Here is a 112,891-nt window from a genome sequence, read left to right as displayed (position 1 = left end):
ATCCACGCCGGCGAAGCGTTCTAGCCAGGCGGGGTCGAGGGCGTGTTCGGGGACGGTCTGCGCGGGAATGGGGGACGTGCTCATCGCGACATTGTAAGCGCCGCGCGGGCACGGGCCGTTCCGGAGCGCGTGCTATCGTGCCGCGAATTCTCGGATCGAGGCCAGGCATGAGCACCCAGCCCAGCAAGCCGCGCAGCAACGCTTCGCGTTATCTGTTCCTGTTCTTGATCGGCCTGGTGATCGGCGTCGTCGCCACGGTGATGGCGATGCGGGCCATCGACGCGCGCAAGGACCATTTCCACGACGGCGTGATGCACGTACAGCAGTGGCACCTGGGGCAGTTGAAGAAGAAGGTCGAGCAGAATCGTTGCGCCGCCACCGACGTGCTGCCCAACCTCAAGGCGCTGCGCACCATGGCCGACGATCTGGAGCCGGCCTTCCCGGACCTCGCCGACGACAAGCGCTTCGCCGAACACGCAAGCAAGATGCGCGCGCGACTGGACGCCGCGCTGGCCAACCCGCCGCTCAGCTGCGCCAGCGTGGGCACGCTCGCGCAAGGCATCGGCGAATCGTGCAAGGGTTGTCATCAGGACTTCCGCTGACTGAACGTTCCGGAAAGCGCGAACGGGGAACGGCCTGACATTGATCGGCAGTTCACTGCGCCGCGTCTAGCGTGACCGCCATGGCGACGGGGCCGACTCGGCCCGGCCATCCACAAGGAGTCGCGCATGAATATCCAGAACGTCCGTCTGCTCGGTGTCGCCGCTGCCGCCACCATCGCGCTGGCCGGCTGCGCCACCTCGCCCGGCTACAGCAGCGCGCCGGCGCCGAGCTATGGCGGCGGCGGTTACAGCACCACGCCCGCCAACTGCTACGACTGCGGCACCGTGACGCGCATCGAGCAGGTGAGTGCCGGCAGCAGCGCGCCCAGCGCCACGGGCGCGATCCTGGGCGGCATCGTCGGTGCCGTGGCCGGCCATGAGATCTCGGCCCACACCGGCGGCAGCAAGGGCAACCAGAACGTCTCCGCGGCCGCTGGCGCGGTCGGCGGCGCTTTGGCCGGCAATGCGATCCAGAAGAACACCAACAACGCTTCGTTCAACGTGTATGTGCGCATGAACGACGGCCGCAGCACCGTGGTCACGCAGAAGGACCTGGGCAACATCCGCGAAGGGTCCTACGTGCGCGTTTACAACGGCAAGGCCTGGGCGCAGTAACTCCCGCATACGGAAAAAAAACGGCCCGCGCAAGCGGGCCGTTTCATTTGCGGCGAGGGCAGCAAAGACTGCACGGCGATATGCGGATTCGACATCGGGATTATCGATGACCCACGCCTGCATACTCGCGAGGGTTTGCGCGAGTGGGATCGGAAAAAAGAAAAACCCGGCGGTTGCCGGGTTTTTCATTGCCTGTCGCGACGAACGCGACTGCAGCGGCTCCGGATCAGAGCGGCTGTACGGCGTCGGCCTGCAGACCCTTCTGGCCTTGCACGACGGTGAAGGAAACCTTTTGGCCTTCCTTCAGGCTCTTGAAGCCCTGAGTCTGGATCGCGCGGAAGTGCACGAACACATCCTCACCGTTCTCCCGGCTGATGAAGCCGAAGCCCTTGGCATCGTTGAACCACTTGACGGTACCGGTTTCACGACCTGACATTGGCACTCACTCCTTGAAACGTTGCTGGTTGAAAACGTGGCAAGCCACGTGCTGGTTGCAAGGAGGAAGCGAGGTGCAACGATGTAGCGGATCGATGATCAACCGCATCGGGCCACGATTCACGGTGACCCTGGCAAACACAGCGCCCGCAACGTAACCCGCGCTGGGCGAAAATGCAATCCGGGCAAAGTGCCCGTAGGAATGGGGTATAGCGGGATGGATTTACAGGCACTTTATTACGTTCTGGCCGGGCTTCTGATCCTCGTCGGCATCGCCGGTACGGTGCTGCCCGCCCTGCCCGGCCTGCCCCTGGTATTCGCCGGAATGTTGCTGGCCGCCTGGGCCGGGGATTTCCGCGAGGTGGGCTGGGTCGTGCTGGTGATCCTGGGCCTGCTGACCGTCCTTTCCATCGGCATCGATTTCCTTGCCACCGCTCTCGGCGCCAAGCGCGTGGGGGCGAGCAAACTCGCCGTGGCCGGGGCCATGATCGGAACGTTTGCCGGGCTGTTCTTCGGCCCGATCGGTCTGTTCGCCGGGCCCTTCGTCGGCGCGCTCGGCGGCGAGCTCATCCACGGCCGCGAAGTCCGCCGGGCCACCAAGGTCGGTTTCGGTACCTGGCTGGGCATCGTGTTTGGAGTCGTGCTCAAACTCGGCCTCGCCTTCGCGATGCTGGGGCTGTTCGCGGCGGCCTGGTTCTTCTAGCCTTCCTCGTTCACGGCCGGCCCGTGTTGCGATGCGACACTGGCTTGCGACGCCCGTCCCCCCTTTGCGAGTGACCCATGCCGTCCCCCAGGCACGATGCCCCACGCAACCGACTTTCCCTGACCGCCTTCAGCCTGCTTGTCGCCACGCCGTTGCCGGCGCTGGCACAGACACCGGCCCACCCCATCACGCCGGAAGCCTGCGTCTCGATCGTCGTCGACGCCGATCGCCTGGCCTGCTACGACGCCGCACTCGGGCGCAGCGCGCGTGACACCCGCGGTGCCGACATCGCCGCGAAGGAAGCCAAGGCTATCCAGAAGAACCTGGAACTGGCAGAGGAAGTGGTGCCCGAAGAACAGACGCCGGCGCCGACGGGCAGCGATCTGTACCCGATGGAAGACACGCTCGACCGGGCCATCGCCAACGCCGGCAAGGGCTCACTGCTCGACAGCCGCTGGGAGCTGGCCAAGGACTCCAAGCTGGGCACCTGGAACTTCCGCGCCTACAAGCCGGTGTACCTGCTGCCCGCGTTCTGGAGCAGCGATCCGAACGAGACGCCCTCCTCGCCCAACCCGAACAACACGGTCAACACGCCGCTCGGCCTGGATTCACTGGAAGCCAAGTTCCAGCTCAGCTTCAAGACCAAGGCCTGGGAGAACATCTTCGGCGACAACGGCGATCTGTGGATGGCCTATACCCAGTCGTCCCACTGGCAGGTCTACAACGCGGAGGAATCGCGCCCGTTCCGCGAGACCAACTACGAACCGGAGGTCATGCTGACCTTCCGCAACAACTACCACCTGGGTGGATGGAACGGCCGACTGCTCGGCATCGGCGTGAACCACCAGTCCAACGGCCGCGCCGACCCGCTCTCACGCAGCTGGAACCGCGTGATCGGGCTGATCGGCCTGGACCGCGAGAACTGGGCGCTGACGGTGCGCCCGTGGTGGCGCGTCAAGGAAAGCGCGAACGAGGACAACAACCGCGACATCGAGGACTACGTCGGCCGTGGCGACGCCACGCTGGTCTACGTGCGCGGCGGGCACCAGTTCTCGCTGATGGGCCGCCACTCGCTGCGCGGCGGCGACCGTTCGCACGGCGCGCTGCAGTTCGACTGGGGTTTCCCGATTTCCAACAACCTGCGCGGCCACCTGCAGGTGTTCGACGGCTACGGCGAGAGCCTCATCGACTACAACCACAAGGCGACCTACATCGGCCTGGGCGTTTCCCTGTTCGAGTGGTACTGAACGGACGCTGCGCCGCGGCCCGATCCATCGTGACGTGAGCCGGTTCGCAACCTGCGCGACCCGGTTGTCCGATCATGACGATCCTGCGGAGATCGCGTGCACGGAGACGCCACGATGGACATGCGACGCATCCTTTCGCTCGACGGCGGCGGCATCCGCGGGCTGGTGAGCTGCCACTGGCTGGCGGGCGTCGAGGACGCCCTCGCCCGCGCCGGCAAGCCGGGACTGCTGAAGTCCTTCGACCTGCTCGCCGGCAGTTCCACCGGGGCCATCGTCGGCTGCGGACTGGCCATCGGACTGGCGCCGATGGAACTGGCGCGGCTCTATCGCCAGCATCGCCACCTCATCTTTCCCGGCATGGCGCAGCGCCTGTGGTCGCGTGCCGGACGCATGTTCACCCAGGGGCTGTCGGCCCCGCGCTACGACGGGACGGGGCTGGAGGAAGTGCTGCGCAAGGTCTTCGGCGACACCCGGCTGGGGCAGTCGAAGATCCCGCTGCTGATCACCAGTTACGACACGATTTCCCGCAAGCCCGTCGTCTTCAAGAGCTTCAAGCCCGAGCACGCGGACCTGCCGATGTGGGAGGTCTGCCGCGCCTCGACGGCCGCGCCCGTCTACTTCCCTGCACACCCGATGACGGTCGAAGGCCGGGCACGCGCGATGATCGACGGCGGCGTGGTCGCCAACAACCCGACGGCCTGCGCGATCGCCGAAGCCATGCGCAAGGATGTGCGCGTGGACAGCGCGCAGGACCTGGTGGTGCTCTCGGTCGGCACGGGCGAACGCAGCCGTCCGATCGACCTGAAATCGGCCCGCGAATGGGGCGCGATCGAGTGGGCGATTCCCATCATCGACGTGCTGTTCGACGGCAACACCGACGCGGTGGACTACATCGCGCAGCACCTCGTCGGCGACGGGTACTTCCGCCTGCAGGCCGAGCTGATGACCGGCCTGGACGATCTGGACGACGTGACCGCGACCAACATCGCCGCACTGGAGGCGATGGCGCAGAACTACCTCCAGCGCGAGGAAACGCAGAACAAGCTGGCGACGCTGGTGACGCGGCTGTAGTCACGGCCCGCCGCCCGTCCTCCGGCCCGCTCCGGCACGGGCATTTCGCTGATTGAGCGGCGCGGATGGAACGGGCATCCTGCGCGCAATCCACCGTGACAGGATGTCCATGAGTCCACCCGTCGCCCGGCGTTTCCGACGCTCCTTCCTCGCCTACTCCTCGGCCCTGCTCGGCGTGCTGAGCCTGCTGGCGGTGCTGTGCTTCCACTTCCCGGAACTGCTGACGAGCAAGGAGTTCCGCACCGCGTACACCGAGGCGTTCGCGCGCCATCTTCTGCTGGCCGGCCTGGTGGCGGCGTTCTGCATGGGGACGTTTGCGATCCTGCGCGGCCGCAATCGGCGCGCGGCCCTGGTGGGCGTGGGATGCGCGACGGCGGCGGTGCTGCTGGGCGGCACCAACGTGACGTTCGATGCGATCGGGAAGACGCCGTACTCGCTCGGTCTGGACTGGTTTGTGATCTCGCTGTTCTTTTCCGCGCTGGTCTTCGTGCCGCTGGAGCGCTACCTCGGCCAACGAACCCTCTCGCCACTGCGCCCGGGCTGGCGCACCGACCTGGCGTACTTCTTCATGAGCCATGTGCTGGTGCAGTTCATCCTGATCCTGGTGACGGCCTCCACCTCCACGGTCGCCGGACTGGCCGCGTTCCCGTCGCTGAAATCCCTAATCCAGTCGATGCCGGTGTGGCTCCAGTTCCTGCTTGCGGTCTTCATGGCCGACATGGCCCAGGCATTGCTGCACCGTGCGTACCACAACATCCCGTGGCTCTGGCGCTTCCACGCCGTGCACCACTCCAGCCGCGAAATGGACTGGCTGGCGGGTTCGCGCATCCATCTGGTGGAAATCGTGCTGACGCGCAGCGCGGTCATGCTGCCGCTGCTGGTGCTGGGATTCTCGGCTTCGGCGATCAACGCCTACGTGATCCTCGTCGGCCTGCAGGCAGTGCTGGCCCACGCCAACCTGGGCGTCCGCTTCGGATGGCTGGAATACATCCTCGTGCTGCCGCGCTACCACCACTGGCACCATGCGCGGCACCGCGACTACATCGACGTCAACTACGCCATCCACCTGCCGCTGGTGGACATGCTCATGGGCACGTTCAAGCTGCCCCGTGACCAGACGTGGCCCGCGGAGTACGGGGTGATGAAACTGGAGACGGTGCCGCGCGGAATCGTGCGCCAGCACCTGATGCCGTTCCGCTCGCGCAAGACCTACGACGACCACGTCGCCTGATCGAGCCCACCCTCTCCCGCGAACGGGAGAGGGCGCCATCCGGCGGAGCGAGGCGTAGGACTTACGCCACCACGACCGGAATCTTGCCGATCTTCGCCTGCCATTCGCGCGGGCCGGTGTTGTGCACGGACTCGCCGGTGGAATCCACGGCGACGGTGACCGGCATGTCCTGCACTTCGAACTCGTAGATCGCTTCCATGCCCAGATCGGCGAAACCGACGACCTTCGCCGCTTTGATCGCCTTCGACACCAGGTACGCCGCGCCGCCGACCGCCATCAGGTAGGCCGACTGGTGCTTGCGGATCGCCTCGATCGCCGTCGGGCCGCGTTCGGCCTTGCCGACCATGCCCAGCAGGCCGGTCTGCGCCAGCACCTGCTCGGTGAACTTGTCCATGCGCGTGGCGGTGGTCGGGCCCGCGGGGCCGACGACTTCATCGCGCACCGGATCGACCGGGCCGACGTAGTAGATGAAGCGGCCGCGCAGGTCCACCGGCAGCGCTTCGCCCTTGTTGAGCATGTCGACCATGCGCTTGTGCGCGGCGTCGCGGCCGGTCAGCAGCTTGCCGTTGAGCAGCAGCACCTCGCCCGGCTTCCAGCTGGCGACGTCTTCCTTGGTCAGCGTGTCGAGGTTGACGCGACGGCCCTTGGAGGCGTCGTAGGTCAGCTCCGGCCAGTCAGCCAGCGACGGCGGATCGAGCATCACCGGACCGCTGCCGTCCAGCGTGAAATGCGCGTGGCGCGTGGCGGCGCAGTTCGGAATCAGCGCGACCGGCAGGTTCGCCGCGTGCGTCGGGTAATCCTTGACCTTGATGTCGAGCACCGTGGTCAGACCGCCCAGGCCCTGCGCGCCGATGCCCAGCGCGTTGACCTTCTCGTACAGCTCCAGGCGCAGTTCCTCGGCGCGGTTGGATGCGCCGCGGGCCTGCAGATCGGTGATGTCGATCGGCTCCATCAGCGCTTCCTTGGCCAGCAGCATCGCCTTCTCGGCGGTACCGCCGATGCCGATGCCGAGCATGCCCGGCGGGCACCAGCCGGCGCCCATCGTCGGCACGGTCTTGAGCACCCAGTCGACGATGGAGTCGGACGGGTTGAGCATCGCGAACTTCGACTTCGCCTCCGAACCGCCGCCCTTCGCGGCGACGATCACGTCCACCGTATTGCCCGGCACGACCTTCACGTTGACCACGCCGGGCGTGTTGTCCTTCGTGTTGGTGCGCTTGCCGGCGGGGTCGGCCAGCACCGAGGCGCGCAGCTTGTTGTCCGGGTGGTTGTAGGCGCGGCGCACGCCTTCGTGGACCATGTCCTCCACGCCCATCGTCGCGTCGTCCCAGCGCACGTTCATGCCGATCTCGAGGAACACGGTGACGATGCCGGTGTCCTGGCAGATCGGGCGGTGGCCCTCGGCGCACATGCGCGAGTTGATCAGGATCTGGGCGATGGCGTCCTTCGCCGCCGGCGACTCCTCGCGCTCATAGGCGGCGGCGAGGTTCTGGATGTAGTCGACCGGGTGGTAGTAGCTGATGTACTGCAGCGCGTCCGCGACGGACTGGATCAGGTCTTCCTGACGGATGGACACGGGCTGGCTGGACGGCTGAGGTGCGGTCTTGCTCACGGCGGGCTTTCAGGGCTGGCGGCGGAACCGCCATTCTAGCCCGTCGGCCGAGCCCCACCCCTCGCGCGGGATGGGCAGGCCGCCGCAGGCGGCCGGGAATCGGGTATCAGGCCGCGTCGGCCTTGGTCGTGAAGCTCTCGCCGCAGCCGCATTCGGCCGTGACGTTCGGGTTGCGGAACAGGAACTGCTCGCCCAGCCGCTGCTTGACCAGGTCGATTTCCGTGCCGTCCACCAGCGGCAGGCTCAGCGCGTCGACGTAAACGCGCACGCCCTCCTGCTCGAACACCGTGTCGTCAGCGCCCTGCTCGCGGGTCAGGTCGGCCTTGTACTGCCAGCCCGAACAGCCCGTGCGGGTCACGCCGAAGCGCAGGCCGATCGCGCCGGGATCTTCGACGAGATAGCGCTGGACGCGGGCGAGAGCGGCGGGAGCGAGGGTGACGGCCATTAAAGGACTCCGGCTGACATCAATGAGTTACTGCGCGGGATTACCGCATGGGGATTATAGCGACGTGATGCCGGGCGTTCGGTAAACTCCGGCCTTTCCCCTAATTGGCCCGAAGCGGCAAGGATTCAAGGCATGACGGTGGTCAGCGTCGAACAGGCGCTCGCGGGCAAGATCCCGGCGGGTGGCGAAGTCACGGTCCGTGGCTGGGTGCGCACCCGGCGCGATTCCAAGGCCGGGCTCAGCTTCGTCAACGTCAGCGATGGCTCGTGCTTCGCGCCGATCCAGGTCGTCGCCCCGTCGGACCTGGCCAACTACGAATCCGAGGTGAAGCGCCTCACCGCCGGCTGCGCGGTGATCGCCACCGGCACGCTGGTGGCCTCGCAGGGCCAGGGACAGGCGTTCGAGATCCAGGCCAACCGCCTGGAGGTCGTCGGCTGGGTCGAGGACCCGGAAACCTACCCCATCCAGCCCAAGGCGCATTCGCTGGAGTTCCTGCGCGAAGTCGCCCACCTGCGCCCGCGCACCAATCTGTTCGGCGCCGTCACGCGCATCCGCGACTGCCTGGCCAAGGCCGCGCACCGTTACTTCCACGAAAACGGCTTCTACTGGATTTCCACGCCGATCGTGACGACCTCCGACGCCGAGGGCGCCGGCCAGATGTTCCGCGTCTCCACGCTGGACATGGCGAACCTGCCGCGCGACGACAAGGGCGCGGTCGATTTCAGCCGCGATTTCTTCGGCAAGGAAACCTTCCTGACCGTGTCCGGCCAGCTCAACGTCGAGGCCTACGCGCTGTCGCTGAGCAAGGTCTACACCTTCGGTCCGACGTTCCGCGCCGAGAACAGCAACACCACGCGCCACCTGGCCGAGTTCTGGATGATCGAACCGGAAATCGCCTTCGCCGACCTGGCCGAAGACGCGCGCGTGGCCGAGGAATTCCTCAAGTACATGTTCCGCGCCGTGCTCAACGAGCGCGGCGACGACATGGCCTTCATCGCCGAACGCGTGCAGCCCGACGCGATCACGCGTCTGGAGTCGTTCGTCAACGCGCCCTTCGAGCGCATCGAGTACACCGATGCGATCAAGCTGCTTCAGAACGCGAAGAAGAAGTTCGACTTCCCGGTCGAATGGGGCCTGGACCTGCAGACCGAGCACGAGCGCTGGCTCACCGAGGAACACGTCGGCCGCCCGGTCGTGGTGACCAACTATCCCGAGCACATCAAGGCCTTCTACATGCGCCTGAACGACGACGGCAAGACCGTCGCCGCGATGGACGTGCTGGCGCCTGGCATCGGCGAGATCATCGGCGGCAGCCAGCGCGAGGAGCGCCTGGACATGCTGGACGCGCGCATGGCGCAGTTCGGCCTGGATCCGGCGCACTACGGCTGGTACCGCGATTTCCGCCGCTACGGCACCGTGCCGCACGCCGGCTTCGGCCTGGGCTTCGAGCGCCTGGTGGTGTACGTGTGCGGCCTGAGCAACATCCGCGATGCGATCCCCTACCCGCGCGCGCCGGGCAGCGCGGAGTATTGATGCGATCTACGGGATTGGAGATTCGGGATTCGAGATTGGTAAAACGCGCGTCCCGCCGTTCTGATGTTGCCCAACACGTCGCGTCGCTTTTGCGAATCCCCAATCCCCAATCCCGAATCCCACGCCTGTGATCCTGTTCTTCTCCCTGCTCTTCGTCGCCATCGCCATCGCCGGCTTCTGCGCGTTCGTGATCTTCTGGCCGTTGTCGCTGGTGCACATCCGCGACCGCCATCCGCAGTTGCAGGCGCAGTTGGGCGAAGGCGCGTTCGCGCGGCCGTCGGCGTGGGGCTGGCTGCTGCGTCGTGGCTACCTGTCGGTGCACGACGGCAACCTCAACGGTCTTGCGAGCCCCGCCAGGATCTCGCTGTTGACCATCATCGGCGGCCTCGTATGCGCCGCCCTGCTCTGGCTTCTTGCCGTGGTGATCGGATGAACGACAACGTCAACGACCAGTGGTGGCTCGCCACGATCGGCCGCACGCTGATCTGGGCACGCCTGCGCATGCTCGACGCCGGCACCGCCGAAGTGCTCGACAGCGACGGCGTCCTCCAGCCGTACGACAGCGAGGACAGCGCACGCGCTGCGCTGATGGACGCGGAGTTCGTCGCACTCGACGGCCTCGACGACGACGACGCGCGCAATCGCGGCTTCACGCTGGACGAACTCGTCCCGCCCAGCGGCGAAGGCCTCGACGTGCTGCGCCCGCAGATGGTCCAGCAGCTTCCCTCGCGGCACTGACCATCGCCATGTACCTGCCCCGCGCCTTCGCCGAACACGATCTCGAAGCGCTGGACCGGTTGGCGCAACGCGACCGCTTCATCACGCTGGTCACCGTGCGTGACGGCGAACCGACCGTCAGCCACCTGCCCGTGCTCTATCGCCGCAACGGCGAACACGTCGAACTGATCGGCCACTGGGCCCGACCCAATCCGCAGGCGAAACACGCCGGCCCCGCGCTGGCGATCTTCCACGGCCCGCACGCGTACGTCTCGCCCGGCTGGTATCCCGACAAGGAAGAAGCCGCGCGCGTGCCGACCTGGAACTACGCGGTCGCCCACCTGCGCGGCACGATGTCGACGTTCGAGGACGAAGCCTCGCTGGCGGCGGTCGTCGACGGATTGAGCGTGGATCACGAAGCCACGGTGGGCGGCGACTGGCGTTTCGAATTCGAACGCGACGACCTGCGCCGCCAGTTGCGCGGCATCGTCGGATTCCGGTTCGTCGCCGACTCGATCACGCTGAAGTTCAAGCTCAGCCAGAACCATCCGATGGCCAACTGCGAAGCCGTGGCCACCCGGCTCGAATCGCAATCGCGCGACGCCAGCCGCGACACCGCCGCGCTGATGCGCGAACGCATGAACGAACGACAAGGAGACTGACGTGGACCTCGACCTCACCGGCAAGCATGCGCTCGTCTGCGGCGCCAGCCAGGGCATTGGCCTGGCGACGGCGCGCGCGCTGGCGGATCTCGGCGCCGACGTCACCCTGCTCGCCCGCCGCGAGGAACGCCTGCGCGAACTGGCCGCCTCAATGCCGACCCCGCGCGAAGGCCAGGCGCACGGCTGGATCGCCGCCGACGGCACCGACACCGACACGCTGCGCGCCAAGGTGCAGGCGCTGGTCAACGCGCGCCCCGTGCACATCCTGGTGAACAACAGCGGCGGTCCGCCGCCGGGCCCCGTGCACGGCGCGGAGATCGCCGCGTTCGAAGCCGCATACCGCCAGCACGTCATCGCCAACCACGTCCTCGCCGAGACGGTCATCCCGGGCATGGAACGCGACGGCTACGGCCGCATCGTCAACGTCATCTCCACCTCGGTGAAGGAACCGCTGCAGGGGTTGGGCGTATCGAACACCACGCGCTGGGCGGTGGCGAGCTGGGCCAAGACGCTGGCGACGGAACTGGCCCCCAAGGGCATCACCGTCAACAACGTGCTGCCGGGATCGACCGAGACGCCGCGCATCGAGCAGATCATCGACAACACCTCGACGAAGACGGGCAAGAGCCGCGATGAGGTGTTCCAGAAGATGGTCTCGGAAATCCCGATGCGCCGCTTCGCACGGCCCGAGGAAACGGCGGCCGCGATCGCGTTCCTGTGCTCGCCTGCGGCGTCGTACATCACCGGCGTGAACCTGCCGGTGGATGGCGGGCGCACGCGGTCGCTCTAGATCGGGAATCGGGAATCGGGAATCGGGAATCGGGAATCGGGAATCGGGATTCGGGAATCGGGATTCGGGATTCGGGATTCGGGATTCGGGATTCGGGATTCGGGAGAGGATGTCATTCCCGCGAAGGCGGGAATCCAATCGTCAGACGCTGCAACCACTCCGGAGGGCGTGACACTCCGGACCACTGGATCCCCGCCTTCGCGGGGATGACCGCGTGCGTGGCGCGTCACGGCCCTGGCAGCCCAGCGCGCAGGCCCACCGTACGCATCGGAACGTCGCACCCTCACTGCTAAGCTAACCCGATGCGCCTTCGCCACCTCATCGCCGGTGAACCACGCGATCCGGCCTCCGGTCGCTGGGCAGACGTCTTCGATCCGGCCAACGGCAAGCCCTTCGCCGAAGTCGCCCTCGGCGACGCGGCCGATGTGGACGCCGCCATCGCCGCCGCCGAAGCCGCCTTCCCCGCCTGGTCCGCCCTGCCCCACAGCGAGCGCGCGCGCTGGCTGGAAAAGCTCGCCGATGCGCTGGAAGCAAAGCTCGACGACTTCGCCCATGCCGAGTCGCGCGACGGCGGCAAGCCGATCAAGCTGGCCCGCGAAGTGGAGATCCCGCGCGCGATCAGCAACCTGCGTTTCTTCGCGCACGCGGCCACGCAGTTCGCCAGCGAATCGCACCACGGCCAGGCCGGCCTGAACTACACGCTGCGCCAGCCGCTGGGCGTGGTCGGCACGATCTCGCCGTGGAACCTGCCGCTGTACCTGTTCACCTGGAAGATCGCCCCTGCATTGGCGGCCGGCAACACCGTCGTCGCCAAGCCATCGGAAGTCACGCCCGTGACGGCGACCATGCTGGGCGAACTCGCCGCGAAGATCGGCTTTCCCGACGGCGTGCTCAATATCGTCCATGGTCTGGGCCCGGACGTCGGCGAACCGCTGGTCGCCGATCCGCGCGTGAAGGCGGTGTCGTTCACCGGCAGCACCGCGGTCGGCCGCCGCATCGCCGGCATCGCCGGGCCGCTGCTGAAGAAGGTCTCGCTGGAACTGGGCGGCAAGAACCCCACGCTCGTCTTCGCCGACAGCGACTGGCGCGACCACTTCGACACGCTGGTGCGTTCGGCCTTCCAGAACTCCGGCCAGATCTGCCTGTGCGGCTCGCGCGTGCTGGTGGAACGCGGCATCTACACCGAGTTCCGCGACGCGCTGGTGCAACGCGCACAGCAGCTGCGCGTGGGCGATCCGATCGACGAGGACAACCAGCTTGGCCCACTCGTGTCGCGCCCCCATTTCGACAAGGTGATGAACGCCCTGCAGCGCGCCCGCGACGAAGGCGGCAAGGTCCTGTGCGGCGGCACGGCGCTCGACCGGCCCGGCTGGTTCGTGACGCCGACGGTGATCGAAGGGCTCGGGCCGGACTGCGCGAGCAACCGCGACGAGATCTTCGGCCCGGTCGTCACGCTGCAACCTTTCGACACCGACGAACAGGCGCTCGCGCTGGCCAACGCCGGCGAATACGGCCTGGCCGCCTCCGTCTGGACGCGCGACCTGCGCCGCGCACACCGTTTCGCCGCGCAACTGCGCGCCGGCATGGTGTGGATCAACACCTGGCTGCAACGCGACCTGCGCACGCCGTTCGGCGGCATGGGCGCGTCCGGTCTCGGCCGCGAAGGCGGTTTCGAGGCGATGCGTTTTTTCACCGACGCCAAGAACGTCGGTCTGCATTTGGGATGAAGCAATGACCACCGGTCCCCTCACCGACCTGCTCAAGAACAACCGCGACTGGTCCGAACGCATCAGCCGCGAAGACCCGGAGTTCTTCCAGCGCCTGTCCAAGCAGCAGGCGCCCGAATACCTGTGGATCGGCTGCTCGGATTCGCGCGTGCCGGCCAACCAGGTCATCGACATGGCGCCGGGCGAAGTCTTCGTCCACCGCAACATCGCCAATGTCGTCGTGCACACCGACCTCAACTGCCTGTCGGTGATCCAGTTCGCCGTGGACGTGCTGAAGGTCAAGCACATCCTCGTCGTCGGCCACTACGGCTGCGGCGGCGTGCACGCGGCGCTGCACGGCACGCGCGTGGGCCTGGCCGACAACTGGCTGCGCCATGTATCCGACGTGGCCGAAAAGCACGAGCTGTGCATGCAGCACGCGCACACCGACGAACGCCACGATCGCCTGTGCGAACTCAACGTGATCGAACAGGTGCAGAACGTCTGCCTCACCACCATCGTCCGCGACGCCTGGACGCGCGGGCAGGAGCTGACCGTGCACGGCTGGGTCTACAGCCTGCGCAACGGCCTGGTGCAGGACATGGGCATCGACGTCAGCTCGCAGGACCAGCTCGATGGGCTCTACAAGGCGGCGGTCGCGCGCGTGAACGCCTTCCGTGGGGATTCGCCGCGATGAGCGACGCCATCCGCGCCAGCGCCGCGCCGAAGCCCGTCGGCCAGTACCCGCATGCGCGCCGCGTGGGCGAGCTGCTGTTCCTGTCGGGCATCGGCCCGCGCGATCCGGCCAGCAACGCCATCGTCGGCAACGTGCATGACGCGGCCGGCCATCTCATCAGCTACGACATCGACGCGCAGACGCGCGCCGTCTTCGCCAACGTGCGCACGGTGCTGGAAGCCAGCGGCGCGCGCTGGGAAGACCTGGTCGACGTCACCGTCTACCTCACCGACATGGCGCACGATTTCAAGGCGTACAACGCCGTGTGGGCCGAATACTTCCCCGACATCGACACCGCGCCGTGCCGCACCACGCTCGGCATCACCGCGTTGCCGACGCCGATCGCGATCGAACTCAAATGCATCGCCACGATAAAGTCCCCTCTCCCGCGCACGGGAGAGGGTTAGGTTGAGGGCGGACTAGCCGCACGCCGCCAACCTGCCCTCACCCCATCGCTCTCCTGCAAGCGGGAGAGAAAGAGAATCCGCAATGCTGCCCAGCCCGCTCAACCTGCAAGCCTGGATCGAAGAGCACCGCCACCTGCTCAAGCCGCCGGTCGGCAACAAGGTGATCTACGTCGGCGACTTCATCGTGATGGTGGTCGGTGGCCCGAACCAGCGCACCGATTACCACTGGGACGAAGGCGCGGAGTGGTTCTACCAGCTCGAAGGCGAGATGGTGCTGCGCATCCAGGAAGACGGGAAAGTACGCGACATCCCCATCAAGGCCGGCGAGATCTTCCTGCTGCCGCCGCGCGTCCCGCACTCGCCGCAGCGCATGCCCGACTCGATCGGCCTGGTGATCGAACGCCGCCGCCTGTCCGACGAGCTCGACGGCCTGCTCTGGTTCTGCGAGCGGTGCAACCACAAGCTCTTTGAGGAGTTCTTCAAGCTGAAGAACATCGAGACCGACTTCCCGCCGGTGTTCGAGCGTTTCTACGCTTCGCGCGACCACCGCACGTGCAAGCAGTGCGGCCATCTCAACCCCGCGCCCGCCAAGTACGTGATGCCCGACACCTGAGGCGCCCGGGCTTCGACCGACCCCGCCAAGTCCTTGTTTCGAAAAACAGCCCGGCCTCGCCGGGCTGTTTTTTTGTGCCGACCGCTACCCGTCCAAAGTCCCGGCCCAGCCCCCTTGCCGTCCGTCGTTTTCTCATTGACAGGCATTTCAGGTAATGCCTACTGTAACTTTCATGAAAGGACCTCGACCCAAGTCGTCGACCGAGTACGTTCGCGAGTTCCGCGAACGGATGCGGCGCGAGGGCTTCGTCAAGAAGGACGTGTGGATCCTGCCCGAGCACGCGCAGGAGCTGGCGGCGATCGAGCGCCAGTTGCGCCAGCCCGGCGGCGCACAGGCGCGCGCCGACGACGGACGCGCCGTCGCCTGGACCGTCCGTTCGCTGCACGCCGCGTTGTCCGAGACACGTCCAGTCCTCTCCGGCCACATCGCGCTGGAGCTGCTGGAAGGCGTCGAGCCCAGCCTGCACCTGGCCATGCGCGAACACGGCGACCTGCCGGTGTTCATCGCGGTCAGCGGCGAGCAGATCGTCGTCGAGTCGCTGATGTGGCCGCTGTCGGACGTCCGCGACACAGCGGCGTTCAACGCGCACGTGCTGCGCACGCACAAGGTGCTGCCGCTGTCGAACATGGCCATCGAGGTCATCGGCGGCGTGGCCTGCTACATCATGTTCGGCTCGCTGGACACGCGCTCCAGCCTGGCCAACATCGTGTTCGAGATCGAGACGCTGGCCGAGAACGTGCTCAACGCCGCCGAGGCCTATGCGCCGTTTCTCCGCGACGACGTCCTGGGCGACGGCATCCTCGTGGAGGGCGCGGCATGAGCGCGCTGTCCCGCATCTTCGGCCGCGTGCGCGAGCAGCTCGCCGAACTCGGCGATTCCATCGTGCCGAACGCGGCGCAGCGCGACCTCGACGAGGAGATCCGCGCCAGCGACGCCCGCGTGCGCGAATGGCGCGCCAGCCTCGCCGAACTGCTGGCCCGGCGCATGACGGCGCAGGAGCGCACCGACACCACCGCGGCGGCCATCGAACAACGCGAAGCGCAGGCGCTCGCCAGCCTCCAGGCCGGCAAGCTGGCGCTGGCCGAGGAAGTCGCCGCGGCGATCGCCCAGCTGGAACAGGCGCGCGACGACGAGCACGCCCTGCTGGCGCAGCTCGACCTGCGCGTGACGCAGATGCGCTACCTCATCGAGGAAGGCGAGAACGGCCTGCGCCGGCTGCAGTTGCAGCTCGATGCGCTGCGCGCTGCCGAGACGGTGCAGCGTGCGCAGGAGACCGTCGCCCACCGACAGCCCGGCACGCCGTTGCCGCAGAACGCGATCGAGTCGCTGCTGCGCTCGCGCAGGCGTAATGCGCCGCGCGCCGAGGCGGACGACGCCGGCGAGCCGATGGGCGATTCCGATCTGGACGCGCGTCTGCTTGCCGAAGGCATCGACGAACGCAACACGCGTGCGCAGCTCGTGCTGGCGCGCCTGGCCCAACGTCTGGCCGATGCGGCCGCGGCGTCGGCTCCGCCCACGGGCGGGCGCGCCACCCGGACACGCACCCCAGGGAAGAAACCGCGATGACCGAATTCCTGACCACCGCCCTGACCTTCCCCACCCTGCTCTACAGCATCGTGCTGGCGGTCTGCGTCGTGTACTGGCTGCTGGCGGCGACCGGCATGGTTGACGCCGACGCGCCGGACGGGCTGTTGGGCGGCGATGGCGACGCCCACGACGGCGACGCCAGCGGCCTGGCGGCGATGCTGTCCAAGCTCGGCATCAGCGGCGTGCCGGTGATGATCGTGCTGACGGTGCTGGCGTTCGTCGGCTGGGTCGGCACCTACTTCGTGCAGCTGCTGGTGTTGCAGCACCTGCCGGCGACGCTGCGCGTGCTGCTCGGCGCCGTCGCGGCGGTCGCCATGCTGGTGCCCGGCGTGCTGGCCACCTCGCTGCTGCTGCGCCCGCTGAGCCGCGTGCTGCTGCGCCTGCGCCCACCGGCGGATCCGTCCATCCTCGGCCGCGTCGGCGTGGTCAGCACGCCGTCGGTGGATGCCGGTTACGGCCAGGCCACGTTCGACGACGGCGGCGCCGGCCTGGTCCTGCAGATCCGTCACGAACAGGCGGACCGCTTCAAGCGCGGCGATCGCGTCGTGTTGATCGAATACCTCAACGGGCAGCACGCCTACCGCGTGGTGTCCGAGGAACAGTTCAAGAACCTGTAGCACCGCACCACCGAACACATACCTTCCAAGACCGCAGTACCGTTCCAACAAGGAGAAGTTGCAATGAGCGTGTCCCTGATCCTCCCGTTCCTGATCGGGGCGGGCGTCCTGCTCGTCGTCATGCTGGGCCTGTTCGGCCTGTTCAAGGCCTTCTACGTCAAGGTCGACCAGGGCACCGCGCTGATCGTCAACGACATGAGTTCGATGCCGAAGGTGCGCTTCACCGGCGGCCTCATCATCCCGGTGCTCTACCGCGCCGAGCACATGCGCATCAGCCTGATCACGCTGCAGGTGGACCGCCGCGGCAAGGAAGGCCTGATCTGCCGCGACAACATGCGCGCCGACATCACCGTCGCCTTCTACCTGCGCGTCAACGAAACGCAGGCCGACGTACTGCGCGTGGCCAAGGCCATCGGCGCCGACCGCGCCTCCGACAAGAACGCCGTCGACGAGCTGTTCAACGCCAAGTTCTCCGAGGCGCTGAAGACCGTCGGCAAGAAGTTCGACTTCACCGAGCTGTTCGAAAAGCGCCAGGAGTTCCGCGACGAGATCATCAAGATCATCGGCAACGACCTCAACGGCTACGTGCTGGAAGACGTCGCCATCGACTACCTGGAGCAGACGCCGAAGAACCTGCTCGACAACAACAACATCCTGGACGCCGAGGGCATCCGCAAGATCACCGAGCTCACCGCCACCCAGAACGTCATCACCAACGAACTGGAGCAGAACGAGCGCCTGGCGATCACCAAGAAGAACGTCGAAGCGCGCGAGGCGACGCTGGCGCTGGAACGCCAGCAGGCCGAGGCCGAAGCACGCCAGAAGCGCGAGGTCGAGAGCATCCAGGCCCGCGAGGAAGCCGAGACCGCGCGCGTGAAGGAAGAGCAGCGCCTGCTGGCCGAACAGGCCCGTCTCGCCGCCGAGGAGCAGATCCAGATCCGCGACCAGAACCGCCAGCGCGAAGTCGAAGTGGCCGAGCAGAACCGCCAGCGCGCCGTCGCCATCGAGGCCGAGCGCGTCGAGCGCGCGCGCCAGCTGGAGAAGGTCACCACCGACCGCGAAGTGCAGCTGCAAGGCGTGGAGCGCGACAAGGTGGTCGAGACCGGCAAGATGGACGTGGCCAACATCACCCGCGAGCGCATCGCCATCGACAAGACCGTGGCGCAGGAAGAAGAGCGCATCAAGGAAGTGCGCGTGGTGTCCGAGGCCGAGCGCGAGCGCCAGGCCAAGGTCATCGCCGCCGAGGCCGATGCGCAGGAAGCGCTGGTGCGCACCGTGAAGGAAGCCGAGGCCGCCGAGGCCGCGGCCAAGTTCCGCTCGGTGGAGATCACCACGCTGGCCCAGGCCGAACTGGATTCCGCCGCCAAGTCCGCCGACGCCAAGAAGCTGCTGGCCGAAGCCATGCGTGCCGAAACCGCCGCACCCGGTCTGGCCGAAGCGCAGGTGCGCGAAGCCGAAGCCAATGCGATCGAGAAGGTCGGCATCGCCGAAGCGCGCGTGATCGAGGCCAAGGCGGACGCCACCTACAAGCAGGGCAGCAACGACGCGCGCGTGCTGGCGGAAAACCTCGCCGCACAGGCCGAAGGCGAAGAGAAGATGGGCCGCGCCAAGGCCACCGCCGTGGAATCGGTGGGCATCGCCGAAGCCAACGTCACCGTCAAGAAACTCACCGCCGAGGCCGAGGGCCTGACCGCGAAGTTCGAGGCGATCGACTCGCTCAGCGACTCCGCGCGCAGCCACGAGGAGTTCCGCATGACGCTGGAAACCCACCTCGAGCAGGCCATGGCCGCCATCGACGCCGGTCGCGAAGTGTCGAAGGAGAACGCCGAAGTCATCGCCTCGGCGCTGCGCAACGCCAACATCGACCTGGTCGGCGGCGACGGCGGCCTGTTCGAGAGCTTCTCCAAGGCGCTCTCGCTGGGCAAGTCGATCGAAGGCTTCGCCGGCAAGAGCCCGATCGTGGCCGACCTGCTGGAGCGCTACCTGGGCGTCAAGCCCACGGGACGCGAACCGGTAATCGACGCCACCGCCTCGGTCGTGCCGATCAACGCGGCCGACAAGAGCCGTCAGGAACCCGTCGGCGCCTGAGCGCCCTGCCCCGACGCATGCCCGTCGCGCGGATGACACCCCATCCGCGCGGACGGCGCACCGTACACATCACGCAATGCTTTGACTGACAAGGGAACTGACATGAGCAAAGAGAACCGCGACTTCCTGGAAATGGCCTTCCAATCCGTGCAGTGCTTCGGCAACGACGGCCGACTGGATGCGACCGAACTGGCGAAGATCATCGCCATCGCCGAACGCGACGGCGTCACCGACGACAACGAACGTCGCGTGCTGGGCAACATCATCGCCCGCATCCGCCCGGACGAGATCGACGCGGCGATGAAGGCGCAGCTGGACGGCATCGCGAAGAAGTACGGCATCCAGGCGACCGAGACGACCTCGGCCTGACGCCAGGCCGGCCGGCGTCTGCCTCCGCACGACGCCGGCCGCAGTTCGCTGGCAACCGGCTGACGTTCCCGCTGTCGCTTTCCAACCGCCCCGGATGGGCGAGGTACCACGATGTCGCAAACCGCCAGCGCCGCCGAGCAAGTCGCGGCCACCGAACAGATCGACCGGGCCGTCGCCCAGGGCGGCGCCTACGAAGTGCTGCGTCGCCGCCTCGACGAACAGGGCGAGCGCCTGCAGAACCTCGCCGGCGCGCTCAACCAGCGGCGCCTGCAGGAGTTCGGCGACAGCCGCCTGGAGGTCATCGGCCGGTTGCGCATCCGCACCGAGAACAACTGCATCGGCCGCGATATCGTGCCGGTCGGCGATCTGCTGCTGTTCGGCTACAACGTATTCCTCGGGCTGAAGACCACCACGCGCGTGGAGGACGTCTTCGGCCTGTACCGCCTCACCGAAAGCGCCGAAGGTTTCGATGTCGCGCCGGTCGAGCTGGCGACCAGTTTCCTGGGCGACGCGGCGTTCGTGCGCGACTTCAACGAGCTGTACGCGTACTACAAGAACGCGCGCCTGCTGCAGCTGGACGTGGCCGCCGGCAAGCTGCTGACGGCGTTCCAGATCGGCGAGCGAACCACCGACGTGCGCGTGTTCCGCTGGGCGATCTCCAACCAGGGCGCGCTCACCTACATCGATACGCGCGGCGAGCGCGACCTCGTGCTGCCACCGCCGTTCGACTTCGAATGGACGCGGGCCACGCGCGAGCTGATGGTCAACGGCCGCTTCCCGCACCTGAACATCCTCGACACGGTCTTCGTCGAAACCACCCACGGCGACCTGACCATCAAGGTCGAGAACAACACCGAGCTCGGCCAGGGCATCTACAGCGAGCCGGTCGAGGACAAGACCCAGTCGCTGGACGACGCGCACATCGACTTCGCGCGCGTGGGCTCGCTGATCCTGCTGAAGGTGCTGCCATACCGCGAGACGGTGTGGCGCGGCCTGGTCTACAACACGATCACCGGCAAGGTCACGCGCAACGACGCCATCACCCAGGCCTGCGTGCAGCTGCCGGAAGACCACGGCATCCTCTTCCCCGGCGGCTATTACCTGCAGAACGGCGAGCACAAGGCCTTCGACGCCAGCATGGCCGGCATGCAGTTCCAGCGCGCCACGCGCTCGCCCAACGGCGAGGACGTGATGTACGCGTTCTACGAGCCCGACCAGGGCCGCAGCGCGCTGTTCGTCTACAACATGATCCAGCGCCGCCTGCAAAACCCGCTGTTCGGGCACGGTCATGCGGAACTGCCGGACGGTCGCATGGTGCTGTTCCACGCCGAAGGCGACGGCGCCACGCGCGTGCATCCGATGCAGGTGTGGCAGACGCCGTTCACCAGTGACGAGTTCGCCGCCAGCCGCCCGCCGGGCACCAGCTTCATGGGCCGCATCGGCAATGCCGAACTGGTGCGCGGCATCTCCAACCTCTACGGGCTGGCGCGCGAGATCGACGACCCCGAGGTCACGGTGCAGCGCTACCAGCTGCTGACCCAGAACGCGCGACGCCTGTTCGACGCGCACCACTGGATCGACGACGGCAACTGCGAAGGCGCGGCCACGCTGCTGCGCGAGATCTGCGCGACCGGCGAATCGGTGCTGGACGAATTCGAGAAGGTCCAGGACATCCGCCGCCAGTCCGACGCGGCCATGACGAAGGCGCGCGCCGAACACAAGGCGCTGATGGGCCGCCTGCTGCCGGACAACTGGAACCAGGTGGACGAATTCGTCGAAGCGCTGGGCGCGATCGGCCGGCTGCGCGGGCAGCTGCTGACGATCCGCGACTACCGCTACATCGACACCGTCGCGATCGACGCGATGGGCGCCGAACTGCAATCGGCCCACGAACGCATCGGCCAGGCCACCGGCGCCTTCCTCGGGCAGGACAAGGCGTTGGCGCCGTTCGCCCGCCAGGTGGATGAACTCGACGCCGCCGCGCAGCAGGCCAAGACCGCGCGCCAGCTGGCCGAACATGTCGCCGCATTGCAGGCACGCTCGGCCGACCTGGACATGCTCTCGGAACTGGTCGCCTCGCTGAAGGTCGACGACGCCACGCAGCGCACGCGCGTGGTGGAGGCGATCTCGGTCATCTACGCCCGCCTCAACCAGGCCAAGGCGCGTGCGGAACAACGCCGCAAGACGCTGGGTTCCAGCGAGGCCGTGGCCCAGTTCGGCGCGCAGTTCGCCCTGTTCGGCCAGGCCATCACCAATGCACTGGGGCTGGCGACCGATCCGGAACGCGCCGACGAACAACTGTCGCGGTTGATGGTCCAGCTGGAAGAACTGGAAAGCCAGTTCGGCGAACACGAACAGTTCCTCGGCGACATCGTCACCAAGCGCGAAGAGCTGCTGGAGGCGTTCGATGCGCACAAGCAGGCGCTGCTCGACGACCGCCAGCGCAAGGCGCAGACCGTGCTGGACGCGGCCAATCGCATCCTGGAAGGACTCTCCCGACGCACGGTGAAGCTGGCCGGCATCGACGAGCTCAACGCTTTCTTCGCCGGCGACCCTCTGATCCTCAAGATCCGCGAACTGGCCGGACGCCTGCGCGAGCTCAAGGACAGCGTCAAGGCCGACGACGTCGAAGCGCGCCTGAAGGGCGCGCGCGACCAGGCGGTGCGCGTGTTGCGCGATCGCAGCGATCTGTTCGAGGACGGCGGCAACGTCATCAAGCTGGGCCGCCACCGTTTCAGCGTCAACACGCAGCCGTTGGACCTGACGCTGCTGCCACGCGGCGACGAACTCGCCCTGCACCTCACCGGCACCGACTTCATGGAGCCGATCCACGACGAGAAACTGACGGCGCTGCGCGAGTTCTGGCCGGCATCGCTGGAGTCCGAATCGCCCACGCTCTATCGCGGCGAATACCTCGCGGGCCAGGTCCTGGAAGCGGCGGACACCGGCCGTGACGGCCTGAGCCTGGATCTGTTGCAGCGAAGCGCGAACGATGCGAACGAACTGGCGCGCATTGTCCGCGACTATGCCGCGCCGCGTTATCGCGACGGCTACGAGCGCGGCATCCACGACTACGACGCGACGCTGATCCTGCGTGCGCTGCTGGCCCAGCGCGCCATTGCCGGCGCGCTGCTGCATGCACCGCAGGCGCGTGCGCTGGCGGCGCTGTACTGGGCTGACCATCAGCACGACGACGAGGCGCGCGCCTGGGCGCAACGACTGGCCGGCGCGCGCACCATGCAGCAGCTGTTCGGCACGCGCGCGGGGCTCGACGCGCTGCGCGCGGAAGTCGACGCCGCCATCGCCGCGTGGCTCGACGCGAACCCGCTCCCGTTCGACGCCGCGTTGACGGCGGCCGCCGCCGACTATCTGCTGGAAGAGCTGGCCGAAGCCGAGGTCTCGCTGGTGCTCTCGCGTTACGCGCGCGAACTCGCCGACGGGCTGCGCCAGCGCCTGGAAGCGGCGGGCATGCGCGAGACCTTCGCGCGCACCCTGGCGACCCTGCCCCTGCCCGCACGCTGGACGCACGCCCTGCACTGGCTCGAAGGCCTGTGCACGCAGCCCGCGTTCGCGGCCTCCTCATCGTATGCGCCGGAAGCCGCGGCTGTGCTGCTCATCGGCGATACGCTGCGTCGACGCAACAACGACACCACGCTGCAGACGATCGTCGAAGGCCTGCTCGGCGAGCATCCGCGCATCGCCGCCGGCCGCATGCCGCTGGCCGCGGATGAACTGCTGGCGCGCCTGCGCCATCACCGCGAGCGCTTCCTGCCGGGCTACCGGCAGTACCAGTCGGTGCGACAGGACACCATGGCACGCCAGCGGGAGTCGCTGCGGCTGTCGGAGTTCCAGGCACGCCCGCTCACCTCGTTCGTGCGCAACCGCCTGATCAACGACGTCTACCTGCCCATCATCGGCGACAACCTCGCCAAGCAGATGGGCACCGTCGGCGAGAACAAGCGCAGCGACCTGATGGGCCTGCTGATGCTGATCTCCCCGCCCGGCTACGGCAAGACGACGCTGATGGAATACGTCGCCAACCGGCTCGGCCTGATCTTCATGAAGATCAACGGCCCGGCGCTGGGCCATGAAGTGCGTTCGATCGATCCCGCGCAGGCGCCGGACGCCACCTCTCGCCAGGAGCTGGAGAAGCTCAACCTCGCGCTGGAGATGGGCAACAACGTGATGCTGTATGTCGACGACATCCAGCATACGCACCCGGAGTTCCTGCAGAAGTTCATCTCGCTGTGCGACGGCACGCGCCGCATCGAAGGCGTGTGGAAGGGGCGCACGAAAACCTACGACCTGCGCGGCAAGAAGTTCTGCGTGGTCATGGCCGGCAACCCGTACACGGAATCCGGCGAGGTGTTCAAGATTCCGGACATGCTCGCCAACCGTGCCGACATCTACAACCTCGGCGACGTGCTGGGTGGCAAGGAAGACGCCTTCACGCTGAGCTACATCGAGAACTGCCTCACGTCCAACCCGGTGCTGGCCCCGCTGGCCACGCGCGAACTGGCCGATCTTTACCTGCTGGCGGACAAGGCGCGCGGCAAGGAGGTCTCGCTCAACGGCCTGAGCCATGCCTACAGCGCGGCCGAGAGCACCGAGATCCTCGGCACGCTGCAACGGTTGATGCAGGTGCGCGACGTGGTCTACCGCGTCAACCAGCAGTACATCGCCAGCGCCGCACAGGCCGACAAGTACCGCACCGAGCCGCCGTTCAAGCTGCAGGGCAGCTATCGCAACATGAACAAGCTGGCGGAGAAGATCTCGCCGGTGCTCAACGAAGCGGAGCTGCAACGGCTCATCGGCGACCACTACATGGGAGAAGCTCAGCTGCTCACCACCGGCGCCGAGGAAAACCTGCTCAAGCTGGCCGAGCTGCGCGGTGCGATGGCGGACGAGGAGACGGCGCGCTGGGCGCAGATCAAGCGCGACTTCCTGCGCAACAAGGCGATGGGCGCCGACGAGGACGATGTCGGCGGACGTGTGGTCGCGCAGCTGGCGGACATCGCCGGCGGATTGCAGGCCATCGGCACGGCCACGCAGACGCCGGTCGAGCCACCGCCTGCGCCGCCGTCCCCGCCGTGGGATGCGATGCTGGCCCTGCTCGAACGCTTCGCCGAGCAGCGCAATGCGCCGGCGCCCGTCGCGGATTCGACGTGGATGAAGGCGCTGCCCGAATCGCTGCATGCCACCGTCGCGCCGCTGCTGGATGCGCTGCGCGGGCAGCACGAGGAACAAGAGCGCACGCGCGACGCACTGCTGCAACTGGCGAACGCGATGCGCGATGGCGTGGCCACCGCTCCCGCCAAGCCGGGCAAGCCGGGCCGCCGCCAGCACCAGCCGACGGTGACAGAACGGCCGCTCGACGTGGCGCTGCAACAGTTCGGCGGCAGCACGCTCGCCGAGATCAGCAGCAAGCCGACCGACGCATGACCCAGCCGCAGCGTCCGGTCGCCGACGAATCCGCCTCGCGCCTCGCGCGCGATGGCGTGTCGACGGACGCCGGCGTGTCGGCGCTTGCCGAGCTGGAAGCGCTCGACGCGCGGCTTCACGCATTGCCCACCACGGCGCTGTTGGCCGAGCTGCAAGGCATCGTGGCCGCCATCGAAACGAGCGACCCTGCGCGACGCCGTCGTCGCGCCGGATTCCTCGGTCGCCTGCTCGGCCGCGATCTGGTCGCGCAGGCCCAGCCCGATCCGGCCGAAACCCGCGTGCGCCTTCACCTGGTATCGGCGGGAAACCTCGCCGACGCCTTGAGCGCACAGTCGGCCGAACTCACCGCACTCGCCATGCGCGTGCGCGAACTGGCGCAGCGCCTGCGCGAATCCAGTGCGCCCGCATCACCGCAGGCCGGCGACGAGGATGCGCGCGTGCGCCGCCGTCTTCACCTGGAAGCCATCGCCACGACGTGGGAGAACGCCGCCGCCCACGCCGAGCAGGCGCATTCGCATGCGCGTCACCTGCTCGAACGGCATGCACAGGTGCGCGACCTGCTCGTTCCCGCATGGCGCCAGCAGGCCTCACTCACGGCGTCCGCGCAGCGTCGCGACGACGAGGCCACGACACGTCTGCAACACGCGCTGCATGCCCAGCTCGCCGCGATGCGCCTGTCGCTCGCCGGCACGCCCCCCGCATCCGTTCCACCCGACACCACGACCGCCGGCACCGACGCCGGACGCGCCACCCAGGAGCCTTCGCCATGAACCAGATCACGCAGAACGCCGCCGCCCTGCCCGTGGAGACCGTGCTGGACGAGGCCGCGCTCACCGCGCTCGGCCTGTCGACGGCGGACACGGCGCGCATCCACGAAGTCGCCCGCGCCGCGCAGGACATCGCGCCCGCGCAGCTGATGGGCTTCGGCAAGGACGCGGCGAACAAGACCACCGAATTCTCCAGCCAGTTGCTCGACCAGGTGCGCAACCGCGACCTCGACGCCACCGGCGCGACGCTCGGCGAAGTCGTGCGCATCGCCCGCACGCTGAACCTGCAGAAGCTCGGCGCACGCTCGCGCCTGCCCGTGGTCGGCCCGCTGATCGACCGCATGCGCGCGTCCAAGGGCGAACTGGTGCAGAAGTTCAGCAGTACCAATTCGCAGATCGAGCACCTGATGCGCGACGTCTCACGCCAGCAGGACGACCTGCGCAAGCGCGTCAAGGATTTCGACCGCATGCACGAGATCGTGCTGGAGGAGCGTCGCGAACTCGGCATCCACGTCGGCGCGGGTCGCCTGCGCATGGGCGAGCTCGATCGCGAGCGCCGCACGCTCGACGGACTGGAAGATCCGCAGTCGCGCACGCGCCGTTCCGAGCTGGACAACGCGATGCGCCTGCTGGACAAGCGCGTCGGCGACCTCGCCCTGCTGCAGCACGCGGCCGACCAGTCGCTGCCGACCATCCGCATCATCCAGGCCAACGCGATCCTGCTGATCGAGAAATTCGGCGCGGTGCGCGACATCACCATCCCGGCGTGGAAGCGCAGCTTCGCCATCCAGCTCTCGCTGGAAGAGCAGAAGAACGCCGTCGAACTCGCCACCGCCATCGACGATGCGACCAACGAGATGATGCGCAACAACGCGCGCCTGCTGCACGAGAACTCGGTGGCCACGGCCAAGGCCAACCAGCGCGGCGTGATCGACATGGAAACGTTGCAGTACGTGCACGACCAGCTCATCCAGACCGTCGAGGATGTGCGGGCGATCCATCGCGAAGGCATCGAGAAGCGCCGCCAGGCCGAGACCGAACTGGCGAAGATGCGCGAGGACGTGCAGAAGCGCCTGTCGGCGCCGACCATCGAAACGGCCGGCTGAAGCGGCATGGATTTCACAAGCCTCGACCAGGCGCTGCGCGACGGCGCCACCGACCTCAACCTCGACAATCGCGAGCGTTTCGAACTGCGCGAGCTCGGCGCACGCATCGACGCCGACCGCATCCGCTACCTGCGCAACCGCGCCTTCGACATGGCGCGCGAGCTGCTGGCCGCCGGCACCGTGGATGCACTCGCCGTGCTGCGCTGGCTCGAACAGGTGGTCAAGACGCTGGATCTCTCGGCGCTCCCGGCCGCGGCCGACACCACCGCCTTCTTCACGCCGGGCGACAGCTGCCTGCACAAGCTGCGCGAGCTGTGCCGGAACAGCCGCACGTCGATCGACGTGTGCGTGTTCACCATCGCCGACGATCGCCTGTCCGACGAGCTCGCCGCGGCGCACGCGCGTGGCGTGCGCGTGCGCATCGTCAGCGACAACGACAAGCGCCACGACGACGGCAGCGACATCGCCCGGCTCGCCGCGGACGGCATCGGGGTGCGGCTCGACGACACGCCGTTCCACATGCACCACAAGTTCGCGGTGTTCGATGGCGCGCTGATCGCCAACGGCAGCTTCAACTGGACGCGCAGCGCCAGCAGCTCCAACCACGAGAACCTCGTGGTCAGCCGCGATCCGTACCTGGTGCGCTGCTTCGACGGGCAGTTCGAGCAGATGTGGGAGCGGTTTCCGGCCCTGGCGCCGTAATCCCGAGGTCCGGGCTCGTCGTTTCCGCCCCAGGGCCGGCGCGCGCGAGCCCCCTCTCCCGGCGGAGAGGGAATTCGCAGCACCATACGCCCACGGCGAGTCGGGTATCGTATGGCCGTACCGCCCGGCCGGCGCCGGGCCCGACACGCCCTCGGACGTTCATGCTGAAGATCGACACCCACGCCCACTACATGCCGCGCGACTGGCCCAACCTGGCGCGCAAGTACGGGGACGACCGCTTCCCGGTGATCCACCACACCGACGACGGGCGCCATCGGATCTACAAGGACGGCAAGTTCTTCCGCGAGATCTGGTCCAAGACCTGGGACCCGCAGGAACGCATCGACGATTACGCGCGCTTCGGCGTGCAGGTGCAGGTGATCAGCACCGTGCCGGTGATGTTCAGCTACTGGGCCAAGCCGCACCACGCGCTGGAACTCCACCAGGCGCTCAACGAACATATGGCCGAGGCCTGCCGCGAGTATCCGCGTCATTACGCCGGCATCGGCACGGTGCCGATGCAGTCGCCGCGCCTTGCGATCCAGGAGCTGGAACGCTGCATGGACCAGCTCGGTCTGCAGGGCGTGCAGATCGGCAGCCACATCAACGACTGGAACCTCGACGCGCCGGAGCTGTTCGATTTCTTCCAGGCCGCCGGCGAACTGGGCGCGGCGATCCTCGTGCATCCGTGGGACATGATGGGCGCGGCGACGATGCCCAAGTACTGGCTGCCGTGGCTCGTGGGCATGCCGGCCGAACAATCGCGCGCGGCGTGCTGCCTCATCTTCGGCGGCGTGCTGGAGCGCGTGCCCGACCTGAAGGTCTGCATGGCGCACGGCGGCGGCAGCTTCCCGTACACCATCGGCCGCATCGAACACGGCTTCAACATGCGGCCGGACCTGGTCGCCACCGACAACCCGCGCAATCCGCGCGAGTACCTCAACCAGCTGTTCTTCGACTCGTGGGTCGCCGACCCGCGCGCGTTGCGTTATCTGCTCGACACCTGCGGCGTGGACCGCGTCATGCTCGGCACCGACTATCCGTTCCCGCTGGGCGAACAGGAACCGGGCGCCGGCATCGCGGCGTTGCAGTTGAGCGAAGCCGAGCAGGCGCGCCTGTACCACGGCACCGCGCTGGAATGGCTGGGCCTGTCGATGTCGCGCTTCGCCTGAGCCATGCCGCACCTGACCCTGCACTACACCGCGAACGTCGATGGCTTCGATCCCGATGCGGCGCTGCGCGAGATCAACCACCGCCTCGCGGACAGCGGGCATTTCGACGAAGCCGCGATCAAGAGCCGCGCGTTGCGCCTGGACCATTACCGCGTCGGCATCGCCGAGGACGCACGCGGCTTCGTGCATGCGCAGCTGCGGATCCTGCCCGGTCGCGATGCGGACACGCGCGCGGCGCTGTCTGCGCTCGTCCTCGATGCGCTGCAGGCGACGCTCCCATACCGCCATCCCCACACCCAACTCTGCGTCGAAGTCGACGAGATGGACGCGCGCAGCTATTCCAAACGCGTGTTCGACGCGCAATCCGACTGAACCATGACCGACCTGTATTCCGACGATTACGCACTCGCCCAGGACGCCGCCGACCCGTTGCGCGACCTGCGCTCGCAGTTCCTGATTCCGCAGCACGACGGCGCCGACCAGGCGTACTTCGTCGGCAACTCGCTGGGTCTGCAGCCGCGCGGCGCGCGCGCGCATGTGCACGAGGTGCTGGACAAGTGGGCCGCCGAAGCGGTGGAAGGCCATTTCACCGGGCAGGCGCAGTGGCTGGACTACCACCAGCTCGTTCGCGAATCGCTGGCGCGCCTCGTCGGCGCCAAGCCGCTGGAAGTCGTGGCGATGAACACGCTCACGGTGAACCTGCACCTGATGATGGTCAGCTTCTACCGCCCGACGCGCGAACGCCCCGCCATCCTCATCGAAGCCGGCGCGTTCCCGTCGGACCGCTATGCGGTGGAATCGCAGATCGCGTTCCACGGTTTCGATCCGGCGACCGACCTGATCGAAGTGCAGCCCGACGGCGCGGAGGGCACGACGTCGATGGCGGCGCTGGAACGCGCGATCGCGCAGCACGGATCTCGCCTGGCGCTCGTGTTGTGGCCGGGCGTGCAGTACCGCACCGGGCAGGCCTTCGACCTGGCGCGCATCGCAAAGCTGGCGCACGACCAGGGCGCGATCTGCGGCTTCGATCTCGCGCACGGCGTGGGCAATCTCCAACTCGCGTTGCACGACAGCGGCGTCGACTTCGCCGTGTGGTGCCACTACAAATACCTCAACAGCGGCCCGGGCGCGGTCGCGGGTTGCTTCGTGCACGAACGCCATGCGCACAGCGACCGCCCGCGCTTCGCCGGTTGGTGGGGGCATGAACAGGGCACGCGTTTCCGCATGGGCCCGCATTTCGTACCCACGCCCGGCGCGGACGGCTGGCAGCTGAGCAATCCGCCGATCCTCGGCATGGCACCGCTGCGCGCCTCGCTGGAGCTGTTCGACGCCGCCGGCATGCCGGCGCTGCGCGCGAAGTCGCTCAAGCTCACCGGCTACCTCGAAGCGTTGATCCGCCAGCGCCTGGACGGCGCGTTGCAGATCGTCACGCCGCCCGACCCGGCCCAGCGTGGCTGCCAGCTGTCGCTGCGCGTGATCGGCGGCCGCGGTCTTACCGGCCGCGACGCGGGGCGCGCACTCTTCGACGACCTGGCCACACGCGGCGTGCTGGGCGACTGGCGCGAACCGGACGTGATCCGTATCTCGCCGGCGCCGCTCTACAACACGCATGCCGATGTGCTGCGCTTCGTGCGTGCGGTCGAAGCCTGGCGCGATGCCATCTGATTCCACAGGATCGAACCGATGACCCAACAGGACCGCCACATCACCCTCATCGGCGCCGGCCTGGCCGGCGCGGTGCTCGCGACGCTGCTGGCGCAGCGGGGCTGGCGCGTGGACGTGTACGAGAAGCGCGGCGATCCGCGCGTGCAGGGCTATGGCGGCGGGCGCTCGATCAACCTGGCGCTCGCCGAGCGCGGACGTCATGCGCTGCGCCTGGCCGGCGCCGACGAGGCGGTCATGAAGCACGCGGTGATGATGCGTGGGCGCATGGTGCACTTCCTCGACGGGCGCACCGATCTGCAACGTTACGGCCGCGACGACAGCGAGGTGATCTGGTCGGTGCATCGCGGCGAACTCAACGTCGTGCTGCTCGACATCGCCGAACGCGCCGGTGCGCGCCTGCACTTCGACCGCGGCCTGAGCGGCGTCGATTTCGACGCGCGCATCGCCACCTTCACAGACCCGCGCGACGGCAGCGCGCACCAGGTCGCCTTCGAATCGCTGGTCGGTGCCGACGGCGCGGGATCGTCGCTGCGTGCGGCGATGAAGGACGGGATGGAACTGGGCGAACGCACGGAGTTCCTCGGCCATTCCTACAAGGAACTGGAGATCCCGCCCGCGCCCGACGGCAGCTTCAGCATCGAGCCCAACGCGCTGCACATCTGGCCGCGCGGGCGCTACATGTGCATCGCACTGCCCAACGACGAGCGCACGTTCACCGTCACCCTGTTCCTTCCGAACGAGGGCGATCCGAGCTTCGCCACCGTGCGCGACGGCAACGACGCGCGTGCCCTGTTCGAACGCGTTTTCGCCGACGCGCTGCCGCTGATTCCGCGGCTGGAGCAGGATTTCGAACGCAATCCCGCCGGCCTGCTCGCCACGCTTTACCTCGACCACTGGCACCTGGACGATCGCGCCGTGCTCGTCGGCGACGCCGCGCACGCGATGGTGCCGTTCCACGGACAAGGCATGAATTGCGCATTCGAGGACTGCGTCGCCCTGGCCGAACACCTCGATGCGCAGCCGGACCGCGCCGCCGCGTTCGCTGCGTTCCAGGCCGAACGCCTGCCCAACGCGCGTGCGATCCAGCAGATGGCGCTGGAGAACTACCTGGAGTTGCGCGACCGCGTGGACGACGACGACTATCTCCTTCAGCGCGCGCTCGAACGCAAGCTGGCCGAACGTCATCCCGATCGCTTCGTGCCGCGCTATTCGATGGTGACGTTCCAGCGCCTGCCGTACGCGACGGCGTTCGAACGCGGTCGCCAGCAGCGCGAGTTGCTGGTCGAGCTGACACGCGGTCACCACTCGCTCGACACGCTCGACTGGGCCGCCGTCGACGAGACCGTGCGCGTGCGCCTATCGCCGTTGCCTGCGGACGCCTGACGTGGCGGCCAGCTTCCTCTTCTACGACCTGGAAACCTTCGGCTCCGATCCGCGCACGACACGGATCGCGCAGTTCGCCGCGATCCGGACGGACGCGGAGTTGAACCAGATCGAAGAGCCCATCAGCGTTTTCGTGCGCCCGGCCGACGATCTGCTGCCCTCGCCCGGCGCGACGATGGTGACGGGCATTTCGCCGCAGCACGCGCAGCGCGAAGGCATGAGCGAGGCGGCGGCGTTCGCGCTGATCTTCGAGGAGATGGCGCGGCCGGAAACCTGCTCGCTGGGCTACAACTCGCTGCGGTTCGACGACGAGTTCGTACGTCACGGTCTGTTCCGCAACTTCTTCGACGCCTACGAGCGCGAGTGGCGCGGCGGAAACTCGCGCTGGGACCTGCTCGACGTGCTGCGACTGGCGCACGCGATCCGTCCCGACGGCATCTGGTGGCCCAAGCGCGAGGACGGTGCGACGTCGTTCAAGCTGGAGCACCTGGCCGAAGCCAACGAGGTGCGCATCGGTGACGCACACGAAGCGCTCTCCGACGTGCGCGCCCTGATCGGCCTGGCGCGCAAGCTCAAGACCGCGCAACCGAAACTGTGGGACTACGCACTGCGCCTGCGCGACAAGCGCTATGCCGCGAGCCTGCTGGACGTGGTCGCGATGAAGCCGGTGCTGCATGTGTCGCAGCGTTTCCCGGCGAACCGGCTGTGCGCGGCGCCGGTGCTGCCGATCGCGCGGCATCCGCGCATCGACAGTCGCGTGATCGTGTTCGATCTGGAGCAGGATCCATCGGCGCTGCTGGAACTGGGTGCCGAAGGGATCGCCGAGCGCCTGTACGTGCGGGCCGTCGATCTGCCCGAGGGCGAATCGCGCGTCGCCCTGAAGGAAGTGCACACCAACCGCTGTCCCGCGCTGGTGTCGTGGGATCACCTGCGCGCGCCCGAGTTCGAGCGCCTGTGCATCGACCCGGCGGTGATCGAGGCGCGCGCCGCGCAGATCCGCGAGGCGGGCCCTGCGCTGGTGGAGAAGGTGCGGCAGGTGTTCGCGGTCGAACGCGAGCGCACGGTGTCCGATGTCGACGCCTCGCTTTACGACGGTTTCATCGGCGACGGCGACAAGCGCCTGTTTCCGCAGGTGCGCACGACGCCGCCGGAAGCGTTGGGGCTGGCGGAGTTTCCGTTCCGCGATGCGCGCCTGCCCGAATTGCTGTTCCGGTATCGCGCGCGCAACTGGCCCGAAACGCTGACGTCCGAGGAATGGACGCGCTGGAACGACTACCGCCGCTGGCGGCTGTGCGAGGAATCGGGCGCCTCGGAGTACAGCTTCGCGCGCTATGCGCAGGAGATCGCCGCGCTGCGCGTCGTGCACGCGGAGGATACGGGCAAGCAGGTATTGCTCGACCGGCTTGAGGCGTGGGGCGGTGAGATCGCGGCAAGTCTGGAGTGACGGTGATACCCCTCCCCTGCTTGGCAGAGGAGGGTTGGGGAGGGGTTGCGAAGCCGCGGCGCGGCGAGCTCGGCGCTGGCGCGCCTCACACCCCCTCCCAACCTCCCCCTGCAAGCAGGGGGAGGAGCAGAAACAGGAGAATTGAGACAAACATGGCCACCTACTTCACCGACGCAAGTTTCAAGTTCCTGCGCGGCATCGCCCGCCACAACGACCGCACCTGGTTCCAGGCGCACAAGGCCGACTACGACGCGCACCTGCGCGAACCGTTCCAGCGGCTGCTGACCGACCTGCAGCCCGTGCTGGCCGGCGTGGCCCCGCATTACCGCTCCGAGCCCAAGGGCGTGGGCGGTTCGTTGTTCCGCATCCAGCGCGACACGCGCTTCGCCAACGACAAGACGCCGTACAAGACCTGGCAGGGCGCGCGTCTGTTCCACGAGCGCGGGCGTCAGGTGGAAGCACCTTCGTTCTACGTGCAGATCCAGCCGGGCAACTGCTTCGTCGGTGCGGGGCTGTGGCATCCGGAGCCCGCGACGCTGCGACGCGTGCGCCAGTTCATCCTCGACAACCCCGGCAGCTGGAAGGCCGCCGCGCACGATGCGAAGTTCCGCCGCCGTTTCGATCTGGACGACAGCGAAGTGCTCACGCGCATGCCGCGCGGGTTCCCGGACGATTTCCAGTTCGCCGACGATCTCAAGCGCAAGAACTTCGTGGCCTATCGGGTGATCGAGGATGCGACGATGACGGGCCCGCGCTTGCTCAAGACACTGGAGACGGATCTGGGCGGAATGGCGCGGTTCGTCGATTACCTGTGCGCGGCGTTGGATCTGGAGTTTTGAACGGCTCCCCTGCGTGCAGGGGGCGCGAAGCCGCATCGCGGCGAGCTCGGCGCTGACGCGCCTCACTACCCCCTCCCAACCTCCCCCTGCAAGCAGGGGGAGGAGATATCACCGCGGCGCCACATACCCGCCCCGCACACCCTTCGGCGACAGCACCAGCTGCCACAGCTGCGAATGCCGGCTGCGGAACGTCGCCATCGACGCCGACAGATAGAACCGCCACATGCGGCGGAAGCGCTCGTCGTAGCGCGCGTCCAGCTGCGGCCACGCGCGCTCCACGTTGGCGCGCCACGCCTGCAGCGTCTTGTCGTAGTCGGCGCCGAAGTTGTGCCAGTCCTCCAGCACGAACCACCCTTCGCAGGCCTGCGCGATCTGCGCCGCCGAAGGCAGCATCGAGTTGGGGAAAATGTACTTGCCGATCCACGGATCGGTGTGCGTCACCGAGCGATTGTTGCCAATGGTGTGCAGCAGGAACAGGTCTTCGTCGCCCAGGCAGCGTTGGGCCACCTCGAAGTACCGCCGGTAGTTCTTCACGCCGACGTGTTCGAACATGCCCAGCGAGAACGCGCGATCGAAACGCTCGTCCAGTTCACGGTAATCCTGCAGGCGGATCTCGATCGGCAAGCCCGCGCACAACTCGCGCGCGAACGCCGCCTGCTCGCGCGACACCGTCACGCCGACGCCGCTGACGCCGTAGCGCTCGGCCGCGAACTTCAGCGCTTCGCCCCAGCCGCAGCCGATGTCGAGCACGCGCATGCCCGGCTGCAGGCCGAGCTTGCGGCAGACCAGGTCGAGCTTGGCCTCCTGCGCGGCATCCAGGTCGTGCAGCGGCGCGCCGTCGCGGCCGCGCCAGTAGGCGCAGCTGTAGACCATGCGCTGGCCGAGCATGGCGCGGTAGAGATCGTTGCCCAGGTCGTAATGGCGCTCGCCGACCTCGAAGCTGCGCCGCCGGCTCTGCAGGTTGGTCAGGCGCGCGCGCACGGCGTCGACGACGACGCCCAGGCCGCGCACCTTCTGGTCCAGGTCAGCGGCCAGCAGTCGGTACAGCAAGCCGTCCAGCGACAGCGCGCGCCACCAGCCGTCCATGTAGGACTCGCCCAGCCCGAGCGAGCCCTTGGCGAGCAGCCGCGCGTACAGCCGCTCGTCCTCGACCTGCAGGTCCCAGGGCCGATCGCCGCCCAGGCGGATATCGGCCAACGACAGCAACTGCTCTACTCGACTGCGCAATGCGTACATGGCGGCTCCGGCGGCATGGACGTCAATGGTCCCGGCCGGCTGGGCCGGGGTCCGCGCGGGGCGGACAGACAGAATCCTAGCGCGGAGTGGCCGGGGCGCCAGCGGGGTCGGCGGGCGCCGGCACCGGGGCGGCGAACAGGGCCCGGTACTCCGGGGCGATGTGCGGCAGGAGGATCTCCACCGGCACTTCGACGGTCTGCGTGCCGTCCGAATACGGCCCCACCTGGTACGGAGCGAAGACGAAACGCAGCCCGCCCAGGCGCCCGTCCGGCGAGGCCATCGGCTCGAACAGGGCGAAGTCCGCCGGGTCCGGCTGGGTGCCGTCGTCGATCATCCGCGAGGCGTTCTTCACCACCTCCGCCCGCTCCTCCGGCGGCAGGTCGTCGGCGTCCACGCGCTGGGAGAGCGCGGCGTGCAGCTGCTCGCGGACGTAGTCGGAGATGGCGCTCCAGCCGGCGGGCGTGGGGATCAGCTGCTGCGCGCCCAGCATGCGGTTCTGCTTGGGCAGCCAGACGAAGCGCGCGATCAGCGGCGCGCCGTGCGCACCGCCGGTGTAGCTGCTGCCGTCGGCGGCGATGGCGACCACCTCGGGCGTGTGCATCAGCTCGGTGAAGCTCAGCGACAGGTCATAGGGCGCGCTGGTCGCGCCGCCGGGCTGGGCACGCGCCTTGGCCGCTTCGATCAGATCCTCGCGCGCGGCATCGGCGTACTTCTTCAGTTCCACCGCCAGGCCCGGGTACTGCTCGGCCGGCACCTGGTAGCTGATGCCGATGATGTAGTCCGACGTGGTTTCGGAAACGTCCTGCAGCGTCACGCCGGGCGCGGCGCCGGCCGGCTCGCCGGGAACCGCGGGCGCGGTACCGGGCGCGGTGGCGATGGGGGCGGCGGGTTCGGGGTCTCGCTTGCACGCGGACAGCGCCGCGGCCAGTGCAAACAGCAGGAGCAATCGCTTCATGGTCAGTCCCTTGGCATGAGCGGCAGGTTAGCGGCGATGGCGTGATGCCCGAATCACGTTGCGCTAACGATCGCCGTGCCCGTCACCAGGCGTCGCGGTGCGGCATCAGGCCCTTGAGTTCGGCGTCGGTGAGGTTGCGCCACTGGCCGGGCTTGAGGTGGCCCAGCTTGACGTTGCCGATGCGCACGCGCATCAGCTGCTTCACGCGCATGCCGAAGTGCGCCGCCATCAGGCGGATCTGCCGATTCAAGCCCTGCACCAGGACGATGCGGAAGCCGAACTTGTTGAGCCGTCCGGTCTTGCACGGCAGCGTGGTCTGGCCGTGCACCGGCACGCCGCGCGCCATGCCGCGCAGGAATTCATCGGTGACGGCATGGTTCACCGCCACCAGGTATTCCTTTTCCAGCTTGTTCTCGGCGCGCAGGATCTCGTTGACGATGTCGCCGTTGCTGGTGAGCAGGATCAGTCCTTCCGAATCCTTGTCCAGCCGCCCGATCGGGAAGATGCGGCGGTCGTGGCCGACGAAGTCGACGATGTTGCCCTTCACCGTGGACTCGGTCGTGCAGGTGATGCCGACCGGTTTGTTGAGCGCGATGTAGACGTGCTGGCGCTTGCCCTTGGCGACGGTGCGGACCTTGAGCGGCTGGCCGTCGACCAGCACCTCGTCGCCCTCGCCCACTTCCGCGCCGACGCGGGCCCGCAGGCCGTTGACCGTGACCCGGCCTTCGGCGATCAGGCCGTCGGCCTCGCGACGCGAGCAGAAGCCGGTGTCGCTGATGTGCTTGTTCAGCCTGCGGCTGCCGGAGGAAGGGGTTTCCATTGGAATCAGATACATGGCACGCGCCTTCGCCGCCTCATGCGGCCCGGCCGTGCGTGCGGGGGGACAGGGGTCGGCATTGTACGTCCGTCGGCGCCTTGCGGGCCGGGAGCGCCCCCATACCGCCGGGCTTCGGCCCCGCTACGACCCAGCGCCTAACGGCCGGGGCGGACACGCTATCGCTCCAGCTTGGCGGCGAACTCGGCGACGAGTTCCGCGCCTTTTGGAAGGCGGTTTGGAGTATAGGCCGCACCCGGCATCGCGCTTCGACGTTGCAGGCTCCCGGGTGCGCTTCGCTTACCCGGGCTACGCATGCGTGCCGGCTACTCGTTCGGCCGATGCCCAAAGCTCAACACGCGAGTGATCTTCCACAGTCCATTCCGGTACTGCCAGACGATGACGAATTCGGCCATCCCTTCGCACTTGCCGCTGTCGAAGTGGCAGAAGCGATGTGACCCCTGTTCGATGGCGCCGTAATCCTTGATCGGGATCACCTTCAAGGTTCCCGGCACGAGTTCGCGGCGGAACTTCCCGCACACATGCTTTGCGGTGTTCTGGAGCATTTCCGTCCGCGACCGGGTGACGCCGCCGGTGTCGTGATAGAACTCGGCGTCCGACGCGAAGTAGCCGGCATGCCGGTCCAGCTGCGCGGGGTTGCTGCAGGTGTTGAACGCGTCGAAGACCGCGGCGTCGAGTGCGGCCACGGTGTCTTCCAAGGAACCGCCCGGTTGCGTGGCAGCTTGATCGTCACTGCTTCCCGCCGCGGCCGCACTCGTCATGGCCACGGCCACCAGTGCGGCGGCGATCACTGACATGAACGTCTTCATGCTTACGTATCCCTGTATTCGATCGATCTTGGTGGTGTCCAACCCTGGAATGCGCGCAGTGGGCCCGGGCTTACGCGGGGACCGGCCGCGGGCGCCAGCCCAGAACACGGGCCGGCAGCGTCAGCAGCGCATGCAACAAGGCGAACATCGCGGAGAACGTGATGCCGAGCAGCCGAAAAGGCAGGCAAACCAGCCACACCAGCGGCCACAGCACCAAGGCCAGCAGCGCGAGGGGCCAGCACAGCACCAGCAACAGGCACCAGGCCAGCAGGGCGATGAAGGTCTTCACGTTCGACTCGCAGGGCGATGCCGGACATCCGGCGCAGGTCAGGCTGCGAGCGTCCGGTACCGGCTGGCAACCGTCATGCGACGAATCGGGGAATGGGCCGACGGAACCGGGAATGTGGCGATGGCCGGCGAACTCAATCACGGTGCTGGGCCTGGACCGAACCGCATGTCGGCTGTGCCCGACATGAGCGTTGCCACCGACCGGCCCCTACCCTCGCCCTGTCCGCCATCGGCCAATGGCGGTCATGGGTCGCGATCGGTCTTCATTTGCTTTTAACCATTGCGGGCGCCGAATCGCTCCGGGTACGACCTCTCCACAGCGTCGCTTGGGAGCCAACTCATGGCCTGCTTGAACGGTCTGCGCGTTTCGGCGCTGGCACTGACGCTTGCGGCCTGCAGCCAAGGCGAGGGCGAACGCGAAACGGCCACCACTGCGGCGTCGCCCCCTGCGGTCGCGGAACAAGCGCCTGCCCAGGGCTACCCGACCCGTGTGTACTTCGGGGACACGCATCTGCATACCGCGATGTCGATGGATGCCGGGGCATTCGGCAATCGTCTGGGCATCGAGGATGCGTACCGCTTCGCCCGCGGCGAAGAGGTGATGGCCTCCAGCGGACACAAGGCCAAGCTGTCGCGGCCGCTCGATTTCCTCGTGGTGGCCGATCATTCCGACGGCATGGGCTTCTTCCCCGATCTGTACGCCGGAAAGCCGGAACTGCTGGCCGACCCGACCGGCAAGAAGTGGTACGACATGATCAAGGGCGGCCAGGGCAACGCGGCGGCATTGGACATCATCGACCAGTTCTCGCGCGGGACGTTTCCCGAGGCGCTGATGTATTCCCCCGGCACGCCCGCTTATGGCGCCGCGTGGAAGGCCACGATCGACGGCGCCGAGAAATACAACGAGCCGGGAAAGTTCACCGCCTTCATCGGCTACGAATGGACCTCGCAGGTGCCGCCGGGCAACAACCTGCACCGTGTCGTCATCTTCCGCGACAACGGCGACAAGGCAGGACAGGTGGAACCCTTCACGACGTATCCGCCTGCCGGCAGCACCACGCCGGAAGACCTGTGGAAGGTGCTGCAGGCCTATCAGGACAAGACCGGTGGGCAGGTGTTGGCGATCGCCCATAACGGCAACCTGTCCAACGGCATGATGTTCCCGTGGGACGTCAACCCGGCGAGCAAACAGCCATTGACCAAAGAGTACGCACAGACCCGCATCCGTTGGGAGCCGCTGTACGAAGCCACGCAGATGAAAGGCGACGGTGAATCGCACCCCGCGCTGTCGACCAACGACGAGATGTCGGGCTTCGAGATCTGGGACAAGGGCAACCTCAACCTGAGCGAGGCGAAGAAGCCCGCGATGCTGCAGGGCGAGTATGTACGCACGGCGCTGCAGACCGGCTTGCAACTGGAACAGAAGCTGGGAGTGAACCCGTACAAGTTCGGGCTGATCGGATCGACCGACTCGCACACCTCGCTCAGCACCGCCGACGACAACAACTTCTGGGGCAAGACCACGCCCAGCGAACCGGCGCCGAAACGGTTCGAGCATCCCTTCATGAAGACCGCGGTCGCGACGATTCCGGGTTGGGAGCAGACCGCCTCCGGCTACGCCGCGGTCTGGGCGACGGAGAACACCCGCACCGCGCTTTGGGACGCGATGAAGCGCAAGGAAACCTACGCCACCACCGGGCCACGCATGACCGTGCGCTTCTTCGGCGGCTGGGATTTCGCCGACACCGACGTCAAGGCCGATCTGGTCAAGGCAGGCTACGAACGCGGCGTGCCCATGGGCGGCGATCTGAAGGCCATGCAGGCCGGGCAATCGCCCACGTTCCTGGTGGCTGCGATGAAGGACCCCGAGGGCGGCAACCTCGACCGCGTCCAGATCGTGAAGGGCTGGATCGATGCGACAGGCGCTCGCCAAGAGAAGGTTTACGACGTGGCGTGGTCCGGCGACCGCAAGCCGGGCGCGGACGGCAAGCTGCCTGCGGTGGGCAACACCGTCGATCTCAAGACCGCCACCTACAGCAACAGCATCGGTGCGCCGCAACTTTCCGCGGCGTGGAAGGACCCGCAGTTCGATCCGCAACTGCGCGCGGTGTACTACGTGCGCGTGATCGAGATTCCGACGCCGCGCTGGACGGCGTACGACGCCGTCCGCTTCAACGTGACGATGCCCAAAGAGGTGAAGATGATCACTCAGGAGCGCGCCTACACATCGCCTATCTGGTACACACCGGCCACGCAGGTAGCCAGCAGATGACATCAGGAAAAGGAGCGGTCCGCCGCTCCTTTTTCGTTGACGGCCTCGACGGACATCGCATGCGACGCCTTCTGCGCGAACCCCTGCTCCACTTCCTCATTCTGGGCGCCTTGCTGTTCGCGATCTACGGCTGGCTCAATCGCGGTCTTTCACTGACGCGCGATGAAGTACGGGTCGACCAGTCGCGCGTGCAACTGCTGGTGACCCAGTTCGAGCGCACATGGCAGCGGCCGCCGACGCGGGAGGAATTGCAGGGACTCGTCGACGACTGGGTGCGCAACGAGATCCTCTACCGCGAGGGCCTCGCCGAAGGCCTCGACCGCAACGACGAGATCGTGCGCCGGCGCGTGGTGCAGAAGGTGACCTCGCTGACCGACGGCATGGCGGCCGACGTTCCCAGCCAGACCGACTTGCAGGCATGGCTGCGCGATCATCGGGACGACTACCGCGTGGCTGCGTCCTACACCTTTCAACAGATCTATTTCGACCCTGCGCGACACGGCGACGCCTTGGTGTCCGTGATCGAATCGGCGGCGGCGGCGCTGCGGCGCGATCCGAACGCGCCGGTCGGAGATCCCACCCTGTTGCCCGCCGCCATGACCCAGGCCGATACCGGCGAAGTGGCGCGAACGTTCGGCACTGACTTCGCGAACGCACTGGCGCCCTTGCCCGAGGGTCGCTGGGCGGGCCCGGTGCCCTCCGGGTTTGGCCTGCACCTGGTACGTATCCAGGCGCGTACACCGGGCCGCGTTCCGGCCCTGGCCGAAGTTCAAGAGGCCGTCGAACGCGACCTGCTGCACGCGCGTTCGCGGCAGGCCGCCGAGGCGTACTACGACTCGCTGCGCAAACGCTACACCGTGAAGATGGAAGCGGATCTGGACCGCGCAGGAGCCGTCAAGGCGACGCCGGCGCCCACGGTCCCATCGGCGGGCGCGCGATGACGGCGCATTCGTGCCGCATGCCAGCGGTTTCAGGGTGGTGGCTCCTGCTGCTGTGCGCGCTTTCCGGCCTGGTCCATGCGGATGTATTCCGCCCCGCCTACCTGGAACTGCGCGAAGCCGGGCACGACCGCTATGAAGTCCTGTGGAAAGTGCCCGCACAAAGCGATGTCATGCGCCTGTCGCTGCAGGTTGAATTCCCAGAAGGCACGCAAGAAGTGAACGCACGCCGCAGCGCCTTCACCGGGAACGCCGTCGTCGAGCGCTGGACGATCCACCGCACCGGCGGACTGGTGGGACAGACCATCCGCCTGGAAGGCAAGGCGGTGGGCGTCACCGATGTGATCGTGCGAATCGAGCGCAAGGACGGCACCAGCCAGGTCGAGCGCCTCGCCGCGGAGCATCCGGTCTTCACCGTCGAAGCGCCCGCGGGAACGGGCGAGATCGCCTGGTCGTACTTGTTGCTGGGCATCGAGCACATCCTCGGGGGCATCGACCATCTGTTGTTCGTGCTGGCGCTGCTGCTGATCGTGCGTGGCGGCAAACGCATCGTCGTGACGATCACAGCGTTCACGGTCGCGCACAGCATCACGCTTGTCGCCGCGACGCTGGGTTGGTTGCACGTGCCCGGCCCGCCGGTGGAGGCGATCATCGCGCTCAGCATCGTGTTCGTGGCGGCTGAAGTGGTGCACGGTCTGCGGGGCAACCCCGGTTTGACCGCGCGGGCACCGTGGGTGGTGGCCTTCACTTTCGGCCTGCTGCACGGTTTCGGTTTCGCCGGTGCGCTGGCCGAAGTGGGCTTGCCGCAGAAGGCGATCCCGGTGGCGCTGCTGATGTTCAACGTCGGCGTGGAAATCGGCCAGCTGATGTTCGTCGGCGCGGTGCTGATGATCATCGCGCTGGCGCGGCGCGTTTCGCTGTCGATGCCGCGCTGGGCCGAGTACGCGATTCCTTACGCCATCGGAACGGTCGCCATGTACTGGGTGATCGACCGCGTCGGATCGTTCACGGCGTGAACAATCGATGCCAGGCGCGGGGCCCAGCCCTTTCGAGACGCTGGACAGAGCTGTGTTGCAGGAGCGACCTACCGCCTGCGCCGGGTTACGCCTACGCGGCGTTGACACTCCTTCGCATCGGGCTTCCAGCGTAGCGAGCGCCATTTCTTCTGCGGGGCGTTCCGGCTTTTGCTCGGCGGCCCGAGCTTTGAGCTCGGCGTGCGGGGCTTTTTGCTCGGCGGTCCGAGCTCCGAACTAGGCGCGCGGGGCTTTTTGCTCGGCGGTCCGAGCTCGGCGTGCGGAGCTTTTTGCTCGGCGGTCCGAGCTCCGAGCTCGGCGCGCGGGGCTTTTTGCTCGGCGGTCCGAGCTCCGAACTCGGCGTGCGGAGCTTTTTGCTCGGCGATCCGAGCTCCGAACTCGGCGTGCCGGCCTTTTTGCTCGGCGGCGCTTACAACGCTCTAAGCCCCGGGTGCGCTTCGCTTACCCGGGCTACGCTCGTTGTCCACGCACCCGCGTCGATGGGAAGGCGGTAAACGGGCCGGAGGAAGCGGCGTCCTGGGCGGGTGTCGTACCGGCGCCCGCCGCCACAGGAAACCGCCACTCCGGGCCGTCACACAAGCAGCTGGTTGTACTCCGGATGCCGCTCCACCCACGCCGCCGCATAGGCGCAGCGGGGATGGACGTGCCAGCCCTGCGCCTTGGCGTACTCGAACGCCGCACGCACCAGCTCGCCAGCGATGCCGCGCCCGCCGATGGCATCGGGCACGCCGGTGTGGGCGATGATCATCTGGTCGCCCTCGCGGCGGTACTCCAGCACCGCCATTTCGCCGTCCACCGTGACGGAGAAGACGCCGGAGGCGGGGTCGTGCTCGATCTCGTGCGTGGTCATGGCATCGTCGTGAGGGAAGGAAACGGGATCATCCGCGCAAGCGGCTCAACGCGCATCGCGTTTGCCCTGGTTCTTGCGATCCAGCGAGCCCATCTGGCCCTGGATCGCCTGCAGACGGGATTCGGCGGCATGCAGTTCGTTGGCCTTGGCGGCCGCGCTCTCGGACTGGAAGCCCGGCTTGGGCACGTGCGCATGGCCAGGATCGAGCTGCTGCCACGGCTGCGGCTGGTGGTCGCGCTCGTGCTTGAGGGCCAGCAGCTCCTGGGTGTTGGCCAGCGCCTGCTCGGGCGTGATCTTCGGCCGACGCGGCGCCCTCGCCTTGCGGACGACGGGCGGCTTGGCGGCCGTCGCGGCCTTGCCCGCGACCGGGCGCGGCGTCGCGGTCCTGCGCGGGACTTTCTTCGCGGGTGCCTTCGTCGTTGCGGTCTTGCGGACGACCTTCTTGCCAACCTTCTTGGCTGCGGCCTTGCGGACAGCCTTCTTCGCGACCTTCTTGGCTGCGGCCTTGCGGACGGCCTTCTTCGCGACCTTCTTGGCCTCGGCCTTGCGAACGGCCTTCTTGGCGACCTTCTTCGCGGCGGCCTTGCGAACGGCCTTCTTGGCGACCTTCTTCGCGGCGGCCTTGCGAACGGCCTTCTTCGCGACCTTCTTCGCGGCAGTCTTGCGGGTGGTCTTCTTCGCGACCTTCTTGGCCGCGCTCTTCCGGGTGGCCTTCTTGGCGACCTTCCGGGCGGTCTTCTTCGTGGTCTTGCTGGCCGCCTTGCGGGCGCTCGTCTTCTTGCCGGCCTTCCTCATCGCCATGCCTGGGCTCCTGGCACTGTCGGGAATTCGGGCATACCACGGGCGGCATTCATGCCGGGTGAGCGCTGGGGCCATTCCGACCCGACGCGTCAGTCCGTTCGAACCCGTCGCGACGGGATCTGACGGAGCGCGTCACGTCCCGGCACGAAAATCCACTCATAGACGTGTGGCACGGAATCTGCGTGACCAATTACCGGAAATCGCGCTCCGGAGGACCGCCATGAACGTGCACCACCTCACGCTCGACCACGTCAGTGACGACGCCCTGATGACCCGCCTGTACGAGCTGGCCCGCGCCGGCCGCCAGACCGTGGAGACCGCGCAGATCGACGCGGAGGTCTACGCCCGCCTGATGCAGACCTACGGCGAAGCCGCACCCGATACCGCCCGCGTCGCCGCGTGACCTCGCCGGGCGTCACGCCCGGCCAAGACTTCGCGCACCGCGCCCGGCTCAGTTGCCGAACGACGGATTCATCAGCCGCTCGATGAAGATCGCGCCCACGCGCGGCTCCATCAGCAGCATGAACAGCACGCCGTAGATCGCGCCCGACAGGTGCGCGCTGTGATTGATGTTGTCGCCGCCGCGCTTGTCCATCCAGAACGAGTAGCCCACGTACATCACCGCGTACAGGATGGCCGGCATCGGCAGGACGAACACGATGATCCGCGCCCACGGCTGCAGCAGGATGTAGGCGAACAGCACCGCCGACACCGCACCCGACGCGCCCAGGCTGCGGTAGGTCGGATCGTGCCGGTGACGCAGGTATGTGGGCAGGATCGCGATCACGATCGCCGACAGGTAGAACAGCACGAAGCCGATCGGCCCGATCAGCTGGCTCATCACCGCTTCGATCACGCGGCCGAAAAAGTACAGCGTGATCATGTTGAACAGCAGGTGCGACCAGTCGGCGTGGATGAAGCCGTGGGTCAGCAGGCGGTCGAACTGCTTCTTTCGCTGGATCGCCGGCGGCCACAGGATCAGGCGATCCAGCAACGCGGGCCGTTCGAATGCGAGCCAGGACACCAGCACGGTCACGGCGATCAGGATGAAGGTCAGCATCGGCTACGGTTCCGGAGTGTCGGCGGATCAGGCGGCGCGGTAGTTGTCCTGCATCGGATAGCGCCGCGCGTAGAGCGCGAACGCCGCCGCCGCGAGGAAGGCGAATAGGGCGAAGAAGAACATCAGGAAGGCGTTCTCGCTCAGGCCGGTGCTGCCGATGTGCGACATCACCGCTTCGTTGCGCACGCCGGCGTTGGTGAGCAGCACCCACAGGCTGCCGAAGGTGCTGGACAGGTACCAGAAGGCCATGATCACGCCCTTCATCGCCTGCGGCGCCTGGCTGTAGGCGAATTCCAGCGCAGTCGCCGACACCAGCACTTCGCCGAAGGTCAGCAGCGCGTACGGCAGGATCTGCCACGCCAGCGAGACCGGATCGCCCCCGTCGATGTAGAGCTGCAACGCGCCGGCGATCACCCACGCCACGCCGGAGAACGCGATGCCCGCGCCCATGCGGCGCAGCGCGGTGGGCTCGAAACCCATGCGCTTGAGGGCCGGATACAGCACCAGGTTGTTGAACGGGATCAGCAGCATCACCAGCGCCGGGTTCAGCGCCTGCATCTGCGCGGCGTCGCGCACCAGCCAGCTCGGCCACCACCACGCATCGTGCGGCATCGCCATCTGGTTGCCCTGCAGCACCCACGTCGACGCCTTCTGGTCGAACAACGACCAGAACGGCGTGGTCAGCGCGAACACGATCAGGATGCGCAGCACGGCGCGCACGCCGTCCACGGCGGCATCCGGATGCGTGCCGCGGGCGCGATCGAGCTGCATCGAGGTGCCGATGCCGCCGAAGGCGATGACCGCGCCCAGCGCAAGGCACGCGGAAATGACGAAACCGAACGACTCCGGCCACCAAGACAGTCCCACCGTCGCATGCAGCGCCCAGCCCAGCAGCAGGCCGACGGCCAGGGCGAAGCCGGCCATCGCGACGATGAAGCCCGCCCGTCCCTGCCCCGGCGCGAGCAGCGCGGTGCGCGCGACGTGCAGGAAGGAGTCCGGATCCGACGAGGCCGGCGGCACGTTGATGTACTGCTTTCGGCCGAGCCAGAAGATGAAGGTCGCGATGAACATCAGCGCGCCCGGGATGCCGAACGCCACGGCCGGCCCGTATTCGCGCAGGAAGATCGGCATCAGCAGCGAGGCGAAGAAGCTGCCGAAGTTGATGATCCAGTAGAAGCCGTCGAACACCTTGCGCGCGAGGTGCTTGTTGGTCTGGTCGAACTGGTCGCCGACGAAGGACACCACCAGCGGTTTGATGCCGCCCGAGCCGAGCGCGATCAGGAACAGGCCGGTGTAGAAGCCGTTGCGGTGGTTCTCGAACAGCGCCAGGCACGCGTGGCCGGCGCAGTAGATCAGCGAGAACCACAGCACCGTGCGGTATTTGCCGAAGAAGCGGTCGGCCAGCCAGCCGCCCAGCAGCGGGAAGAAGTACACGCCGATGACGAAGGTGTGGAAGACCTCCTTCGCCATGCCGCCGCGCTCGGCTTCGGGCAGGTAGGCCAGCAGTACGCTGGAGGCCAGGAACTGCACCAGGATGTTGCGCATCCCGTAGAAGCTGAAGCGCTCGCAGCCTTCGTTGCCGATGATGTAGGGAATCTGGCGCGGAAGCTTGGCGCTGCTTTCGGCCGGGGCTGCGGTCGCGGGAATCGTCATCCGGTTGTGCCTGTGCTCGTGGTCGCCGCGAGTCCCTTCGCACGGCGGGGAGCCCGCCCCGCGCGATTCACGGGCGGCGGACAAAAAACAGGCGGAGTCAGGCTCCGCCGTGCCCGGAGAGTACCAAGGGGGCGCCGGCAAGCGAAGACTTGCATTCGGGGCCGGGACCGGCGGGGACCGCACCTTCGCGGTGCTCGGCCGCCTGCCCTCATCCGCCTGCCGGCACCTTCTCCCGCGCGCGGGAGAAGGGCTACTCCGGAGCCTCAGCCATCCATAGCCCCTCTCCCGCTGGCGGGAGGGGGCTTGGGGTGAGGGCCGGCGGAGTGTCACCGTCGAAGGACGACGGCCTGAAACGCCTTACTCTGCAATATCCGCCGCGTCGTCCAGCGAACCCCCGCCCTCGCCCTCCGCCACCGCCGTCTCATCGACGGCCGCGCCGTCCGCGTCCGCCGCGCCCTGCACCTCCAGCGTGTACTGGAAGTTCTGCATCGACTGCCGCGGCCCTTCGCGATAGCCCGCGGCCACGGCGAGCGTGTGCTGTCCGGGCGGCAGCGGCTTGAGCATCAGCCAGTAGCCGTCGGTTGCGGCGGCCGGCGTATCGGCCGAGACCGCGAAGCACGTCGTGCCCGCCACGCGCATGCGTTTGAGCTCGCCGATGGGCCGGCCGTCCAGCAGCACCAGTCCGGTGAAGACGTGATCGGCCAGGCGCGCCGCGCTGGCCTGCTTCTGCGTGCACGAGGTCGGCGGCGCTTCCGTGTCGTTCACCTCGCTGTCGTCGGAGGCGACGATCCAGTTGATCAGCGGGAAGAACACGTGCTTGTCGGCCGGAATCGAACAACTGCGCACCGCGTCGAAGCGGCCGTCGGTGCCGGCGAGGAACCACACCGGTCCGTCCTGGTGCAGTGCGCAGCGGCTGCCGTCCCTGTCCTGGTACGGCGCGGAGTGGTCGAAAAGACCGGCCCACTGCCACCAGCGCTGCACCCACTGCGTCTGATTCAGATCGGCCACGCCGGTTTCGGCCGGTACCCAGCGGTCGTCCAGGCTCACCACGGGCGCGGGCGGCGGGGCATCGGGCTGCTTGGCCCAGCCCAGCTCCTCGCGGATGTCCTGCACTTCCTTGCAGCCGCTGGCCGACAGTGCCGCGACGACGCACGCCGCAGCCATCACGGAACGAAGATTCAGGCCCATTCGGTCAACCCCTCGCGTTCGTAAAGCGTGCGGAACGACGGCCGCGCCTTCATGCGCTGCGCCAGCGCGGCCAGATGCGGCCACTCGTGGGCCGGCCGCGGCATGCTGCGCGTCCAGCGCATCAGCATGGTCAGGTAGAAGTCGGCCGCGCTCAGGCGCTCGCCGAGCAGGTACGGCCCGTTCGCCGCGAGGTGCGCGTCCAGCCGGTCCCACGTCGCCTCGATGCGACGCCGCGCGCCGTCGCGCACCATGTCGGCACGTTCGCCGTCGATGTCCTGCGGGTACCACCACAACCGCAGCGGCGATTGCAGCGTGTTGGCCACGTTGAGCATCCACTGCAGGTACGCGCCGCGCTGCGGGTCGTCCAGTGTCGGCGCCAGCTGCGCCTGCGGATGGCGATCGGCAAGGTGCAGCACCAGCGCGGCGGCCTCGTACAGCGGCTGGCCATCGACCACCAGCGTGGGCACCACGCCGTTGGGATTGAGCGCGAGGTACTCCGCGCTCTTCTGCTGGCCGGCCTGGGTGTCCACCAGGCGCAACTCGTGCGGCACGTCCAACTCGATCAACAACCAATGGACGACCAGACTCGCCGCCCCCGGCGAGTAGTAAAGGCTGTACATACGTCATTCCCCCGGAACGAGGCGCCATGATCGCACGCGTGCGCGCGCCGCCAAGCCCCCGCGCATGCGCAGAGTGTTACCGCCGTCGCCAATGCGCGAATTTCGCGCCGCGTCCACCGCCCGCGTCGGAAGGTTGACGCTCCGCCCATACACGCACTGCGATGACCCTGACGGAATACCGACGCAAGCGGCAATTCACCCGGACCCGCGAGCCCGAACCCGGCAAGCGCGTGCCGCAGGGCAAGCGCGCGATCTTCGTCGTGCAGCTGCACCACGCCAGCCGACGCCATTACGACTTCCGTCTGCAGATAGGCGATGCGCTCAAGAGCTGGGCCGTGCCCAAGGGCCCCAGCTACGATCCGGACGTGAAGCGCATGGCGGTGGAGGTGGAGGACCATCCCGTCGACTACGCGACGTTCGAAGGCGACATTCCGAAAGGCCACTACGGCGGCGGCCACGTCGCGCAGTTCGACCACGGCGTGTGGGCGACGAAGTACGACCCCGAAGCCCAGCTCGCCAAGGGCCATCTGCGCTTCGAACTGTTCGGCGACAAGCTCAAGGGCGGCTGGCATCTGGTGCGTTCGAGCAAGCCCGCGCGGCAACCGCAGTGGTTGCTCATCAAGGAGAAGGACGAGTATGCCGGCACGCTGGAAGCCGACGACCTGCTCGCCGACGTCACGCCACCTCCCGAAGACGACGCCAAACGCGCCGGCCGCGGCAAGGCCGTTCGCCAGCGCCGCAGCGACGTGCCCGTGCAGTCGGCGACGAAACGTCGCGACTGGGCGAAGCTGGCGATGAAACTCACCGGCGCGCGAAAGGCCGCCGCGCCGACGGAGTTCTTCGCACCGCAACTGGCGCGACTCGGCGAGGCGCCACCGCCCGGCGACCAGTGGCTGCACGAAATCAAGTGGGACGGTTATCGCATCGTCACCACGATCGCCAAAGGCAAGGCGCGCCTGTGGTCGCGCAACGCGCTGGACTGGACCGGCAAGGTGCCCGAGATCACCGGCGCGATCGAAGCGCTGGGGCTGAAATCCGCTGCACTGGACGGCGAGCTGATCGCCGGTCGCGGCACACGCGAGGATTTCAACCTGCTGCAGGGAACGCTCTCCGGCGAACGCCAGGGAACGCTGTCGTATGCGATGTTCGACCTACTGCACATCGACGGCGTGGACATCGCCGATGCGCCGCTGATCGAACGCAAGGCCTTGCTGGAGCAACTGCTCGGCAAGGGCACGCGCCACCTGTCGTACAGCTCGCACGCGATGGGCGATGGCGTGCAGGCATTCGAACTGGCGGGCGAGCAGCACTTCGAAGGCATCGTGTCCAAACGCGTCGATCGCCCCTATCACCCGGGTCGCGGCGACGACTGGCGCAAGACCAAGTCACTGCACAGCGACGAATACGCCGTGGTCGGCTGGACGGCGCCGAAGGGCAGTCGCAGCGGTTTCGGCTCGCTGCTGCTCGCCACCCCCGATGAACGCCACGGCTGGGCCTACGTCGGCCGCGTGGGCAGCGGCTTTTCCGACGCGATGATCAAGGACATCAGCAAGCGGCTCGGTCGCGATGGCACGAAGGAGCCCACCGTCTTCGTGCCCGAGAACGACACCGACCTGCGTTCGGCGAAGTGGTTCGAACCGCGCTTCGTGGTGGAAGTGAACTACCGCGGCGTCGGCGGGCAAGGCCTGCTGCGCCAGCCGTCGCTGAAGGCGATCCGCGACGACAAGTCGGTCGACGATCTGGGCGACAGCGATCGCGCGCAGACGAAACCGACCTCCGCGCGCGCGAAGAAGACGGCGAAGAAGAGCGCGGGCAGCACTTCACGCACTGCCCCAAAACTCACCAGCCCGACCAAGGTGATCTACCCCGACGACGGCTACACCAAGCTCGACGTCGCGAACTACTACGCGGCGGTGATGGACCACCTGCTGCCCGAGATCGCCGGCCGTCCGCTGTCGGTGATCCGCTGCCCCGGCGGCACGGGCCAGGCGTGCTTCTTCCAAAAGCACCACACGCCGGGGATGGAGCTGGTCCGCTTCGCCCGACTGAAAGAAGAAGCCGGCAACAACGCGAACTACCTCGTGGTGGACGATGCGGCGGCGCTGATGGAGCTGGTGCAGTTCAACTCGCTGGAGTTCCACCCGTGGGGCTCGCACGCGGACGATCCGGATCGCGCCGACCGCATCGTGTTCGACCTCGACCCCGCGCCGGAGCTGCCCTTCGCCGAGGTGAAGCGCGCCGCGGTGGACGTGCGCAAACGGCTGGTGGAACTGGAGCTGGAATCCTTCCTGCGCACCACCGGCGGCAAGGGATTGCACGTGGTGGTGCCGTTGAATCCCGGCAACGACTGGTCGCTGGTGAAGCGCTTCGCGCAGAGCTTCGCCGAGGTGATGGCGCAATCCGAGCCCGAGCGCTTTCTTTCCGTCGCCAGCAAGCGGCTGCGCAACAAACGCATCTTCATCGACTACCTGCGCAACGGCCGAGGCGCGACGGCGGTGGCTTCGTACTCCCTGCGCGCCCGACCGCGCGCACCCGTGGCGATGCCTCTGGCATGGAGCGAACTGGCGAAGCTCACGCGCGGCGACGCGTTCACGATCGCGGACGTGCCGGCGCGGTTGAAGCGGCGAAGGAAGGATCCGTGGGCTGGGATGGGGAAGCTCGAGCAGGACCTGAGGCGGATTGTCGACGAGTAAGGGATTGCTGGAGCGCCTTCGACACTTGGGTGGTTCGTTGAAGACAACGGGAACTCCCTCTCGCGTGAACCATGTCACGTGACATAGGTTGTCGGTAAGGGAGTGCCCGCGCGCTTACCGGAGTTCCCATTCTCCACGGGCCTGGATCCCGGCCTTCGCCGGGATGACGGTCGATTTGCGGTGGCGGTGGCGGTTGCGGTTGCGGTTGCGGTTGCGGTTGCGGTTGCTGTTGCGGTTGCTGTTGCTGTTGCTGTTGCTGTTGCTGTTGCTGTCGAACAGCCTTTCAGGTCCCTAGCCCCGAAGGGCGCCGCACATGGATGTGCGGCGGTGAGCGCTGAGCCATGGATGGCGAATCGCGAACGCGCCCTTGCTCCTTCCGGTCGTGGGATTGATCTGGGCCCACTGCCCTTTCTTTTGGTTACTTTTCTTTGGGCAAGCAAAGAAAAGTGACCCGAGCGGCGCAGCCGATCGGAAGCTTTGTTGTTGCTTTGGTCTGTGCTCGAAAAGAGCGCTAGAGCCAAATCAAAATGGATTCCAGCTTTCGCTGGAATGACGGGGACGTGGGTTGCCGCAGAGGGAGTGCCCGTGCGCGACGGGCCTGGATCCCGGCCTTCGCCGGGATGACGGTGACGGGGTTCACCGCTATCGAAGTGGCCGCACGCTACGGGCCGGGGCCCCAGCCTTCGCCGGCATGACGGAACAGCCGCCCCCTTACCCCTCCTTCCGCGACGCCTCCGAATCCACCACATTCCCCTTCGGCAACTCCCCCATCACATGCGAGCCACACTGCGCCCGCACCCACGCCGCACTCACCGGCTCGCGCGCCACCACACGCTTCACCAACGGCACCAACTGCTCGCCCAGCAGGATGCCGAGCAACCCCACCAGCGCCACCACCGGCGGCGCAGGCGAACGCACGTTGAGCAGGCCATAGATCACGCCGACCAGCAGGCCCACGGCCAGCGACAACAGATACAGCTTCATCGCACGCCTCCAGCACCGCGCCCGCGCGCATCACCGCGATCACAACAGCGGCGGCGCGACCCGATCTTGCACGCCCGTGCGCAGTGCCCGTTCACACCATCGTGTTGCCGCCTGCCGTGGCCGCAGGCAACGGCAGTCCCGGCGCACCGCCGACGAAATGACGCACCACCGGCGCGCTGCCCGGTTCGAGCAGCGCGACGATCGCGTCCTGCACGTGATGCTCGTCCTGCGTCACGCGCTCGTGCTGGCGCAGATGCTCCAGCCATGAGCAATCGACGAAGTGCTCCATGTACACGCCCGGCGCGGCGGTGTCCTCGGCCACGCCCCAACTCACCGCGCCGTTGCGACGGCGCCCGTGGCCGAGCGTCCTCATCAGCGCGAGGAACTCGTCGCGACGATCCAGCCGCACGCGGTATTCGATCGCCACCAGCACCGGCCCACGATCGCCCGAGACGTCATGACCGACGATGGGCTGCGGCCAATGCCCGGACGGCGTGACATCCACCTGTGCCGCCGCGCCCAGACGAAAACGCAGGCCGAACAGCGCCGCGACGACCGTGCCCGCCGCAGCGATCAGCAACGTTCGCGGCGTGCCGATCGCCTGCGCCAGCGTGCCCCAACCCAGGCTGCCCAACGCCAGCCCCGCCGAGAACACCACGATGTACAGCGACAGCGCACGCGCGCGCACCCACGCCGGCACCGACGTCTGCGCCGCGATCTGCAACGACGAGAGCACGGTGATCCAGGCGAATCCGTTGACCAGCGACACCGGATACAACAGGCGCACGTCGCGCAGCAGCGCCAGCGCAGCGATGCAGCCCGCATAGGCCAGCGTCGCCCACAGCACCATGCGGTCGGTGTCCATCCGGCGGCGCAGTCGCGGCAACAGCAAGGCGCCGCTGATGGCCCCCACTCCGACGCACCCCAGCAGCAGGCCGTACGCACCCGCGCTCGCACGCAGTTCCTGGTTGACCACGATGGGCAGCAGCGCGGTCAGCGCACTGGCGAAGACGAAGAAGCTCCCGGCCTTCACCAGCACCGACTGCAACACCGTCGCCTGGCGCGCGTAACGCCAGCCGGCGCGCAGCGCGACACCGAAGGTTTCCGGCGGTAGCGTCGTCGGCGACGGCGCGCGTTTCCAGCGCCACAGCACCACCATCACGCCGAGGAATGACACCGCGTTGATCGCGAACGCCCACGCCACGCCGGCCTGCGCGACGATCAGCCCGCCCAGCGCGGGGCCGATCGCACGCGCGATGTTCATGCTCAGCGAACCCAGCGCCACGGCCGACCCGAGCATCGCGCGCGGCACGAGTTCGGGCGTGGTCGCCTGCTGCGCGGGCATCGCCATCGCCGCGCCGATGCCGAGCGCGAAGGTCAGCGCGACCAGCGTCCACGGCGTCATCAGACCCGCCTGCGCCAGCACCGCCAGCACCGTGGCGACGATGAACATCCACAGCTGCGCGAGGATCAGATAGCGACGGCGGTCGACGATGTCCGACAACGTGCCCGCGACGATCGCCAGCAGCACCACCGGCAGCGTCGTCGCCGACTGCACGGCCGCCACCATGAAGGGCGAACCGGTGGTCTCGGCCATCACCCACGCGGCGGCGACATCGTGGATCCACGTGCCGATGTTGCCGGCCAGGATCGCCAGCCATAGCGCGCGGAACGTAGGCACGCGCAGCGGCGACCAGGGGCCCGTCGTCGCGCCGCCGCTTTCGGCCACGTTGCTGCTGGACATCCGCACCTCCGCACGCTGGTCGTTGCCGGTTCGCCCGGCCGGTTCCGACGCTAGGGGTTCACGTGGCCGCCGCCCACCCCCAAACGGGGGACGACCGGCCTGCGCGCCGTGTCGCCGGTTCATCTGCCGTGGGAACGTTGATGCCCACGGTTTCCTCACGCACGCCGAACAATCCGGCGAGCATCCTCCGCCGTCCGGAGCGCGAGCATTCGCAATGGGGACTTCACAGGGATGCGGTCGGCCTGTTGGCCGTCCCGATACCGTTTGCTCCGGGCAAGCTGTCCCGCCCGTGCGAACGGGCCCACCCGAGGAGGTCCACCGTGATCAAACAGGCCCTGAGCGTCCTTGCGCTGGCATGCGCGCTGCCCGCCGCCGCGCACGCCGCACCCGGTTCGCGCACGATCGGCGTGAACGTGCTGCTCAACACCGATGCGACACCCGCGATCCTCGCGCAGCTGGGCGCGCAGGGCACGGTGCGCGAAGTGCTCACGCAGATCGATGCCGTCACCCTCAAGACAACCGAAGCGCAGCTCGCCTCGGTGCGCGCCCTGCCCTTCGTGGTGGCCGCCAATCCCGATGCCGAACGCAAGGGCGGCCCGATCGACACCGTCAGCGCCACCAGTTTCGCCAATGGCCTGAGCACCTGGGACCAGGACGCGGTGGACGTGACCAGCCTCGGGCTGGGACGCACCATCGCCTACGACGGCGGCGGTGTGTACGTGGCGGTACTCGACACCGGCCTGCTCGATTCCTGGCGCCAGTACTTCCCGCAGGAGCGCATCGCCACGCAGTTCGCGAAGGCCTTCAATGGCGGTGGCGGCGAAAACGGCAACGTGTCCGAACCACCCAACAAGTGGGAGCACGACCAGAACTCGCACGGGACGCACGTGACCAGTTCCATCCTGGGTTACAGCCTCAACGGCACGCCGATCAACGGCACCGCACCGCGCGCCAATGTCATTCCGGTCAAGGTGCTCAACCAGAACGGTTCGGGCTGGTCGTCGGTGGTCGCCGCCGGCATCGTCTACGTCGCCAATCTCAAGGCCGGCGGCGCCTTGGGCACTTCGCCCGTCGTGATCAACATGAGCCTGGGCGGATCGGAGCTGGATGCCGTCGAGAAGGCGGCCATCGACTATGCGATCGCGCAGGGCGTGGTCATCGTCGCTTCGGCCGGCAACGAGGGAGAGGCCGGCATGGGCTATCCCGGCGCGTATGCGCCGGTGGTGTCGGTGGCGGCCTCGGGCTGGAACAACCAGTGGAAGCCCGGCGCCGACGGCAATCCGGCCAACTGGTGGAACGCCGACGATGTGGCCGATCCGACCACGACGACGGATTTCCACATCGCCGATTTCTCCAGCCGCGAACTGGCCGGACAGGACCTCGACGTGGCAGCGCCCGGTTCGTGGGTGGTGGGCCCGTACCAAACGCAGAGCGGCAAGCGTTCGTACTTCTACCTCAGCGGGACGTCGATGGCCTCGCCACACGTGGCCGGCATCGCCGCACTGATGCTGCAGAAGAATCCGGGCCTGGTGCAGGCCGATGTCGAGGACATCCTGGAAAGCGCCGCATTGCCGATGGCCGCCGGTTGCGCGCTGCTGTCGCAGCCCTCGGGCCCGGCCGAACAGACGTGCTGGGGTGCCGACGCCACGGGCTCGGGGTTGATCACTGCCGCCAATGCGCTGTCGCTGACGCCGTAACGCGCGCCTGTCCCCTCTCCCGTTCGCGGGAGGGGGGTGGCCGCGCAATCACGCGGCCGTGTGCGCCCACGGCGCCTTCTCGAACTTCTTCACCAGGTGCTCGATGAGCACCTGCACGCGCGCCGGGCGCACGCGCCCCGGCGGCGTGACCACGTGCAGCGCGATCGGCGGCGGCGACCAGTCGGGCATCACGATCTCCAGCTTGCCGGCCTTGAGTTCGCGCCACACCAGGAATTCCGGCTGCAACGCCAGCCCCAGCCCGGCGAGCAACGCCGGATTGAGCGCCTCGGCGTTGTTCACGCGCAATGGCGCCGCCACGCTGATCGAGAAATCGCCGTGCTTGCGATGGTGGAACCGCCACGCGTTGCCGAAGCGCGAGAGCGTGTAGAACAGCGCGTTGTGCTGCGCCAGCTCGCGCGGATGGCGCGGCCGCCCGTGCGCGTCGAGGTACGCAGGCGATGCGACCAGCACGATGCGCACGCCGCACAACCGCCGCGCCAGCAGGCTCGAATCGGCCAACGCCGAGATGCGCAGCGCCAGGTCGAAACCGCCGCCGACCAGATCGACCAGGCCGTCGTCGAAATCCACTTCCAGCGACACCTCCGGATGGCGCGCCATGAACTCCGGCAGCACCGGCGCCAGGTGTTCGATGCCGAACGACATCGGCACCGCCATGCGCACCGTGCCGCGCGGGCTGGTGGCCTGTGCAGTGATTTCGGCCTCCACCGCCTCGCCCTCGGCGAGGATGCGGCTGGCGCGTTCCAGCGCGCCGCGGCCGCTCTCGGTCAGCGACATGCGCCGCGACGTGCGGTGGAACAGCACCGTCTTCAGACGCGACTCCAGTCGCGTGATCGCCTTGGACACGGTGGCCTGCGAGAGGGTGAGTTCGTTCGCCGCGCGGGCGAAGGAGCCGGTTTCGGCGACCTTGGCGAAGATCGCCCAGGCTTCCAGATCGGGCAGTTTCACGGAGGGCCTCCGGGCGCGAACCCATCATGCAAGGAATGGAATGGATCATATTCGATCCGTTCCATTCTCAGACGACCGGCGGACGCCTATCGTGGCGCCACTGTCCAAACCCGGAGCAAGACCATGATCGAGCATCGCCCGTTCAACCGCCTGGGTGGAGCCAACCACGGTTGGCTCGATGCCAAGCATCACTTCTCGTTCGCCAACTACCACGACCCCGCCCGCATGGGCTGGGGCGCGCTGCGGGTCTGGAACGACGACACCATCGCCGCCAACACCGGCTTCCCGCCGCACCCGCATTCGGACATGGAGATCATCACCTACGTCCGCGACGGCGCGATCACCCACCAGGACAACCTGGGCAACAAGGGCCGCACCGAAGCAGGCGACGTGCAGGTGATGAGCGCCGGCACCGGCATCACGCACGCCGAGTACAACCTGGAGCCGGGCACCACGCGGATCTTCCAGATCTGGATCATCCCCGACGCCCGCGGCGGCGCGCCGACCTGGGGCAGCAAGCCCTTCCCGAAGGGCGACCGCTCCGGCCGCTTCGTGACGCTGGCCAGCGGCATCGCCGGCGACGAGGACGCGCTGCCGATCCGTGCGCAGGCGCGCGTGCTGGGCCTGAACCTCAAGGCCGGCGAATCGGCGCAGTACGACTTCGGCGACAACCGCTTCGGTTACCTCGTGCCGGCCACGGGCGCGGTCGAAGTGAACGGCGTGCGCATCGAAGCACGCGACGGCGCGGCGATCCGCAATGAAGGCGCGATCACCGTGACCGCGCTGGAGGACGCGGAAGTGGTGCTGGTGGATTCGGCGCCGTAAGGCGCACGAATCCTCCCCACCGCCCGAGCTCCCTCCCCTGCCTGCAGGGGAGGGTTGGGGAGGGGTAGCGAAGCCGCGTAGCGGCAAGCATCACGGCGACGACGCGCAAAGCGTCGGCGCTGTCGCGCCTCTCCCCCTCCCAACCTCCCCCTGCACGCAGGGGGAGGGGCAACTGCAGCAACGCGCGGAACAACCGCAACCGCGTCCAATCCTCTCCCCCGCCCCGCCCCGCATCGTGGCGCCCTGGGGCACGTTCGTTCACCCCACCCTCACCAAGGAAATCCCATGGCCAAGATCCTGGTCCTCTACTACTCCGCGTACGGTCACGTCGAAACGATGGCGCAGGCGATCGCCGAAGGCGCACGCGGCGCCGGCGCGAACGTCGACATCAAGCGCGTGCCCGAACTGGTGCCGCAGGACGTCGCCGAGCGTTCGCACTTCAAGCTCGACCAGGCCGCACCGATCGCGAAGGTCGACGAACTGGCCGATTACGACGCCATCATCATCGGCACCGGCACGCGCTTTGGCCGCATGTCCTCGCAGATGGCCAACTTCCTCGACCAGGCGGGCGGCCTGTGGGCGCGCGGCGCGCTGCACGGCAAGGTCGGTTCGGCCTTCACGTCCACCGCGACGCAGCACGGCGGCCAGGAAACCACGCTGTTCTCGATCATCACCAACCTGCTCCATTTCGGCATGGTGGTGGTGGGCCTGGACTACGGCCACGCCGGGCAGATGCGCCTGGACGAAGTCACCGGCGGCTCGCCTTACGGCTCCAGCACCATCGCCGGCGGCGACGGCTCGCGCCAGCCCACGCAGAACGAACTCGACGGCGCGCGCTACCAGGGCCGCGTCGTCGCGGAGACCGCGATCCGCCTGCACGGCTGACGCCCAACCTTCCGGCCGGCGTCGCGACGACGCCGGCCGGCAGCAACGCCAGGAGAGCACGATGGCCACACCCTCGCCGCTTCCGCGCTACCCGCTCAACCACACCGCGTTGCTGTTCGTCGATCCCTACAACGATTTCCTCGCCGAGGACGGCAAGCTCTGGCCGCGCGTCGCCGACGTCGCGCGCTCGGTCAACCTGCACGAGCATCTGCGCCAGATCACCGCCGCTGCACGCGCGGCCGGCCTGCGCGTGTTCATCGTCCCGCACCACCGTTCCGAACCCGGCGATTTCGCCACCTGGGATCACGCCACGCCGTACCAGCTGGGCGCGGCGCGCGCGCAGGTGTTCGCCGCGGGCACGCATGGCGGCCAATGGCATCCGGACTTCGCCCCGCAGCCGGGCGACATCGTCGTCAAGGAACACTGGGGCGGCAGCGGTTTTGCCAACACCGACCTGGACATGCTGCTCAAGCAGCACCGCATCAGCCACGTCATCCTCATCGGCATGATCGCCAATACCTGCATCGAAAGCACCGCGCGCTTCGCCAGCGAGCTGGGCTACCACGTCACGCTGGTGCGCGATGCGACGGCGGCGTTCAGCCCCGAGGCCATGCACGCCGCACACGAAATCAACGCCCCCGCGTTCGCCCATGCCGTGCTGACGACGCAGTCGTTGCTGTCGGCGCTGGCGCACGCCTGACCTTCCCCACCCGAGGATCACCCGATGCCCACCGCCAAGACCGCCGCCGGCCAGCAACTGCTCACGCCGCAGGACCACACGCTCGTGCTGATCGACCACCAGTCGCAGATGGCCTTCGCCACGCGCTCGATAGACGTCGCCACGCTGCGCACCAACGTCGCGCTGGTGGCGAAGGCGGCCGCCGGCTTCGGCGTGAGCGCCATCGTCACCACGGTGGCGGAGAAGTCGTTCTCCGGTCCGTTGTTTCCCGAAGTCACGGCGGCTTTCCCGAAGGCCAAGGTGCTCGATCGCACCACCATGAACTGCTGGGAAGACGATCAGGTCACCACCGAGGTGAACCGCATCGGCAAGGGCCGGATCGTGTTCGCCGGACTGTGGACCAGCGTGTGCATCGTGGGGCCGGTGGTGTCCGCGCTCGATCAGGGCTTCGAGGCCTACGTCATCGCCGACGCCTGCGGCGACGTCACCGACGAAGCGCACGAGCGCGCGATGCAGCGCATGATCCAGGCCGGCGCACGACCGATGACCGCCCTGCAGTACATGCTGGAACTGCAGCGCGACTGGGCGCGCGCGGCGACCTACGACCTCACCACCGGCATCGCGCACGAAATGGCCGGCGGCTACGGGCTGGGCATCCAGTACGCCAAGACCATGTTCGGCGGTTCCGAAGGCGGTCACTGAGCCCGTGGATACCGCGCGCCGCCGCGTTCTGGAAGCGGCCCTGGCGGGAACATTGCTGGGTTGCGCGCCGGCCACGCGGCGCACGCCATCGCAGGGAGGACACGTGGCCGAAACCAACGCAGATCTGATCGTCTTCAACGCGCGCATCGCCACGCTCGATGCGCGCACACCGTCGGCCACCGCGCTTGCCGTGGCCGGCGGACGTGTCATCGCCACAGGCAGCGATGCCCAGGTGCTTGCGCATTCGCACGACGCCACGCGGCTTATCGACGCGCGCGGACGGCGCCTGATTCCCGGACTCAACGACAGCCACACGCACCTCATCCGAGGCGGCCTCAACTACAACCTGGAACTGCGCTGGGACGGCGTGGGCAGCCTGGCCGATGCGATGGCGATGCTGCGCGAGCAGGTCGCGCGCACGCCCGCGCCGCAGTGGGTGCGCGTGGTCGGCGGTTTCAGCGAGGAACAGTTCGTCGAGAAGCGGCTGCCGACGCTGGACGAACTCAACGCGGTCGCGCCCGACACGCCGGTGTTCATCCTGCACCTGTACGACCGCGCCCTGCTCAACCGCGCCGCGTTGCGCGCGGTGGGTTACACGAAGGAGAGCCAGGACCCGCCGGGCGGTCGCATCGAGCGCGACAAGTCGGGCAATCCCACCGGTCTGCTGCTGGCTCGACCCAACGCGCTGATCCTCTACGCCACGCTGGCCAAGGGCCCGAAACTTCCGCCGGAGTACCAGCGCAATTCCACGCGCCACTTCATGCGCGAACTCAACCGCCTGGGCATCACTTCGGTGATCGACGCCGGCGGCGGTTTCCAGAACTACCCCGACGACTACGAGATCATCCGCCAGCTGCACGCGGACGACGAACTCACCGTGCGCATCGCCTACAACCTGTTCACGCAGAACAAGGGCGGCGAGCTGGCCGACTTCGAACGCTGGAGTGCGATGCTGCAACCGCGCGAAGGCGACGACATGCTGCGCCACAACGGCGCGGGCGAGATGCTGGTGTTCTCCGCGGCCGACTTCGAGAACTTCCGCGAACCGCGCCCGGACCTTCCCCCGTCGATGGAAGGCGACCTGGAAGGCGTGGTGCGCCTGCTCGCCGCAAAGCGCTGGCCCTTCCGCATCCACGCGACTTACGACGAGAGCATCGGCCGCATCCTCGACGTGTACGAGAAGGTGAACCGCGAGGTTCCCTTCGACGGCACGCGCTGGTTCATCGACCACGCCGAGACGATCAGCGATCGCAACATCGACCGCGTACGCGCGCTCGGCGGCGGCATCGCGATTCAGCACCGCATGGCCTACCAGGGCGAGTTCTTCGCCAAGCGCTACGGCGTGGACGCGTTGAAGCGCACGCCGCCTGTGCGGCGCATGCTCGACGCCGGTGTGCCGGTCGGCGCCGGCACCGACGCCACGCGCGTGGCCAGCTACAACCCGTGGGTCGCGCTGTATTGGCTGAGCACGGGTCGCAGCGTCGGCGGCATGCCGATGTACGGCGACGACAACAAGCTCGAACGCGAACAGGCGCTGCGCCTGTGGACGCAGGGCAGCGCATGGTTCTCCGGCGAGGAAGGCGGCAAGGGCGTGCTCGCGCCGGGCCAGCTGGCGGATTTCGCGCTGCTGTCGGCGGACTTCCTGAGCGTGCCCGAGGAACGCATCCAGGGCATCACCAGCGTGCTGACCGTGGTGGGCGGGCGCATCGTGCACGGCGATGAGGAATTCGAACGCCTCGCCCCCGCCCTGCCCGCGCCGATGCCCGACTGGTCGCCCGTGCGCCGCTGGGGCGGTTACCAGCCCGGCACGCTGGGCGCGGCGGCGGCAACGCTGACGCATGCGCATTCGCACGGCGATGGCGGCAGCTGTGGCGTGCATCGCCACGCGCACGCGGCCCATTTCGATTCGCCAGGCGACCTGCGCGGCTTCTGGGGCGCGCTGGGGTGTTCGTGTTTCGCGTTCTAGCAAGTAATCCGTAGCCCGGGTAAGCGAAGCGCACCCGGGACAACTGTGAAAAGTCCGCCCCGCCAAACCTTCGAGGTGTCGCCATGCTGGACCTGCTCAACGTCACCGCCTTCGGCGCGCTGCACACGGTCATCGCCATCGTCGGCGTGATCGCCGGCTTCATCGCGCTGATCGCGCACCGTCAGATCCTGTTGTCCTCGCGTTCCGGCGCCGTCTTCTGGTGGTTCACCGTGGGCGCCGCCTTCACCGGGCTCTTCATCTTCCGTCGCGGCGGCTTCGGCGTGCCGCATGTGCTGAGCCTGATCACACTGGCCGTGCTGGCGCTGGCGTGGTTCGCCGAACGGCGGCACGGGTTCGGGCGTGCGTCGACCTATGCGGCGGTGCTGCTGAACCTGACTGCGCTGTTCTTCCACTTCATTCCGGCCTCCGTGGAAAGCCTCACGCGCCTGCCGCTGGGCGCGCCCTACGCGGCCGGGCCGGAAGATCCGGCGTTGTTCGGGCCGATCGGGACGGCGTTCGTGGCGTATCTGATCGCGGCGGTGTGGCAGGTGCTGCGCGTGCGTGGTGCGACGCGGAGAGCGGCCACGCCGGGGGCCGGTTTGGCCTGAGCGACGTATCGCCCGCCTTTCACCGCCCCCCTTTCACCGCCCGCCAACACCTCCCGTCGGAAAGTCGATAGCCCGCCCCGCGATTCGCCCGGGAGAGGTATCCCATGGCCCGCCCCATCTGGACCGGCACGCTGTCGTTCGGTCTGCTCAACATCCCCGTGAAACTGATGACCGGCGAGCGCCGCGTCGACCTGCACTTCCGCATGCTCGACAGCCGCAACAACGCGCCGATCCGTTACGAGCGCGTCAACGCCGAGACCGGCGAGGAAGTGCCGTGGAAGGAGATCGTCAAGGCCTTCGAGTACGACAAGGGCAGCTACGTCGTGCTGGAGGAAGCCGACATCGCCGCCGCATCCCCGGACCACAAGGAGTCGGTGGACATCGACACCTTCGTCGACATCGAATCCATCGGCCCGGAGTTCTTCGAGAAACCCTACGTCCTCGAGCCGGGCAAGAAGGCCGAGAAGGGCTACGTGCTGTTGCGCGAGGTGCTCAAGCGCACCGGCCAGGCGGGCGTGGGACGCGTGGTGATCCGAACGCGCGAATACCTCGCCGCCGTCGTGCCCAAGGACGAGGCGCTGATGCTGCTGATTCTGCGCTTCGCCCAGGAGCTGGTCGATCCGGCCGATTACAAGCTGCCCGAAGGCGGCCTGGAGAAGTGGAAGATCACCGCGCGCGAGATCGACATGGCCAAGCAGCTCATCGAGTCGATGAGTTCAAAGTGGGAGCCGGAGGACTACAAGGACGACTTCCGCGAGCGCCTGACCAAGGTCATCGAAGACCGCGTGAAGTCCAAGAACGTGGTGCGCAACAAGACGGCCGCCGACGAGGACAAGCTGCCGGAGAACGCCGCGACCAACGTCATCGACTTCGCCGATCTGCTCAAGCGCAGCCTGGAGAAGAAGGGCGGCAGCGCCAAGCCCGCGCCGGCGAAGAAGGCCGCCGCGAAGAAGGCGCCCGCGAAGAAGGCCGCCACCACCACCGCGCGCAAACGCACCGGGCGCAAGTCGGCCTGAACGCGCGCCTGCGATGCGACGCTGACGCATGGCGACGACGCCGCGGCTCACGAGTCCGGAACGCGTGGTGTTCCCGCAGGTCGGGGTCACCAAGGGCGATGTCGCCGAGTACTACCGCGCGGTGTCGCGCTGGCTGCTGCCGGAACTGATCCGGCGCCCGCTCTCGCTGGTGCGTTGCCCGGACGGCGTGGAAGGCACGTGCTTCTTCCAGAAGCACCACGCCGATTCGCTAGGCGAGCACGTGCGCAAGATCCACCTGCGCGAAGTCAGCGGCGCCGACGACTACCTCTTCGTGGAAGACCTCGACGGCGTGCTCGAACTGGTGCAGATGAACGCACTGGAGTTCCACGTCTGGGGCGCGCGCACGGACGATGTCGAAAAGCCCGATCGGCTGGTGTTCGACCTGGACCCCGACGAAGGCATCGAGTGGAACGCGCTGAAGGCCGCCGCGCGCGATGTGCGCGACCGCCTCGGGGACCTTCGCCTGCGCAGCTGGGTGCGCATGTCCGGCGGCAAGGGCGTGCATGTCGTGGTTCCCATCCGTCCCGGGCCGGACTGGACGCAGGTGAAGGCGTTCTGCGAGGCCTTCGCCGATTCGATGGTGGCGCGCGCACCGGAGCGATACATCGCCACCGCATCGAAGGCCAAACGCGAAGGCCTCATCTTCATCGACTGGCTGCGCAACACGCGCGGCGCGACCAGTGTGGCGAGCTGGTCCCTGCGTGCCAAGCCCGGCGCGACGGTGGCGATGCCGTTGACCTGGGAAGAGCTGGGCCGCGTGCGACAGGCCGGCGCATTCGACCTGCGCAAGGCACTGCGGCGCTCGCGCAACCTCAAGCGCGACCCCTGGCATGCGATGTACCGCGTGCGACAGACACTGCCTGAACGTATTTGACGCGCACACCACCTTCCTGAACGTTGGCGACGCTCATGAAGGGATCGCGGCGGCGCGTTTGTTAGCGTCTGGCGATGACCACACGCGTCCTCATCGTCTGCAAGGGCAACATCTGCCGCAGCCCCATGGCCGAAACCATCGCGCGCACGCGCGTGGCGCGCGACGGGCTGCAATTCCACTCCGCCGGGCTGGCCGCCATGCGCGGATTCCCCATCGACCCGCTCGCCCAGGACGTGCTCGCCTCGCACGGGTATGACGGCGCCGCGCACGTGGCAAAGCAGGCCAGCAAGGGGCTGATGCTGCAATCGCAGCTGATTCTGGCGATGGAACAACGCCAAGTGGCCGCCGTGCTCGCGCTATGTCCGACGCTGCGCGGGCGCGTGCTGATGCTCACGCACTGGGACGACGGCGCCGACATCGATGACCCCTACGGACGCGAGCGTGATGCGTACGATTTCGCGTTCGATCGCATCGAGTCTTGTATACGGCAATGGCGAACGAAACTGTGACACGTTCAGTCCAATTGCTTCATCGACGTGCCGAAGCAGTGAAGAGGTTCATCCATCTGAACCTGAGTTATCGCGGTTAACAGGTTCATTGCCGTGAACGTGTTTATTTCATCCTTTCATCAACACGCGCTCCATAGATTCGTTCGCGCATGGAGGCGGCGAGCCTGATGGAAGCGACAGGACGCACGTGGGCCGGATGCCTTCATGCCAGAGAAGTCGGTGGTGGTGGGTGCAATTGCACACGGACTCCAACACGCCTTGCCTAACGAATTCGTGTTCCGATCCGAGGTGCGTGCATGAGGGACCCCAAGCTGGTGGCCGCCAGCGCGATCGCGCTGGCCGTGACGTTGTTCGCGATCTTCGCCATGCGCCCGTGGGCGCGGAAGATCGGGCTCGTCGATCGGCCGGATTCGCGCAAGCAACACAGGGGAAGCATTCCGCTGATCGGCGGACTGTGCTTCTTCCTGGGCACGCTGGTGGGCCTGAGCTACCTGGGTTACATCGACGGCTTCGTCACCAGCCTGCTGGCCGGCGGCGTGATGATCGTCGCCGCCGGCGCGCTGGACGACGCCAGCAACCTCAGCGTGACCACGCGCCTTCTGGTCGAAGCCGGCGCCGCCGGCCTGGTCATCTTCATGTCCGGCTTCTACGTGCACGACCTGGGCGAGATCGTCGGCACGCGCCACATCGAAATCGGCCTGTTCGGCATTCCGTTCACGATCATCGCCGTCATCGGTCTGATCAACGCCTTCAACATGATGGACGGCATCGACGGCCTGGCCGCGTCGATGGCGATGGTGTGCATCGGCGCGATCCTGCTGTTCGACGAATCGCCGTGGTCCATGCCGGGCGTGCTGCTGATGTTGCAGGTGTTGTTTGCGGCGCTGATTCCCTACTTCTTCGTCAACATGGGTTGGCCCGACGGGCGCAAGGTGTTCATGGGCGATGCCGGCAGCACGTTGATCGGCTTCATCCTCGCCTGGTCGCTGATCTACATGAGCCACGGGAAGGTGGGACGCCTCAATCCGCCGGACGTGCTGTGGTGCGTGGCGTTGCCGGTGATGGACACGCTGGCGGTGATGTACCGCCGTCTGCGCGCGGGCGGCTCGCCCTTCCGCGCCGACCGGCAGCATCTGCACCATCTGTTGTGCGACACCGGCATGCCGCCGCGACTGGTGCTGTTGAGCATGGTCGCCATCGCGGGACTTCTGGTGCTGATGGGCTACGGCCTGCGCAACTTGCCGCAATCGCTCGGCTTCGCCGCGTTCATGCTGGTGCTGGCGCTGCATGTCTGGTGGGTGCCCAAGGTCCTGACGCAGCTGCGTGGACGCTGGCCGCGCAGCGCACCCCGACCCGCGCCGGCCGCGCCGCTGCATGCGCCGACCAACCACGGCATCTCGTTCCTGGCCGCGCTGGCGCGCTTCGACGACCACGAGGAGGCACGCCCCGACGTTCCGCCGGCACGGGCGGGAATCTCCCTTCCGGACATGCTCCACCGCGCCGAGCCCTCGTCCGAACTGCACGCAGTACCGCTGCCGCCGATGCGTGCACTGTGCGTGCTGAGCGATTCGCCCGATGCCGTGCGCATGGCGCCGATCGCGCGACAGCTTGCGCTCGACGAGCGTTTCGAAACCACCGTGTGCGTGGCGACGGAGTCGGGCCGGGAATCCTCGCAGGTGCTGGAACTGTTCGATCTCGCGGCCGATGCGCAGTTCGGCGTGCCGCCTGCGAGCGGCGATCCGGCGGACATCACCTCCAGCGCGCTGGGCGGGATCAAGCGCGTGATGACGCAGGTGCGACCCGATCTGGTGGTGGTGACGGGCGATGCGCCCGCGACGCTGGCGGCGACGCTTGCCGCGCACTACCACCAAGTGCCGGTGGTGTGCATCGACGGCGGCCTCGCCCACAGCGCCGCGCCGCGCTCGGCGGACGATCCGGGCCGGCGCATCGCGCGTGCGCTGGCTGCATTGCACGTCGCTTCGGGGCAATCGGCCGGACGCCGGCTGGTCGCCGAGGGCGTGCCTGCGCACCGGGTGCTGGTCACCGGCGATGCCGCGCCCGATGCACTGCGCTCCGCACTGGAGCGCCTGCAGCCGGACATCGGCCTCGGACGCGAACTGAGCGAACGCTTCGACGGGTTGCGCGAGGGCCGTCCGCTGGTGCTGCTGCTCGGCGACGAGGTCGGCGAGGCGCACACACTGCTGATGTGCGATGCGCTCCATCGCCTCGCGCGCGAGCGTCCGGACATCGACGTGGTGTGCGCGGTCGGCCCGCTGTTCTTCGCGGACACGCCGCCGAACCTGCATCGCATCGACACGACCGACTACCTCACCTCTCTGTTCCTGCTCGGCCGCGCGCGTCTGGCTTTCGTCGGCCCGTCGCTGCACGCCGAGGCGCTGGCGCTGGACGTTCCGCTCCTCGCGCTGGAGCCGCCTGCGGTCGAAGCGCACGGCCGCGTGCATCTGATGTCGCCTGACGCCGAGGCGATCACCGATCACGTCCTGCGTTTGCTGGACGAAGCCCATGTTCCGCCGCCGCGCGCCGCCCTGGACGGGTCGGACGACGACGGCGCTGTCCTACAAGGCGACGCGGATGCGCGCGTCGCCGATGCCTTGGCGGGCCTGCGTCCTGCGGCCCACGCGGTTCCGACCGCCGCTCGGGACGCCGGTTCGCCAAACCAGACGCCGATCCGCCGCGCATGGAGCACGCCATGACCACGCGTGCGCCGTCGGATGCTTTCCGCTTTTCCCAGTTCTTTACCAGGTGACGAAACATGGCCACTCATGTGATCTCCCGGGCCGATGCCCCCTATGCCGTGCCGCCCAACGCCGCGAACGCGACGCGTGACGACGACATCGACATCCCCACCCTCGTCTCCACGCTCAACGACAACAAGTGGCCGATCCTGTTCGGCACGCTGGCGTTCTTCGTGATTGCCGTGGCGTACGTGCTGCTGGCCACCCCCAAGTACGAAGCCAACGCGGTCGTGCAGGTGGAATCGCGCCCGCCGACGGTGCCCGGTCTCAACAGCCCCAACACCGCACCGACGCCGCCGATCGTGGACGCGCCGGCGGCGACGGAAACGCAGCTGCTTACTTCGCGCCGCGTGCTCGGCGAGGCGATCGAACGCCTGGACCTCGACACGGTGGTGCAACCCGTGCGCATGCCGCTGATCGGCGACACCGTCGCGCGCATGCAGCAGCGCTTCAATCCCGGCGAGGTGGCCGGCGCGTGGTTCGGCCTCGAAGGCTATGCGTGGGGCGGCGAGCAGCTGGACATCGGCCGCTTCGAGCTGCCCGAGCAGTTGGTCGGCATCCCGTTGCAGTTCGTCGCGGGCGATCGCGCCCGTTATCGCCTGCTCGATCCGGAAGGCAAGCTGCTGCTGGAAGGCCGCGTCGGCCAGGCCGCCAGCAACGGCCGTGGCGTGGCGCTGGAAGTCCAGCGCATGGCGGCCAACCCGGGCACGCGCTTCGAACTCAAGCGCCTGAACTCGATGGCGGTGATGGCGGCGCTGAAAAACGACATCACCGTGACCGAGCAGGGCCGCAACTCCGGCATCATCGCGCTGACCTATGCGCACCCCGACCCGCTGCGCGCCAAGCAGGTGCTGGATCAGATCACGCAGGCCTACGTGCGCCAGAACGTGGCGCGCAATTCCGCCGAGGCCGCCAAGCGCCTGCAGTTCGTCACCGAACAACTGCCCAAGGTGCGCCGCGAGCTCGCCGACGCGCAAGCGCGCCTCAACGACTTCCAGTCGCGCACACGCACGATGGACGTGGGCATGCAGAACAAGGCGCTGCTCGACCAGAGCGTGGCGCTGGACCAGAGCATCCAGCAGTTGCAGGTGCAGCGCGCCGACATCGCCAGCCGCTACACGCCCGAGCATCCGGTCTACCAGTCGCTGATGCGCCAGATCGGCCAGTTCGAGTCGAAGAAGAACCAGATCATGGGCCAGATCGGCAACCTGCCCGATACGCAGCAGGGCCTGTTCCGACTCAACCGCGACGTGGAGGTGATCAACCAGACCTACGCCAACCTGCTCGACCAGGCGCAGCAGCTCAACATCGCCGCCGCCAGCGCGGTCGGCAACGCGCGCGTGATCGATCCGGCCGACGTGAACATGGACAGCCCGTCGTGGCCGAAGCCGTTGATCGTCATCGGCGCGGGCACGCTGCTGGGCGCGATGTTCATGATCGCCTTCGTGCTGACGCGGCAGATGTTCCGTCGCGGCGTGGAGGACCCGGTGGACATCGAGCTGCTGGGCCTTCCGGTGTACGCGTCGATTCCCTTCAGCGCCAAGGGCCAGCAGATCGCCACGGCGCCGGGCGCGAAGCGCCGCGACGGCAAGCAGCGGCTGCTCGCGTTCCGCTCACCGTCGGACCTGGCGATGGAAGCGCTGCGCACGCTGCGCACCAGCCTGCATTTCGCCCGCCTGGAGATGAAGAACAACCAGCTGATGATCGCCGCGCCCAGCCCGGGCGTGGGCAAGACCTTCGTCTGCGCCAACCTCGCCGTGACCATGGCGCAGGCCGGCCAGCGCGTGTTGCTGATCGATGCCGACATGCGCCGCGGCACGCTGCACCTGGCGCTGGGCACGCGCGCCGACGGCGGTCTGTCGGAGCTGATCTCCGGGCAGATCGACGACGTGCAGGCGGTGCGCAAGGTGGGCGGCACGGACAACCTGTCGTTCATCTCGCGCGGTTCGATTCCGCCCAATCCGTCGGAGCTGCTCATGCATCCGCGCTTCACGGCGCTGCTGGACAAGCTCTCCGGACAGTACGACATCGTGGTGATCGATACACCGCCGGTGCTGGCCGTGACGGATGCGGCGGTGATCGGTCATCACGTGGGCACCTGCCTGATGGTGGTGCGCTGGGGCTTGAACCAGCAGCGCGAGATCGCGCTGGCCAAGCAGCGCCTGGAACAGAACGGCGTGGAAGTGCGCGGCGCGATCTTCAACGCGGTGCAGAAGCGCGGTTCGGGCCAGTACGCGTACACCTACTACGACTACCAGCCCATGCGCGACCCGGCGCCGGCGAGGTAACGCATGCGAACCCAGATCACGATGTCACCGTATTACGGCACGCCGGACTTCTCGCGACTGATGCGCAAGGACGTGCCGCGTCCGACGGTGGACCCGGTGTCCATCGCCGACCTGCTGCGCAATGCGTTCGTCTATCCGCCCTACTCCATCTACGAGGGCGTGCGGCTGGTGACGTTCGGCTTCTGCCCGCACGACGACATGCATACGCAGCCGCACTTCAAGTTCAAGTTCCGCAACGCCGGCGAAGTGCCCGAGTTCCCGGCCACCCACCAGGACTGGGTGAGCGTCTACCACCGCCTGCTGTGCGAGGCGGTGCAGCGCAGCTGCGCGACGATTCGCGCGCCCTGGTTGTTGCAAAGCGGCGGCAAGGATTCCACCACGCTCGCCATCGCCATGGCCGATGCTCGTCCGGACACCACCTGCATCACGTATCTCGGCGGCCAGGAGGAAGACGAAGTCGACTCGGCCACGCACGTGGCGCGCACCCTCGGCCTGCGCCACGAGTCGCTGGTGTGCGATCCCGGCCGGGCTTACGACCGCTACCTCGCCGTGGTCGATCGCATGCCGCTGCTCACGGCCGATTTCGCGCTGTTGTCCTACATCGACCTGGGCACGCAGATCGTGGGTCGCGAGGGCGACGGCGTGATCGACGGACTCGGCGCGGACAGCTACTTCGGCACGCCGATGAGCCGGCGTCAGCAATGGCTCAAACGGCTGGCGTGCAACGTGCCCGTGCCGGGACGGTTGTCCGAGATGCCGGTGGTGGGGCACAGCTTCGAGGCCTGCTACCTGCTCAGCACGCTGCGCATGAACCCGATCGAGCGCGTCTTCCCGGGCTCGCGCTTCAGCGATGACGAAGTCGACGAGTTGTTCGGCGAACGCATCTCGCAGCGTTCGCGCAGCCGGCTCGGACTGTTCATGGACGAGATCGGCTCGGCGACGAGTTTGTGGGAATGGCGCGACATGTCCACTTCGATCGCCGGTTCGGCGGGCGCCTTCGCGAAGGGGCTCTATGCCTCTGCGGCGCTGGGCCTGCAGGCGGCGTACCCCTTCTGCGATCTGACCCTGCGCGAGTGGATCCACCGCGAGGTGCCGCGCTACCAGAAGGTTGATCCGGTGACCAAGCTCAACAAGCTGCTGATCCGCGAACACATCGCCACGCGCTTCGACGAGTTGCCCTATGTGCGCGGCAAGGGCAGCTTCCGCTTCGACCTGCGCGGCTTGGCGCGCGAGCGCTTCGACTGCGTGCGCGCCTTCGCCGAACGCTCGCCGGATCTGCCCGGCGCGACGGCATGGCTCGACCGCAACCGCCATCGCCTCGACAACAAGTTCCATGCGTCCAAGTTCTACCTGCTGGCAATCGTGCTGCCCTGGCTGGAAGCGGCGCGGCAGCCGCGCGCGGCGGTGGAGGACCCGGAACCCTGGGTCGCACATGCCTGACCGCACTCGCCGCCGCTTCACGCAGGCCGTGGTGCTGGCGATCTCGTCATGCTCTTTCGCGCCGGCCTGGACGGCCGGGCGCGAGCGCGGCGGCGGCGCACAGGACGTGCGCCGCCACGGGGCGCGGGGCGATGGAACGCATGACGACACCCTGGCCTTCCAGGCCGCCATCGACGCCTTGCCGACAGACGGCGGCACCGTCAACGTTCCCGCGGGCGACTACCTGATCGACCCGATCGTCGGCGTGCAGCTGCGCAGCCGCATGCTGTTGTCGATGGCACCGGGCGCGCGCCTGCTCGCCAAGCCCAACGCGGCCGAACGCGCGTATGTGCTCAACGCACATCGCGTGCATGACGTGGAGATCTCCGGCGGCCGCGTCATCGGCGAGCGCGACGCGCACAAGGGCACGACGGGCGAATGGGGCCACGGCGTGATGATCCGCGGCGCCGAACGCATCACGGTGCGCGACCTGCATGTCTCGCATTGCTGGGGCGATGGCATCTCGATCGGCGGCGCCAAGGTCGCCGGTGGCGCGATCGTGCCGAGCCGCGATGTCGTGATCGAGCGCGTGCAATGCGTCGGCAACCGGCGCCAGGGCCTGACGATCGGACGTTCGCGCCGCGTGCGCGTGTACGACTCCTCGTTCCTCGACACCGCGGGCACCCTGCCCGCCTGCGGCATCGACGTGGAGCCCGATGCGGGCGACGTCGCCGAAGACATCCTGATCGAGCGCTGCACCGTTCGCGGAAATCGCGGCGCGGGCATCCAGCTGTACAAGCGCGTCGCGGATGCCACGGTTCGCGATTGCCTGATCGAGCAGAACCGCGGGCATGGCGTGCTCGCGCTGGGCGCCAGCGCATGCGTGATCGAAGGCAACCGCATCCGCCGCAACGGCCTGGGCGGCGTCGGCGTGCGGCCGGGCTCGCGCGAAGTGACATTGGCGCGCAACGAATTCGCCGACAACGGGCCCTCGCCAGGGCGCACGAAGGACGGAAGGGCGCGCCCGGGCAAGCGGCATGTGTCGATCGCGGAGAGCGCGGTAGCGATCAAGGTAAATGCGGACAATCGCTTTCTGGATTGAGGCGGTGGCTGGATTGACCGTGCAGGCAACGTTGTCTCGACCCCCCGTCTTCACGATCGACCGTCTTCACGGCTTGTCGCCTTCCAGATCCACTGTCGTCCCGATGAAACCGTCATCCCGGCGAAGGCCGGGACCCAGGCCCTCAGGCGATCCGAGCGCCTCGCGTCATCCCCGCGAAGGCGGGGCTCCAACTCTCCGCTCCCATCCTGCCTTCCGCAGAGCGTGAAGGGCCGGGAGGCTGGATTCCCGCCTTCGCGGGAATAACGGCTTGAAGAACGGTGGACGGCTTGAAGAGCGGATAGCGGCTTGATGCGAACTCCGCTCGAACAACGAAGCGGCCTCAGTGCGTCGTTGACGCTGCATCCCCTCGCAACAAAAACGCATTCAGTTTGCGCGATCGCCTCTCACGCGCCCCGCCAAATTCACAGTCATGAACTTGAACGCGCACCAGCCTGAACAAGCTGCGCGCGTTTCTTTGCGCGTGTCCACAAATAGTGAAATTCCGGGTCGCAGTTCACGATCGTTCCGATATGGTGCACGGCAGTCACGAACATGATCGTGGCGTGACGACGCGGGCCGGGGGGACCGCGTCACGAGCCCCACCGAAGGAACGACCCCCGGGGCGCCCACTTTCCCGGACAGCCACATGACCGACCTGCGTGCCATGGCGCCTGCGACCGCCGAACGTCGCGACTTCATCCGCAAGAGCCTGTTGCTCGCCATTCCGCCCGTGCTGGGTTTCGCCGGCATCGGCAAGGTGTTCGCCGCCGTCGGCGCGACCACCGCCGCCACCTACGACCCGCCTGCGCGCACCCGCGGCTCCACCTCGGTGAACGTGCGCAACTACGGCGCGCGCGGCAACGGCAGCTACGACGACACCGCCGCGTTCCAGTCCGCGATCGACGCGCTGCCCACTGCCGGCGGCACCGTGGTCGTGCCGGCCGGCGACTACGTGCTCGACCCCACCGTCAACGTGCGCCTGCGCAGCAAGATGCACCTGAAGCTGGAAGACGGCGCGCGCCTGCTCGCCAAGCGCAACAGCGCCGAGCGCGCCTACGTGCTGATGGTCTACAAGGTCAGCGACGTGGAGATCTCCGGCGGCCAGATCATCGGCGACCGCGACAACCACCTGGGCACCACCGGCGAGTGGGGGCACGGCATCATGGTGCGCGGCGCCAACCGCGTGACCATCCGCGACATGCACCTGTCCAAGTGCTGGGGCGACGGCATCTCCATCGGCGGCGCCATGGTCACCGGCGCGCCGACCGTGCCATGCAACGACGTCGTCATCGCCAACGTGGTGTGCACCAACAACCGCCGCCAGGGCCTGACCATCGGCTGCTCGACCAACGTGAAGGTCTACGACAGCGAGTTCAGCTACTCCAACGGCATCGCGCCGCAGTGCGGCATCGACATCGAGCCGGACTCCGGCGATGCGCGCACCACCGAAACCGTGCACATCCAGAACTGCCTGATCCGCTACAACAAGGGCAACGGCATCCTGTCGTACAAGCGTGTGAAAGGCGTGACGGTGAAGAACTGCACGATCGAGCACAACGGCGGCTACGGCCTGCTGTGCGTGACGCCCAACGGCGGCTACATCTCGCAGAACCGCTTCCAACACAACTACCTGTACGGCGTGATGTTCAGCGCCGCCACCGTGGGCTACCAGGCCAGCGGCAACGTGTTCAAGAACAACCACACGCGCATGCACGGCGTGAACACCGCGGCCACGCCCTATGTGTCGATGACCGGACTGGTCGGCGGCAACAGCGGCAACGGCGCGCACATCCAGAAGACCAGCGACAGCACCGACATCCGCGTCACCACGAACCAGTACGCGAAGTAAACGGGTGCGTCGCGGCACACGCTTCGACACTCGTCATGGGCAAACGGCCGGCATTCGCCGGCCGTCTTTTTATCCGCTGCGCGCGCGATCCGGGCGCGATAAGCCGCACACGCGTCCGTGACGTCGCGCACAAGTGTTTCGCTTTGGATACATGCAAGCGCATGCGTTCATCTGGCGATGGAAAGGTGACAGCGCCGTCGACGTCGGCGAAAACGCGTTCGCTACCATCGGATCACCTTCCGATCCGGACGCACCGCCGCTCGCATCGCCCAGGCATCCGGCGATGCACGGCCCCTCACGCCGATGCGTATCGTCTTCTTCGCGAACACCGACTGGTATCTCTACAACTTCAGACTTTCCACTGCCCGGCACCTGCAGGCGCACGGCGCCGAGGTGGTGATGGTGTCGCCGCCGGGTGAATTCGGCGCGCGCTTCGCCGAACACGGCATTCGCTGGGAAGTGCTGCCGATGGATCGCGCCAGCCTCAATCCGGTGCGCGAGGCGGTGACGATCCACCACCTCACTCGGCTGCTGCGCCGCGAGCGTCCGCAGCTGATCCACAACTTCACCGTGAAATGCGCGGTGTACGGGGCGCTCGCCGCGCGCTTCGCGGGCGTGCCCGCCGTGGTCAACGCCGTGGCCGGCATGGGCTACGTGTACGCCAGCAACGGCCTGAAGGCGCGCATGCTGCGGCCGGTGGTCAGCACGCTGATGCGCTCCACGCTCGGCCACGGGCATTCGCGCGTGATCCTGCAGAACCCCGACGACGCGGCCGCACTCACGCAATCCCGTCTGGTTGCGCCCGATCGCATCCGCATCATCCGCAGCTCCGGCGTCAACGTGGAGCGATTCCGTCCCGTCGCGCACGACGGCAGCGGCCCGCTGCGCGTGCTGCTGGCCGCGCGCCTGCTGCGCGAGAAGGGCGTGGGCGAGTTCGTCGAGGCCGCGCGCATGCTGCGCCAACGCGGACGCGAGGTGCAGTTCCTGCTGGCCGGGACGCCGGATGCGGGCAACCCGTCGTCGTTCGACCTGCGTGAAGTCGAGCAGTGGCATCGCGACGGCACGATCGAGTGGCTCGGTCACGTCGACGACATGCCCGCGCTGATGCGCAGCGTCCATGTCATGGCGCTGCCGAGCTACTACCGCGAGGGTGTCCCGCGCTGCCTGATCGAAGGCGCGGCCAGCGGCCTGTGCCTGATCACGACCAACCTGCCCGGCTGCCGCGAAGTGGTCACCGAACACGGCGTCGACGGTTTGCAGGTGCCGCCGCGCGACGCGCCTTCGCTGGCGGCGCTGCTCATGCAACTGGACGAGGACCGCGAGCTGGTGAAACGCCTGGGCTTGAAGGCGCGCGAACGCGCCGAACACCATTTCGACGAGCGGCTCGTCATCGACCGGACCGTGGAGGTGTACGCGGAACTGTTGGCCGATCCGTTGCCCGTGCGTTCGGCCATTGCCGCACGCGCCCGTGCATGAGTCCCTGCGCATGAGCGCGAGCGCCTGGCGACCCGCAGCGACGGCGATCGGCCTGCTCTGGCTGGCGACGGCCGCCGGCGCGGGCATGGTCTTCCTCGCGCAGATGCTCCTGGCGCGGCGGCTGGGGCCTGCGGACTACGGGCTGTTCGCTTCGTCGCTGGCGACGGTGACGGTGCTCGCGCCGATGGCGGGCTTCGGCCTGTCGCAGTTCCGCCTGAAAGCCTACGGCGCGGAAGGCTGGGCCGCGGATCGCTGGTTGCGTTCGTCGTTGCGATTCTGCGCATTCACCGGCGTGCTGGCGTGCGCGGTGGTGATCGGCTGGGCGCTCTTCGGCGAGGCGGTGGACGATGCGACGCGGTTGACGCTGTTGCTGCTCGTTCCGGTGATCGCGGGCGTGTTCGCGGTGGACATCGTCGGCAGCAAACTTCGATTGGAAGAGCGGCACGGTGCGCTGGCCGGATGGCAGTTGCTCATGCCCGCCGGCCGGTTGGCGGTGGCGGCCACGCTGCTCGCACTGCCCTTCGCGAGCGCGCAGGGAGCAGCGCTGGGCTACGGCTTGGTCGCGTTGCTGATCGCCGCACTCGCCCTGCCGCAACTGGTGGCCATGCAGCGCGGACGCATGGACCTGAAGGGCCACGGGCCGCGTCCTGCGCTCGCATCCAGCGAAGCCGTGCCAGGCGCGATGCAGCTGTGGTCCAGCGCATGGGCCTACGGCGTGGCCGCGGTGCTCTATCCGGTGTTCTTCCAGGTCAGCACGGTGCTGTTGAAGTACCTGGGCAGCAATGAACAGGCCGGGCACTACGGTGTCGCGCTGGCGGTGATGGCGGCGATCTACCTGTTTCCCGCCACGGTCTACCAGAAGTTCCTGCTCTCGCGCCTGCACCGCTGGGCCGTGCACGACAGAACGAAGTTCTGGCGCGTGTACCGCGCCGGCAACGTGGCGATGCTCGCGATGGGCGTGCTGGTCGGCGCACTGCTCGCGCTGCTGTCGCCGTGGCTGGTGCCGCTCGCGTTCGGGCCGGCGTTCGCCGACGTGACGGAGATCCTGGCGATTCTGGCGCTGTGCGTGCCGATCCGGTTCCTGTCCACGGCCGTCGGGTCGGCGCTGCTCACCGAGCACCACATGCGTTATCGCGTGATCGCCATGTCGGTGGCCACATTGGTGGCCGTGCTGCTCAACTGGGCGGTCATCCCGCGCTGGGGCGCGACCGGCGCGGCCTGGGCCACGGTGGTGGCCGAGGCGGTGTTGCTGGTGGCGATGTGGCTCGGCACGCATCGGTTGTCCCGCCCGGAGGCTACGCCATGACGCAACGTCCCTGCGTGGGATTCACCGGCTACTACGGCATGCGCAACTTCGGCGACGACCTGTTCGGCGTGCTGTGCGCGGCCGCCGCGCGTCGCTACTGGAATGCCGATCCGCTGCTGGTGGGGCCTACGCTGGAAGGTGCGCAGGCGCGCGCGACGTGGCCATCGACGTTTCCTTCCACGCTTTATGGATCCGCCGGCGCGCTCGGCAAGGCCGCTCGCGTGGTCGGTTTCGTGCGCGGCCTGCGCGCCAGCGACGTACTGGTGATGGGCGGTGGCTCGGTCATCACCGCGCGCGAGTCGTTCCGCAAGCCGATGATGCTGTCGGCCCGGCGCCGCGGGCGCGTGCAGTTGGCGGCGGTGGGCGTGTCGGTGGGGCCGTTTCCGGATGCGGCCTCGCAGGAGGCGGCCGCGGCATTCGTGCGCGAGTTTTCGTACTTGTCCGTGCGCGATCGGCGCTCCTACGAACTGTGTCGGCGCATGGGCCTGGACCACATCACCCACCACGGACGCGATCTGGCCGGCTTGTTGCGCACGGTGCTGCCGCTGTCGTCGCGCACGGCGGCATCCGACGACCGCAGCGTGCCGCGCATCGGCATCGCGCCATGCCGCTACACCGTTCGCGACGACCACCCCGCGCCTACGCCTGTGCAATGGCACGACGGCATCGTCCACGCGATCACCCGAACGGCTGCGCGCACGCCGCTGCAGGTGGAGGTGTTCAGCCTCAACGCGCACCCGGTCCATGGCGACGAGGCGATGGCGGCGCAATTGCAGGCACGGCTTCGAGAACGCGGTGTCGCCGCCGGCCTGCATGCCTACGCGGGCTCCGAGCCGCTGGCGACGGTCGATGCCATCCAGCGCTGCGACGCGTTCGTCAGCGCGCGCCTGCACGGCGCCATCGTGGCGTACCTGTGCGCGGTGCCGTTCGCGATCGTCGATTACCACCCCAAGTGCCGGGATTTCGCCGATGACATCGGCCTGCCCCTCCACCTGCGCATCACGTCGGGCGCGCACGAGACGCCCGCGTTCATGCAGGTTCTGGACGCGCTGCTGAACGACGAGGGCGCGCGCGCGCGCCTTTCACCCTCTCTATACGCGCAGCAGGCGCAGGACATATTCCAATGCGCTCCATGGTCGACTTCTCCCGCCCACACCCACGCCTCGAGCACGGCCGCCTGATGATCGACACCGATGCCACCGCACCGGTCAGCGTCGTCGTGCCGTGCTATCGCTGCGGCGAGACGATTGCCGACGCCGTCGCCTCGATCGCATCGCAAACGTTGCCGCCGCGGCAGGTCGTGCTGGTGGACGATGCCAGCGGCGACGGTACCGTGCGGGCGCTGCACACACTCGCCGCGCAATACCCGCCGGGCTGGATCGAGGTGATCGCACTGGCGCGCAACGGCGGCCCGTCCGCCGCGCGCAACGCCGGATGGGCGCGTGCGACGCAGCCGTACATCGCGTTCCTGGATTCGGATGACACCTGGGCGCCTACCAAGCTCGCGATCCAGATGCAGGCCCTGCGCGAAGATCCGCAGATCGCGCTGATCGCACACCGCATGCAGGTACGCGAACGCGGCGACCGGCCCGAAGCACCCACGCGGGCACGCACGAAGATCGTGCCCCGCCGCAGGCTGCTGCTCAACAATCCTTTCCCCACCGCCTCGGTGGTGCTGCGACGCGACCTGCCGTTCCGCTTCAACGAAGATTACCGGCGCGTCGAGGATTTCCTGCTGTGGGGGCAGATCGCGTTCTCCCGCCACCGTTGCGCCAAGGTCGACGAGGTCCTCGCGTACTGGCACAAGGCGAACTACGGCGCGGGCGGACTCAGCCAGGACCTGGTGGCGATGCATCGCGCGGGTCGCGAGGTGCGACGTGAACTGCTGCGGCAGGGCCTGGTGAGCCTGCCGGAGCACCTGTTCGCACGCAGCATCGGCATGTTGCGCAAGGCACGCCAGCGCCTGCTGCTCGGGCTGCGCCGTGCGCAGCCGGGAGGATTGCCGTGAACGTGCGCAGCGACGCCTACGCCCTGCCACCGCGTCGCGCCAGCGACGTGTCGGCGGCCACCACGCTCAGCCTGCTCCTGCTGCTGGCGGTGGCGGTGTTCGGCATCTGGCTGGTGGGCATGCGCTCGCCTGACATCGGCACCGACACGAACACCTACGCCGGCTTCTTCGAGAACCAGAACGAACAGGGCGTGGAAACCCGGCTGGAGCCCGGATTCGTCTACCTGACCTACGTACTGTGGAAGATGGGCGTGGGCGTGGCGGGCTACCAGACCGCGCTGTTCCTGCTGCTGCTGGGAACTATCGTGGTGTCCACGCGACGCTACTTCGATTACCTGGGCGATACGCGAGGCTACCTGACGTTCCTCAGCGCGGCGGTGATGCTGCTGTACGTTTCGCCGATGTTCGTCAATGCGTCCATCAACGCGGTGCGACAGGGCCTGGCGGCGCTGCTGGTGTTCACCTCGCTGCTGTCGTTCCAGCAACGACGATGGGGCAGCTTCGTCCTGTTCGGCGCCATCGCCAGCAGTTTGCATTTGTCCTCGCTGCTGTACCTGGTGTTCGCGCCCGTGCTGTTGTTCGGCACGCGAATGCAGCGGGTGGTCGCGGTGACCGCCTTCGCGCTGTACGTGAGCGGTTTGTCCATCATGCTGGTGCGGGCATTGCTGCCCACGCTCTACGAAGTGGTGATGAGCTACACCGCCAACTCGTACTACCGCTCGGGCGTGCGCATCGACTTCGCGGTGTTCTCCATCTTCTGGTACCTGCTTCCGCACATGCTCTCGCCGCTGGTGCGGGCCGAGTACCGCGAGCGCATCAAGGACAGCACGGCGGTGTACCTGGTGATGATGCTGCCCTTCTTCGGCATCGGCTGGGGCTTCTTCTCCAACCGCTACCTGTTGCCGGCGTGGCTGTCGGTGTCGCTGATCCTGGCGGCGATGCTGGTGCACAGCCGGATTCCGTTGCTGCGCCACCCCCTTCTGGTGCGCTTTGGGCTGCTGATCTCCTGCGCCGCGTTCTACTACTACGTCACCCATGAAATCGTCATCTGAGGACGCGCACCACGCATGACCTCGCCACTGAAGCTTGCCGTCGCACTCACCTATCCGCCCGCGCTGACCCTGCTGATGCTGTGCATCGCGGTCGTGTTGCTGCTGTTGCGGCGCACGCGATCGGGGATCGCCACGGCGGTGCTCGCCGTCGCATGGTCGGGCCTGCTCGCCGTGCCGACCGTGTCGGACTGGGTGCGCGAGCGCATCGAACGGCACTATCCGCCGGTGGAAGAAGCGACGCTTCCGTCGGCCGACGCCATCGTGGTGCTCGGCGGTGCGATGCACTTCTATTGGCTCGAACGCGAGCACGTCACGCCGTACGAACTGGAGAACAGCCGCCTGGCCGCCGGTGCGCGCGCGTGGCTGGCGCGCAAGGCACCGGTAATCGTGCTGTCGGGCGGCGGCGACAACGGCGGCAACAACAGCGAGGCGCGGTTGATGGCCGGTGCGATCCAGCGACTGGGCGTGCCCGCCGATGCGCTCATGCTGGAGCGCGAGAGCCGCAACACCCGCGACAACGCACGCTACACGGCCGCGCTTGCGCAACGGCACGGTTTCCATCGCGTACTGCTGGTCACCTCATCGCTGCACATGCCGCGCGCGGTGATCGAGTTCCGCAAGGCCGGCCTGGACATCGTGCCGGTCGCCGTACCCGAACGCGCCAAACGCGATACGTGGACGCAGCGCTGGGTCCCGTCGCGACGCGCGTTGTGGCGCAGCGGACGCGCAATCAAAGAGTGCGCGGCCATCGTCATGGCGCGTCTACACAGCTGAATGTCGCCTGCATTCTTCACGTTCGCGTTCGCATCACTGAATCCTGCCCGACCGCACGGCGCGTTCCTCACGCCGCATGCGCGATTCGCGTTTTACGCTGCAAATCGAATACGAAGACCCACATGCAGGAACATCGCAGCGCTGCACGAAGCTCGCTGCGCGCATCGTCAATCCGGCACGTCGACCAGGGACGCGTGACGTCGGGCATCGGCCGATGCCCCGCCAACGACCACGAGGATCATGCATTGAAGACGTTCATTCTTGTCTGTACGGTCGCCGCGGCCACGCTCGCCACGACGGCCTGCGTTCCCGGCCAGCAGATGACGCGAAGTGGCGGCGGTGGAGAAGGCGGCAGTGACGTCCGCATGGTGACGATCACGCAGGAAACCGTGGCGCAGCGGCCCGTGGCCGCGGTGCTTCCGCAGGAGCTGACGAACTACAAGGGCGAGGGTTACCGCATCCAGCCCGGCGACACGCTGATCGTCACGGTATGGGATCACCCTGAACTCACCACGCCGGCGGGCAACCAGCAGCAGGCGGTGACCAACGGCCGCCTGGTGCAGCCCGATGGCACGTTCTATTTCCCGTATGCCGGCAAGATCAACGTCACCGGCATGAGCATCGAGGACCTGCGCAGCACGCTGAGCACGCGCTTGGCGAAGTACATCCAGAATCCGCAGCTCGACGTCAACGTGGTGGGCTTCGGAAGTCGCGTCGCGCTGCAGGGCGCGTTCGAAGACACCACGCCGCAGGAAGTGACCACCGTTCCGCTCACGCTGTCGCAGGCGATCGGCCGTGGCCGCATCGATGTGGAGCAGGCGGATCTGGCCGGTTTCGTGCTCACGCGTGATGGACGCAACTACCCGCTCGACCTCGACGCGCTCAACCGCGATGGCAAGGTCGCCGCCGACATCTTCCTCAAGCCCGGCGATCGCCTGTTCCTGCCCTTCAACGATCGCAAGGAAGTCTATGTGGTCGGCGAAGTGCTGCGTCCGCAGGCGCTCACCTTCAAGACCACTTACATGACGCTGACGCAGGCGCTGGGTCGTTCGGGCGGACTCAATCCGGTGACCTCCAAGGGCGAGGCGGTGTACGTGATCCGCGGCATCGAAGAAATGCAGCAGATACCGGCCACGGTGTATCAGCTCGATGCCAAGTCGCCGGCAGCTTTCGCGCTGGGCGACAAGTTCCAGCTCAAGCCTGGCGATGTCGTCTGGGTCGGCCCGGCCGGTGTCACGCGCTGGAACCGCTTCCTGTCGCAGCTGCTGCCGCTGTCGGCCATCGTGAGCAACGCCGCGGCCGCGCAGTACGACATGACGCGTTGACGCGGGGTCGGGAGGGACCGCGCGCACCGGCGCCGGCGACCGCAGGGTCGCCGGCGTCGACTTGTCCGCACCGGGCATGTCGATTCGCGATGCGGCCGATCGTCGTGGATGATGAGGCACCTGGCCTCGTCTCCGGTGAATCCCATGCTGACGCTGTATGCCCACCCGTTCTCGTCGTATTCGCAGAAGGCGCTCACGGCGCTCTACGAGAACGGCATCGCCTTCCAATGGAAGATGCTGGAATCGCCCGACTGCGAGGCCTGGCGTGAACTCACGGCGATGTGGCCGGTGCAACGCTTTCCGGTGCTCGTCGACGAGGGCCGTGTGATCCCGGAGGCGAGCTGCATCATCGAGTACCTGCATCTGCGCCATCGCGGGCCGGTGCCGCTGATTCCGGACGATCCGGACGAAGCGCTGGACGTTCGCACCATGGACCGCTTCTTCGACAATTACATTTCCACGCCGCAGCAGAAGATCGTGTTCGATGCGATCCGCGTGCCGCAGGATCGCGACCCTTACGGCGTGGCCGAAGCGCGCACCATGCTGGAACAGGCCTACGCGTGGCTGGACGAGGTGATGCGCGGGCGCGAATGGGCGGCGGGCGATCGCTTCAGTCTGGCCGATTGCGGTGCCGGGCCGTTCCTGTTCTACGCGGACTGGACGCACCGCATCGACGCGCGCTTCGCCAACGTGCATGCGTACCGCGCGCGGCTGCTGGAACGACCGGCCTTCGCGCGCGCGGTGGACGAAGCCCGTCCGTACCGCAGCTTCTTCCCGTTGGGCGCACCGGACCGCGACTAGGCCCATGGTCACTTCCGGGCCGGGGCGGCGTGCTGCGATGATGCCTGCCGACTCCGACGCGGGTGCCGCATGATCCTCCTCGCCGTCCTGCTCACACTGCTGATGCCACCGGCACTGCTGGCCGTGGCGGGATGGCGCGCGGGCGCTCGAAGGGATGCCGTCGCGATGCGCTCGTCTCCTTGGGACTGGAACGCGGTGGCGATCTCCTCGCTGCTCTACGCACTCGCGTTCAACCTCACGTTCTTCATCCAGGAGCTGTTCCTGGTCGTGCCCAAGGCCCTCACGCCCGGCCTGCGGCCGACGCTCTTCCACAACAACCACCGCTGGCTCGGCGAGAACGACCTCGCCAGCCTGTTCCAGGGCACGGGCGCATTGGCGACGGCGCTGGTCGGGCTGGTTTGCCTGGTCGTGCTGCGTGCAGGCTCCCCGCGTCCGGGCGCGTGGCGGCTGTTCGTGATCTGGATGGCCTACTGCGGCCTGCTGATGGCGTTGCCGCAGGTGGTCATCGGCGCGATGAGCCCGGCCAGCGACGTGGGCATGGCGATGACGTGGCTGGGGTTGTCCTCCGCGACGAAGCGCATCGCCGCGCTGCTGGCGCTGGTCGCCATCGCCGCCGTCGCGCTGGCCCTGTTGCGACCGGCGCTGGAATTGGCCCACGCCGATGGCGTGGCCACGGCGCGTGCACGCACGCGTTTCATCGCGCAGACCATCGCGCTGCCGATGCTGATCGGCACGGCGCTGGTGATCCCGTTCCGCGTGCCGCGCGAGATGATCGAAGTGGTGCTGCTACCGGTGCTGGTGGGGCTTCCTGGCGCGCTGTGGATGCTGGCCGGTGCGTGGCGCGTGCGCGACGTCCACGGCGCGGGCGTGCGCCTGGGTTCGTTCGTGCTGCCGTTGCTGGCGGCGGTCGTGTTGCTGCTGGTGTTCCAGTTGCTGCTGCGACCGGGCGTGGCGTTCTATTGAACGCGGGCCGCCTTACTTGCGCACGTTGACGACGACGGCATCGCCGTCGCTCATCAACTCCACCGTCGCGGCACCGGCAAGCGCCGCCTCGCGTTCCTGCGCGGTGAGCACCTGGTGCTTGCCCTCGACGAGGAACACCGGCGGGTGCGAGGCATTGAGCGCCAGGTTCTGGGTCTTGGCGTAATCGAGAATGAGCGAGCTCACCGAATCGATGCCGCGCTCGCCGAGCGAGGCCGCGTCGTAGGTGGCGCGATGGGCGAGTTCGCCGGCGGAAACCGCGCCAGCCAGCAACAGACACGATGCGAGGGCGATACGGCGCATGACCACTCCCTTGATGGACGGACCGGACGCTTGGACGGGCCGGCAGTCGCCACCGCCGGCGCGCCCCATTAGACGGGAGCACCCCGGCCTGGGCAAGCGCGCGATGCGCGCAGACGTGACGCGGCTCACGCCTGGCGCCGATGTTGACGCCACGAACGTCACGGGCGGCGCGCTCGCCGTCGCTGGGATGACGGTGAGGGGCGCGGAATGCGTGAGGGCCTGGGTCCCGGCCTTCGCCGGGATGACGGGACAGCGGAAGCGGTGTGCCCTGCCCTCACCCCTCTCCCGCGTGCGGGAGAGGGGCTTCAAGCGTGTAGCGACTGCCAAAGGCCTACTCGGCCGGGCTTTCCTCGAACCGCTCGCGCAGCTTCACCGGCTCCGACTTGCGCGCTTCGCGCTTGCGGATCCACAGGTTGATCATCTCGACGAAGACCGAGAAGGCCATCGCCACGTAGACGTAACCCTTGTTGATGTGCTGGCCGAAGCCGTCGGCGATCAGCACCAGGCCGATCATGATCAGGAAGCTCAGTGCGAGGATCTTGACCGTCGGGTGGCGCTCGACGAAATCGCCGATCGGTTTGGCGAACATCAGCATGAACACGATCGAGATCAGGATCGCGGCGACCATCACCCAGCGATCGTCGACCATGCCCACGGCGGTGATGATCGAATCCAGCGAGAACACGATGTCCAGCACCATGATCTGCGCGATCACACTGGTGAAGCTGACGCCCACCACCTTGCCGGCGGTGACCGTTTCGCTGGCGCCTTCGAGTTTCTGGTGGATCTCGTGCGTGGCTTTGCCGATCAGGAACAGACCGCCGCCGATGAGGATCAGGTCGCGCCAGGAGAATTCGTTGCCCAGCACCGTGAACAACGGCGCCGTCAGACCCACGATCCAGGCGATGGTGAGCAACAGGCCCAGGCGGGTCACCGCGGCCAATGTGATGCCGATGCGGCGCGCCTTGTCGCGCTGATGCGCCGGGAGTTTTCCGGCAAGGATGGAGATGAAGATGATGTTGTCGATGCCGAGCACGAGCTCGAGCGCCGTCAACGTGGCCAGTGCGATCCAGATTTCGGGATTGAGGAATATGTCCATCGGATGGGTTCTAGGCGGTGGGCGGGATTCCGTGGCCCACGCGCGCTCGCATCCGTAGAAAACCCTGGACGCACCTTCGCCGTGGCACGGCGAAGGTCTTGCTCACAGGCCGCGCGGCCTGCTGCTGCACCGGATGAATTCCCTGGCGGGAACCCTCGTAATGACGGCGACAGCACGTGGAGCTACTCCCCTTCTGCTGCGATCCTAGCACGCCGCCGGAGCGGTTCCGGCAACGGCGTGTTCAGGCGTGGCCGGCGCTGAGCCGGCGCAATCGCAGCTGATGTTCGGCGCGGTCGGCCCGCGTCGGCTTGCGTGTGTCCTCGCGCCACGGCAGGCGGACCACCCGTGGAACGCGGGGTCGGGGCGACGTCGTCGCTCCGTGGATGGGCGGCTTGCGGGTGGCCATGGGGGAGGAACCTGTCGTTCGGGCGATCAGCATCACCGGCAAGGAGTTAAGCCGCAGCGAAGCAATCATTCGCCACGCCCTCACCCGACCTCACCGGACCTGATGCCGTCATAACCGGATGTCATGACTGATGGATGACAACGGTTCGCGGCGCGAGATCGGCATGGCGATCGTGCAGTGCACGCCTTCGTCGGTGAGGGTGTAGGTGGTGCGCGCGCCGAACTGGTACGGCAGCGCGCGCTCGATCAGTTCGCGGCCGGCACCGCCGCCCGGCGCGGGCTCGCCGCTGCCGATCGCCACGCCGGTCTCGCGCCAGTCCACGTGCAGCCAGGGTCGACCGTCCTCGGGTTCCACGCGCCAGCGGATGCGCAGCCGCCCGCGCGGATCGCGCAGCGCGCCGTACTTCACGGCGTTGGTGATCAGCTCGTGGATCGCCAGGGCCAACGGCTGCACGGTGGAGGAACGCAAGGAAACGTCGGCCGGCCCCTCCAGGTCGAAGCGCACCCCGCCCTCGTCCAGGTGCGCGGCCAGTTCCATGCGCAGCAACTCGTCGAAGCTCACGCGCTGGCCTTCCTTCAACCGCGAAAGCAGGCCCTGCACGCGCGCCAGCGAGTCCAGGCGCTCGCTGAATGCGGCGGCGAAGTGGCGCATGTCGGGACTTTCGCGCAGGGTGCGGTCGGAAATGGCGCGCACCACCGCGATCAGGTTGCGCGTGCGGTGCTGCAGTTCAGCCACCAGCACGCGCTGGGCTTCCTCGAACTCGCGACGCTGGGTCGTGTCGAGCATGGAGCCGATCATGCGCACCGGTGCGCCCGAGGCGTCGTAGAAGAAGCGCCCGCGCGCGTTGGCCCAGTGAACGGAACCGTCCGGGTGCAGGAAACGCACCTCCCGCGCGTACTCGCCACCGGTCTGCATCGCGTGCACCACGGCCGACTCGGCGGCCTCGCGGTCGTCGGGGTGGACGCGGGCGATCCACGCCTCGTAACTGGGCACCACTTCGCCCGGTGCATAGCCCTCGATGCGGTAGTGCTCGTCCGACCAGGCGACCTCGCCCGTGGTCAGGTTCCAGTCCCAGGTCGCCAGGCGCCCGACTTCGATCGCACTGCGCAGGCGTTCCTCGCTCTCGCGCAACCGCGCCTGGGCCCGCTTCAGCAACGTCGCATCCTGGGCGATGCCGCCGGTGCGGTTGATCCGGCACGCGATATCGCGCATGGGGAACTCGGTGCTGTGGATCCAGAGCAGCTCGCCGGTCTCGCCATGCACCATGCGGAACTCGTGTTCCACGCGCTCGCCCTGCTGCACGCGGGCCATGGCGCGGCGCACGGCCTCGTGGTCGTCCGGATGCACCAGGGCGATCCACGATTCGAAGCCCGCGCCGACCAGGTCCACGCAGCCGCGGCCACAGGTGGTCTCGAACGACGGGCTCAGGTACTCCATCTCCAGCGAGGTGGCGTCGCGGATCCACAGCACGCTCGAGGAGGCCTGGCCGAACTGGCTGAAGCGCTCCTCGCTGTCGCGCAGGGCCTTTTCGGCGTCGCGGCGCGGCTGGATGTCCTGGAAGAGGATGCCCACCTGCTTCTTCCGGCTCTTGAGCCGGAACACGCGGTAGTGGAAATGACGGCGCGTGCGGGGCGAGGGCCCTTCCAGCGTGCGCTCGCCGCCGTTGCGCACCACTTCGTCGACGATGTGCAGCCACTCGCGGCCGAAGTCCGGCGCGACCTCGCACAGCCGTTTGCCAGCGATGTCGCGGCCGACATAGCGGCGCGCCATCGGGTTCTCCTGCAGGAACATCAGGTCGACCACGCGACCGTCGGCATCGGTCACCGCTTCGCCGATGTAGAACGCTTCGCCCATGCTGTCGAACAGGTCGCGGAAGCGGCGTTCGCTGTCGTGCAGCGCCGAGGCCGCGCGCACCAGCCGCGCCTGCAGCAACAATGCATGGCGCAGCAGCAGCGCCACCACGAACAGCGCGCCGGCCAGCCCGTAAACACGGCCGATGTAGAACCCGAGTTGGTAGCGCGCGGTGATCATCATGCCGCTCAGGGCCAGTTCGATCACCGCCGCCACCAGCGCCACGCACAGCCACACGTCGAGCAAGCGGCGCAGCCGCGTACGCCAGACCAGCACGAGCAGCGCGGCCAGGTGCACCGCCCAGACCAGGCCGCCGATCCAGCGCGTCGAGGGCGGCCGGTAGTAGGCGCTGGTCAGCAGTTCCGGCAGCACCGGATCCAGACGCACCAGCGCCAGCGCCAGCACCGCGACCAGCGCCACCGTCGCCGGATAGGCCGCGCGCTCCAGGAGCGATGCGCCCGTGGCCGGTGGCCGCCGGGCATCCAGCGCGTAGGCGGTGACGAACAGCGGTGCAATGCCGTGCCAGAGGATCCACGACCACGCGGTCGTCTGCACGCCGCCGAACAGGCTGCCACTGACGAACGCATCGGGAAACGTCAGTCCGTGCAGCAGCGCGAACAGCGCACTGAACAGGTAGCCGCAGGCCAGCCACAGGAACCCGCGTTCGTGCAGGTCGCGGTACTGGGCGTGGAGGATGATCGCGGTGATCGCGGCCAGCACCAGCACCGCCGCGTCGTAGGCGGGCACGAAGGCCGGCACCGCCGGCAGCGTCCGATCCGCGAACGGGCCGGTCGCGATGAAGGCCAGCAGCAGCACTCCGACCACCCACGCGGCGCGACGCCGGTCCACGCGTTCGGCGAGCGCCAGGCCGAGGAAGCCGGGTCCCTGCGGGCCTTCGGTCCCGCTGGCGATGGCCCGCGGGGAGTGGACGGTGTGGGCAGTGGCGGATCGCATCGCTCCATTCCACTCCGGCGGGGTCGGTGCGACGTGAATCCGCCGTGCACCGTCTCGCCCCGTTAACTTTCCCCAACCAACAATGAAGCCAGCCACGCGGGAGCGACCGCATGTCGAGCGATGGCCTCAATGGCCTCCATCTGCTGGTGGTGGAGGACGACTACCTCCTGGCCTCGGGCCTGCAGGAGGCATTGGAACTGGAGGGCGCCACCGTCGTCGGTCCCTGCCCCGACGTGCTGGGTGCGTTGCGCGCCATCGCACAGGCGCCCGTGCTCGACGGCGCGCTGCTGGACGTGAACCTGGGCGACGAGACCTCCTTCGCCGTCGTCGAAGCCCTGCGCGGACGCGGCGTGCCCATGCTCTTCCTCACCGGCTACGACGACAGCGCCCTGCCCGCCGCGTACAGCGCCATTCCGCGCTGCCGCAAGCCGGTCGGTCTGTTCGACCTGGTGCGCGAACTGAGCAGCCTCGTCGTCCGCGCCGGCTGAATCCCTCATCGTCATCCGAACGTCGCGGTCGCCCGTGGCCGTCCCGACGAACGGTCATTGAGTTTTTTAGTTAGGACTCCTAACTTATCCGCCATGACGACGGACGACTCCCATCGCGAACAGGCCGCCGCCGGGCTGGAACAGCTGGCCTCGCTGGTGCGCGCGCAATCGTGGCGACCCGACGGCACGCCGTCGCTGCCGCCGACGCAGGCCGCCGTGTTGCGCATGCTCGCCGGAACGGCCACGCCGCTGCGCGCGCGCGAGATCGCCCAGCGCCTGGGCGTCACCGCGGCCAGCCTGAGCGACTCGCTGAAGGCACTGGAAAGCAAGGCTTGGATCGAACGCGAACCCGATCCCGACGATCGCCGCGCCGCGACCGTACGCCTCACCCGCAGCGGGCGCGCCACGGTGCGCCAGTTGCGCCATCCATCGCGTGGCATGGGAAGCCTGTTGCAAGGCCTGGACGAAGGTGACATCGGCGCGTTGCTGCGCGTGACCCAGCTGATGGTGCGCCAGGCGCAACGCCAGGGACTGGCGACCGGCGCGCGCACGTGTCTGGGATGTCGCTATTTCCAGCCCGATTCGACCGGCGATGCACGCCGTCCGCACTTCTGCGGCTTCGTGCAGCAGCCCTTCGGAGACCCTGAACTTCGCGCCGATTGCGACGACCAGTCGCCGGCCGATGAAACACAGATCGAAGCGAACGCCTTGCGCTTTCGCCGCCCCGTTCCGCCCTAGGCGGAAAAGTTGGGCGGCGCCCGACTGCCATCGGACGCCGCCCGGTTTCCCTTACCCACCCTGTAGAGCAAGCAAGAGGAGATTGAAGTATGCGCCAGAAGGCCGTTTTCTATCATGCCGGTTGCCCCGTGTGCGTCGATGCCGAGCGTCAGCTCGCCGTTTCGCTGGATCCGGCGCGTTTCGATGTCGAAGTCGTGCACCTGGGCGACGACAAGTCGCGCGTAGCTGAAGCCGAAGCCGCCGGTGTGCAATCCGTACCCGCGCTGGTGCTGGGCGGGCTGCCGCTGCACATCAACTTCGGCGCCTCCATCGCCGACCTGCGCTGAGGGCGATGCCATGAAAACCCTCTCCCTCACGCTGGCGCTCGCCGCCATGCTCGGTTTCGGCGCGGCGCACGCGCACGACGCCGCCAAGCACACCGGCGGCGTACAGACCAAGGCCGACAGCGCGCTCGTCGCCGACTTCGACATCGTCCACACCAAGATCACCACGCAGGGCAACATCGCCACGTTCCACATGGCCGTGTCCGGCAAGGCCGGCAAGAGCACGCCCGCCGCCACCGGCAAGCTCGCCGGCAGCGACGTGTTCTCGTATGTGTGGCCGACCACGATCGACCCGTACGAAGTCGGCTTCGAACGCGGCGCGGGCATCCTCGCGATGGCCGTCACCGCGCATCCGGATTTCGACGACACGCCGCTCTACGACGAAAACGGCGACGGCAAGCGCGACAACGACGGCAACCTGTGGCACAGCCATTGGGTCGTGCTGAAGCCCAACGAGGCCTGCGGTCCCGGCGCGCTGGGCGTGGTCGACATTCCCGAAGGCGCCAAGCCGCGCCTGCCGCGCACCTGGCCGGGCCTGCCGCTGCTGCTCGACAGCCCGGGCTGGAGCCCGACCCTCACCGGCGAGACGGTCGAGGTGAAGGTGCCGTTCGACGACATCGGCGTGGTCACCGCCGGTTCGTTCGACGGCGTCACCGCCGGCCTGCGCGTCAATGCTTCCGTGCATGCGCCGCTGCTGTGCGTGGTGGACGTGTTCAAGGTCGCCTCGGGCGATCTGAGCCTGCCCGGCAAGCCGAACCGCTGATGCGGACCGCCGGCCGTGCCGGCCGGCGCGTCTGCCCGCCCTGCTGTCATCCCCGCGAAGGCGGGGATCCAACTGCCCGACGTGTCACGCCTGCATCGAGCCGGCAACGTCTCGACGTTGGACTTCCGCCGTCACGGGAGTGACGAGCCCACACAAGGAACCCCGAATCCATGAACGCCCCACTCTCCCTCGCGCCCGCCTTGCAGGTCGAGCGCTGGTTCAACACCGATGCGCCCATCACGCTCGAATCGCTGCGCGGCAAGGTCGTCGTACTGGAAGCCTTCCAGATGCTCTGCCCCGGCTGTGTCAGCCACGGCCTGCCGCAGGCGCAGCGCGTCGCGCAGACGTTCTCGTCCGAACAGGTCGCCGTGATCGGCCTGCACACCGTCTTCGAACACCACGAGGCGATGACGCCGGTCTCGCTGCAGGCGTTCCTGCACGAATACCGCATCGCCTTCCCGGTCGGCGTGGACCTGCCCGGCACCGACGGCCCGATCCCGCGCACCATGCGCGCCTACGCGATGCGCGGCACGCCGACGATGACGCTGATCGATGCGCAGGGCCGCATCCGTCACCAGCATTTCGGTCAGGTGAGCGATCTGGTGCTGGGCGCGCAGATCGCCTCGCTGATCGGCGAAGCAGCTGCGACGAGGACGCCGGAAACCGCGCCTGCCGCCGCCTGCGACGCGAACGGCTGCACGGTCTAGCCGACTTCGCCGCGCCGCTCAGGCGGCGGCGCGCAGCGAGTGGAACACGCGCAGGATCGCCGCCGCGCTGCGGGCGGCATCGTCCTCGCTGGTGGCCCAGTTCGACACCGAGATGCGCATCGCGCCCAGGCCCTGCCATGTCGTGCCACCCAGCCAACAGGTGCCGTCGCGCTGCACGCCTTCGATGACCGCGCGCGTCAGCTCGTCGTCGTCGCCAAAGCGCACCAGCACCTGGTTCAAGACAACGTCGTTGAGGATGCGCACACCTTCGGCCTCCCGCAGCATGTCGGCCATCTGGCGCGCGCGAGCGCAGCTGCGCTCGACAAGGTCCTGCACGCCTTCGCGGCCGAGCGCGCGCAGCGTCGCGTACACCGGCACGCCGCGCGCACGGCGGGAGAACTCCGGCACCCAGTCCACCGCATCGCGCTCCGGCCCCTTGGTCTGGATCAGGTACGCCGCCGCGGAGGTCATCGCGACACGATGATCTTCAGCGTGGCGGACCATCGCCACACCGCAGTCGTAAGGCACGTTGAGCCACTTGTGCGCGTCCGTGGCCCAGGAATCGGCGAGTTCGATGCCGTCGGCGAACGCGCGCAGCGATGCGCTCGCGCGCGCCCACAATCCGAACGCGCCGTCCACATGCAACCAGGCGCCGCGTTCACGCGTGACCTGGGCGATCTCGCGCAGCGGATCGAACGCACCGGTGTTCACGTTGCCGGCCTGCGCGCAGACGATGGTCGGCCCGTCGAGCCCGGCCAGCACCTCGCGCAGATGATCGGCGCGCATGCGGCCCTGTGCGTCGCTGTCGACGCGATGCACGTTGCGCGTGCCCAGGCCCAGGTAGCGCAGCGCGACGTCGATGGTGATGTGCGATTCGGCCGAAGCGACGACGTGCAGGCGCGGCGCGCCCTGCAATCCGTCGGCTTCCACGTCCCAGCCGACGCGGCGCAGCACGTGATGGCGCGCGGCGGCCAGGCAGGTGAAGTTCGCCATCTGGCAGCCGGTGACGAAGCCCACCCCGCTCTCGCGCGGCAGGTCGAACAGGTCCAGTAGCCACTGCCCGGCCACTTCTTCCAGCACCGACACCAGCGGCGAGATCGCATAGATGCCGGCGTTCTGATCCCACGTGGACACCAGCCAGTCCGCGGCCAGCGCGACCGGGTACGCGCCGCCGATCACGAAGCCGAAATAGCGCGGAGAATTGCACGCCACCGCGCCGCGCTCGGCCTGCGTGGCGAGCAGGTCGATGACGTCGCCGACTTCGTCGCCCTTGTCCGGCAGCGAGCTGTGCAGCGCGGCAAGCAGCTCGTCGCGACCGGCGCGCGCGCCGACGTGACGGTCGGGCAGTCGTCGCAGGTAACGGGCGGCGTGTGCACGCGCGTTGTCCAGGTACGCGTCGAACACGGCGGACTGGAAGCGATCGGTGGCCATGGGGCATCGTCCTCGGGGCGAGGCCCGCAGGATAGGGCTGCGCCGCGGGAGCGCCGTTAAATCCCCGTTCGTTCGCGCAGGGGCGCTAACCTCCCTTCGACGCGCACGGCACGGAGGCCCAAGGGCCATGCATCCGCCTCCCCCGCAGGCCATCGTCGACCGGCTGCGACTGGTCTGCCTGGACCTGCCCGACGCCGTGGAGGAAGCGGCCTGGACCGGCACGCGCTGGTGCATCTCGCGCAAGAACTTCGCGCACGCGGTGATGATCGACGAGGGCTGGCCGCCGGCGTACGCGAAGGCCGCCGGTTCCGACGGCCCGCTGTGCGTGCTGACCTTCCGCACACCGCGACCGGCCGCGGAGGTCGCGCGCTTCGCCCGGCCACCGTATTTCCTGCCGCGCTGGTGGCCGGACATCGTCGGCATGGTGCTGGATGCTCGCACCGAGTGGGACGATGTGGAGCGGCATGTCGTGGCCAGCTATTGCACGCTGGCCCCGAAGAAACTGGCGGCTTGGCTGGAGGCGAATCGGGGGTGAGGGGGCTTGAGACGCTGCCATCCGAGACACCGTCGTCCCAGGCACCGTTTTGGGAGAGACGTCATGCGTGACGCAGAGTCCGCCGTCCAAATACCGTCATCCCGGCGAAGGCCGGGATCCAGGCCGTCACGTCGTCCGACACCTCACGTATTCCAGCGAAAGCCGGAATCCATTTTGATCTTGCTGGTGCGGTTCAAACGCAGCAGGGAATGCGTGAAAAGTCCCTGGAGAGTGACGCCATATGGCGGCCCAAAAGCCCCCGCCTTCGCGGGAATGACGTTAGGTTCGTTGGCCGAAGAGGGAGTGCCCTTGCGCTGCGGGCCTGGATCCCGGCCTTCGCCGGGATGACGGTGACGTGGTTCAGGGGGATGACGGCAAGTGGCGGGGACGACTACGCGGCTGACTGCTGTGAGCGGGGCGCGCCCATGAAGGGGATGCCGGCCCTGAAACGTCCCGGCCATCGAACCTCCCGGCTATAGTCCCCGCATCCGAATGGGGAACGATGAGTGGAACAGACGCCGGCATCCCGCATGCGACCGAAGCTGACCTGGTGGTACCTGTTGCTGGTGATCGTGCCGCTCGCGGTGGCCGCGGTGATGACGCACTACCCGTTCGCGCTGCCCGTCGCACCCTCGCCCGCCGACGTGGCGCACGCCACGCAGGCCGCCACTGCGCACGGGCCGCTGACCTCCCCGCTCTCGCGCTTCCTGCTGCAGTTGCTGGTGGTGTTGGGCGTGGCCAAGAGCGCCGGCTGGCTGCTGCGCCGCTTCGGCCAGCCGGCGGTGATCGGCGAGATGGCCGCCGGCCTGCTGCTCGGGCCGCTGCTGTTCGGCGCCGTCGCGCCCGACGTGCAGGGCTGGCTGTTCGCGCCGCAGAGCCTGGGCGCGCTGGGGTTGGTGAGCCAGCTGGGCGTGCTGATGTTCCTGTTCGTCGCCGGCGCGGAGCTCGACCTCACCAGCCTGCACGGACGTCGCGGCTTCGCGTTGCTGGTGAGCCACGCCGGCATCGCCCTGCCCTTCCTGTGCGGCGTGCTGCTGGCGTTCGCCCTGTTCGCGCAGCACGCGCCGGCCGGCGTGGGCTTCGCCAGCTTCGCGCTGTTCATGGGCGTGTCGCTGAGCATCACCGCGTTCCCGGTGCTGCTGCGCATCCTGTCCGACCGCGGCCTCACCCACACCGAGATCGGCCGCATCGCCATTGCCTGCGCCGCGCTCGGCGATGCCAGCGCGTGGTGCCTGCTGGCGGTGATCGTCGCCACCGTGCAGGCCACCGGTTGGGGCATGGCGTCGGTGAGCCTGCTGGGGACGCTGCTGTTCGCGGTGGCAGTGCTGGCCTTGGCGCGGCCGTGGATCACGCGCCGCGCGGTGCCGGTCGAACTGGAAGGCCGCGCGCTCATTGCCCTGCTGCTGCTCGCGCTGGCCTGCGCGCTGGTGACCGAGGTGCTGGGCATCCACGCGCTGTTCGGTGCGTTCCTGGCGGGCGTGGCCGTGTCGGGCAACGCGCGCCTGCGTCATCTGTTGGTCGAGCGCGTGGAGCCGTTCGCGATTTCCCTGTTGCTGCCGCTGTTCTTCGCGATGACCGGCCTGCGCCTGCGCATGGACGGTTGGCAGGCGTCGGACGTGCTGCTGGGGCTGGGGGTGATCGTGGTGGCGACGCTCGGTAAAGGCATCGGCACGTGGATGTCCGCGCGCAGCGCCGGCATGCCGAACGTCGATGCCATGCGCCTGGGCGCGCTGATGAACACGCGCGGCCTGATGGAGCTGATCGTGCTCAACCTGGGCTACGAGCTGGGCCTGATCGGCGATCGCCTGTTCGCGGTGCTGGTGGTCATGGCGCTGGTGACCACCGCCATGACCGGCCCGTTGCTGGACCTGATCGAACGCCGCGCGCGCCGCTAACCGCCGGGCGCGGTCGCGCGGATAACGCAGCGCGGTCGCGCGTCCAGCGCCCGCGCATCGACGCCAATGATCAGCCGCAGTCTCCGGGTTCCTCGATCTGGCGCACCTCGCACTCCAGGTTCCATTCGGTGCCGTGGACTTCCAGGAACCGGCGCGTCAGCTGCGTCGCTTCGTCCAGCGAATCGGCCTGCAACACTGCATAGCCGCCGATCACTTCCTTGGCTTCGGTGAACGGACCGTCGATGTTGGACAGCTTGCCATTGTGCAGGCGCACGCGGCGACCCTGCGCGGTCGGTTGCAGCCCGCCGGTGTCGAGCAGCTTGCCGGACGCGCGCAGTTCGTCGATCAGTCGGGTCATATCGTCGATGAGGCGTTGGCTGGGCACCTGGCCGGTGTTCTCGTCGAGCCGGATCATGGACATGAAGCGCATGGGATCTCCTTGTTGCTTGGACGCGGCCGCCGTCGATGCCGGCGTGGAAGCGCGCCCTTCATGGGAACGACGTTCGGGCGGGGACGAAATCGACAAAGCGCTGAATCGACAGACGTTGCCGGGTTCGCGCGGCGGGGCTCCGCTATGCTGCGGCGACCCTCAGACCGCTCGCCCGCCGATGATCCGACTTCGTCCTTACGCCCGTGTCTTCGTTCTGTTGTGGCTGCTGACGGCGTCCACGGCCTGGGCTCAGGGCTATTTCCCGCCGCGCGGCGACTGGGCGCGGGCGACGCCGGCGCAGGCGGGCTTCGATCCGCAGCGTCTGCAGGAAGCGGTGGACTACGCCCTTGCCCACGAAGCGAAGGAGCCGCGCGACCAGTCGATCGCGCTGGCACAGAGCTTCGGCGCGAAGGAGCCGTTCTTCGACGGCCAGATCGGCCCGACCGCCGTGCGCGCCGGCCTCAACGGGCTGATCGTGCATCGCGGCAAGGTGGTGGCGGAATTCGGCGACACGCACGCCGTGGACATGAGCCACAGCGTGACCAAGACCTTCCTCAGCACCGTCGTCGGCGTGGCCTGGCAGCGTGGGCTGATCCGCGACACCAACGACCGCGTCGACGGTTACATGCCACGCGACGTGGACCTGTTCGCCTCCGAGCACAACGCGCCGATCACCTGGGAGCATCTGCTGCGCCAGACCAGCGACTGGCAGGGCACGCTGTGGGGCAAGCCCGACTGGGCAGACCGTCCCTCCGGCGCGCCCGAACAATGGCCCAACCGCGAACGCCACGCGCCCGGCACGCACTACATGTACAACGACGTGCGCGTGAACGTGCTCGCCCTGGCCGCGCTGCAAGTGTGGCGCCGTCCGCTGCCGGAAGTGCTGCGCGAGAACGTGATGGACCCCATCGGCGCGAGCACGCGCTGGCGCTGGCACGGCTACCGCAATTCGTGGATCGAACTGGACGGGCAGAAGATCCAGTCCGTTTCCGGTGGCGGCCACTGGGGCGGCGGCATGTTCATCGATGCCTGGGACATGGCGCGTTTCGGCTACCTGTTCCTGCGCGACGGCCGCTGGGACGGCAAGCAGATCGTCTCGCGCGAATGGATCGCCAAGGCCCGCACGCCGGGCAGCGACAACGCCGAGTACGGCTACTGCAACTGGTTCCTCAACACCGGCCGCAAGGCGTTGCCCTCGGCGCCGGAGAGCAGCGTGACCTTCCGCGGCAACGGTCAGAACATCGTCTACATCGATCGCGACAACGATCTGCTGATCGTGGTGCGCTGGATCGACCGCGGCGACGCGCTCGACACGTTCATCGGGAAGGTGCTGGCGGCGCGGGTGCGGTAGGTGGGGATTCGGGATTCGGGATTCGGGATTCGGGATTCGGGATTCGGGATTCGGGAATCGGGAATCGGGATTCGGGATTCGGGATTCGGGATTCGGTGAATCGGTGAATCATTTCAGAACCGTCATCCCGGCGAAGGCCGGGATCCAGGCTGATGACCCATGGGCACTCCCTCACGGGCAACCCACCTCACCGTCATTCCCGCGAAGGCGGGGGCTTTTGGGCCGCCATATGGCGGCACTCTCCAGGGGTTTTTCACGCATTCCCACTTGTTTGTGACGAGCAGCAGCGAACATGGATTCCAGCTTTCGCTGGAATGACGTGGAGCGTCGGATGGCGTGACGGCCTGGGTCCCGGCCTTCGCCGGGATGACGGCTTCGGGCACGCTTCAGTCGATTCCCGATTCCCGATTCCCGAATCACCAATCACCAATCAAAACGTCACCTTCACCGACGGCGCACTCCGCTTCGCCTCGCCGTGATACACGGCTTCGATGTTGTTGCCGTCCGGATCGAGCACGAAGGCGGCGTAGTAGCCGGGATGGTACGGCCGCTCGCCGGGCGCGCCGTTGTCGCTGCCACCGGCGGCGAGCGCGGCTTGGTGGAACGCGTCCACCATCGCGCGGTCTGCGGCCTGGAATGCGAGGTGGTTGCGTCCGGTCAGTTCGCCCTGCGCGGCCTCGCTCTTGGCATTGGAGACGAACAGCTCGTCGTACCAGAAAGCGCCGTCGTCGAGCGTGCCGCCCAGGGGCACTTTCAGGGACTTGAACACGGCGTCGTAGAAGCGGCGGCTCGCGGGGACGTCGCGCACGACCAGTTGCACATGGTCGATCAGGCGGCCGCGGTGCAGTTCCATCGTTTCCATCATGCGTCCTGCTGGCGAAAGGAGCCGGCATTACAGCGCACACGCCGCATGCCGGCCTTCACATCGCTCAATGCGTTCCGGGATGCAGCGACGGCGAACCGCCCTGCGTCGGTTTCGTGCGCAGCAGGCTTTCCAGGTTCTGCACGCCGCGCATGGCCGATACCGCATGCAACAGGTCCTGGAACTGCTCCTCCGCCACGGTGCCCTTGAGCTGCACGCGGCCCTCGCGCACGTGCACTTCCACGTCATGCGGGTGATCGACCAGCCGACCCAGGCGCGCACGGATGCGATCGTGCAGCAGGTCGTCGTCGATGGGCGCCGAGGACAGGTTCGCGCGGGTGCGCGCCGCGATGCCTTTCAGGCGATCGGCGGCCTGCTTGGACTTGCCGCGCACGTAGCGGTCGGCCCCGTGGCCCATGGAAACGCTGCGGTCTCGCACCAGCGAGCGGCGTCGCCGGCCTGTGTTGGGATCGAGGAAGTACATCACCAGCGCGCCGGCGGCGAAGCCCAGCGCGACGTTGAACAGGGTGCCCAGCGCGCTGGACGCGGAACGCTCATGCATGGTTCGTCACCTCGGATCGGTTCGCGTGTCGGGTGATGCTGCCATCGACGGCGAAAACGTCGCGCGAAGGCCCGCCTTAACAGGGCCCGTGCGCTGAACGGCATCAATTTTCGGAGAAATCCGAGAGAGTTTGGCGCCACGGATTGCTAACTTTCCGCCCCCGCATCCCGACTGCACGATCGTGTTGATCAAGACTTCGCCCCGCCGGGCGCCGCTGCATTTCTCCTTCCCCCTGCTGGCGTGCATCCTCACGGCGATGCTGGCGTCGTGCGTAAAGGATGGCGCGGAAGACAAGCAGGCAAACGCGACGGCATCGCAGGCGCAGCCAGCCTTCGTCGCACCGCAGGACGTGTTCGAGCGCTCCGCCGTGTCGATCGTCGGGATCAGCTATCCGCCGGGGCTGGAGCGCTATCCGGACCTGGCGCGCCTCCTGGTCACGCACGCCGATGCGCGCCGCGCGGTGCTCGACAACGCCCTCAAGCGCAACCCGCAACCGGCCGTGCCGTACGAACTCACGCTGCGCTTCTCCACGGTGGCCGACGCGCCGCGGATGTTCGCCGTCGCCGTGGACGAGGAGATGTACGACGGCGGCATGACCAGCCAGCCGGCTCATGCCACCTTCCTGTGGCTGCCGGCCGAACAGCGCCTGATGCCGCCGGACGAGATGATCCCCAACCCCGCCGCCTGGGCGCGCCTGCACGAATACATCATCGATCGCGAACGCGAAGAGTCCGCGATGCTCGGCGGTGTGGCTCAGGCTCAGGCTCCCGCTCCTGCGCCCACCCGCGCCATGCAGCACGTCTTCAATCCGCGCTTCAACTCCGCTGGCCGCATCGCGGGCCTGCGCTTCCGCGTCGCCGACGGCGACGAAGTGGAAGTGCCCGGCGCGCTGCTCAAGCCGCTGGTCGCGCCGACCTACGCGGACTGGTTCGACGACACGCCGCCGGCGCCCGCGGTCGCCGCGACCGCCACCGCCAGCCTCTGAGTCGACGCTCCGCATCGCAGACGCGGAGCGGGCGCGCCTCACGGCTTCGCCGGTGCCACCAGCCGTTCGTGCAGCTGCGGAATCTGCATCAGCGCCGCCGAGGAGTACCACGGGTGGTACTCGGCCACCATCTCGCCCTGGATGATCACGGGGTCCGTGGCGACCAGACGCTTCGCCTCTTCCACGTCGGCCACCGCGAAGACGAACAGGCCGCGCCAGCCTGCCGGGTCTTCGACGAACGGACCGGCCACCGTCAGCTTTCCTTCCTTCGACAACCGCTCCATGTTGGCGAAGTGGCCGGCGAACATCGCTTTGCGCTGCTCGCCGTCCGGCACGCGCTTCGGCCCGGTCTTCAGCACCACCAGCACGTAGCGGCGCATGCCGTGCTCGTCCGCGCCCAGGCGCTTGGCCAATGCGGCGTCGAATGACGGGGCGGCGGGCGCTTCCTGTGCCGCCAGCGGAGCGGAGCCGCACAGTAGCGCGACGGCGAGGAAATGGGTCCAGCGTTTCATCTCGGCTTCCTCCAGGGGCGCCGTCGCGCCGCGCTCGCGCACGGCGCGGCCGGCACAGTCGTCATGCCGCGGGCTTGCGCAGTGCCGACTCGAACAGCGCCAGCGTCTTCTTCCACGCCTCGCGCGCGGCGGCTTCGTCGAAGCGCGGCGTGGTGTCGTTGTTGAAGCCGTGCTGCGTGCCGGGCGGCTGGAACAGCTCGTAGCGAACGCCGGCCTGTTTCAGCGCGGCCTCGTACGCAGGCCAGCCAGCATTGACGCGCTCGTCGTTAGCGGCCAGCACCACGAGCAGGTTCGCCTTGATCTTCGGCACGTCTTCCAGCGCGGGCGCGGGACCGTAGAACGGCGCCGCGGCGTCGAGATCCGGCAGTTGCGTGGCGAGGAAGTTCGACATGCCGCCGCCGTAGCAGAAGCCGACCACGCCAAGCCGGCCGTTGCCGCCTTCGATCGTGCGCAGCATCTTCGCGGCGGCGAGGAAGTCTTGCTTCGTCTTGGCCTGATCGAGCTTGGCGAACTCGGCGCGCGCCTTGTCCTCGTCGCCGGGGTAACCACCCAGCGGGAACAACGCGTCGGGCGCGAAGGCGATGTAACCCTCCAGTGCGAGGCGGCGCGTGATGTCCTCGATGTGCGGGTTCAGTCCGCGGTTCTCGTGGACCACCAGCACCACCGGCAACGGACCGCTCTTCTTCGCCGGACGCACGAGGTAACCGCGCGCGGTGCCATACCCCTGCGGGGACGGAAACTCCAGGTACTTAGCGACCAGGCGCTTGTCGTCCGGCTTGACCTGCTGCGCGGCGGCGAACTGCGGGCTCAGCGCCGCGAGCAGTCCGGCCGCGCCGGCGGCACCGACGGCGAAGCGTCCGGCACCGCGCAGGAACCCGCGCCGGTCGATGAGGCCGTGCACGTACTGGTCGAACAGCTTCAGCACTTCCGGATCGAAATCGCTGGCCTTGCGACGGGGCGTATCGGCCATGGGAAACCTCCGCGGCGGTGATCGGGCGTGCCGGCGAGGATACCGGCGAATCCGTGACGCAGGGTGCGGCGTGCGCCTGGCCGCCGTCCCGGCGCGACGGACGGCGTTCAACCGGCGTGGACGCGCGATGCGTCACCGTATCGAACCGGCGATGCCCACGATGCAGCGCCGGCCCTTCCCCGACGGAGACCGCGATGAAGAACGCGCCGACCTGGCTGACCGCCGCCCTGCTCCTGGCCGCCTGCCAGCAGACGTCCACGCCGGCGCCCGCCGATGCGGCCTCCACGCCACCGCCCACGCAACCCGCAGCGACCACGCCCGCACCCGCCACGGGCACCGCGCCTCCGGCACGGGCATTGGCCGATGCGGCGATCGCCGCCGTGCCTCCGCCGCGCGCGCAAGCGCCGGGCGATGAGCAGACCAACGCCGCCATCGACAAGGCACTGGGCGATCACGCGCAGTACGAACCCTTCATCCGCGAGTTCCAGTCGGCGGTCGTGCGCGGCGACAAGGCCGCCGTCGCGGGCATGGTCGACTACCCGTTCACGGCGACGGTGGAAGGAAAGAAGAAGACCATCCCGGATGCCTCGGCCTTCGTGGCCGACTACGAGGACATCTTCTCGCCCGCGATCGTGCAGGCGGTGCGCAACCAGAAATACGCCGAGCTGTTCGTCAGCTATCGCGGCGTGATGTTCGGCAATGGCGAGGTGTGGATCAACGGCATCTGCCATGCGGACAGCGCCGACTGTTCGCGCTTCGACGTGCGCGTGGTGACCATCCAGCCCGGCCCGGGCTGATCGCCGCGCGCGGCAGGGGCGCGCGGAAAAAAGACCGCCGCCGATGCCCCACGCACCGACGGCGGTGGCGACTTACGTCACCTTCTTGGCGATGGTCACGCCCAGAATCAAAAGCACGATGGCGATGCCCAGGCCCACCCAGAACAGCAGCTTGGCAATGCCCATCGCCGCGCCCGCGGCGCCGCTGAAACCCAGCGCACCGGCGAGCAGGCCGATGACGGCGAAGATGATGGCCCACTTGAACATGTCGTCTGACTCCACGAACCCTTGCGAGGCATCGGACCTTAGTCGCGGCGCTGTCATTCCCGCGTGAGCGGTAGTGTGTGCGCGGCGTGACGCCCGAGTCGGCGCAGCGCGATGCCCAGGCCGATGCGGTAGCTGGCGCCCAGATCGCCGTGGATGACGATGGTCGCCAGCGGCATCGCCTGCGCGCGCAATGGAAGTTCCAGCACGTCGGCGCAGCGCTCGTGCACTTCGACATAAGGCGTGCGCATCGATTCCAGTGCTTCGCGCAGGGTGGCGTCCGACCGCATCGGATCGGCCAGTTCGCCCGGGTCGAGCAGCACGAAATCGCCCCTTGCCCGCACGCTGCGCAGCGAAGCGATCAACTCGCGCAACGAAGCGCAGCTGCGCACACGCAGGATGCTGCCGGCCGCGCGGGCGATGCCGCGCAATCCGGCGAGCGCTTCGCCGCTGAGGCCGCGCCGCGCCGGATGCGGGCCCTGCACTATCACGATGTCTGCAGCGGACATGTCCATGACGGTTTGCGCGCGCTCAGTCGAGCCGGTTCAAGGCACGCACGCGCACTTCCGAGGGCGTGACACCGTGCGAACCCGCGGCCTGCGCGCGCACGCGTTCGAGCACGTCGGCCGGGTCCAGGTCGATGCCGTCGGCCGTCGCGTGCACCAGCGTGGTCTGCCCGCGGATGCACAGCCGTTCGGCGAGGTGGATCTCGTAGTCGGCGAAGAAGCAGTAGCGCATGGCCGCTCAGGTTCCGACGTGGACATCGTTCTCGCACTCGGCGCACCCCAGGTGCTCCAGTGCGATCGACAGCGCCAGCAGATAACCCTGTGCGCCGTAACCGTCGACCACGTCCAGCCGGTGGCGGCCGATCGAGGGCGCGTGCGCACGCACGTCGTCGGCGTGTACTTCGATGTACGGAATGCGGACCTCTTCCAGCGCCGCGCCCAGCGCGTCGTCCGCGCGTGCGCCCGGATCCAGCAGCAGGAACTCGGTCCCCTTGCCGTCCACGCGGCGCAGGCGTTCGACCATCTCGGCGACGTCGCGGCAGCCGCGCACGGCGATGGTGCGTCCCGCCTGCGAGGCGCGGCCGGCAAGTTGCGAAACGACTTCCCTCGGCAGACCGTTGATACCGGAGCGTCCGTGCTGTGCGGTGAGGATGGCGATGGACATGGGGTCCTCCACGTGATGTGGACGCCAGTGTCCCGCGGCCCCGCGTAATGCCTCCATTCGCGGTGCGCGCCGATGCGTAACCGGCGCGTAAAGCCTTCAGGCGAGGCCTTCGTGCATCGTCACGATCGATGCCGCGTGCGTCGTTGCCGCCGTCAGCGGCAGGCCCGCACCGAACCGCGGTCGAAATGAAAATGGTCGGCGTGCGCGCGGTTGTAGTCGGGCCCCAGCACGACGTCGAAGTGGTCGCAGGCGCCATCGTGCAGCGCGCGCAGGAAGCGGCTTTCGGCCGAAGGCGGTGTTGCGGCGTCGACCGGCGCGGGCCAGTCCGCGAGCACGCGCACGCGACGGCCGTCGTCCAGCACGAAACCGGCGATGTCCAGCGCGTCGGCCGTGGCGTGCTGGCTGCGCCGCCGGCCTTGTTCGCCGTAGAGATTGCGACAGGCGTAAGAGCCCAGGTGTTCGATGCGTTGCACGCGCGTACCCAGGTGCGCCTGCGCGGCCTGTTGCAGGACGTGGCGTTCCCACATCGCCAGCGACAGCGCCGCGCGGCAGCTCAGCGTGAATGGCTCGCCCACCGCGACGCTGCTGCGCTCGATGCGCACGGCATGGGTGAAACCGCAGTGGTCGCCGGTGACGCGATCTTCGACCGGCGAGAGCCGCAGCTCCGCCTGCGACAGTGCGTTGCGGCAGGCGACAGGATCGCTCGATGCGCGCTCCAGCTTGAAGCGCGTGAGCAGGTTCGGCGTCGCATCGATGCGCAACGGCGCCCAGGGATTCCAGTCGTCGGGAACGCGCAGCCGACCGGACCACAAGGCCCATGCCAGGCCTGCCGCTGCCAGCAACGGCAGCAGCCACAGGAGCGATCGGACTCGAAGCAGGTTCACGGCCATCGCGCGACTGTCAGCGAGTGCGCGTCAAACGCGCGTCGCGGGAATGTTCACGACGACACGACGGCCGCATGCCGGACGCATCGAAACTCCGCATGCCCGGTGCGTTCGTTGGCTACTTGCCCGAGGGAGTCGCGGACCGCGCATCCTCGATGCCCATGTACTTCTTGAACTGCTCCATCGCGTACGGCGCTTCCGGGCTCTTGGCCTGGTGAAGCACGTTGTGGCGCTGCGCCCAGGCTTCGGAGCTGGTGGGGAATTCCGCCACGAGCATGCGCGTGCACGTGTCCGCCTCGGCCGCTTCGTCGGGCGAATCGGCGAAGCTGGCGCAGTACTTCTCCATCGCCGGCTCGCGCATCTCGCCGTCTCCGCCCATGGCGCGCAGGTAATAGGGCCGCGCGGCGCGTTCGCCCTGCCTGCGCCGGGTGATCTGCGCGAACAGGAACGCGTAGCGACTGTCGTCGGGATTGCTTTCCAGCAAGGGAAGGATGTCGCGACGCGCCCACTCCACATCCTTCATGTCGTAGAACAGGACGCGCGCGCGGGCATAGCGCGTCTCTTCATGCTTGGGCGCGAAACGCGAGTTCTGCGACAGGAACGACAGCGCCTGCTGCCACTGGTCGTGTCTCTCATACCGGCGACCGGCCTCATAGCCGAGCATCAGGCTCGGCCCCATGCGCACCGCGGACGCCAGCGCTTCGGGGTCATCGCCTCCTTCGGTCAGCGGTCCGTATCCGGCGGCTTCGCCCAGCAGGGCGCCGAGCGTGGGATTGCGATCGGTGCGGGCGGCGGCATAGGCCACGGCCTGCCGCATCTGCTCTTCAGAGCCGCCCCAACGCGGCTCCGCGGCGCGGATCCATTCCGACGACAGGTAGTACGAATCCGGATCGACCTTGCGGCAGGCTGCGTCTGCGCGGGCCTCCAGCACGTGCGAACTCTGGCGACCGATGCGGTGCAGGTTGCGGCAGGCCACGCTCAGGCGCGGCTGCGTCTCCAATGCGCGCTCGTACAGCGGCACGGCCTTGTCGAACAGCGCCGACATGCGATCCATGGCGTTGCGCGGGGTGCTGGCCGCAGAGTCGTTCCCGCGGATGCGCCACCCCAACCGTTCGTAGTGCGCGGCCATCGCGGTCTGGGCGAACGGACTGTCCGGCGCGGCCTTCAACCAGCGCTGAGCAACCTGCGCCGCGCGATCGCTCGCATCGAACAGGTTGAACTCGACGAAGATCTGCTCGCGCTGCGCCTTGTCGCTGTAGTGCGCTTTCAGCAGGCCCGCGAATCGGCGCTCCAGCTCGGCCGCGCCGTCTTTGTCGCCGAGCAGCCGGTCGATCTCGTCCAGCGACCAGGCCGGCGCGCGCAGCAGCGCACACAGCCCGGCCGCGGTGCCGGGGCGCCAGTGGTTGCCCGGCAGGTCGGGGTAGGCCCTGCAGCGCGCCTCGGGGTTCTCGATGGCGTCGGCCGCGCGCATCTGGGCGACGTACTGCGCCCACTGCTCGGGCGATGAGCCGTTGCCCGCATCGCCCTGCGCATGGGCCGGCGGATGGACGAGCGAGGCAGCCAGCGCGAGGCCGGCCGCAACGATGCGGATCCCTGTCATGTCGATCTCCCCTGTTGGGACGGGACGCTAACGCATCGACGCCGCGCCGCACAGGGGGAGATCGGGGCGGCCTACAATAGTGTGATGAACACCGTCGCTCCTTCCGTCCCGCTGCCCTTCGCCCTCATCGCTGAATCCGTGACCGGGGCGCGCACGCTGGAAGAGTTGGTGCGGCCGCTGCTGGAAGTGCTGGAAACGCTCACCGGCATGGAATCGACTTACCTCACCTCGATCGACGCCGACGCCGGCGTGCAGCGCGTGCTGTATTCGCGCAACACACGGCAGTTGCGGATTCCCGAGGCGCTGGAAGTGCCGTGGGCGGACACGCTGTGCCAGCGCGCGCTCGACGAAGGCTGCGAATACACCGACGACGTGCCGGCGCGCTGGGGCGATTCCGACGCGGCCCGCGCCCTGGGCATCCATACCTACGTCAGCACGCCGGTGCGGCTGGAGGACGGCACGGTCTACGGCACGTTGTGCGCGGCCAGCGCGCGTTGCCTGCCGCTGGCCGACGACGCGCAGCGGGCGCTGCGCATGTTCTCGCGCCTGATCGGCCAGCAGCTGGAACGCGAGCGCCTGCTCGACCGCCTGCAGGAAGCCAATGCCGCGCTCGCGGCGTCGGCGCTGGTCGATGCGGTCACCGGCCTGCCCAACCGCCGTGCGCTGATGCAGGAACTGACGCGGCGCATCGCGCACTGCCAGCGCCAGCACGAGGCGCTGGTGGTGGCCTTCATCGACCTGGACGGCTTCAAGGCCATCAACGACCGCCACGGCCACGACGCCGGCGACCGCTTCCTCGCCGCGATGGGCCGCACACTGGCCGGCGCGCTGCGCGCGGACGACTTCGCCGCGCGGCTGGGCGGGGACGAGTTCGTCGTGGTCGGCACGGTCGCCCATGCCGAGGGCCCGGACAGCATCGCCGCCTTCGGCGACCGGCTGAGCCAGTGCACCCGCCGCCGCTTCGACCTGGGCACGGTCACGGTGGAGTACGGCGGCGCCAGCGTCGGTGTGGTGGTGGCCGGCGACGACCGGCCCGGTCCGGACGCCCTCCTCGCCCGCGCGGACGCGGCGATGTACGCGGTCAAGCGCGCCCGCAAGGCGCAAGCGCTCACGCCGGCGTGAAGGCGTGCACTGCGGCCCATGCGCGGGCCGCGAATTTCCTTATCGTATGCGCACCCCTCCGAGTGGAGCGTCACATGAACACCCGTTTGAAGCTGGCCGTCGCCGGCCTGTTCGCCACCGTCGCGCTGGCGACGCCGGCCCTGGCCGCCCTGAAAGCCGGCGCCAAGGCGCCCGAGTTCAGCGCCCCCGCCTACCTCGCCGGTGAGCCCTTCACCTTCAAGCTGTCCGACGCGCTCAAGAAGGGCCCGGTGGTGGTGTACTTCTTCCCGGCCGCGTTCACGCCGGGCTGCAACCTGGAAGCGCACCTGTTCTCCGAGGCCATCGACAAGTTCAAGGCCGAGAAGGCCACGGTGATCGGCATCACCGCCGGCAACACCGACCAGCTCGCCGCGTTCTCCAAGTCCACCGAACACTGCGGCGGCAAGTTCCCCGTCGCCGCCGACACCGGCGCGAAGATCGCCAAGCAGTACGACGCGGTGCTGGCGCAGAAGCCGGAGTGGTCGAATCGCACGTCCTACGTGATCGCGCCCAACGGCACCATCGCGCACGTGTATTCCGATCTCGCGCCGCAGAAGCACGTCAAGGAATCGCTGGATGCGGTGACGGCGCTGGAGAAGAAGAAGTAAGTCGCTGCGCCTACTGCATGCGAAGGAGAAAGCCCGCCGATTGGCGGGCTTTCTTTTTGCGGCCCCTTGATGGCTAGTCGCAACGAACGCCGGCCTGTATCCACTGGATGAGTTCGGCGCGGCTGTGCACGGTGCTCGCGCCCAAGGGCAACGGCGGAGGCGCGCGGTCGAAGCGCTCCAGCAGCGGGATCATCCGCTCGCCGCGCGCGGCGATCTCGCATTCCACCTCGGCCGCTTCGCCCAGGTAGTGGCCGGCCAGCGCCGCCATCGCCTCGTCCGCGGCCGGCGAGCGGTCCTTGAGCAGAACTTCGATGGCGCGATTGGCGCGACTCTGGGCGGCGTGGCTGCGGTCCGATTGCAGCGCACGCAGCGCCTCGCTCACCTGCGTCACATGCGACTGGGCCGCCGCACTCAGCGCAGCCGATCTCGCCGGCGTGGCATGCATCGCGAACGCCGCCAGCATGAGCATCGTGGCCCCGCGGATCCTTCCCTGCATCGTGCGCCTCCCGTGGCGTGTCGGGCATTCGCACGCTAAAGCACGGCATGGCGGCGGGGAAGCCCCACGGGTCGGACGCGGGCGTGTTCAATTAATTATTCCGCTGTCGCGCGACCGCCTTCGCGCCGATCATGGCGCCATGCAGACCCGACCGCCCCACTCCATCGCCCTCGCCGACGACCGCACGCTGGCCTGGCAGGAACACGGCGCCGTCGAGGGCGTCCCGCTCATGGTCTTCCACGGCTTCCCCGGCAGCCATGCGCAGGCGGGGTTGATCGACGCCCATGCGCGGCGCGCGGGCGTGCGGCTGATCGCGCCCGACCGCCCGGGCTTCGGCACCTCCACGCCCGCGCCGGATCGCACCGTGCTGTCGTGGACGCGCGACGTGCAGGCCCTCGCCGACCATCTGCGACTTGGCCGCTTCGGCGTGCTCGGCATTTCCTGCGGCGGCGCCTATGCGCTGGCGTGCGCGCGCGAGATCGGCGAACGGCTGGACTACGTCGGCCTCATCGCCGGCATGGGGCCGATGGACGTGCCGGCGATCCGCGCGGGCCAGCATCCCGCGCTGAAGCTGCTGTTCGGCCTCTCGCGCCTGCACCCGCGCCTGGTCGCGCCGATGCTGCGCATGGACGAGCGCATGTTCCGGCGCGATCCGCTGCGCGCCGTGCAGCGCCTGGCCGCGATGATGACGCCGCCGGATCGCGCGTTCGTCGCCTCGCATCCGGACGAGGTCGCGGTGTTCGCGCGCAGCCTTGCGCTGGCCTACGAACAGGGCATCGAAGGCGCGCTGATCGAAGCGGCGCTGATCGCCCGTCCGCGCGGCTTCGAACTGCGCGACATCCGCGTGCCGGTGCACGTCTACCAGGGCGGACACGATCGCAACGTGCCGCCGGCGATGGGCGAGTACATCGCCGCGCAGGTGCCGGGGGCCGCCTATCGTTTCTTCCCGGACGAAGGCCACCTCTCGATCGTCTGCAACGCCGCCGACGCCTGCCTGCAGGACCTCCTCGCCGCCCGCGCCGCCTAACCCGCAGCGTCAGTTTTTGCCCGTGCGCGCAAGTTGTCGTCGGCTTTTCCCTGCGGCCTAATGCGAAGGCCATCACGGGGATCCAACGTGTCCGAGCGCGGCCGCACCGACCACGCGCCGCTTCGCCTGCAAACGCTGGCGGGGCGCGTGTACCCGTTCCGCATCCTGGGCATGGGCCTGGGCGTGGTGCCGGTGATGCTGGTGCTGTACGAACTGCAGGCGCATCCGCTCGCATGGGCGTGGACGGTGTTCTCCGGCTATGCGTGGCCGCACCTGGCCTGGCTGCACGCGCGCACCGCGCGTGATCCCAATCGCGCCGAGCTGCCCAACCTCACCTTCGACTCGATGATCGCCGGCAGCCTCGTGCCGCTGATGCATTTCACCGTGCTGCCGTCGGTGGTGCTGCTCACGGTGGCGACGGCGGACAAGGTGAACTCCGGCGTGCGCGGGCTGTGGTTGCGCTCGCTGGTGGGCATGGGCGTGTCGCTGCTGGCGATGGGCCTGGTCACGGGCTTCGCGGTTCGCGCGCACACGAGCATGCCGGTGCTGCTGGCCTGCCTGCCGATCCTGGTGGTGCACACGCTGGCGGTGAGCCTGAGCACCTACCGCCTGATCCGTCATGTGCAGAAGCAGAACACGCGGCTGGACGAACTCAGCCGCTTCGACGCACTCACCGGCCTGGAAAGCCGCCGCCACTGGCAGGAACAGGCGTCGGCGCTGCTGCAACGCCACCGCGCCGGCGCGGACAGCGCGACGCTGCTGCTGGTCGACATCGACCACTTCAAGGCGATCAACGACCGCTGCGGCCACGCCACGGGCGACGACGTGCTGCGCGGCATCGCCGACGTGATCCGCCATGCCGCGCCCGTCGGCAGCCACGCCGGCCGGCTGGGCGGCGACGAGTTCGCCATCGCCCTGTCCGTGCCCGTACATGAAGCGCATGTCGTCGCCGAGGAGATCCGCGCGGGCGTGGCCACGCTGGGGTTCGCCGAGTGGCCGGAGCTGCGGTGCACCGTCAGCGTCGGCGTAGCGACACCGCCGCCGGACAATGCCACCTTGCGAGACTGGACCGAAGCGGCCGACCGCGCGCTCTATCGCGCGAAGGCGCAGGGTCGCAACGTGGTGATCGCCGCCGTGGAGGCGCTGCCGGGCTAACGGCGTTCGTCTTGCATTTCCGCTGCGGCGCTGGGGGCTGCTTCGTTGCGGTTGTTCCGGCGCGATACGCGTGGTTTCTGTTCCGGCCGACTGCCGGGCTTGAGCTCCCACTGGTCAGCGTTGGCGAGCAAGCGCTGTTGAATGTCGGGTGGGTAGTCGGCCAGGGTGGTCAACGGTGGTGTCGGTTTACCGGGAAGTCCGGCCTCGCGGATGACCTTGGGCCAGCGCGGTTTCCAGCACAACATAAGGCTGAGCCAATGCGCCGTGCCCAGTGCAAGGAAGGCCGGTGATATCAGGATCAGGCCCCATTGCATCGCGGGGCTGGCGTTGGCGAAGAAGCGAGAGACACCTTCGAACTGCGCGGTGAATGCCTGCCATGGCCACGGGAAGTGCGAGGTGATGTGCGGCTTGGGCAAGCCGTCCGGGCCGTCCTCCATGAAGCGGCGGATGAATTCCCATTCGTTGCGCAGTTCCGAGCTACCTTGGGCTTGAGGGCCGACGAAGGCCATCTCCATGTGCGGCAAGCCGGTGTTCTTTGGTGACCATTGCAGCATCAGTGGCGTACCAATGCCGCTGGCCTCGGTGGCGTTGGCTGATGAGCTTTCGCCAATAGTGCCTTCCCAGGGCAACGTAACGACACCGCCGCAATACTTCGGCCGGTGCAGGTAAACCTGCCGGGTCTCGCGGTTGAAGCGGATCAGCAGGTGGCGGCTGGTTAGAAGTTCCAGGCGGCTGATGCGGAAGCCATATTTGCCGTAGAAGAAGGCAAAGACAGCACTTCCTGCGGCAGGGATAAGCATGCCAAAGAGGGTTGACCATAGCGAGGCTGATCTCGTCGCAAGACTCCACAAGTCACTCGCTGTGAAGTAGAGGCCGACGCTTATCACGATCAACACAGTCACCGACAGCAATGTCACCAACCCCCGCCACGCCTCGAACATGCCGCAGCGCAGCTCCAGCACCGTGTCGTTGAAGACGTAGACCGGGTTACGCAGTTTGGGGGTGTCGCTGACACTGCGATGCGAGTTGACCAATTCCTCTTCAAGCTCGTTCTCATACAAATCGGCCTTGTAGTCTTGCTTGGCCTTCTTCGCTGCCGCGCGGCTTTCCGCGCTCTCCGTTGCCCCGTACCACCACAACCATTCGGCGTAATACATCAGGCGATCTCCTCCAATGCGCCGAAGAGATCACCCAGCTCGTCCTCCATCGACGGGTACAACTTCTTATCGTCGCGCAGCCGGTAGCAGCAGCGGTCGCACCATTTCTCCAGCTCGTCGTCAAGGATCACTGCGTTCCTTTTCGCTCATCTTCATCACTCCTTGATGGTGATGTTGGATGGGGGGCGACTTGGGTGGCAGCGTCGCTGCGCTTCTTCGGACGTGATGATCGCGGTTCGCGCTCGGGGCGACTGCCCGGTTTGAGCGCCCATTGATCGGCGTTGGCGAGCAAGCGCTGTTGAATGTCGGGTGGGTAGTCGGCCAGGGTGGTCAACGGTGGTGTCGGTTTACCGGGCAGCCCCGCTTCGCGGATGACCTTCGGCCAGCGCGGTTTCCAGCACAGCAGAAGGCTGAGCCAATGCGCCGTGCCCAGTGCAAGGAAGGCCGGTGATATCAGGATCAGGCCCCATTGCATCGCGGGGCTGGCGTTGGCGAAGAAGCGCGAGACGCCTTCGAACTGCGCGGTGAATGCCTGCCATGGCCACGGGAAGTGCGAGGTGATGTGCGGCTTGGGCAAACCGTCCGGACCGTCCTCCATGAAGCGGCGGATGAATTCCCATTCGTTACGCAGTTCCGAGCTACCTTGGGCTTGAGGGCCGACGAAGGCCATCTCCATGTGCGGCAAGCCGGTGTTCTTTGGTGACCATTGCAGCATCAGTGGCGTACCAATGCCGCTGGCCTCGGTGGCGTTGGCTGATGGGTTCTCGCCAATAGTGCCGTCCCACGGCAACGTGACGATACCGCCGCAGTATTTCGGCCGGTGCAGGTACACCTGTCGGGTCTTGCGGTTGAAGCGGACCAGCAGGTGCCGGCTGGTCAGCATTTCCAGGCGGCTGATGCGGAAGCCGTACTTGAAATAGAGCCAGAGTACGCTTCCGCAAACCACATACAGAAAACACATGGAATAAATGTCGCCTGCATTTGGATAACGATCAAAGCCAGTGCCAACGGCTACCTGGCCTCGAGTTATAAACGCCCACGTGACCTCCACAGCCCATGCTGGCAAGCCAAGACCGAACGCCCAAAGGATCGTCACCGACAACAACGTCACCAACCCCCGCCACGCCTCGAACATGCCGCAGCGCAGTTCCAGCACCGTGTCGTTGTAGAGTACACCTGTAGCGTCCTCGCTTTTTCGAGTCAGTCGAAAGTAGAGGTGTTCGGCGAGTGTGCCATTGCGTAGTGGACGGGTGAAAGCCCGCCCAGTGAACGATGCGGGCGGTGATGGTTGTAGCGGT

General features: G+C 67.8%; 110 protein-coding genes (1 of these 110 cut by a window edge). 73 read left to right on the top strand and 37 right to left on the bottom strand.

Annotated elements, in window-relative coordinates:
- Window positions 1-84, bottom strand: the 5' end (the start) of a protein-coding gene (locus JI752_RS18455) for a tRNA threonylcarbamoyladenosine dehydratase (RefSeq protein WP_216966975.1). The gene continues 765 nt to the left of window position 1, outside the view; 84 of the gene's 849 nt are visible here — the first part of the coding sequence; the start codon lies at window positions 82-84; its stop codon lies beyond the left edge, outside the window.
- 83 nt (window positions 85-167) lie between these two features.
- On the opposite strand from JI752_RS18455, the gene JI752_RS18450 reads away from it, so the two are divergent.
- A complete protein-coding gene (locus JI752_RS18450; protein ID WP_216966971.1) occupies window positions 168-602 on the top strand; it encodes a cytochrome c in 435 nt (144 codons plus the stop codon).
- 126 nt (window positions 603-728) lie between these two features.
- On the top strand, window positions 729-1,217 hold the full coding sequence (locus tag JI752_RS18445) for a glycine zipper 2TM domain-containing protein (RefSeq protein ID WP_216966968.1): 489 nt from the start codon (window positions 729-731) through the stop codon (window positions 1,215-1,217).
- A gap of 226 nt (window positions 1,218-1,443) precedes the next feature.
- Here JI752_RS18445 and JI752_RS18440 read toward each other — a convergent pair whose 3' ends face one another.
- The gene (locus tag JI752_RS18440; protein ID WP_206860859.1) at window positions 1,444-1,653 is read right to left on the bottom strand and encodes a cold-shock protein; all 210 of its coding nucleotides are present in this window, start codon (window positions 1,651-1,653) and stop codon (window positions 1,444-1,446) included.
- Window positions 1,654-1,869: 216 nt separating this feature from the next.
- Here JI752_RS18440 and JI752_RS18435 point away from each other — a divergent pair, with 216 nt between their 5' ends.
- The 4 genes from JI752_RS18435 (at window position 1,870) to JI752_RS18420 (ending at window position 5,904) form a co-directional block, all read left to right on the top strand.
- A complete protein-coding gene (locus JI752_RS18435) occupies window positions 1,870-2,355 on the top strand; it encodes a DUF456 domain-containing protein (RefSeq protein ID WP_216966965.1) in 486 nt (161 codons plus the stop codon).
- Between the two features lie 77 nt (window positions 2,356-2,432).
- Window positions 2,433-3,602 (top strand): phospholipase A, encoded by a 1,170-nt coding sequence (locus JI752_RS18430; protein ID WP_216966962.1) that lies wholly within the window; start codon window positions 2,433-2,435, stop codon window positions 3,600-3,602.
- Window positions 3,603-3,716: 114 nt separating this feature from the next.
- Window positions 3,717-4,673, top strand: coding sequence for a patatin-like phospholipase family protein (locus JI752_RS18425; RefSeq protein ID WP_216966959.1), 957 nt, complete (start codon window positions 3,717-3,719; stop codon window positions 4,671-4,673).
- A gap of 109 nt (window positions 4,674-4,782) precedes the next feature.
- Window positions 4,783-5,904, top strand: coding sequence for a sterol desaturase family protein (locus tag JI752_RS18420; RefSeq protein WP_216966956.1), 1,122 nt, complete (start codon window positions 4,783-4,785; stop codon window positions 5,902-5,904).
- Between the two features lie 61 nt (window positions 5,905-5,965).
- On the opposite strand, the gene JI752_RS18415 is transcribed toward JI752_RS18420, so the two are convergent.
- Window positions 5,966-7,480 (bottom strand): fumarate hydratase, encoded by a 1,515-nt coding sequence (locus JI752_RS18415; protein WP_216967150.1) that lies wholly within the window; start codon window positions 7,478-7,480, stop codon window positions 5,966-5,968.
- 142 nt (window positions 7,481-7,622) lie between these two features.
- Window positions 7,623-7,961, bottom strand: coding sequence for an iron-sulfur cluster assembly accessory protein (locus JI752_RS18410; protein WP_216966953.1), 339 nt, complete (start codon window positions 7,959-7,961; stop codon window positions 7,623-7,625).
- Between the two features lie 132 nt (window positions 7,962-8,093).
- On the opposite strand from JI752_RS18410, the gene asnS reads away from it, so the two are divergent.
- The 24 genes from asnS to JI752_RS18290 all read left to right on the top strand — a co-directional run bounded on the left by asnS (window position 8,094) and on the right by JI752_RS18290 (window position 34,306).
- A complete protein-coding gene (gene asnS, locus JI752_RS18405; protein ID WP_216966951.1) occupies window positions 8,094-9,494 on the top strand; it encodes an asparagine--tRNA ligase in 1,401 nt (466 codons plus the stop codon).
- 127 nt (window positions 9,495-9,621) lie between these two features.
- Window positions 9,622-9,927, top strand: a complete 306-nt coding sequence (locus JI752_RS18400; protein ID WP_216966948.1) for a hypothetical protein — start codon at window positions 9,622-9,624, stop codon at window positions 9,925-9,927.
- On the top strand, window positions 9,924-10,232 hold the full coding sequence (locus JI752_RS18395; RefSeq protein WP_216966944.1) for a hypothetical protein: 309 nt from the start codon (window positions 9,924-9,926) through the stop codon (window positions 10,230-10,232). The genes JI752_RS18400 and JI752_RS18395 overlap by 4 nt, the downstream gene beginning before the upstream one ends.
- Before the next feature lie 8 nt (window positions 10,233-10,240).
- Entirely contained in the window at window positions 10,241-10,873 is a 633-nt protein-coding gene (locus tag JI752_RS18390; protein WP_216966941.1) for an FMN-binding negative transcriptional regulator, read from the top strand.
- A gap of 1 nt (window position 10,874) precedes the next feature.
- Window positions 10,875-11,663 (top strand): SDR family oxidoreductase, encoded by a 789-nt coding sequence (locus JI752_RS18385; protein ID WP_216966939.1) that lies wholly within the window; start codon window positions 10,875-10,877, stop codon window positions 11,661-11,663.
- 302 nt (window positions 11,664-11,965) lie between these two features.
- Complete coding sequence (locus JI752_RS18380) at window positions 11,966-13,390, top strand: aldehyde dehydrogenase (RefSeq protein ID WP_216966936.1); 1,425 nt, start codon at window positions 11,966-11,968, stop codon at window positions 13,388-13,390.
- A gap of 4 nt (window positions 13,391-13,394) precedes the next feature.
- A complete protein-coding gene (gene can / locus JI752_RS18375; RefSeq protein ID WP_216966933.1) occupies window positions 13,395-14,066 on the top strand; it encodes a carbonate dehydratase in 672 nt (223 codons plus the stop codon).
- Complete coding sequence (locus JI752_RS18370) at window positions 14,063-14,512, top strand: RidA family protein (RefSeq protein ID WP_216966930.1); 450 nt, start codon at window positions 14,063-14,065, stop codon at window positions 14,510-14,512. Before can ends, JI752_RS18370 begins: the two co-directional genes overlap by 4 nt.
- An 82-nt stretch (window positions 14,513-14,594) precedes the next feature.
- On the top strand, window positions 14,595-15,125 hold the full coding sequence (locus tag JI752_RS18365; RefSeq protein ID WP_216966927.1) for a 3-hydroxyanthranilate 3,4-dioxygenase: 531 nt from the start codon (window positions 14,595-14,597) through the stop codon (window positions 15,123-15,125).
- Window positions 15,126-15,297: 172 nt separating this feature from the next.
- Window positions 15,298-15,945 carry a YjfI family protein gene (locus JI752_RS18360; protein WP_216966924.1) on the top strand — a complete coding sequence of 216 codons (648 nt, stop codon included), beginning with the start codon at window positions 15,298-15,300 and terminating at the stop codon, window positions 15,943-15,945.
- The gene (locus JI752_RS18355; RefSeq protein ID WP_216966921.1) at window positions 15,942-16,691 is read left to right on the top strand and encodes a PspA/IM30 family protein; all 750 of its coding nucleotides are present in this window, start codon (window positions 15,942-15,944) and stop codon (window positions 16,689-16,691) included. Before JI752_RS18360 ends, JI752_RS18355 begins: the two co-directional genes overlap by 4 nt.
- Entirely contained in the window at window positions 16,688-17,329 is a 642-nt protein-coding gene (locus tag JI752_RS18350; RefSeq protein WP_216966918.1) for an OB-fold-containig protein, read from the top strand. The genes JI752_RS18355 and JI752_RS18350 overlap by 4 nt, the downstream gene beginning before the upstream one ends.
- Before the next feature lie 63 nt (window positions 17,330-17,392).
- Window positions 17,393-19,417 (top strand): hypothetical protein, encoded by a 2,025-nt coding sequence (locus JI752_RS18345; RefSeq protein ID WP_254201196.1) that lies wholly within the window; start codon window positions 17,393-17,395, stop codon window positions 19,415-19,417.
- A gap of 102 nt (window positions 19,418-19,519) precedes the next feature.
- Window positions 19,520-19,786 (top strand): hypothetical protein, encoded by a 267-nt coding sequence (locus JI752_RS18340; protein ID WP_216966915.1) that lies wholly within the window; start codon window positions 19,520-19,522, stop codon window positions 19,784-19,786.
- Window positions 19,787-19,897: 111 nt separating this feature from the next.
- On the top strand, window positions 19,898-25,228 hold the full coding sequence (locus tag JI752_RS18335; protein WP_216966912.1) for a DNA repair ATPase: 5,331 nt from the start codon (window positions 19,898-19,900) through the stop codon (window positions 25,226-25,228).
- Window positions 25,225-25,998, top strand: a complete 774-nt coding sequence (locus JI752_RS18330) for a hypothetical protein (protein ID WP_216966910.1) — start codon at window positions 25,225-25,227, stop codon at window positions 25,996-25,998. Before JI752_RS18335 ends, JI752_RS18330 begins: the two co-directional genes overlap by 4 nt.
- The gene (locus JI752_RS18325) at window positions 25,995-27,101 is read left to right on the top strand and encodes a toxic anion resistance protein (RefSeq protein ID WP_216966907.1); all 1,107 of its coding nucleotides are present in this window, start codon (window positions 25,995-25,997) and stop codon (window positions 27,099-27,101) included. Before JI752_RS18330 ends, JI752_RS18325 begins: the two co-directional genes overlap by 4 nt.
- 6 nt (window positions 27,102-27,107) lie before the next feature.
- On the top strand, window positions 27,108-27,803 hold the full coding sequence (locus tag JI752_RS18320) for a phospholipase D-like domain-containing protein (RefSeq protein ID WP_216966904.1): 696 nt from the start codon (window positions 27,108-27,110) through the stop codon (window positions 27,801-27,803).
- 161 nt (window positions 27,804-27,964) lie between these two features.
- The gene (locus JI752_RS18315; RefSeq protein ID WP_216966902.1) at window positions 27,965-28,975 is read left to right on the top strand and encodes an amidohydrolase family protein; all 1,011 of its coding nucleotides are present in this window, start codon (window positions 27,965-27,967) and stop codon (window positions 28,973-28,975) included.
- A gap of 3 nt (window positions 28,976-28,978) precedes the next feature.
- On the top strand, window positions 28,979-29,347 hold the full coding sequence (locus JI752_RS18310) for a 5-carboxymethyl-2-hydroxymuconate Delta-isomerase (protein WP_216966899.1): 369 nt from the start codon (window positions 28,979-28,981) through the stop codon (window positions 29,345-29,347).
- A 3-nt stretch (window positions 29,348-29,350) separates the two neighbouring features.
- Entirely contained in the window at window positions 29,351-30,640 is a 1,290-nt protein-coding gene (kynU, locus tag JI752_RS18305; RefSeq protein ID WP_216966896.1) for a kynureninase, read from the top strand.
- 9 nt (window positions 30,641-30,649) lie between these two features.
- Complete coding sequence (locus tag JI752_RS18300; protein WP_216967147.1) at window positions 30,650-32,023, top strand: NAD(P)/FAD-dependent oxidoreductase; 1,374 nt, start codon at window positions 30,650-30,652, stop codon at window positions 32,021-32,023.
- Between the two features lies 1 nt (window position 32,024).
- Complete coding sequence (sbcB, locus tag JI752_RS18295; protein ID WP_216966893.1) at window positions 32,025-33,467, top strand: exodeoxyribonuclease I; 1,443 nt, start codon at window positions 32,025-32,027, stop codon at window positions 33,465-33,467.
- 152 nt (window positions 33,468-33,619) lie between these two features.
- Window positions 33,620-34,306: a DUF2461 domain-containing protein gene (locus JI752_RS18290; protein ID WP_216966890.1), complete on the top strand. Its 687-nt coding sequence runs from the start codon at window positions 33,620-33,622 to the stop codon at window positions 34,304-34,306.
- 108 nt (window positions 34,307-34,414) lie between these two features.
- Here JI752_RS18290 and cfa read toward each other — a convergent pair whose 3' ends face one another.
- The 5 genes from cfa to JI752_RS18265 form a co-directional block, all read right to left on the bottom strand.
- Complete coding sequence (gene cfa, locus JI752_RS18285; RefSeq protein WP_216966886.1) at window positions 34,415-35,542, bottom strand: cyclopropane fatty acyl phospholipid synthase; 1,128 nt, start codon at window positions 35,540-35,542, stop codon at window positions 34,415-34,417.
- Window positions 35,543-35,618: 76 nt separating this feature from the next.
- Window positions 35,619-36,497, bottom strand: coding sequence for a DUF3298 and DUF4163 domain-containing protein (locus tag JI752_RS18280; protein WP_216966883.1), 879 nt, complete (start codon window positions 36,495-36,497; stop codon window positions 35,619-35,621).
- Window positions 36,498-36,579: 82 nt separating this feature from the next.
- Window positions 36,580-37,332, bottom strand: coding sequence for a pseudouridine synthase (locus JI752_RS18275; protein WP_216966880.1), 753 nt, complete (start codon window positions 37,330-37,332; stop codon window positions 36,580-36,582).
- Between the two features lie 305 nt (window positions 37,333-37,637).
- Window positions 37,638-38,141, bottom strand: coding sequence for a nuclear transport factor 2 family protein (locus tag JI752_RS18270; RefSeq protein ID WP_216966877.1), 504 nt, complete (start codon window positions 38,139-38,141; stop codon window positions 37,638-37,640).
- 70 nt (window positions 38,142-38,211) lie between these two features.
- On the bottom strand, window positions 38,212-38,430 hold the full coding sequence (locus tag JI752_RS18265; RefSeq protein ID WP_216966873.1) for a hypothetical protein: 219 nt from the start codon (window positions 38,428-38,430) through the stop codon (window positions 38,212-38,214).
- Between the two features lie 339 nt (window positions 38,431-38,769).
- Between JI752_RS18265 and JI752_RS18260 the strand changes: the two genes are divergently transcribed.
- The 3 genes from JI752_RS18260 to JI752_RS18250 are packed head-to-tail and all read left to right on the top strand — an operon-like array spanning window position 38,770 to window position 42,655.
- A complete protein-coding gene (locus tag JI752_RS18260; protein WP_216966871.1) occupies window positions 38,770-40,701 on the top strand; it encodes a DUF3604 domain-containing protein in 1,932 nt (643 codons plus the stop codon).
- 59 nt (window positions 40,702-40,760) lie between these two features.
- Window positions 40,761-41,642 carry a peptidylprolyl isomerase gene (locus JI752_RS18255; RefSeq protein WP_216966868.1) on the top strand — a complete coding sequence of 294 codons (882 nt, stop codon included), beginning with the start codon at window positions 40,761-40,763 and terminating at the stop codon, window positions 41,640-41,642.
- Window positions 41,643-41,659: 17 nt separating this feature from the next.
- Window positions 41,660-42,655: a HupE/UreJ family protein gene (locus tag JI752_RS18250; protein WP_216966865.1), complete on the top strand. Its 996-nt coding sequence runs from the start codon at window positions 41,660-41,662 to the stop codon at window positions 42,653-42,655.
- Window positions 42,656-43,244: 589 nt separating this feature from the next.
- Here JI752_RS18250 and JI752_RS18245 read toward each other — a convergent pair.
- Window positions 43,245-43,523 (bottom strand): GNAT family N-acetyltransferase, encoded by a 279-nt coding sequence (locus JI752_RS18245; RefSeq protein WP_216966862.1) that lies wholly within the window; start codon window positions 43,521-43,523, stop codon window positions 43,245-43,247.
- A gap of 45 nt (window positions 43,524-43,568) precedes the next feature.
- Window positions 43,569-44,324 carry a hypothetical protein gene (locus JI752_RS18240; RefSeq protein WP_216966860.1) on the bottom strand — a complete coding sequence of 252 codons (756 nt, stop codon included), beginning with the start codon at window positions 44,322-44,324 and terminating at the stop codon, window positions 43,569-43,571.
- 220 nt (window positions 44,325-44,544) lie between these two features.
- Here JI752_RS18240 and JI752_RS18235 point away from each other — a divergent pair, with 220 nt between their 5' ends.
- Window positions 44,545-44,727 (top strand): hypothetical protein, encoded by a 183-nt coding sequence (locus JI752_RS18235; RefSeq protein WP_216966857.1) that lies wholly within the window; start codon window positions 44,545-44,547, stop codon window positions 44,725-44,727.
- Window positions 44,728-44,775: 48 nt separating this feature from the next.
- On the opposite strand, the gene JI752_RS18230 is transcribed toward JI752_RS18235, so the two are convergent.
- The 4 genes from JI752_RS18230 to JI752_RS18215 form a co-directional block, all read right to left on the bottom strand.
- Complete coding sequence (locus JI752_RS18230; RefSeq protein ID WP_216966852.1) at window positions 44,776-45,384, bottom strand: rhomboid family intramembrane serine protease; 609 nt, start codon at window positions 45,382-45,384, stop codon at window positions 44,776-44,778.
- Between the two features lie 27 nt (window positions 45,385-45,411).
- Window positions 45,412-47,037, bottom strand: a complete 1,626-nt coding sequence (locus tag JI752_RS18225) for an oligopeptide:H+ symporter (RefSeq protein WP_216966850.1) — start codon at window positions 47,035-47,037, stop codon at window positions 45,412-45,414.
- A gap of 357 nt (window positions 47,038-47,394) precedes the next feature.
- Window positions 47,395-48,225 (bottom strand): hypothetical protein, encoded by an 831-nt coding sequence (locus JI752_RS18220; protein WP_216966846.1) that lies wholly within the window; start codon window positions 48,223-48,225, stop codon window positions 47,395-47,397.
- A complete protein-coding gene (locus JI752_RS18215) occupies window positions 48,216-48,845 on the bottom strand; it encodes a glutathione S-transferase family protein (RefSeq protein ID WP_216966844.1) in 630 nt (209 codons plus the stop codon). Before JI752_RS18215 ends, JI752_RS18220 begins: the two co-directional genes overlap by 10 nt.
- A gap of 161 nt (window positions 48,846-49,006) precedes the next feature.
- On the opposite strand from JI752_RS18215, the gene ligD (JI752_RS18210) reads away from it, so the two are divergent.
- Complete coding sequence (gene ligD, locus JI752_RS18210) at window positions 49,007-51,538, top strand: DNA ligase D (protein WP_216966841.1); 2,532 nt, start codon at window positions 49,007-49,009, stop codon at window positions 51,536-51,538.
- Window positions 51,539-52,249: 711 nt separating this feature from the next.
- On the opposite strand, the gene JI752_RS18205 is transcribed toward ligD (JI752_RS18210), so the two are convergent.
- Window positions 52,250-52,522 carry a DUF1427 family protein gene (locus tag JI752_RS18205; protein ID WP_216966838.1) on the bottom strand — a complete coding sequence of 91 codons (273 nt, stop codon included), beginning with the start codon at window positions 52,520-52,522 and terminating at the stop codon, window positions 52,250-52,252.
- A 91-nt stretch (window positions 52,523-52,613) separates the two neighbouring features.
- On the bottom strand, window positions 52,614-54,266 hold the full coding sequence (locus tag JI752_RS18200; protein WP_216966835.1) for an MFS transporter: 1,653 nt from the start codon (window positions 54,264-54,266) through the stop codon (window positions 52,614-52,616).
- 320 nt (window positions 54,267-54,586) lie between these two features.
- Here JI752_RS18200 and JI752_RS18195 point away from each other — a divergent pair, with 320 nt between their 5' ends.
- On the top strand, window positions 54,587-55,963 hold the full coding sequence (locus tag JI752_RS18195) for a S8 family serine peptidase (RefSeq protein WP_216966832.1): 1,377 nt from the start codon (window positions 54,587-54,589) through the stop codon (window positions 55,961-55,963).
- A 48-nt stretch (window positions 55,964-56,011) separates the two neighbouring features.
- Here JI752_RS18195 and JI752_RS18190 read toward each other — a convergent pair whose 3' ends face one another.
- A complete protein-coding gene (locus JI752_RS18190; protein ID WP_216966829.1) occupies window positions 56,012-56,929 on the bottom strand; it encodes a LysR family transcriptional regulator in 918 nt (305 codons plus the stop codon).
- Between the two features lie 123 nt (window positions 56,930-57,052).
- Between JI752_RS18190 and JI752_RS18185 the strand changes: the two genes are divergently transcribed.
- The 23 genes from JI752_RS18185 (at window position 57,053) to JI752_RS18075 (ending at window position 84,133) form a co-directional block, all read left to right on the top strand.
- Window positions 57,053-57,754: a pirin family protein gene (locus JI752_RS18185; protein ID WP_216966826.1), complete on the top strand. Its 702-nt coding sequence runs from the start codon at window positions 57,053-57,055 to the stop codon at window positions 57,752-57,754.
- A gap of 285 nt (window positions 57,755-58,039) precedes the next feature.
- On the top strand, window positions 58,040-58,639 hold the full coding sequence (gene wrbA, locus JI752_RS18180; RefSeq protein WP_216966823.1) for an NAD(P)H:quinone oxidoreductase: 600 nt from the start codon (window positions 58,040-58,042) through the stop codon (window positions 58,637-58,639).
- A gap of 61 nt (window positions 58,640-58,700) precedes the next feature.
- Complete coding sequence (locus JI752_RS18175) at window positions 58,701-59,339, top strand: isochorismatase family cysteine hydrolase (protein WP_216966820.1); 639 nt, start codon at window positions 58,701-58,703, stop codon at window positions 59,337-59,339.
- 24 nt (window positions 59,340-59,363) lie between these two features.
- The gene (locus JI752_RS18170) at window positions 59,364-60,020 is read left to right on the top strand and encodes a hydrolase (RefSeq protein ID WP_216966818.1); all 657 of its coding nucleotides are present in this window, start codon (window positions 59,364-59,366) and stop codon (window positions 60,018-60,020) included.
- A 103-nt stretch (window positions 60,021-60,123) separates the two neighbouring features.
- Window positions 60,124-61,986 (top strand): amidohydrolase, encoded by a 1,863-nt coding sequence (locus JI752_RS18165; RefSeq protein WP_342315636.1) that lies wholly within the window; start codon window positions 60,124-60,126, stop codon window positions 61,984-61,986.
- A gap of 83 nt (window positions 61,987-62,069) precedes the next feature.
- Complete coding sequence (locus tag JI752_RS18160; protein WP_216966816.1) at window positions 62,070-62,594, top strand: hypothetical protein; 525 nt, start codon at window positions 62,070-62,072, stop codon at window positions 62,592-62,594.
- 104 nt (window positions 62,595-62,698) lie between these two features.
- Window positions 62,699-63,610 carry a Ku protein gene (locus JI752_RS18155; RefSeq protein ID WP_216966814.1) on the top strand — a complete coding sequence of 304 codons (912 nt, stop codon included), beginning with the start codon at window positions 62,699-62,701 and terminating at the stop codon, window positions 63,608-63,610.
- Window positions 63,611-63,638: 28 nt separating this feature from the next.
- Window positions 63,639-64,505, top strand: a complete 867-nt coding sequence (gene ligD, locus JI752_RS18150) for a non-homologous end-joining DNA ligase (RefSeq protein WP_216966813.1) — start codon at window positions 63,639-63,641, stop codon at window positions 64,503-64,505.
- A gap of 74 nt (window positions 64,506-64,579) precedes the next feature.
- A complete protein-coding gene (locus JI752_RS18145) occupies window positions 64,580-65,014 on the top strand; it encodes a low molecular weight protein-tyrosine-phosphatase (protein WP_216966811.1) in 435 nt (144 codons plus the stop codon).
- Between the two features lie 296 nt (window positions 65,015-65,310).
- Window positions 65,311-67,728, top strand: coding sequence for a UDP-N-acetylglucosamine 2-epimerase (locus tag JI752_RS18140; RefSeq protein ID WP_216966809.1), 2,418 nt, complete (start codon window positions 65,311-65,313; stop codon window positions 67,726-67,728).
- Between the two features lie 59 nt (window positions 67,729-67,787).
- Window positions 67,788-70,058: a polysaccharide biosynthesis tyrosine autokinase gene (locus JI752_RS18135; protein WP_216966807.1), complete on the top strand. Its 2,271-nt coding sequence runs from the start codon at window positions 67,788-67,790 to the stop codon at window positions 70,056-70,058.
- 3 nt (window positions 70,059-70,061) lie between these two features.
- Entirely contained in the window at window positions 70,062-71,498 is a 1,437-nt protein-coding gene (locus JI752_RS18130) for an asparagine synthase-related protein (protein ID WP_216966805.1), read from the top strand.
- Window positions 71,491-72,579 (top strand): right-handed parallel beta-helix repeat-containing protein, encoded by a 1,089-nt coding sequence (locus JI752_RS18125; RefSeq protein ID WP_216966803.1) that lies wholly within the window; start codon window positions 71,491-71,493, stop codon window positions 72,577-72,579. The genes JI752_RS18130 and JI752_RS18125 overlap by 8 nt, the downstream gene beginning before the upstream one ends.
- Before the next feature lie 646 nt (window positions 72,580-73,225).
- Window positions 73,226-74,428: a right-handed parallel beta-helix repeat-containing protein gene (locus tag JI752_RS18120; RefSeq protein ID WP_216966801.1), complete on the top strand. Its 1,203-nt coding sequence runs from the start codon at window positions 73,226-73,228 to the stop codon at window positions 74,426-74,428.
- A 303-nt stretch (window positions 74,429-74,731) separates the two neighbouring features.
- A complete protein-coding gene (locus tag JI752_RS18115) occupies window positions 74,732-75,904 on the top strand; it encodes a glycosyltransferase family 4 protein (protein WP_216966799.1) in 1,173 nt (390 codons plus the stop codon).
- A gap of 10 nt (window positions 75,905-75,914) precedes the next feature.
- Window positions 75,915-77,210, top strand: a complete 1,296-nt coding sequence (locus JI752_RS18110; protein WP_216966797.1) for a polysaccharide biosynthesis C-terminal domain-containing protein — start codon at window positions 75,915-75,917, stop codon at window positions 77,208-77,210.
- Window positions 77,207-78,391, top strand: coding sequence for a polysaccharide pyruvyl transferase family protein (locus tag JI752_RS18105; RefSeq protein ID WP_216966795.1), 1,185 nt, complete (start codon window positions 77,207-77,209; stop codon window positions 78,389-78,391). The genes JI752_RS18110 and JI752_RS18105 overlap by 4 nt, the downstream gene beginning before the upstream one ends.
- Window positions 78,391-79,218: a glycosyltransferase family 2 protein gene (locus JI752_RS18100; protein WP_216966793.1), complete on the top strand. Its 828-nt coding sequence runs from the start codon at window positions 78,391-78,393 to the stop codon at window positions 79,216-79,218. Before JI752_RS18105 ends, JI752_RS18100 begins: the two co-directional genes overlap by 1 nt.
- Complete coding sequence (locus tag JI752_RS18095; RefSeq protein WP_216966791.1) at window positions 79,215-80,270, top strand: EpsG family protein; 1,056 nt, start codon at window positions 79,215-79,217, stop codon at window positions 80,268-80,270. The genes JI752_RS18100 and JI752_RS18095 overlap by 4 nt, the downstream gene beginning before the upstream one ends.
- A gap of 15 nt (window positions 80,271-80,285) precedes the next feature.
- Window positions 80,286-81,044: a YdcF family protein gene (locus JI752_RS18090; RefSeq protein WP_216966789.1), complete on the top strand. Its 759-nt coding sequence runs from the start codon at window positions 80,286-80,288 to the stop codon at window positions 81,042-81,044.
- Between the two features lie 245 nt (window positions 81,045-81,289).
- On the top strand, window positions 81,290-82,369 hold the full coding sequence (locus tag JI752_RS18085) for a polysaccharide biosynthesis/export family protein (protein WP_254201187.1): 1,080 nt from the start codon (window positions 81,290-81,292) through the stop codon (window positions 82,367-82,369).
- 111 nt (window positions 82,370-82,480) lie between these two features.
- Window positions 82,481-83,170, top strand: a complete 690-nt coding sequence (locus JI752_RS18080; protein WP_254201184.1) for a glutathione S-transferase family protein — start codon at window positions 82,481-82,483, stop codon at window positions 83,168-83,170.
- Window positions 83,171-83,239: 69 nt separating this feature from the next.
- Window positions 83,240-84,133, top strand: coding sequence for a hypothetical protein (locus JI752_RS18075; RefSeq protein ID WP_216966787.1), 894 nt, complete (start codon window positions 83,240-83,242; stop codon window positions 84,131-84,133).
- Window positions 84,134-84,145: 12 nt separating this feature from the next.
- Here JI752_RS18075 and JI752_RS18070 read toward each other — a convergent pair whose 3' ends face one another.
- From JI752_RS18070 to JI752_RS18060, 3 genes are all read right to left on the bottom strand, one after another.
- Window positions 84,146-84,454 carry a hypothetical protein gene (locus JI752_RS18070; RefSeq protein WP_216966786.1) on the bottom strand — a complete coding sequence of 103 codons (309 nt, stop codon included), beginning with the start codon at window positions 84,452-84,454 and terminating at the stop codon, window positions 84,146-84,148.
- A 331-nt stretch (window positions 84,455-84,785) separates the two neighbouring features.
- Complete coding sequence (locus JI752_RS18065) at window positions 84,786-85,553, bottom strand: TerC family protein (RefSeq protein ID WP_216966785.1); 768 nt, start codon at window positions 85,551-85,553, stop codon at window positions 84,786-84,788.
- Window positions 85,554-86,067: 514 nt separating this feature from the next.
- Window positions 86,068-88,764 (bottom strand): PAS domain-containing protein, encoded by a 2,697-nt coding sequence (locus tag JI752_RS18060; protein ID WP_216966784.1) that lies wholly within the window; start codon window positions 88,762-88,764, stop codon window positions 86,068-86,070.
- 110 nt (window positions 88,765-88,874) lie between these two features.
- Here JI752_RS18060 and JI752_RS18055 point away from each other — a divergent pair, with 110 nt between their 5' ends.
- From JI752_RS18055 to JI752_RS18035, 5 genes are all read left to right on the top strand, one after another.
- The gene (locus JI752_RS18055; RefSeq protein ID WP_216966782.1) at window positions 88,875-89,252 is read left to right on the top strand and encodes a response regulator; all 378 of its coding nucleotides are present in this window, start codon (window positions 88,875-88,877) and stop codon (window positions 89,250-89,252) included.
- A 93-nt stretch (window positions 89,253-89,345) separates the two neighbouring features.
- A complete protein-coding gene (locus JI752_RS18050; RefSeq protein WP_216966780.1) occupies window positions 89,346-89,990 on the top strand; it encodes a MarR family transcriptional regulator in 645 nt (214 codons plus the stop codon).
- 89 nt (window positions 89,991-90,079) lie between these two features.
- Window positions 90,080-90,316: a hypothetical protein gene (locus JI752_RS18045; protein ID WP_216966778.1), complete on the top strand. Its 237-nt coding sequence runs from the start codon at window positions 90,080-90,082 to the stop codon at window positions 90,314-90,316.
- Window positions 90,317-90,326: 10 nt separating this feature from the next.
- Window positions 90,327-91,076, top strand: a complete 750-nt coding sequence (locus JI752_RS18040; protein WP_216966776.1) for a hypothetical protein — start codon at window positions 90,327-90,329, stop codon at window positions 91,074-91,076.
- Between the two features lie 170 nt (window positions 91,077-91,246).
- Window positions 91,247-91,783, top strand: coding sequence for a redoxin domain-containing protein (locus JI752_RS18035; RefSeq protein ID WP_216966774.1), 537 nt, complete (start codon window positions 91,247-91,249; stop codon window positions 91,781-91,783).
- 18 nt (window positions 91,784-91,801) lie between these two features.
- Here the strand turns inward: JI752_RS18035 and JI752_RS18030 are convergent, their stop codons facing one another.
- On the bottom strand, window positions 91,802-93,214 hold the full coding sequence (locus JI752_RS18030) for an aminotransferase class V-fold PLP-dependent enzyme (RefSeq protein ID WP_216966772.1): 1,413 nt from the start codon (window positions 93,212-93,214) through the stop codon (window positions 91,802-91,804).
- A 127-nt stretch (window positions 93,215-93,341) separates the two neighbouring features.
- Here JI752_RS18030 and JI752_RS18025 point away from each other — a divergent pair, with 127 nt between their 5' ends.
- Both JI752_RS18025 and JI752_RS18020 read left to right on the top strand, forming a co-directional pair.
- Window positions 93,342-93,749, top strand: coding sequence for a hypothetical protein (locus JI752_RS18025; RefSeq protein ID WP_216966770.1), 408 nt, complete (start codon window positions 93,342-93,344; stop codon window positions 93,747-93,749).
- Window positions 93,750-94,279: 530 nt separating this feature from the next.
- Entirely contained in the window at window positions 94,280-95,644 is a 1,365-nt protein-coding gene (locus tag JI752_RS18020; RefSeq protein WP_216966769.1) for a cation:proton antiporter, read from the top strand.
- A 70-nt stretch (window positions 95,645-95,714) separates the two neighbouring features.
- Here the strand turns inward: JI752_RS18020 and JI752_RS18015 are convergent, their stop codons facing one another.
- Window positions 95,715-96,074 carry a YciI family protein gene (locus JI752_RS18015; protein WP_216966767.1) on the bottom strand — a complete coding sequence of 120 codons (360 nt, stop codon included), beginning with the start codon at window positions 96,072-96,074 and terminating at the stop codon, window positions 95,715-95,717.
- Window positions 96,075-96,252: 178 nt separating this feature from the next.
- Here JI752_RS18015 and JI752_RS18010 point away from each other — a divergent pair, with 178 nt between their 5' ends.
- Window positions 96,253-97,425, top strand: a complete 1,173-nt coding sequence (locus JI752_RS18010) for a serine hydrolase (protein ID WP_216966765.1) — start codon at window positions 96,253-96,255, stop codon at window positions 97,423-97,425.
- Between the two features lie 430 nt (window positions 97,426-97,855).
- Here JI752_RS18010 and JI752_RS18005 read toward each other — a convergent pair whose 3' ends face one another.
- On the bottom strand, window positions 97,856-98,287 hold the full coding sequence (locus JI752_RS18005; protein WP_216966763.1) for a VOC family protein: 432 nt from the start codon (window positions 98,285-98,287) through the stop codon (window positions 97,856-97,858).
- A 67-nt stretch (window positions 98,288-98,354) separates the two neighbouring features.
- Complete coding sequence (locus JI752_RS18000; RefSeq protein ID WP_216966761.1) at window positions 98,355-98,849, bottom strand: BON domain-containing protein; 495 nt, start codon at window positions 98,847-98,849, stop codon at window positions 98,355-98,357.
- 181 nt (window positions 98,850-99,030) lie between these two features.
- On the opposite strand from JI752_RS18000, the gene JI752_RS17995 reads away from it, so the two are divergent.
- On the top strand, window positions 99,031-99,834 hold the full coding sequence (locus tag JI752_RS17995; protein WP_216966759.1) for a hypothetical protein: 804 nt from the start codon (window positions 99,031-99,033) through the stop codon (window positions 99,832-99,834).
- Window positions 99,835-99,872: 38 nt separating this feature from the next.
- On the opposite strand, the gene JI752_RS17990 is transcribed toward JI752_RS17995, so the two are convergent.
- Together JI752_RS17990 and JI752_RS17985 are read right to left on the bottom strand one after the other, a co-directional pair.
- Window positions 99,873-100,346 carry a YciI family protein gene (locus tag JI752_RS17990; protein ID WP_216966757.1) on the bottom strand — a complete coding sequence of 158 codons (474 nt, stop codon included), beginning with the start codon at window positions 100,344-100,346 and terminating at the stop codon, window positions 99,873-99,875.
- A gap of 61 nt (window positions 100,347-100,407) precedes the next feature.
- A complete protein-coding gene (locus tag JI752_RS17985) occupies window positions 100,408-101,316 on the bottom strand; it encodes a dienelactone hydrolase family protein (RefSeq protein WP_216966755.1) in 909 nt (302 codons plus the stop codon).
- A gap of 194 nt (window positions 101,317-101,510) precedes the next feature.
- Between JI752_RS17985 and JI752_RS17980 the strand changes: the two genes are divergently transcribed.
- Window positions 101,511-102,113, top strand: a complete 603-nt coding sequence (locus JI752_RS17980) for a hypothetical protein (RefSeq protein WP_216966752.1) — start codon at window positions 101,511-101,513, stop codon at window positions 102,111-102,113.
- 72 nt (window positions 102,114-102,185) lie between these two features.
- Here JI752_RS17980 and JI752_RS17975 read toward each other — a convergent pair whose 3' ends face one another.
- The 6 genes from JI752_RS17975 to JI752_RS17950 form a co-directional block, all read right to left on the bottom strand.
- Window positions 102,186-102,359, bottom strand: coding sequence for a DUF1328 family protein (locus tag JI752_RS17975; RefSeq protein ID WP_216966750.1), 174 nt, complete (start codon window positions 102,357-102,359; stop codon window positions 102,186-102,188).
- Window positions 102,360-102,412: 53 nt separating this feature from the next.
- Window positions 102,413-102,865: a hypothetical protein gene (locus JI752_RS17970; protein ID WP_216966748.1), complete on the bottom strand. Its 453-nt coding sequence runs from the start codon at window positions 102,863-102,865 to the stop codon at window positions 102,413-102,415.
- A gap of 22 nt (window positions 102,866-102,887) precedes the next feature.
- Complete coding sequence (locus tag JI752_RS17965) at window positions 102,888-103,094, bottom strand: hypothetical protein (RefSeq protein WP_216966746.1); 207 nt, start codon at window positions 103,092-103,094, stop codon at window positions 102,888-102,890.
- A gap of 6 nt (window positions 103,095-103,100) precedes the next feature.
- Window positions 103,101-103,526: a type II 3-dehydroquinate dehydratase gene (locus JI752_RS17960; RefSeq protein WP_216966744.1), complete on the bottom strand. Its 426-nt coding sequence runs from the start codon at window positions 103,524-103,526 to the stop codon at window positions 103,101-103,103.
- 152 nt (window positions 103,527-103,678) lie between these two features.
- A complete protein-coding gene (locus tag JI752_RS17955) occupies window positions 103,679-104,416 on the bottom strand; it encodes an extensin family protein (RefSeq protein WP_216966742.1) in 738 nt (245 codons plus the stop codon).
- A gap of 112 nt (window positions 104,417-104,528) precedes the next feature.
- Window positions 104,529-106,010, bottom strand: a complete 1,482-nt coding sequence (locus JI752_RS17950) for a DUF4034 domain-containing protein (RefSeq protein ID WP_216966740.1) — start codon at window positions 106,008-106,010, stop codon at window positions 104,529-104,531.
- Between the two features lie 84 nt (window positions 106,011-106,094).
- Here JI752_RS17950 and JI752_RS17945 point away from each other — a divergent pair, with 84 nt between their 5' ends.
- Both JI752_RS17945 and JI752_RS17940 read left to right on the top strand, forming a co-directional pair.
- Window positions 106,095-107,132, top strand: a complete 1,038-nt coding sequence (locus JI752_RS17945; protein WP_216966738.1) for a sensor domain-containing diguanylate cyclase — start codon at window positions 106,095-106,097, stop codon at window positions 107,130-107,132.
- A gap of 74 nt (window positions 107,133-107,206) precedes the next feature.
- Window positions 107,207-107,758 (top strand): peroxiredoxin, encoded by a 552-nt coding sequence (locus JI752_RS17940; RefSeq protein WP_216966736.1) that lies wholly within the window; start codon window positions 107,207-107,209, stop codon window positions 107,756-107,758.
- Window positions 107,759-107,831: 73 nt separating this feature from the next.
- On the opposite strand, the gene JI752_RS17935 is transcribed toward JI752_RS17940, so the two are convergent.
- Window positions 107,832-108,254: a hypothetical protein gene (locus JI752_RS17935; RefSeq protein ID WP_216966735.1), complete on the bottom strand. Its 423-nt coding sequence runs from the start codon at window positions 108,252-108,254 to the stop codon at window positions 107,832-107,834.
- Between the two features lie 139 nt (window positions 108,255-108,393).
- Here JI752_RS17935 and JI752_RS17930 point away from each other — a divergent pair, with 139 nt between their 5' ends.
- Window positions 108,394-109,281 carry an alpha/beta fold hydrolase gene (locus JI752_RS17930; protein ID WP_216966733.1) on the top strand — a complete coding sequence of 296 codons (888 nt, stop codon included), beginning with the start codon at window positions 108,394-108,396 and terminating at the stop codon, window positions 109,279-109,281.
- A gap of 87 nt (window positions 109,282-109,368) precedes the next feature.
- Window positions 109,369-110,436, top strand: coding sequence for a diguanylate cyclase (locus tag JI752_RS17925; RefSeq protein ID WP_345777373.1), 1,068 nt, complete (start codon window positions 109,369-109,371; stop codon window positions 110,434-110,436).
- Here the strand turns inward: JI752_RS17925 and JI752_RS17920 are convergent.
- The 3 genes from JI752_RS17920 to JI752_RS17915 all read right to left on the bottom strand — a co-directional run.
- Window positions 110,433-111,593, bottom strand: a complete 1,161-nt coding sequence (locus tag JI752_RS17920) for a DUF6708 domain-containing protein (protein ID WP_216966729.1) — start codon at window positions 111,591-111,593, stop codon at window positions 110,433-110,435. The genes JI752_RS17925 and JI752_RS17920 overlap by 4 nt on opposite strands.
- Entirely contained in the window at window positions 111,593-111,724 is a 132-nt protein-coding gene (locus JI752_RS19470; RefSeq protein WP_256448163.1) for a hypothetical protein, read from the bottom strand. The genes JI752_RS17920 and JI752_RS19470 overlap by 1 nt, the downstream gene beginning before the upstream one ends.
- Window positions 111,721-112,891 (bottom strand): DUF6708 domain-containing protein (locus JI752_RS17915; RefSeq protein WP_216966727.1); only part of this gene is annotated, 1,171 nt, incomplete at its 5' end. The genes JI752_RS19470 and JI752_RS17915, both read right to left, overlap by 4 nt.

The sequence above is a fragment of the Lysobacter sp. MMG2 genome, from assembly GCF_016735495.2.
In the GTDB taxonomy this organism is placed as follows: domain Bacteria; phylum Pseudomonadota; class Gammaproteobacteria; order Xanthomonadales; family Xanthomonadaceae; genus Lysobacter_J.
This window is presented reverse-complemented; position numbering and strand designations above follow the sequence as displayed.

Excerpts from the sequence above, each read along its gene's own strand:
- JI752_RS18075 (WP_216966787.1), top strand. The coding sequence starts at position 83,240 with ATGATCCTCCTCGCCGTCCTGCTCACACTGCTGATGCCACCGGCACTG.
- JI752_RS17960 (WP_216966744.1), bottom strand. The coding sequence starts at position 103,526 with ATGTCCATCGCCATCCTCACCGCACAGCACGGACGCTCCGGTATCAAC.
- JI752_RS18390 (WP_216966941.1), top strand. The coding sequence starts at position 10,241 with ATGTACCTGCCCCGCGCCTTCGCCGAACACGATCTCGAAGCGCTGGAC.
- JI752_RS17990 (WP_216966757.1), bottom strand. The coding sequence starts at position 100,346 with ATGAAACGCTGGACCCATTTCCTCGCCGTCGCGCTACTGTGCGGCTCC.
- JI752_RS18435 (WP_216966965.1), top strand. The coding sequence starts at position 1,870 with ATGGATTTACAGGCACTTTATTACGTTCTGGCCGGGCTTCTGATCCTC.
- JI752_RS18350 (WP_216966918.1), top strand. The coding sequence starts at position 16,688 with ATGACCGAATTCCTGACCACCGCCCTGACCTTCCCCACCCTGCTCTAC.
- JI752_RS18125 (WP_216966803.1), top strand. The coding sequence starts at position 71,491 with ATGCCTGACCGCACTCGCCGCCGCTTCACGCAGGCCGTGGTGCTGGCG.
- JI752_RS18235 (WP_216966857.1), top strand. The coding sequence starts at position 44,545 with ATGAACGTGCACCACCTCACGCTCGACCACGTCAGTGACGACGCCCTG.
- JI752_RS18280 (WP_216966883.1), bottom strand. The coding sequence starts at position 36,497 with ATGAAGCGATTGCTCCTGCTGTTTGCACTGGCCGCGGCGCTGTCCGCG.
- JI752_RS17970 (WP_216966748.1), bottom strand. The coding sequence starts at position 102,865 with ATGTCCGCTGCAGACATCGTGATAGTGCAGGGCCCGCATCCGGCGCGG.
- JI752_RS18055 (WP_216966782.1), top strand. The coding sequence starts at position 88,875 with ATGTCGAGCGATGGCCTCAATGGCCTCCATCTGCTGGTGGTGGAGGAC.
- JI752_RS17920 (WP_216966729.1), bottom strand. The coding sequence starts at position 111,593 with ATGTATTACGCCGAATGGTTGTGGTGGTACGGGGCAACGGAGAGCGCG.
- JI752_RS18220 (WP_216966846.1), bottom strand. The coding sequence starts at position 48,225 with ATGGGCCTGAATCTTCGTTCCGTGATGGCTGCGGCGTGCGTCGTCGCG.
- JI752_RS18110 (WP_216966797.1), top strand. The coding sequence starts at position 75,915 with ATGAGCGCGAGCGCCTGGCGACCCGCAGCGACGGCGATCGGCCTGCTC.
- JI752_RS18430 (WP_216966962.1), top strand. The coding sequence starts at position 2,433 with ATGCCGTCCCCCAGGCACGATGCCCCACGCAACCGACTTTCCCTGACC.
- JI752_RS18090 (WP_216966789.1), top strand. The coding sequence starts at position 80,286 with ATGACCTCGCCACTGAAGCTTGCCGTCGCACTCACCTATCCGCCCGCG.
- JI752_RS18420 (WP_216966956.1), top strand. The coding sequence starts at position 4,783 with ATGAGTCCACCCGTCGCCCGGCGTTTCCGACGCTCCTTCCTCGCCTAC.
- JI752_RS18030 (WP_216966772.1), bottom strand. The coding sequence starts at position 93,214 with ATGGCCACCGATCGCTTCCAGTCCGCCGTGTTCGACGCGTACCTGGAC.
- JI752_RS18320 (WP_216966904.1), top strand. The coding sequence starts at position 27,108 with ATGGATTTCACAAGCCTCGACCAGGCGCTGCGCGACGGCGCCACCGAC.
- JI752_RS18315 (WP_216966902.1), top strand. The coding sequence starts at position 27,965 with ATGCTGAAGATCGACACCCACGCCCACTACATGCCGCGCGACTGGCCC.
- JI752_RS17940 (WP_216966736.1), top strand. The coding sequence starts at position 107,207 with ATGAACACCCGTTTGAAGCTGGCCGTCGCCGGCCTGTTCGCCACCGTC.
- JI752_RS18290 (WP_216966890.1), top strand. The coding sequence starts at position 33,620 with ATGGCCACCTACTTCACCGACGCAAGTTTCAAGTTCCTGCGCGGCATC.
- JI752_RS18245 (WP_216966862.1), bottom strand. The coding sequence starts at position 43,523 with ATGACCACGCACGAGATCGAGCACGACCCCGCCTCCGGCGTCTTCTCC.
- JI752_RS18010 (WP_216966765.1), top strand. The coding sequence starts at position 96,253 with ATGATCCGACTTCGTCCTTACGCCCGTGTCTTCGTTCTGTTGTGGCTG.
- can (WP_216966933.1), top strand. The coding sequence starts at position 13,395 with ATGACCACCGGTCCCCTCACCGACCTGCTCAAGAACAACCGCGACTGG.
- JI752_RS18360 (WP_216966924.1), top strand. The coding sequence starts at position 15,298 with ATGAAAGGACCTCGACCCAAGTCGTCGACCGAGTACGTTCGCGAGTTC.
- JI752_RS18145 (WP_216966811.1), top strand. The coding sequence starts at position 64,580 with ATGACCACACGCGTCCTCATCGTCTGCAAGGGCAACATCTGCCGCAGC.
- JI752_RS18160 (WP_216966816.1), top strand. The coding sequence starts at position 62,070 with ATGCTGGACCTGCTCAACGTCACCGCCTTCGGCGCGCTGCACACGGTC.
- JI752_RS18025 (WP_216966770.1), top strand. The coding sequence starts at position 93,342 with ATGCATCCGCCTCCCCCGCAGGCCATCGTCGACCGGCTGCGACTGGTC.
- JI752_RS17930 (WP_216966733.1), top strand. The coding sequence starts at position 108,394 with ATGCAGACCCGACCGCCCCACTCCATCGCCCTCGCCGACGACCGCACG.
- JI752_RS18000 (WP_216966761.1), bottom strand. The coding sequence starts at position 98,849 with ATGCATGAGCGTTCCGCGTCCAGCGCGCTGGGCACCCTGTTCAACGTC.
- JI752_RS18270 (WP_216966877.1), bottom strand. The coding sequence starts at position 38,141 with ATGAAGACGTTCATGTCAGTGATCGCCGCCGCACTGGTGGCCGTGGCC.
- JI752_RS18120 (WP_216966801.1), top strand. The coding sequence starts at position 73,226 with ATGACCGACCTGCGTGCCATGGCGCCTGCGACCGCCGAACGTCGCGAC.
- JI752_RS18200 (WP_216966835.1), bottom strand. The coding sequence starts at position 54,266 with ATGTCCAGCAGCAACGTGGCCGAAAGCGGCGGCGCGACGACGGGCCCC.
- JI752_RS18170 (WP_216966818.1), top strand. The coding sequence starts at position 59,364 with ATGCCCACCGCCAAGACCGCCGCCGGCCAGCAACTGCTCACGCCGCAG.
- JI752_RS18050 (WP_216966780.1), top strand. The coding sequence starts at position 89,346 with ATGACGACGGACGACTCCCATCGCGAACAGGCCGCCGCCGGGCTGGAA.
- JI752_RS18275 (WP_216966880.1), bottom strand. The coding sequence starts at position 37,332 with ATGTATCTGATTCCAATGGAAACCCCTTCCTCCGGCAGCCGCAGGCTG.
- ligD (WP_216966813.1), top strand. The coding sequence starts at position 63,639 with ATGGCGACGACGCCGCGGCTCACGAGTCCGGAACGCGTGGTGTTCCCG.
- JI752_RS17975 (WP_216966750.1), bottom strand. The coding sequence starts at position 102,359 with ATGTTCAAGTGGGCCATCATCTTCGCCGTCATCGGCCTGCTCGCCGGT.
- JI752_RS18065 (WP_216966785.1), bottom strand. The coding sequence starts at position 85,553 with ATGGACATATTCCTCAATCCCGAAATCTGGATCGCACTGGCCACGTTG.
- JI752_RS17935 (WP_216966735.1), bottom strand. The coding sequence starts at position 108,254 with ATGCAGGGAAGGATCCGCGGGGCCACGATGCTCATGCTGGCGGCGTTC.
- JI752_RS17950 (WP_216966740.1), bottom strand. The coding sequence starts at position 106,010 with ATGACAGGGATCCGCATCGTTGCGGCCGGCCTCGCGCTGGCTGCCTCG.
- JI752_RS18240 (WP_216966860.1), bottom strand. The coding sequence starts at position 44,324 with ATGGCGATGAGGAAGGCCGGCAAGAAGACGAGCGCCCGCAAGGCGGCC.
- JI752_RS18080 (WP_254201184.1), top strand. The coding sequence starts at position 82,481 with ATGAGGCACCTGGCCTCGTCTCCGGTGAATCCCATGCTGACGCTGTAT.
- JI752_RS18015 (WP_216966767.1), bottom strand. The coding sequence starts at position 96,074 with ATGCGCTTCATGTCCATGATCCGGCTCGACGAGAACACCGGCCAGGTG.
- JI752_RS18345 (WP_254201196.1), top strand. The coding sequence starts at position 17,393 with ATGAGCGTGTCCCTGATCCTCCCGTTCCTGATCGGGGCGGGCGTCCTG.
- JI752_RS18175 (WP_216966820.1), top strand. The coding sequence starts at position 58,701 with ATGGCCACACCCTCGCCGCTTCCGCGCTACCCGCTCAACCACACCGCG.
- JI752_RS17965 (WP_216966746.1), bottom strand. The coding sequence starts at position 103,094 with ATGCGCTACTGCTTCTTCGCCGACTACGAGATCCACCTCGCCGAACGG.
- JI752_RS18425 (WP_216966959.1), top strand. The coding sequence starts at position 3,717 with ATGGACATGCGACGCATCCTTTCGCTCGACGGCGGCGGCATCCGCGGG.
- JI752_RS18225 (WP_216966850.1), bottom strand. The coding sequence starts at position 47,037 with ATGACGATTCCCGCGACCGCAGCCCCGGCCGAAAGCAGCGCCAAGCTT.
- asnS (WP_216966951.1), top strand. The coding sequence starts at position 8,094 with ATGACGGTGGTCAGCGTCGAACAGGCGCTCGCGGGCAAGATCCCGGCG.
- JI752_RS18380 (WP_216966936.1), top strand. The coding sequence starts at position 11,966 with ATGCGCCTTCGCCACCTCATCGCCGGTGAACCACGCGATCCGGCCTCC.
- JI752_RS17955 (WP_216966742.1), bottom strand. The coding sequence starts at position 104,416 with ATGGCCGTGAACCTGCTTCGAGTCCGATCGCTCCTGTGGCTGCTGCCG.
- JI752_RS18185 (WP_216966826.1), top strand. The coding sequence starts at position 57,053 with ATGATCGAGCATCGCCCGTTCAACCGCCTGGGTGGAGCCAACCACGGT.
- JI752_RS18020 (WP_216966769.1), top strand. The coding sequence starts at position 94,280 with ATGCGACCGAAGCTGACCTGGTGGTACCTGTTGCTGGTGATCGTGCCG.
- JI752_RS18045 (WP_216966778.1), top strand. The coding sequence starts at position 90,080 with ATGCGCCAGAAGGCCGTTTTCTATCATGCCGGTTGCCCCGTGTGCGTC.
- JI752_RS18355 (WP_216966921.1), top strand. The coding sequence starts at position 15,942 with ATGAGCGCGCTGTCCCGCATCTTCGGCCGCGTGCGCGAGCAGCTCGCC.
- JI752_RS18040 (WP_216966776.1), top strand. The coding sequence starts at position 90,327 with ATGAAAACCCTCTCCCTCACGCTGGCGCTCGCCGCCATGCTCGGTTTC.
- JI752_RS17985 (WP_216966755.1), bottom strand. The coding sequence starts at position 101,316 with ATGGCCGATACGCCCCGTCGCAAGGCCAGCGATTTCGATCCGGAAGTG.
- JI752_RS18205 (WP_216966838.1), bottom strand. The coding sequence starts at position 52,522 with ATGAAGCTGTATCTGTTGTCGCTGGCCGTGGGCCTGCTGGTCGGCGTG.
- JI752_RS18310 (WP_216966899.1), top strand. The coding sequence starts at position 28,979 with ATGCCGCACCTGACCCTGCACTACACCGCGAACGTCGATGGCTTCGAT.
- JI752_RS18105 (WP_216966795.1), top strand. The coding sequence starts at position 77,207 with ATGACGCAACGTCCCTGCGTGGGATTCACCGGCTACTACGGCATGCGC.
- JI752_RS18335 (WP_216966912.1), top strand. The coding sequence starts at position 19,898 with ATGTCGCAAACCGCCAGCGCCGCCGAGCAAGTCGCGGCCACCGAACAG.
- JI752_RS18450 (WP_216966971.1), top strand. The coding sequence starts at position 168 with ATGAGCACCCAGCCCAGCAAGCCGCGCAGCAACGCTTCGCGTTATCTG.
- JI752_RS18260 (WP_216966871.1), top strand. The coding sequence starts at position 38,770 with ATGGCCTGCTTGAACGGTCTGCGCGTTTCGGCGCTGGCACTGACGCTT.
- JI752_RS18115 (WP_216966799.1), top strand. The coding sequence starts at position 74,732 with ATGCGTATCGTCTTCTTCGCGAACACCGACTGGTATCTCTACAACTTC.
- wrbA (WP_216966823.1), top strand. The coding sequence starts at position 58,040 with ATGGCCAAGATCCTGGTCCTCTACTACTCCGCGTACGGTCACGTCGAA.
- ligD (WP_216966841.1), top strand. The coding sequence starts at position 49,007 with ATGACCCTGACGGAATACCGACGCAAGCGGCAATTCACCCGGACCCGC.
- JI752_RS18035 (WP_216966774.1), top strand. The coding sequence starts at position 91,247 with ATGAACGCCCCACTCTCCCTCGCGCCCGCCTTGCAGGTCGAGCGCTGG.
- JI752_RS18395 (WP_216966944.1), top strand. The coding sequence starts at position 9,924 with ATGAACGACAACGTCAACGACCAGTGGTGGCTCGCCACGATCGGCCGC.
- kynU (WP_216966896.1), top strand. The coding sequence starts at position 29,351 with ATGACCGACCTGTATTCCGACGATTACGCACTCGCCCAGGACGCCGCC.
- JI752_RS18130 (WP_216966805.1), top strand. The coding sequence starts at position 70,062 with ATGCGAACCCAGATCACGATGTCACCGTATTACGGCACGCCGGACTTC.
- JI752_RS18005 (WP_216966763.1), bottom strand. The coding sequence starts at position 98,287 with ATGGAAACGATGGAACTGCACCGCGGCCGCCTGATCGACCATGTGCAA.
- JI752_RS18250 (WP_216966865.1), top strand. The coding sequence starts at position 41,660 with ATGCCAGCGGTTTCAGGGTGGTGGCTCCTGCTGCTGTGCGCGCTTTCC.
- JI752_RS18325 (WP_216966907.1), top strand. The coding sequence starts at position 25,995 with ATGAACCAGATCACGCAGAACGCCGCCGCCCTGCCCGTGGAGACCGTG.
- JI752_RS18135 (WP_216966807.1), top strand. The coding sequence starts at position 67,788 with ATGGCCACTCATGTGATCTCCCGGGCCGATGCCCCCTATGCCGTGCCG.
- JI752_RS18340 (WP_216966915.1), top strand. The coding sequence starts at position 19,520 with ATGAGCAAAGAGAACCGCGACTTCCTGGAAATGGCCTTCCAATCCGTG.
- JI752_RS18365 (WP_216966927.1), top strand. The coding sequence starts at position 14,595 with ATGCTGCCCAGCCCGCTCAACCTGCAAGCCTGGATCGAAGAGCACCGC.
- JI752_RS18060 (WP_216966784.1), bottom strand. The coding sequence starts at position 88,764 with ATGCGATCCGCCACTGCCCACACCGTCCACTCCCCGCGGGCCATCGCC.
- JI752_RS17980 (WP_216966752.1), top strand. The coding sequence starts at position 101,511 with ATGAAGAACGCGCCGACCTGGCTGACCGCCGCCCTGCTCCTGGCCGCC.
- JI752_RS18255 (WP_216966868.1), top strand. The coding sequence starts at position 40,761 with ATGCGACGCCTTCTGCGCGAACCCCTGCTCCACTTCCTCATTCTGGGC.
- JI752_RS18330 (WP_216966910.1), top strand. The coding sequence starts at position 25,225 with ATGACCCAGCCGCAGCGTCCGGTCGCCGACGAATCCGCCTCGCGCCTC.
- JI752_RS18070 (WP_216966786.1), bottom strand. The coding sequence starts at position 84,454 with ATGCGCCGTATCGCCCTCGCATCGTGTCTGTTGCTGGCTGGCGCGGTT.
- JI752_RS18370 (WP_216966930.1), top strand. The coding sequence starts at position 14,063 with ATGAGCGACGCCATCCGCGCCAGCGCCGCGCCGAAGCCCGTCGGCCAG.
- JI752_RS18140 (WP_216966809.1), top strand. The coding sequence starts at position 65,311 with ATGAGGGACCCCAAGCTGGTGGCCGCCAGCGCGATCGCGCTGGCCGTG.
- JI752_RS18230 (WP_216966852.1), bottom strand. The coding sequence starts at position 45,384 with ATGCTGACCTTCATCCTGATCGCCGTGACCGTGCTGGTGTCCTGGCTC.
- JI752_RS17945 (WP_216966738.1), top strand. The coding sequence starts at position 106,095 with ATGAACACCGTCGCTCCTTCCGTCCCGCTGCCCTTCGCCCTCATCGCT.
- cfa (WP_216966886.1), bottom strand. The coding sequence starts at position 35,542 with ATGTACGCATTGCGCAGTCGAGTAGAGCAGTTGCTGTCGTTGGCCGAT.
- JI752_RS18410 (WP_216966953.1), bottom strand. The coding sequence starts at position 7,961 with ATGGCCGTCACCCTCGCTCCCGCCGCTCTCGCCCGCGTCCAGCGCTAT.
- JI752_RS18100 (WP_216966793.1), top strand. The coding sequence starts at position 78,391 with ATGATCGACACCGATGCCACCGCACCGGTCAGCGTCGTCGTGCCGTGC.
- JI752_RS18155 (WP_216966814.1), top strand. The coding sequence starts at position 62,699 with ATGGCCCGCCCCATCTGGACCGGCACGCTGTCGTTCGGTCTGCTCAAC.
- JI752_RS18440 (WP_206860859.1), bottom strand. The coding sequence starts at position 1,653 with ATGTCAGGTCGTGAAACCGGTACCGTCAAGTGGTTCAACGATGCCAAG.
- JI752_RS18445 (WP_216966968.1), top strand. The coding sequence starts at position 729 with ATGAATATCCAGAACGTCCGTCTGCTCGGTGTCGCCGCTGCCGCCACC.
- JI752_RS18215 (WP_216966844.1), bottom strand. The coding sequence starts at position 48,845 with ATGTACAGCCTTTACTACTCGCCGGGGGCGGCGAGTCTGGTCGTCCAT.